The 112,970-nt window shown below is 70.6% G+C and carries 103 protein-coding genes and 3 tRNA genes (2 of these 106 running past the window's edge); 51 read left to right on the top strand and 55 right to left on the bottom strand.

The window, feature by feature from the left end:
* The 5 genes from ACZ5NW_RS14000 to ACZ5NW_RS13980 form a co-directional block, all read right to left on the bottom strand.
* Positions 1–243, bottom strand: partial view of an anti-sigma factor family protein gene (locus ACZ5NW_RS14000; RefSeq protein ID WP_468744053.1) — the beginning only. Its footprint begins 615 nt before the window's first position; 243 of the gene's 858 nt are visible here — the first part of the coding sequence; the start codon lies at positions 241–243; its stop codon lies beyond the left edge, outside the window.
* Complete coding sequence (gene sigM / locus ACZ5NW_RS13995; RefSeq protein ID WP_468744052.1) at positions 240–965, bottom strand: RNA polymerase sigma factor SigM; 726 nt, start codon at positions 963–965, stop codon at positions 240–242. The genes ACZ5NW_RS14000 and sigM overlap by 4 nt, the downstream gene beginning before the upstream one ends.
* Before the next feature lie 27 nt (positions 966–992).
* Entirely contained in the window at positions 993–2,708 is a 1,716-nt protein-coding gene (locus ACZ5NW_RS13990) for a protein kinase family protein (RefSeq protein ID WP_468744051.1), read from the bottom strand.
* Positions 2,709–2,844: 136 nt separating this feature from the next.
* Entirely contained in the window at positions 2,845–5,175 is a 2,331-nt protein-coding gene (murJ, locus tag ACZ5NW_RS13985) for a murein biosynthesis integral membrane protein MurJ (protein WP_468744050.1), read from the bottom strand.
* A gap of 44 nt (positions 5,176–5,219) precedes the next feature.
* A complete protein-coding gene (locus tag ACZ5NW_RS13980; RefSeq protein ID WP_468744049.1) occupies positions 5,220–7,676 on the bottom strand; it encodes a DUF6049 family protein in 2,457 nt (818 codons plus the stop codon).
* 257 nt (positions 7,677–7,933) lie between these two features.
* On the opposite strand from ACZ5NW_RS13980, the gene ACZ5NW_RS13975 reads away from it, so the two are divergent.
* Complete coding sequence (locus tag ACZ5NW_RS13975; protein ID WP_468744048.1) at positions 7,934–9,400, top strand: CCA tRNA nucleotidyltransferase; 1,467 nt, start codon at positions 7,934–7,936, stop codon at positions 9,398–9,400.
* Between the two features lie 98 nt (positions 9,401–9,498).
* On the opposite strand, the gene ACZ5NW_RS13970 is transcribed toward ACZ5NW_RS13975, so the two are convergent.
* The 4 genes from ACZ5NW_RS13970 to ACZ5NW_RS13955 form a co-directional block, all read right to left on the bottom strand.
* The gene (locus ACZ5NW_RS13970) at positions 9,499–9,972 is read right to left on the bottom strand and encodes an LppU/SCO3897 family protein (RefSeq protein ID WP_468744047.1); all 474 of its coding nucleotides are present in this window, start codon (positions 9,970–9,972) and stop codon (positions 9,499–9,501) included.
* Positions 9,973–10,044: 72 nt separating this feature from the next.
* A complete protein-coding gene (locus ACZ5NW_RS13965; RefSeq protein ID WP_468744046.1) occupies positions 10,045–11,373 on the bottom strand; it encodes an MFS transporter in 1,329 nt (442 codons plus the stop codon).
* Between the two features lie 92 nt (positions 11,374–11,465).
* Positions 11,466–12,548 (bottom strand): inositol-3-phosphate synthase, encoded by a 1,083-nt coding sequence (locus tag ACZ5NW_RS13960; protein ID WP_468744045.1) that lies wholly within the window; start codon positions 12,546–12,548, stop codon positions 11,466–11,468.
* 44 nt (positions 12,549–12,592) lie between these two features.
* A complete protein-coding gene (locus tag ACZ5NW_RS13955; RefSeq protein ID WP_468744044.1) occupies positions 12,593–13,276 on the bottom strand; it encodes a PadR family transcriptional regulator in 684 nt (227 codons plus the stop codon).
* A gap of 362 nt (positions 13,277–13,638) precedes the next feature.
* On the opposite strand from ACZ5NW_RS13955, the gene ACZ5NW_RS13950 reads away from it, so the two are divergent.
* Together ACZ5NW_RS13950 and ACZ5NW_RS13945 are read left to right on the top strand one after the other, a co-directional pair.
* Positions 13,639–16,323, top strand: a complete 2,685-nt coding sequence (locus tag ACZ5NW_RS13950) for a transglycosylase domain-containing protein (protein ID WP_468744043.1) — start codon at positions 13,639–13,641, stop codon at positions 16,321–16,323.
* Positions 16,324–16,444: 121 nt separating this feature from the next.
* The gene (locus tag ACZ5NW_RS13945) at positions 16,445–17,950 is read left to right on the top strand and encodes a glycosyltransferase family 87 protein (protein ID WP_468744042.1); all 1,506 of its coding nucleotides are present in this window, start codon (positions 16,445–16,447) and stop codon (positions 17,948–17,950) included.
* Between the two features lie 78 nt (positions 17,951–18,028).
* Here the strand turns inward: ACZ5NW_RS13945 and ACZ5NW_RS13940 are convergent, their stop codons facing one another.
* The 3 genes from ACZ5NW_RS13940 to ACZ5NW_RS13930 all read right to left on the bottom strand — a co-directional run bounded on the left by ACZ5NW_RS13940 (position 18,029) and on the right by ACZ5NW_RS13930 (position 20,768).
* Positions 18,029–19,060 carry an alanine racemase gene (locus tag ACZ5NW_RS13940; RefSeq protein WP_468744041.1) on the bottom strand — a complete coding sequence of 344 codons (1,032 nt, stop codon included), beginning with the start codon at positions 19,058–19,060 and terminating at the stop codon, positions 18,029–18,031.
* A gap of 94 nt (positions 19,061–19,154) precedes the next feature.
* Positions 19,155–20,276 carry a peptidoglycan bridge formation glycyltransferase FemX gene (gene femX / locus ACZ5NW_RS13935; protein ID WP_468744040.1) on the bottom strand — a complete coding sequence of 374 codons (1,122 nt, stop codon included), beginning with the start codon at positions 20,274–20,276 and terminating at the stop codon, positions 19,155–19,157.
* Positions 20,277–20,453: 177 nt separating this feature from the next.
* Entirely contained in the window at positions 20,454–20,768 is a 315-nt protein-coding gene (locus ACZ5NW_RS13930) for a hypothetical protein (protein ID WP_468744039.1), read from the bottom strand.
* Between the two features lie 287 nt (positions 20,769–21,055).
* On the opposite strand from ACZ5NW_RS13930, the gene rpsF reads away from it, so the two are divergent.
* The 4 genes from rpsF to rplI all read left to right on the top strand — a co-directional run bounded on the left by rpsF (position 21,056) and on the right by rplI (position 22,751).
* A complete protein-coding gene (rpsF, locus tag ACZ5NW_RS13925) occupies positions 21,056–21,346 on the top strand; it encodes a 30S ribosomal protein S6 (protein WP_005482942.1) in 291 nt (96 codons plus the stop codon).
* Positions 21,347–21,420: 74 nt separating this feature from the next.
* Positions 21,421–22,005, top strand: coding sequence for a single-stranded DNA-binding protein (locus ACZ5NW_RS13920; RefSeq protein WP_468744038.1), 585 nt, complete (start codon positions 21,421–21,423; stop codon positions 22,003–22,005).
* 44 nt (positions 22,006–22,049) lie between these two features.
* A complete protein-coding gene (gene rpsR, locus ACZ5NW_RS13915; RefSeq protein WP_003949403.1) occupies positions 22,050–22,286 on the top strand; it encodes a 30S ribosomal protein S18 in 237 nt (78 codons plus the stop codon).
* Between the two features lie 18 nt (positions 22,287–22,304).
* The gene (gene rplI, locus ACZ5NW_RS13910) at positions 22,305–22,751 is read left to right on the top strand and encodes a 50S ribosomal protein L9 (RefSeq protein ID WP_380849707.1); all 447 of its coding nucleotides are present in this window, start codon (positions 22,305–22,307) and stop codon (positions 22,749–22,751) included.
* A 94-nt stretch (positions 22,752–22,845) separates the two neighbouring features.
* Here the strand turns inward: rplI and ACZ5NW_RS13905 are convergent, their stop codons facing one another.
* The gene (locus tag ACZ5NW_RS13905; RefSeq protein ID WP_468744037.1) at positions 22,846–24,183 is read right to left on the bottom strand and encodes an MATE family efflux transporter; all 1,338 of its coding nucleotides are present in this window, start codon (positions 24,181–24,183) and stop codon (positions 22,846–22,848) included.
* A 460-nt stretch (positions 24,184–24,643) separates the two neighbouring features.
* Here ACZ5NW_RS13905 and dnaB point away from each other — a divergent pair, with 460 nt between their 5' ends.
* Complete coding sequence (gene dnaB, locus ACZ5NW_RS13900) at positions 24,644–26,122, top strand: replicative DNA helicase (RefSeq protein ID WP_468744036.1); 1,479 nt, start codon at positions 24,644–24,646, stop codon at positions 26,120–26,122.
* A 64-nt stretch (positions 26,123–26,186) separates the two neighbouring features.
* A complete protein-coding gene (locus tag ACZ5NW_RS13895) occupies positions 26,187–27,575 on the top strand; it encodes a serine hydrolase domain-containing protein (RefSeq protein WP_468744035.1) in 1,389 nt (462 codons plus the stop codon).
* 75 nt (positions 27,576–27,650) lie between these two features.
* Here ACZ5NW_RS13895 and ACZ5NW_RS13890 read toward each other — a convergent pair whose 3' ends face one another.
* Both ACZ5NW_RS13890 and ACZ5NW_RS13885 read right to left on the bottom strand, forming a co-directional pair.
* Complete coding sequence (locus tag ACZ5NW_RS13890; protein ID WP_468744034.1) at positions 27,651–28,103, bottom strand: GNAT family N-acetyltransferase; 453 nt, start codon at positions 28,101–28,103, stop codon at positions 27,651–27,653.
* A gap of 9 nt (positions 28,104–28,112) precedes the next feature.
* Entirely contained in the window at positions 28,113–28,577 is a 465-nt protein-coding gene (locus ACZ5NW_RS13885; protein WP_468744033.1) for a MarR family winged helix-turn-helix transcriptional regulator, read from the bottom strand.
* Between the two features lie 166 nt (positions 28,578–28,743).
* Between ACZ5NW_RS13885 and ACZ5NW_RS13880 the strand changes: the two genes are divergently transcribed.
* Positions 28,744–29,958: an MFS transporter gene (locus ACZ5NW_RS13880; RefSeq protein WP_468744032.1), complete on the top strand. Its 1,215-nt coding sequence runs from the start codon at positions 28,744–28,746 to the stop codon at positions 29,956–29,958.
* Positions 29,959–30,065: 107 nt separating this feature from the next.
* A complete protein-coding gene (locus ACZ5NW_RS13875; RefSeq protein WP_468744031.1) occupies positions 30,066–30,491 on the top strand; it encodes a GlcG/HbpS family heme-binding protein in 426 nt (141 codons plus the stop codon).
* Between the two features lie 36 nt (positions 30,492–30,527).
* Here the strand turns inward: ACZ5NW_RS13875 and ACZ5NW_RS13870 are convergent, their stop codons facing one another.
* Positions 30,528–31,394, bottom strand: a complete 867-nt coding sequence (locus tag ACZ5NW_RS13870; RefSeq protein ID WP_468744030.1) for a GNAT family N-acetyltransferase — start codon at positions 31,392–31,394, stop codon at positions 30,528–30,530.
* A 138-nt stretch (positions 31,395–31,532) separates the two neighbouring features.
* On the opposite strand from ACZ5NW_RS13870, the gene ACZ5NW_RS13865 reads away from it, so the two are divergent.
* The gene (locus tag ACZ5NW_RS13865; protein ID WP_468744029.1) at positions 31,533–32,165 is read left to right on the top strand and encodes an HAD family hydrolase; all 633 of its coding nucleotides are present in this window, start codon (positions 31,533–31,535) and stop codon (positions 32,163–32,165) included.
* Positions 32,166–32,469: 304 nt separating this feature from the next.
* Positions 32,470–34,020: a globin domain-containing protein gene (locus ACZ5NW_RS13860; RefSeq protein ID WP_468744028.1), complete on the top strand. Its 1,551-nt coding sequence runs from the start codon at positions 32,470–32,472 to the stop codon at positions 34,018–34,020.
* A gap of 16 nt (positions 34,021–34,036) precedes the next feature.
* Here ACZ5NW_RS13860 and ACZ5NW_RS13855 read toward each other — a convergent pair whose 3' ends face one another.
* The 5 genes from ACZ5NW_RS13855 to ACZ5NW_RS13835 all read right to left on the bottom strand — a co-directional run bounded on the left by ACZ5NW_RS13855 (position 34,037) and on the right by ACZ5NW_RS13835 (position 37,795).
* Entirely contained in the window at positions 34,037–34,519 is a 483-nt protein-coding gene (locus ACZ5NW_RS13855; protein ID WP_468744027.1) for an NUDIX domain-containing protein, read from the bottom strand.
* Between the two features lie 133 nt (positions 34,520–34,652).
* Complete coding sequence (locus ACZ5NW_RS13850; RefSeq protein WP_468744026.1) at positions 34,653–35,558, bottom strand: LysR family transcriptional regulator; 906 nt, start codon at positions 35,556–35,558, stop codon at positions 34,653–34,655.
* 228 nt (positions 35,559–35,786) lie between these two features.
* Positions 35,787–36,926 carry a cystathionine gamma-lyase gene (locus tag ACZ5NW_RS13845; RefSeq protein ID WP_468744025.1) on the bottom strand — a complete coding sequence of 380 codons (1,140 nt, stop codon included), beginning with the start codon at positions 36,924–36,926 and terminating at the stop codon, positions 35,787–35,789.
* Positions 36,923–37,414 (bottom strand): low molecular weight protein-tyrosine-phosphatase, encoded by a 492-nt coding sequence (locus tag ACZ5NW_RS13840; protein WP_468744024.1) that lies wholly within the window; start codon positions 37,412–37,414, stop codon positions 36,923–36,925. Before ACZ5NW_RS13840 ends, ACZ5NW_RS13845 begins: the two co-directional genes overlap by 4 nt.
* Before the next feature lie 3 nt (positions 37,415–37,417).
* Positions 37,418–37,795 (bottom strand): phage holin family protein, encoded by a 378-nt coding sequence (locus tag ACZ5NW_RS13835; protein ID WP_468744023.1) that lies wholly within the window; start codon positions 37,793–37,795, stop codon positions 37,418–37,420.
* Between the two features lie 58 nt (positions 37,796–37,853).
* On the opposite strand from ACZ5NW_RS13835, the gene ACZ5NW_RS13830 reads away from it, so the two are divergent.
* From ACZ5NW_RS13830 to ACZ5NW_RS13815, 4 genes are all read left to right on the top strand, one after another.
* Positions 37,854–38,171 carry a cupin domain-containing protein gene (locus ACZ5NW_RS13830; RefSeq protein ID WP_468744022.1) on the top strand — a complete coding sequence of 106 codons (318 nt, stop codon included), beginning with the start codon at positions 37,854–37,856 and terminating at the stop codon, positions 38,169–38,171.
* Positions 38,172–38,352: 181 nt separating this feature from the next.
* Positions 38,353–38,565: a DUF5326 family protein gene (locus ACZ5NW_RS13825; protein WP_391645679.1), complete on the top strand. Its 213-nt coding sequence runs from the start codon at positions 38,353–38,355 to the stop codon at positions 38,563–38,565.
* A 289-nt stretch (positions 38,566–38,854) separates the two neighbouring features.
* A complete protein-coding gene (locus tag ACZ5NW_RS13820) occupies positions 38,855–39,622 on the top strand; it encodes an IclR family transcriptional regulator (protein ID WP_468744487.1) in 768 nt (255 codons plus the stop codon).
* A gap of 101 nt (positions 39,623–39,723) precedes the next feature.
* On the top strand, positions 39,724–40,164 hold the full coding sequence (locus ACZ5NW_RS13815) for an SsgA family sporulation/cell division regulator (RefSeq protein WP_468744021.1): 441 nt from the start codon (positions 39,724–39,726) through the stop codon (positions 40,162–40,164).
* A gap of 177 nt (positions 40,165–40,341) precedes the next feature.
* On the opposite strand, the gene ACZ5NW_RS13810 is transcribed toward ACZ5NW_RS13815, so the two are convergent.
* A complete protein-coding gene (locus ACZ5NW_RS13810) occupies positions 40,342–41,898 on the bottom strand; it encodes a YibE/F family protein (protein ID WP_468744486.1) in 1,557 nt (518 codons plus the stop codon).
* A gap of 445 nt (positions 41,899–42,343) precedes the next feature.
* On the opposite strand from ACZ5NW_RS13810, the gene thiC reads away from it, so the two are divergent.
* A complete protein-coding gene (gene thiC, locus ACZ5NW_RS13805; protein WP_468744020.1) occupies positions 42,344–44,164 on the top strand; it encodes a phosphomethylpyrimidine synthase ThiC in 1,821 nt (606 codons plus the stop codon).
* A gap of 85 nt (positions 44,165–44,249) precedes the next feature.
* Here the strand turns inward: thiC and ACZ5NW_RS13800 are convergent, their stop codons facing one another.
* The gene (locus ACZ5NW_RS13800; protein WP_468744019.1) at positions 44,250–45,188 is read right to left on the bottom strand and encodes an NADP-dependent oxidoreductase; all 939 of its coding nucleotides are present in this window, start codon (positions 45,186–45,188) and stop codon (positions 44,250–44,252) included.
* A 130-nt stretch (positions 45,189–45,318) separates the two neighbouring features.
* On the opposite strand from ACZ5NW_RS13800, the gene ACZ5NW_RS13795 reads away from it, so the two are divergent.
* Entirely contained in the window at positions 45,319–45,702 is a 384-nt protein-coding gene (locus ACZ5NW_RS13795) for a winged helix-turn-helix transcriptional regulator (protein WP_468744018.1), read from the top strand.
* A gap of 101 nt (positions 45,703–45,803) precedes the next feature.
* On the opposite strand, the gene ACZ5NW_RS13790 is transcribed toward ACZ5NW_RS13795, so the two are convergent.
* From ACZ5NW_RS13790 to ACZ5NW_RS13780, 3 genes are all read right to left on the bottom strand, one after another.
* On the bottom strand, positions 45,804–46,670 hold the full coding sequence (locus ACZ5NW_RS13790; protein WP_468744017.1) for a hypothetical protein: 867 nt from the start codon (positions 46,668–46,670) through the stop codon (positions 45,804–45,806).
* A gap of 193 nt (positions 46,671–46,863) precedes the next feature.
* The gene (locus ACZ5NW_RS13785; RefSeq protein ID WP_468744016.1) at positions 46,864–47,958 is read right to left on the bottom strand and encodes a metallophosphoesterase; all 1,095 of its coding nucleotides are present in this window, start codon (positions 47,956–47,958) and stop codon (positions 46,864–46,866) included.
* A 397-nt stretch (positions 47,959–48,355) separates the two neighbouring features.
* A complete protein-coding gene (locus ACZ5NW_RS13780; protein WP_468744015.1) occupies positions 48,356–49,468 on the bottom strand; it encodes a LacI family DNA-binding transcriptional regulator in 1,113 nt (370 codons plus the stop codon).
* Between the two features lie 410 nt (positions 49,469–49,878).
* Between ACZ5NW_RS13780 and hisC the strand changes: the two genes are divergently transcribed.
* From hisC to ACZ5NW_RS13755, 5 genes are all read left to right on the top strand, one after another.
* Positions 49,879–50,958, top strand: a complete 1,080-nt coding sequence (hisC, locus tag ACZ5NW_RS13775; RefSeq protein WP_468744014.1) for a histidinol-phosphate transaminase — start codon at positions 49,879–49,881, stop codon at positions 50,956–50,958.
* A gap of 170 nt (positions 50,959–51,128) precedes the next feature.
* Positions 51,129–52,643 (top strand): cytochrome ubiquinol oxidase subunit I, encoded by a 1,515-nt coding sequence (locus ACZ5NW_RS13770; protein WP_468744013.1) that lies wholly within the window; start codon positions 51,129–51,131, stop codon positions 52,641–52,643.
* Between the two features lie 20 nt (positions 52,644–52,663).
* On the top strand, positions 52,664–53,668 hold the full coding sequence (gene cydB, locus ACZ5NW_RS13765; protein WP_468744012.1) for a cytochrome d ubiquinol oxidase subunit II: 1,005 nt from the start codon (positions 52,664–52,666) through the stop codon (positions 53,666–53,668).
* 12 nt (positions 53,669–53,680) lie between these two features.
* The gene (cydD, locus tag ACZ5NW_RS13760) at positions 53,681–57,283 is read left to right on the top strand and encodes a thiol reductant ABC exporter subunit CydD (protein ID WP_468744011.1); all 3,603 of its coding nucleotides are present in this window, start codon (positions 53,681–53,683) and stop codon (positions 57,281–57,283) included.
* 95 nt (positions 57,284–57,378) lie between these two features.
* Positions 57,379–58,443: a M23 family metallopeptidase gene (locus ACZ5NW_RS13755; protein ID WP_468744010.1), complete on the top strand. Its 1,065-nt coding sequence runs from the start codon at positions 57,379–57,381 to the stop codon at positions 58,441–58,443.
* A gap of 42 nt (positions 58,444–58,485) precedes the next feature.
* Here ACZ5NW_RS13755 and ACZ5NW_RS13750 read toward each other — a convergent pair whose 3' ends face one another.
* The 6 genes from ACZ5NW_RS13750 to ACZ5NW_RS13725 form a co-directional block, all read right to left on the bottom strand.
* Positions 58,486–59,373 (bottom strand): HAD hydrolase family protein, encoded by an 888-nt coding sequence (locus tag ACZ5NW_RS13750; RefSeq protein WP_468744009.1) that lies wholly within the window; start codon positions 59,371–59,373, stop codon positions 58,486–58,488.
* Positions 59,374–59,453: 80 nt separating this feature from the next.
* Positions 59,454–60,356, bottom strand: a complete 903-nt coding sequence (locus tag ACZ5NW_RS13745; RefSeq protein ID WP_468744008.1) for an LLM class flavin-dependent oxidoreductase — start codon at positions 60,354–60,356, stop codon at positions 59,454–59,456.
* Between the two features lie 53 nt (positions 60,357–60,409).
* Complete coding sequence (locus ACZ5NW_RS13740) at positions 60,410–60,856, bottom strand: hypothetical protein (protein WP_468744007.1); 447 nt, start codon at positions 60,854–60,856, stop codon at positions 60,410–60,412.
* Positions 60,857–60,880: 24 nt separating this feature from the next.
* A complete protein-coding gene (locus tag ACZ5NW_RS13735; RefSeq protein ID WP_468744006.1) occupies positions 60,881–61,429 on the bottom strand; it encodes an RNA 2'-phosphotransferase in 549 nt (182 codons plus the stop codon).
* 189 nt (positions 61,430–61,618) lie between these two features.
* Positions 61,619–63,376, bottom strand: coding sequence for an SDR family oxidoreductase (locus ACZ5NW_RS13730; protein WP_468744485.1), 1,758 nt, complete (start codon positions 63,374–63,376; stop codon positions 61,619–61,621).
* Between the two features lie 2 nt (positions 63,377–63,378).
* Positions 63,379–64,221, bottom strand: coding sequence for a M24 family metallopeptidase (locus ACZ5NW_RS13725; protein WP_468744005.1), 843 nt, complete (start codon positions 64,219–64,221; stop codon positions 63,379–63,381).
* Between the two features lie 204 nt (positions 64,222–64,425).
* On the opposite strand from ACZ5NW_RS13725, the gene ACZ5NW_RS13720 reads away from it, so the two are divergent.
* The 5 genes from ACZ5NW_RS13720 to ACZ5NW_RS13700 all read left to right on the top strand — a co-directional run bounded on the left by ACZ5NW_RS13720 (position 64,426) and on the right by ACZ5NW_RS13700 (position 68,240).
* Entirely contained in the window at positions 64,426–65,391 is a 966-nt protein-coding gene (locus ACZ5NW_RS13720) for an ABC transporter ATP-binding protein (RefSeq protein ID WP_468744484.1), read from the top strand.
* Positions 65,381–66,286 (top strand): ABC transporter permease, encoded by a 906-nt coding sequence (locus ACZ5NW_RS13715; RefSeq protein WP_468744004.1) that lies wholly within the window; start codon positions 65,381–65,383, stop codon positions 66,284–66,286. Before ACZ5NW_RS13720 ends, ACZ5NW_RS13715 begins: the two co-directional genes overlap by 11 nt.
* A complete protein-coding gene (locus ACZ5NW_RS13710) occupies positions 66,283–67,194 on the top strand; it encodes an ABC transporter ATP-binding protein (RefSeq protein ID WP_468744003.1) in 912 nt (303 codons plus the stop codon). Before ACZ5NW_RS13715 ends, ACZ5NW_RS13710 begins: the two co-directional genes overlap by 4 nt.
* A gap of 10 nt (positions 67,195–67,204) precedes the next feature.
* Positions 67,205–67,924, top strand: a complete 720-nt coding sequence (locus ACZ5NW_RS13705; protein ID WP_361273584.1) for an ABC transporter permease — start codon at positions 67,205–67,207, stop codon at positions 67,922–67,924.
* A gap of 76 nt (positions 67,925–68,000) precedes the next feature.
* Complete coding sequence (locus ACZ5NW_RS13700; protein ID WP_468744002.1) at positions 68,001–68,240, top strand: SGM_3592 family protein; 240 nt, start codon at positions 68,001–68,003, stop codon at positions 68,238–68,240.
* 422 nt (positions 68,241–68,662) lie between these two features.
* On the opposite strand, the gene ACZ5NW_RS13695 is transcribed toward ACZ5NW_RS13700, so the two are convergent.
* The 9 genes from ACZ5NW_RS13695 to ACZ5NW_RS13655 all read right to left on the bottom strand — a co-directional run bounded on the left by ACZ5NW_RS13695 (position 68,663) and on the right by ACZ5NW_RS13655 (position 78,624).
* Positions 68,663–69,466, bottom strand: a complete 804-nt coding sequence (locus ACZ5NW_RS13695) for an HAD family hydrolase (RefSeq protein ID WP_468744001.1) — start codon at positions 69,464–69,466, stop codon at positions 68,663–68,665.
* Positions 69,463–70,740, bottom strand: a complete 1,278-nt coding sequence (gene serS / locus ACZ5NW_RS13690; RefSeq protein ID WP_468744000.1) for a serine--tRNA ligase — start codon at positions 70,738–70,740, stop codon at positions 69,463–69,465. The genes ACZ5NW_RS13695 and serS overlap by 4 nt, the downstream gene beginning before the upstream one ends.
* Before the next feature lie 529 nt (positions 70,741–71,269).
* Positions 71,270–72,202 (bottom strand): prephenate dehydratase, encoded by a 933-nt coding sequence (gene pheA / locus ACZ5NW_RS13685; protein ID WP_468743999.1) that lies wholly within the window; start codon positions 72,200–72,202, stop codon positions 71,270–71,272.
* A gap of 126 nt (positions 72,203–72,328) precedes the next feature.
* Positions 72,329–73,597 carry an iron uptake transporter deferrochelatase/peroxidase subunit gene (efeB, locus tag ACZ5NW_RS13680; RefSeq protein ID WP_468743998.1) on the bottom strand — a complete coding sequence of 423 codons (1,269 nt, stop codon included), beginning with the start codon at positions 73,595–73,597 and terminating at the stop codon, positions 72,329–72,331.
* 7 nt (positions 73,598–73,604) lie between these two features.
* Positions 73,605–75,551 carry a copper resistance CopC/CopD family protein gene (locus ACZ5NW_RS13675; RefSeq protein WP_468743997.1) on the bottom strand — a complete coding sequence of 649 codons (1,947 nt, stop codon included), beginning with the start codon at positions 75,549–75,551 and terminating at the stop codon, positions 73,605–73,607.
* A 22-nt stretch (positions 75,552–75,573) separates the two neighbouring features.
* Positions 75,574–76,041, bottom strand: a complete 468-nt coding sequence (locus ACZ5NW_RS13670) for a copper chaperone PCu(A)C (protein WP_468743996.1) — start codon at positions 76,039–76,041, stop codon at positions 75,574–75,576.
* A complete protein-coding gene (locus tag ACZ5NW_RS13665; RefSeq protein WP_468743995.1) occupies positions 76,038–76,691 on the bottom strand; it encodes an SCO family protein in 654 nt (217 codons plus the stop codon). The genes ACZ5NW_RS13670 and ACZ5NW_RS13665 overlap by 4 nt, the downstream gene beginning before the upstream one ends.
* A 145-nt stretch (positions 76,692–76,836) precedes the next feature.
* Positions 76,837–77,571: a YcnI family copper-binding membrane protein gene (locus tag ACZ5NW_RS13660; RefSeq protein ID WP_468743994.1), complete on the bottom strand. Its 735-nt coding sequence runs from the start codon at positions 77,569–77,571 to the stop codon at positions 76,837–76,839.
* 153 nt (positions 77,572–77,724) lie between these two features.
* Entirely contained in the window at positions 77,725–78,624 is a 900-nt protein-coding gene (locus ACZ5NW_RS13655) for a hypothetical protein (protein WP_468743993.1), read from the bottom strand.
* A 233-nt stretch (positions 78,625–78,857) separates the two neighbouring features.
* On the opposite strand from ACZ5NW_RS13655, the gene ACZ5NW_RS13650 reads away from it, so the two are divergent.
* Complete coding sequence (locus ACZ5NW_RS13650) at positions 78,858–79,304, top strand: ATP-binding protein (protein ID WP_468743992.1); 447 nt, start codon at positions 78,858–78,860, stop codon at positions 79,302–79,304.
* Between the two features lie 24 nt (positions 79,305–79,328).
* Here ACZ5NW_RS13650 and ACZ5NW_RS13645 read toward each other — a convergent pair whose 3' ends face one another.
* From ACZ5NW_RS13645 to ACZ5NW_RS13630, 4 genes are all read right to left on the bottom strand, one after another.
* Positions 79,329–80,543: an MFS transporter gene (locus ACZ5NW_RS13645; protein WP_468743991.1), complete on the bottom strand. Its 1,215-nt coding sequence runs from the start codon at positions 80,541–80,543 to the stop codon at positions 79,329–79,331.
* Between the two features lie 89 nt (positions 80,544–80,632).
* Positions 80,633–81,976 (bottom strand): MocR-like pyridoxine biosynthesis transcription factor PdxR, encoded by a 1,344-nt coding sequence (pdxR, locus tag ACZ5NW_RS13640; RefSeq protein ID WP_468743990.1) that lies wholly within the window; start codon positions 81,974–81,976, stop codon positions 80,633–80,635.
* A 108-nt stretch (positions 81,977–82,084) separates the two neighbouring features.
* On the bottom strand, positions 82,085–83,575 hold the full coding sequence (locus ACZ5NW_RS13635; RefSeq protein WP_468743989.1) for an aminopeptidase P family protein: 1,491 nt from the start codon (positions 83,573–83,575) through the stop codon (positions 82,085–82,087).
* Between the two features lie 129 nt (positions 83,576–83,704).
* Entirely contained in the window at positions 83,705–85,213 is a 1,509-nt protein-coding gene (locus tag ACZ5NW_RS13630; RefSeq protein WP_468743988.1) for a PP2C family protein-serine/threonine phosphatase, read from the bottom strand.
* Positions 85,214–85,716: 503 nt separating this feature from the next.
* Here ACZ5NW_RS13630 and ACZ5NW_RS13625 point away from each other — a divergent pair.
* Both ACZ5NW_RS13625 and ACZ5NW_RS13620 read left to right on the top strand, forming a co-directional pair.
* Positions 85,717–86,376 carry a bifunctional DNA primase/polymerase gene (locus ACZ5NW_RS13625; protein ID WP_468743987.1) on the top strand — a complete coding sequence of 220 codons (660 nt, stop codon included), beginning with the start codon at positions 85,717–85,719 and terminating at the stop codon, positions 86,374–86,376.
* 55 nt (positions 86,377–86,431) lie between these two features.
* Positions 86,432–87,004: a hypothetical protein gene (locus tag ACZ5NW_RS13620; RefSeq protein WP_468743986.1), complete on the top strand. Its 573-nt coding sequence runs from the start codon at positions 86,432–86,434 to the stop codon at positions 87,002–87,004.
* A 244-nt stretch (positions 87,005–87,248) separates the two neighbouring features.
* Here ACZ5NW_RS13620 and ACZ5NW_RS13615 read toward each other — a convergent pair whose 3' ends face one another.
* The 3 genes from ACZ5NW_RS13615 to ACZ5NW_RS13605 all read right to left on the bottom strand — a co-directional run bounded on the left by ACZ5NW_RS13615 (position 87,249) and on the right by ACZ5NW_RS13605 (position 89,975).
* Positions 87,249–88,214 (bottom strand): DUF5926 family protein, encoded by a 966-nt coding sequence (locus ACZ5NW_RS13615; RefSeq protein WP_468743985.1) that lies wholly within the window; start codon positions 88,212–88,214, stop codon positions 87,249–87,251.
* 102 nt (positions 88,215–88,316) lie between these two features.
* Positions 88,317–88,955, bottom strand: a complete 639-nt coding sequence (locus ACZ5NW_RS13610; protein ID WP_468743984.1) for an ATP-binding protein — start codon at positions 88,953–88,955, stop codon at positions 88,317–88,319.
* A gap of 189 nt (positions 88,956–89,144) precedes the next feature.
* On the bottom strand, positions 89,145–89,975 hold the full coding sequence (locus ACZ5NW_RS13605) for a glycerophosphodiester phosphodiesterase (RefSeq protein WP_468743983.1): 831 nt from the start codon (positions 89,973–89,975) through the stop codon (positions 89,145–89,147).
* 251 nt (positions 89,976–90,226) lie between these two features.
* On the opposite strand from ACZ5NW_RS13605, the gene ACZ5NW_RS13600 reads away from it, so the two are divergent.
* From ACZ5NW_RS13600 to ACZ5NW_RS13585, 4 genes are all read left to right on the top strand, one after another.
* The gene (locus tag ACZ5NW_RS13600) at positions 90,227–92,053 is read left to right on the top strand and encodes a S1C family serine protease (protein ID WP_468743982.1); all 1,827 of its coding nucleotides are present in this window, start codon (positions 90,227–90,229) and stop codon (positions 92,051–92,053) included.
* Positions 92,054–92,250: 197 nt separating this feature from the next.
* Positions 92,251–92,916, top strand: coding sequence for a DUF2637 domain-containing protein (locus ACZ5NW_RS13595; protein ID WP_468743981.1), 666 nt, complete (start codon positions 92,251–92,253; stop codon positions 92,914–92,916).
* 90 nt (positions 92,917–93,006) lie between these two features.
* Positions 93,007–93,091: transfer RNA gene (locus ACZ5NW_RS13590), tRNA-Ser, on the top strand.
* Positions 93,092–93,491: 400 nt separating this feature from the next.
* Positions 93,492–94,160: a hypothetical protein gene (locus ACZ5NW_RS13585; RefSeq protein ID WP_468743980.1), complete on the top strand. Its 669-nt coding sequence runs from the start codon at positions 93,492–93,494 to the stop codon at positions 94,158–94,160.
* 24 nt (positions 94,161–94,184) lie between these two features.
* On the opposite strand, the gene ACZ5NW_RS13580 is transcribed toward ACZ5NW_RS13585, so the two are convergent.
* A complete protein-coding gene (locus ACZ5NW_RS13580; protein WP_468743979.1) occupies positions 94,185–94,715 on the bottom strand; it encodes an SMI1/KNR4 family protein in 531 nt (176 codons plus the stop codon).
* A 123-nt stretch (positions 94,716–94,838) separates the two neighbouring features.
* Positions 94,839–95,765, bottom strand: coding sequence for a bifunctional DNA primase/polymerase (locus tag ACZ5NW_RS13575; RefSeq protein WP_468743978.1), 927 nt, complete (start codon positions 95,763–95,765; stop codon positions 94,839–94,841).
* Between the two features lie 345 nt (positions 95,766–96,110).
* Here ACZ5NW_RS13575 and ACZ5NW_RS13570 point away from each other — a divergent pair, with 345 nt between their 5' ends.
* The 7 genes from ACZ5NW_RS13570 to ACZ5NW_RS13540 all read left to right on the top strand — a co-directional run bounded on the left by ACZ5NW_RS13570 (position 96,111) and on the right by ACZ5NW_RS13540 (position 102,480).
* Complete coding sequence (locus ACZ5NW_RS13570) at positions 96,111–96,425, top strand: hypothetical protein (RefSeq protein WP_468743977.1); 315 nt, start codon at positions 96,111–96,113, stop codon at positions 96,423–96,425.
* A 208-nt stretch (positions 96,426–96,633) separates the two neighbouring features.
* Positions 96,634–97,521, top strand: coding sequence for a bifunctional MaoC family dehydratase N-terminal/OB-fold nucleic acid binding domain-containing protein (locus ACZ5NW_RS13565; RefSeq protein ID WP_468743976.1), 888 nt, complete (start codon positions 96,634–96,636; stop codon positions 97,519–97,521).
* Positions 97,518–97,922 (top strand): MaoC/PaaZ C-terminal domain-containing protein, encoded by a 405-nt coding sequence (locus ACZ5NW_RS13560; protein ID WP_468743975.1) that lies wholly within the window; start codon positions 97,518–97,520, stop codon positions 97,920–97,922. Before ACZ5NW_RS13565 ends, ACZ5NW_RS13560 begins: the two co-directional genes overlap by 4 nt.
* Complete coding sequence (locus ACZ5NW_RS13555) at positions 97,919–99,097, top strand: lipid-transfer protein (RefSeq protein ID WP_468743974.1); 1,179 nt, start codon at positions 97,919–97,921, stop codon at positions 99,095–99,097. The genes ACZ5NW_RS13560 and ACZ5NW_RS13555 overlap by 4 nt, the downstream gene beginning before the upstream one ends.
* A 146-nt stretch (positions 99,098–99,243) precedes the next feature.
* Complete coding sequence (locus ACZ5NW_RS13550; protein ID WP_468743973.1) at positions 99,244–99,795, top strand: SigE family RNA polymerase sigma factor; 552 nt, start codon at positions 99,244–99,246, stop codon at positions 99,793–99,795.
* 170 nt (positions 99,796–99,965) lie between these two features.
* Positions 99,966–101,612, top strand: a complete 1,647-nt coding sequence (locus ACZ5NW_RS13545) for a long-chain fatty acid--CoA ligase (RefSeq protein WP_468743972.1) — start codon at positions 99,966–99,968, stop codon at positions 101,610–101,612.
* Between the two features lie 325 nt (positions 101,613–101,937).
* Positions 101,938–102,480 carry an RDD family protein gene (locus ACZ5NW_RS13540; RefSeq protein WP_468743971.1) on the top strand — a complete coding sequence of 181 codons (543 nt, stop codon included), beginning with the start codon at positions 101,938–101,940 and terminating at the stop codon, positions 102,478–102,480.
* Here the strand turns inward: ACZ5NW_RS13540 and arsM are convergent.
* Entirely contained in the window at positions 102,477–103,268 is a 792-nt protein-coding gene (gene arsM / locus ACZ5NW_RS13535; protein ID WP_468743970.1) for an arsenite methyltransferase, read from the bottom strand. The genes ACZ5NW_RS13540 and arsM overlap by 4 nt on opposite strands.
* 106 nt (positions 103,269–103,374) lie before the next feature.
* Between arsM and ACZ5NW_RS13530 the strand changes: the two genes are divergently transcribed.
* Genes ACZ5NW_RS13530 through ACZ5NW_RS13520 form a run of 3 tightly spaced genes read left to right on the top strand, consistent with a single transcriptional unit; the run spans position 103,375 to position 104,495 of the window.
* Positions 103,375–103,752: an ArsR/SmtB family transcription factor gene (locus ACZ5NW_RS13530; protein ID WP_468743969.1), complete on the top strand. Its 378-nt coding sequence runs from the start codon at positions 103,375–103,377 to the stop codon at positions 103,750–103,752.
* Positions 103,749–104,042, top strand: a complete 294-nt coding sequence (locus ACZ5NW_RS13525) for an aquaporin (protein WP_468743968.1) — start codon at positions 103,749–103,751, stop codon at positions 104,040–104,042. Before ACZ5NW_RS13530 ends, ACZ5NW_RS13525 begins: the two co-directional genes overlap by 4 nt.
* A 30-nt stretch (positions 104,043–104,072) precedes the next feature.
* Positions 104,073–104,495, top strand: coding sequence for an arsenate reductase ArsC (locus tag ACZ5NW_RS13520; protein WP_468743967.1), 423 nt, complete (start codon positions 104,073–104,075; stop codon positions 104,493–104,495).
* A 48-nt stretch (positions 104,496–104,543) separates the two neighbouring features.
* On the opposite strand, the gene ACZ5NW_RS13515 is transcribed toward ACZ5NW_RS13520, so the two are convergent.
* A complete protein-coding gene (locus tag ACZ5NW_RS13515) occupies positions 104,544–104,933 on the bottom strand; it encodes a hypothetical protein (protein WP_468743966.1) in 390 nt (129 codons plus the stop codon).
* A gap of 227 nt (positions 104,934–105,160) precedes the next feature.
* Here ACZ5NW_RS13515 and ACZ5NW_RS13510 point away from each other — a divergent pair, with 227 nt between their 5' ends.
* Positions 105,161–106,375: a sensor histidine kinase gene (locus ACZ5NW_RS13510; protein WP_468743965.1), complete on the top strand. Its 1,215-nt coding sequence runs from the start codon at positions 105,161–105,163 to the stop codon at positions 106,373–106,375.
* Between the two features lie 50 nt (positions 106,376–106,425).
* The gene (locus ACZ5NW_RS13505) at positions 106,426–107,082 is read left to right on the top strand and encodes a response regulator (RefSeq protein WP_468744483.1); all 657 of its coding nucleotides are present in this window, start codon (positions 106,426–106,428) and stop codon (positions 107,080–107,082) included.
* 461 nt (positions 107,083–107,543) lie between these two features.
* Here ACZ5NW_RS13505 and ACZ5NW_RS13500 read toward each other — a convergent pair whose 3' ends face one another.
* Positions 107,544–108,071 (bottom strand): hypothetical protein, encoded by a 528-nt coding sequence (locus ACZ5NW_RS13500; RefSeq protein ID WP_468743964.1) that lies wholly within the window; start codon positions 108,069–108,071, stop codon positions 107,544–107,546.
* A 435-nt stretch (positions 108,072–108,506) separates the two neighbouring features.
* On the opposite strand from ACZ5NW_RS13500, the gene ACZ5NW_RS13495 reads away from it, so the two are divergent.
* Complete coding sequence (locus ACZ5NW_RS13495; protein ID WP_468743963.1) at positions 108,507–110,003, top strand: helix-turn-helix domain-containing protein; 1,497 nt, start codon at positions 108,507–108,509, stop codon at positions 110,001–110,003.
* Positions 110,004–110,168: 165 nt separating this feature from the next.
* On the opposite strand, the gene ACZ5NW_RS13490 is transcribed toward ACZ5NW_RS13495, so the two are convergent.
* Together ACZ5NW_RS13490 and ACZ5NW_RS13485 are read right to left on the bottom strand one after the other, a co-directional pair.
* Positions 110,169–110,241: transfer RNA gene (locus tag ACZ5NW_RS13490), tRNA-Arg, on the bottom strand.
* 198 nt (positions 110,242–110,439) lie between these two features.
* Positions 110,440–110,530, bottom strand: a tRNA-Ser gene (locus tag ACZ5NW_RS13485).
* 155 nt (positions 110,531–110,685) lie between these two features.
* On the opposite strand from ACZ5NW_RS13485, the gene ACZ5NW_RS13480 reads away from it, so the two are divergent.
* A complete protein-coding gene (locus ACZ5NW_RS13480) occupies positions 110,686–111,213 on the top strand; it encodes an SSI family serine proteinase inhibitor (protein WP_468743962.1) in 528 nt (175 codons plus the stop codon).
* Positions 111,214–111,474: 261 nt separating this feature from the next.
* On the top strand, positions 111,475–112,970 hold the start of the coding sequence (locus tag ACZ5NW_RS13475) for a PAS domain-containing protein (protein WP_468743961.1). 2,818 nt of this gene lie beyond the right edge of the window; 1,496 of the gene's 4,314 nt are visible here — the first part of the coding sequence; it begins with the start codon at positions 111,475–111,477; the stop codon falls past the right edge of the window.

Genomic DNA, 112,970 nt, shown 5'->3' with positions numbered 1-112,970 from the left:
CGCCTCCGCGGCGAGCGCGGCATCGATGCGCTGGGCGACGTCGTCCGGCATGCGGGTCGGGCCCGGGAGCGTGCCGAGCAGGGAGCGGATCTCCTCCAGGGACGTGCGGACGTCCGCACAGACCTCACAGGTGTCGAGATGCCCGCGGATCTCCGTGCTGCGGGGCGGGCTGAGCAGGCCCTCGACGAGGTCGGAGATCTCCGTGACGTCCGGGTGACCGGTCATGTCCGTCGTCGATGTCACGTTCGCCCACCTCCGCCCTTCACCGCAGCTGAGTCGCCTGTCCCGGCACCGTTCGAGCCCTCCGGGGGAGGGTCCGCTGCCGGTGGGACGGATGTCCCCTGCGTCCGGTTCCGTCCGGCCCCCGGTTCTTTCCCCTCACCGGGACTGTCCGGCCGGAGATGGGTCAGGAGCGGCAGGAGTCTGGCTCTGCCCCGGGCGCAGCGGCTCTTGATCGTCCCGGTCGGGACATCGAGCATGCGGGCGGCCTCGGCGACCGGGTAGCCCTGCATGTCGACCAGGACGAGAGCGGCGCGCTGGTCGGGCGGGAGTGTGCCGAGGGCCTCCAGGAGCTGGCGATGCAGGTCATTGCGCTCGGCGGGGGCCGAGGCCGACTCGTGCGGCTCCAGGAGCTGCTCCAGGCGCTCGGTGTCGTCGACGGGAGCTGTCTTGCGGGAGGCGGCCTTGCGGGCCCGGTCCAGGCAGGCGTTCACCGTGATGCGGTGCAGCCAGGTCGTGACGGCGGACTGGCCGCGGAAGGTGTGGGCGGCCCGGTAGGCGGAGACGAGGGCGTCCTGAACCGCGTCGGCGGCCTCCTCGCGGTCCCCCAGCGTCCGTAGGGCGACGGCCCACAGCCGGTCCCGGTGCCGCCGGACGAGCTCACCGAAGGCGTCGGGGTCCCCGTCGAGATGACGGGTGAGCAGTTCCTGATCGCTCACTCCGTCGTACCCGGCGCCTTCGGCCATCGGACCCCCTCCCCCTTCGGTGAGATGTCAGCCCGTGAACTTCACGTTGGTGATGGCCTGCTTGTAGCCCGCCTTGCTGTACTCGTCCTGATCCGAGTGCGGCAACGCGGTGAGCCACACGAGCACGTACCGCGTCTTCACCGCCTTCTTGCCGGAGATCGTCAGTTGCCTGCCGGACGTCTGGTTCTCGGCGATCTTCGTCATGGACTGGAGGCTGGTGGACGAGGACAGGGAGTCCGTCGCGTACAGGGCGGCCGTCGTGTGGTTGCCGCCGTAGAGCAGCTCTATCGAGGCGGCCGACACGCTCTGCTCGGAGCCCAGGTCGTAGACGATGCCCATGCCCTGCTTGAAGGGGGCGAGGACCGGTCCGTCGTCGAAGGAGTACGTCCGCCAGTACGTGGAGCTGTCGCCGTCATAGGTGAGCTTCACGTCGTCGGCGTGCTGGGGCTTGCCGTCCGGGTAGTACTCGGCGGCGTCCTTGATGGTGAGCGGCTTGACCGGCTTCGGCGCGGCGCTGTTCTTGTCGCCGTCCGTCGTCTGGGTCTGGTTGGTGTCGTCGGACTTGTTGTTCTGCTCCATCAGGGCGTCCGCGAGCTGCCAGCTGCCCAGGCCGAGCGCGGCGATGAGGAGGGCCGAGACGGCCCACTTCAGCGCGCGGCCCGTGCGGCTCTGCAGCGGGGGCGGCGGTGCCGCTACCGGCTGCGTGGCGCCCGGATGCGGCGCGGGGCGGCCGTAGGTGCCCTGTTGGTACGTCGTGCGCTGGTACTCGGGCGGCGCGGTGAACGTCGGCTCCGGCGGCCGGATGCGCGGCATCTCGCCGATCGCCTTGACCAGTTCCTCCGGTGTGGTGCACGCGGCCTCGTGCCGGGAGGCGGTCGCCCCGTCGTTGGCGAGGGCCCGCATGGACAGCTCGGACAGTCCGCGGTGGACGCCGGCACGCACCTGGTCGGGGGCGATCAGACCGATGTCCTTGGGCAGTCCTGACAGACCGTAGGCGTCGTTCTCGTACGGCCAGCGCTGGGTGAGCGCCGCGTACAGCAGGGCGCCGATCGCCTCGGTGTCGGTGCGCTGCGGGGTGTCGGAGGTGATGCCGCGCAGCGCGGCGTTCACGGCGAGGCCGCGGATGCGCCACTGGCCGCTGGAGGTGCGCAGCACGGCGTTGGGGTTCAGCCGCAGATGGGCGAGCCCCTCGCGGTGCGCGGCGGCCATGGCGGCCGCGATCTGGCTGACCATCTGGTAGGCGTCGTGCGGCTCCAGCGGACCGGAGGCGAGCAACGTGGTCAGCTCGGTGGCGTCGGGAAGCCACTCGTGGACGACGTAGACGAGGTCGTTCTCCTCGACCGCGTCCAGCACCTGGACGAACCGGGGGTCGCCGAGCAGCGCGGAGGAACGGGCGGCGGCCAGCACCGAACGGGCCCGCGCGTGGTCCGCGGGCAGGACGTGCACGCCGACGGCGCGCCGGAGTTTCTCGTCGACCGCACGCCAGCTGCTGAACCCGTCCAGACGGGTGACACAGTCCTCCAGCCGGTAGCGTCTGGCGAGTTTGTGGCCGCTGTGCAGCTCGGGCGGTGAGGCCTTCCCGGGACGCTCGGTCCCGCCACTCCCCTGTGCCTCGTCGATGTCCGTGTCCCGCTCCCGGTTTGTGGCCACCCCGTCGGCCGTGGACTGGTCCGCCTGTGCGGTCAGCGGCTCATCGCCGCTGTTGTCTGCCACGTCGACGGCAGCCGTGCTCCGTTCCGCCACCGTCGTTCCTGCCTCCCCATCCATTGCGCGCCGACCGACCCCGTGCGCGCCGTCCGACGCCGATCCAATTGTGCCCACAGTCCGTCGCTATGCACGACACACGACGGTCAACGAAGGTTGTGCGCCTACCCCCTGCTCAGCGACCAAGGCGTCCGCGAACCATACCGACGAGCGAGTTGAGCTCCTCGATGCGCATCCGCCGCGCGGCGGCGTAGAACACGAGGAGCAGCAGCGCCCCGCCGACCAGCAGCGCGGCGAACGAGCCGATGACGCCCTGCCCGATGGTGTGCGCGATGCCGTAGCAGGCCGCGCCGCTGAGCAGGGCGGCCGGGACCGAGGCGATGCACAGCCGCGCGTACGTCCGCAGCACCCGGGCGCCGTCGAGGTCACCACCGCCGAGCCGCTTGCGCAGCCGGTTCCACGCGACGCCGACGCCGATCGCGTACGCCAGACCGTAGGAGGCGGCCATGCCGACGACCGCCCAGCGGGACGGGAGCAGCACGTAGCAGGCCGCCGAGGCGCCCGCGTTGACCGCGGCCACGATCACCGTGTTGTAGAAGGGGGTTCGGGTGTCCTCGTAGGCGTAGAAGGCGCGCAGGACCACGTACTGCACCGAGTAGGGGATCAGGCCGAGGCCGAAGGCCATCAGCATGTACCCCATGTTCGTGGCCTCGCTGGTGCCCGAGGTGCCGAAGATCAGGGTGCACATCGGGATGCCGAGGGCGACGAACCCGAAGGCGATGGGCACGATCGCGACGGCGGTGGTGCGCAGGCCCTGGGAGATGTCGTCGCGGACGGCTCCGGTGTCGCCCTCGGCCGCCGAGCGGGAGATGCGCGGCAGCAGGGCGGCCATCAGGGAGACGGTGATGATGGCCTGCGGCAGGCCCCAGATCAGCTGGGCGTTGGCGTAGGCGGCGAAGCCGGTGCCGTCGACGGGCGAGTCCTTGCCGGCCGAGGTGGACAGCTGGGAGACGACGAGCGCGCCGGCCTGGTTGGCGAGGACGAACAGGAAGGTCCACTTGGCGAGGGTGATGGCCTTGCCGAGGCCGTGGCCCCGCCAGTCGAAGCGCAGCCGCAGCCGGAAGCCCGTCTCCCGCAGATACGGGATCATCGCCAGCGCCTGGACGACGAGTCCGAGCAGCACGCCGATACCGAGGAGCCGCTGGCCCTCCGGGGGGATGCTGGTGACCTTCATGCCGGAGTCGGCGGCGGTGCCGTAGACCCAGATGAACATGCCCAGCGTCACGATGATGACGATGTTGTTCAGGACCGGCGTCCACATCATCGCGCCGAACTTGCCGCGCGCGTTGAGGATCTGACCCATCACCACATGGATGCCCATGAAGAAGATCGAGGGCAGGAAGTACTGGACGAAGGTGACGCCGACGTCGTTGGCCGCGGGGTCGCTGGCGACCGAGTCCGACAGCAGGCGGATCAGGAGCGGCGCGGCGAAGATCGCGGCCACCGTGAGCAGGCCGAGCGCCACCATGACCAGGGTCAGCAGCCGGTTGGCGTACGACTCGCCGCCGTCCTCGTCCTCCTTCATGGAGCGCACGAGCTGGGGCACGAAGACGGAGTTCAGACCGCCGCCGACGGTGAGGATGTAGATCATCGTCGGCAGCTGGTAGGCCACCTGGAAGGTGTCGCCGAGCAGGCCGACGCCGAGGGCGGAGACGATCAGCGCGGAACGGATGAAGCCGGTGAGGCGGGAGACCATCGTGCCCGCCGCCATCACCGCGCTGGACTTCAGCAGTCCGGTCGCGCGGCCGCCCTTCTTGGGCGCGGCGGCGGGTGCCGGGGCCGGGGGCTCCACGGCTGCGGCACCCAGGTTCATGGTCCGGTCGTCGGTGGGCACCGGCGCCGGCGCCTGGTACTGCGGCGCCTGGTACTGCGGCGCCTGGTACTGCGGCGCCTGGTATTGCGGGGCCACTCCCTGGGGTCCGCCCGGGGCGGAAGCCGGACCGGGGACGACCGGCGGTTCCGACGACGGGCGCGGCGCGCCGCCCTGCTGCTGGTCGCGGAAGAGATGCGCGAAGGCGTCCGGCTCGTGCCGCTCCTCGCCGGAGTGCGTCACGAGGTCGTCCACGCCCACGAACTGGGTGGTGCGGGGGTCGTCGCCGTACGGCAGGTACTGGGTGGGGCCCTCCGGCTCGGGCGCCGGGGTCTGCGCCCACAGATGCGGGTCCGGGGCGTACGGCGACTGCTGCGGCTGCGCGTAGAGGGGCTGCTGCGGCTCGTAGGCGCCCGGGGGCGGCGGTGGGTGCGCGGCGCGGTCGTAGAGCGCCTCGGCGACCGGGTCCTGCGCGGTGAGGTCCTGGGCGCGGTAGGGGTCCTGGTCGTAGGCGTCCTGGAGGTACATGTCCGCGGGGTGCTGCGGCGGCACCTGGCCGTGCTCGGGCGGTGGGCCGCCGGGGGGGCCCGAGCTGCCCACGGCCTGGCCGCGGTCACCGTCGTACGGCGCGTTCATGCTTACCCCACCTCATCGTCCCGGGCCCACCGGCCACGACATCCTCAACGGTCCACTCTCTCACCCGTGCCGGACGGGTCGGCGTTTTCCGCTGCGGTGTCCGGTGTCTCGTCACTCGGCTGCTCCGGGTCGTCTGCCCCCGAGCGGGCGTCGGACTCCTCCTTGAGACGGTCCTCGGCGCCCTCGGGGTTCTCCGCGCCGTCGGCATTCTTCCCGGCCGCCTGGTCACCCGCCTTCTCGTCGGCCGCGCCGTCCGCGTTCCCGTCGGCCGCCTCGTCATCCGCGTCGTCGCCGGATTCCGCTGCGCCGTCGGACGCCTCGGCCTCCCGGGCGGCGGCCCGCTTGCGCTGGGTGTACATCCGGAAGCCGGCCAGCACCAGCAGCAGGACGCCGCCACCGATGACCAGCATGACCGTGGCCGTGATCTCGGTGACCTTCACCTCGAAGGTGACCGGCTCGCCGTACGGCTGCCCGTCCGTCGTGTACAGCTGGGCGACGACCGTCGCCTGGCCGTTGGCGTTGGCGGACGTGGTGAACTTCACCGACGTGCTGTGCCCGCCGGAGACGGCGATGCGCTGCTCGTCGTAGTCCTTGCCGGCGATCTCAAGACGCGTCGGGTTGGTCGACCTGAGGCGCAGGACCAGGTGGTCGACGCCCTGGACCAGGTTGTTCTGCACGGTCACGGGGATCGTGGCGCTGCGCCCGGAGAGCTTGGTCTCCGACTTGTCGATCAGCTTGACCTGGCGGGTGAGGGTGTTCAGATACGAGTGCACGTCCTCCCGGAAGTCGGCGGCCGCGCTCGACCTGCCCCGCCACGACGTGGACGTCTCACGGTTGATGGCCCGGCCGAACGGGGTCACGACCCGGGACTCGTCGGTGAGGATCACCTTGAAGTTGTCGAGCTTGTCCTGCGTGTCCGCGATGTCCTCGAACGCCGACCGCGGCAGCTGCTGCTTGCGCAGTGAGGAGGGGTACGCCGACGTCGGCGGCACCTTCGTCGTGGCGTTCGGATCGGGCTTGGCGGTGGCCGCCGCCGTGAGCCCCTGCGTCTGGGACCAGGTGCCGCCCTGGAGGGCCGCCACGGCCTCGGCCATCGTGCGGGCCTGGCTCGCGGTGGGCATGCGCTGGGGGGCGATGACGATACTGCGCTGCTTGTCGGTCTGGAGGGTGAGCGCGAGGCTCTGCGCGAGGAAACTCTGCACGGCGAGGGTGGACGCGGAGGCCCGCGTCAGCTCGTCCTCGAAGGCCGTCGACAGCCGGGTGTCGGCGACGACCGCCGTGGTGCCGCCGCCGATGGGACGGGCCGCCGACGGCGTGTAGGACAGACCGTTGGTCTCCTCCAGGCTGTCGCTGCGCGCGATCACCTTGTCGGCGCCCGCCGAGGTGGCGACCTTGACGATGGAGGGGTCCACGGCACCCTCCACCGGCCAGGCGAAGTCCGTGCTCGGCGTCACATGGAGGATGGTCTCCACGGTGGTCGCGGCGACGTCGGTGGCCGCCTTGAGCTGGCTGAGCGAACCGGTGACCCCGGTGCCGTTGTGCGCGAGGGAGGCCAGGTCCGGATCGGCGAACGGCAGGGCGACGACCTCCTTGCCGGCGACCGCGTCCTGAAGCTCGGCGAGCCACCGCTCGGCGATCGCCTGATGGGTGCCGGCCGTGGTGGTGTCGCCGTCGCGCAGCCGGTAGCCGCCGGCCATGGCGTCGACGGTCGCCAGGAGGTCCGGGTCGATCACCCAGGTGACGTCGAGTTCCTTGCCCAGCGACAGCAGCTGGTCCAGGCGGCCGCCCGGAGCGAGTTCCTTGGCGAGGTCGTCGTTGAGGAAGATCGGCGTCTGCTGGGCGTTCGAAGCGGTCTCCGCCGTCATGTGGACGGTGGAGATCAGCGGCCAGAGCACCGTCGTCCTCGTCCGTGTGTCCGCCGCGTCGGGCTGCCACGGCAGGAAGGTCCGCTGGACGCCCAGGACCTGGTCCCACCGCTGGGACGACGTCTCGCCGGACAGGGTCACGGCCAGCGGGTAGACGCCGTCGTCATGGAGGTCGAGCTGGTCGACGGGCACGGAGATCGTGAAGTGCTGGGCCACGCCGGGGATGAGCTTGGCGAACGCCGCGGTGTACTTGCCGCCGACCGTCGTGCCGTCGTCGGCCGGGAGGTCGGCGGCGTGCTTGGCGGTGTCGGCGATCGACGACCGGGTCGTCAGCGCGGCTCCCACCCGCAGATCCACGTGGGCGGCGGTGATCGCCTTCTTGCCGTTGTTGGTGACCGAACCGGAGATGGTCACGGTGTCGCCCTCGGTGGGCACGCTGGGGGTGAGCGAGTCCACGGCGACGGCCACGGATCCCTTGTCCGAGGCGTCCTTCGCGCTCGCCTGGGCGGCGGAGGCCGCGGGCAGCTGGAGCAGACCGGCCAGCAGGGGCGCCCCGGCGAGCAGTGCTCCGGTGCGCCGCAGCCACCGGCGGGCAGGTGAGGGAGTCATCCCCGGGAAGTCTGCCGCCTCGGCCACGCGTTCGCCCGTCCTCGTCGTCGTCAGTGGTCGTCGCAATGTGCGTCCACGCATGGTAACGATGCGCGCTGAGGGTAAGTGCCGCGGACCGGTCCACAAGATCGGAGACATCGCCGGGGCGTCCTGTATGTGCGCGTATAAAGAGGAGCCGTCGCGTAGGTCAGCAAGCGCTGATCTTGTCCGTGTATCGAGGGGGGTGTCCACCGGCCCCTTATCGAGGAGCCCCGGGCCCCCTGGGCCACGTACCCTTCTCTGTTGTGCCGAACGCCAACGAAGACAACCTCAGCGCCCTGAGCCAGGTGCAGCACCGCGCGGTCACTGAACTGCTGCGGGTCGCCCCTGTCGCCGACGACCTCGCACGCCGCTTCCAGGAGGCCGGGTTCACGCTCGCCCTGGTCGGCGGCTCGGTCCGGGACGCGCTGCTGGGCCGGCTCGGCAATGACCTGGACTTCACCACCGACGCGCGCCCCGAGGACGTCCTCAAGATCATGCGGCCCTGGGCGGACGCGGTCTGGGAGGTCGGGATCGCCTTCGGCACGGTCGGCGCGCAGAAGGAGGCCCGCGTCGGGGACGCCGTGCGGCGCTTCCAGATCGAGGTGACCACGTACCGCTCCGAGTCGTACGACCGCACCTCCCGCAAGCCCGAGGTGTCCTACGGCGACTCCATCGAGACGGACCTCGTCCGCCGTGACTTCACCGTCAACGCGATGGCCGTCGCGCTGCCGGAGAAGGAGTTCATCGACCCGCACGGCGGCCTCGAAGACCTCGCGGCACGGGTGCTGCGCACCCCCGGGACCCCCGAGGACTCCTTCTCGGACGACCCGCTGCGGATGATGCGGGCCGCTCGCTTCGCCGCCCAGCTCGACTTCGAGGTCGCTCCCGAGGTCGTCGCCGCGATGACGGAGATGGCCGGCCGGATCGAGATCGTCTCCGCCGAGCGCGTGCGCGACGAGCTGAACAAGCTGATCCTCTCCGCGCACCCGCGCAAGGGCCTGAGGCTGCTCGTCGACACCGGGCTCTCCGCACACGTGCTGCCCGAGCTGCCCGCGCTGCGCCTGGAGCGGGACGAGCACCACCGGCACAAGGACGTCTACGACCACACGCTGATCGTCCTGGAGCAGGCGATGGCGCTGGAGGAGAACGGCCCCGACCTGACCCTCCGGCTCGCCGCGCTGCTCCATGACATCGGCAAGCCCCGCACCCGCCGCTTCGAGAAGGACGGCCGGGTCTCGTTCCACCACCACGAGGTGGTCGGCGCGAAGATGACCAAGAAGCGCATGACGGCGTTGAAGTACCCGAACGACCTGGTGAAGGACGTCTCCCGTCTCGTCGAACTCCATCTGCGCTTCCACGGCTACGGCACCGGCGAGTGGACCGACTCGGCGGTGCGCCGGTACGTCCGTGACGCCGGGCCCCTGCTCGACCGCCTCCACAAGCTGACCCGCTCCGACTGCACCACGCGCAACAAGCGCAAGGCGGCGGCGCTCTCCCGTGCCTACGACGGGCTGGAGGAGCGCATCGCGCAGCTTCAGGAGCAGGAGGAGCTGGACGCGATCCGTCCCGACCTGGACGGCAACCAGATCATGGAGATCCTGGGTGTCGGCCCGGGCCCCGTCATCGGCAAGGCGTACAAGCACATGCTGGAGCTGCGCCTGGAGCACGGCCCGATGGAACACGACGCCGCGGTGGCGGCCCTCAAGGAGTGGTGGTCCGAACAGGACTGATCCCGACGAAGGGCGGGGCATGTTTCACGTGAAACACGCCCCATGAACGCACGAGGGGCGATGTTTCACGTGAAACATCGCCCCTCCGTGTGTCTGCCTTACTTCTCCTTCAGGCAGAGGAGGAAGTCACTGCTGTCACCGGACTCGGTGTAGGTGTACTGGAAGTCCTTCGCCTCGGCCTCGCACTTTGTCGAAGCGGCGAGCTCGGTGGAGTACGTGCCCTTGATCTTGGCCAGAACCACGTACTGAGCCTTGGAGGAGGTGCAGTCGACGACCTCAAGGTCCGGGTCGGTGTCGGAGCTGCTGCCTCGGTGCATGCAGTCGCCGACGCTGGCCGTGTCGGCGTCGTCCCGGCTCGCTATGTAGCCGCCGATGGCCACGCCGATGGCGGCGAGGACGATGACGATGGTCTTGATCGTCTTGAAGCTGAGCTTGCGCTTCGGCTGCACCGGCGCAACCGGCGCGTAGGGGGCGCTGCCCTGCGGAGGGTACGGTGCCTGGGCCTGAGGCTGGCCGTAGGGGTTCTGACCCTGGGCGAACGGGTTCTGGCCCTCGGGCGGCGGAGTCGTCATCTTTTTCTGGGGTTCCCTCTGGAAGTGCTGGTGGCAGCGCCCCGCACAAGAGGCGCATAAGACGGAGGTAAGTTACCGGCCACCATGGCCACTTCCGTGCCCTGGGGGAACTCTGTGGCCTTGATGTGACGCATACCTGCGACCAAAGTGGGCCAACGACCCAGAAATCGCCCCGTAGATGACGGCGACTCCGATCACCAGCGGGATCGATCTGCCGTCCGGTGGAAGCATCAGGGCGGCCACTCCGGCGGCTCCGACGAAGGCGACGTTGAACAGGACGTCGTAGAGCGAGAAGATCCGGCCGCGGAAGCCGTCGGCGACGGAGGACTGCACGATGGTGTCCGTGGCGATCTTGGCGCCCTGGGTGACGAGTCCCAGCACGAAGGCGAGGACGAGCACGCTGCCCGGGGCGAACGGCAGCCCCAGCGCGGGTTCCAGCACGGCCGCCGCCAGCGAGCAGACGACGATCCAGTACAGCGGCCCCAGCCGTCCCGCCGCCGACGGGGTCACCACCGCCGCGACGAAGAAACCCGCTCCCGAGACGGCCACGGCCACCCCCAGCAGCGCCAGCCCCTTGTCCGCGTCGGAGTCCGACGACCACGCGTACCGGCAGAGCATCAGCACCATGACGGTCAGGGCGCCGTAGCAGAACCGCATCAGGGTCATCGCGCCCAGCGCCCAGGCCGTCACCCGGCGCCCCGGCTCGCCGAGGTGCCGTACCCCCGCCGCCAGGCCGTGCGCGGTGCCGCGGAGAGCGACGGTGAGCCGGGGCGCCGCCAAGTCGCGCTCGGGTCCGAGCAGTTCCGGCGCCATGCGCAGCGAGGCGAGGGCGGAGCACAGGTACAGGACCGCCCCGAGGACGACGACCGCCGCATCGGAGTCCGCGATGAGGAGCCGTACGGCGAAGGCGAAGCCGCCGCCCGCGGTCGCGGCGAGCGTTCCTGCGGTCGGGGAGAGGGAGTTGGCCAGGACGAGACGCTCGGCGTCGACCACGCGGGGCAGGGCGGCGGACAGGCCGGCCAGGACGAAGCGGTTGACGGCGGTGACACACAGGGCGGAGACGTAGAAGAGCCAGTCCGGGACGCGGGCGACGATCAGGACCGCCGTGGCCATGGCGAGCGCGGCGCGCAGGAGGTTGCCGTAGAGGAAGACCTGGCGGCGGCGCCAGCGGTCCAGCAGGACGCCGGCGAAGGGGCCGATGACGCTGTACGGCAGCAGCAGGACCGCCATGGCGGAGGCGATGGACGCGGCCGAGGTCTGCTTCTCGGGGGAGAAGACCACGTACGTCGCGAGCGCGACCTGGTAGACGCCGTCGGCGCACTGGGAGAGCAGCCGGACGGCCAGCAGACGCCGGAAGTTCCCGAAGCGCAGCAGGACGCGCAGATCACGGACGACGGCCATGCGGGACAGCCTCACATACGGGGAGAGTCCCCGAGTCGTACGACCCGGGGACTCTCGGCCCTGGCAGGAGCGGTTTGTTGCGGTGTCGCGCTTTAGCGCTCGACCTCGCCGCGGATGAACTTCTCGACGTTCTCGCGGGCCTCGTCGTCGAAGTACTGGACCGGCGGGGACTTCATGAAGTAGCTGGAGGCCGACAGGATCGGGCCGCCGATGCCGCGGTCCTTGGCGATCTTCGCGGCGCGCAGGGCGTCGATGATGACACCCGCGGAGTTCGGGGAGTCCCAGACCTCGAGCTTGTACTCCAGGTTCAGCGGGACGTCACCGAAGGCGCGGCCCTCAAGGCGGACGTAGGCCCACTTGCGGTCGTCGAGCCACGCGACGTAGTCGGACGGGCCGATGTGGACGTTCTTCTCGCCGAGGTCCCGGTCGGGGATCTGGGAGGTGACGGCCTGCGTCTTGGAGATCTTCTTGGACTCCAGGCGGTCGCGCTCCAGCATGTTCTTGAAGTCCATGTTGCCGCCGACGTTCAGCTGCATCGTGCGGTCCAGGATGACACCGCGGTCCTCGAACAGCTTCGCCATGACACGGTGCGTGATGGTGGCGCCGACCTGGGACTTGATGTCGTCGCCGACGATCGGGACGCCCGCCTCGGTGAACTTGTCCGCCCACTCCTTGGTGCCGGCGATGAAGACCGGGAGGGCGTTGACGAAGGCGACCTTGGCGTCGATGGCGCACTGGGCGTAGAACTTCGCCGCGTCCTCGGAACCGACGGGCAGGTAGCAGACGAGAACGTCGACCTGCTTGTCCTTCAGGACCTGGACGACGTCGACCGGGGCCTCGGCGGACTCCTCGATGGTCTCGCGGTAGTACTTGCCGAGGCCGTCGAGGGTGTGGCCGCGCTGGACGGTCACGCCCGTGCTGGGCACGTCGCAGATCTTGATGGTGTTGTTCTCGGACGCGCCGATGGCGTCCGCGAGGTCGAGGCCGACCTTCTTCGCGTCCACGTCGAAGGCGGCGACGAACTCGACGTCCTTGACGTGGTAGTCACCGAACTGGACGTGCATCAGGCCCGGGACCTTGGACGCCGGGTCGGCGTCCTTGTAGTACTCGACGCCCTGCACCAGCGACGCGGCGCAGTTGCCCACGCCGACGATGGCTACGCGAACCGAACCCATTCCGGTTGCTCCCTGTGTGTACGAGTGAGGCCCTGACTGGGCGCTCACGTGGCGGTGTCGTCGGGCGTATCCGTCCGGGGGGTCACCCCGGGACGGGGCAGGCCGCCCGTCGCTCCATCTGTGGTGTTCTGCTGAGCGGTCCCCCCGGAGGCGGAACCTCTGAGGTCCCGTCCGGCCCGCTCGCTCTCGATGAGCTCGTTCAGCCAGCGCACTTCGCGCTCCACGGACTCCATCCCGTGGCGCTGGAGCTCAAGCGTGTAGTCGTCGAGGCGCTCCCGGGTGCGCGCGAGCGAGGCGCGCATCTTCTCCAGGCGCTCCTCCAGACGGCTGCGGCGTCCCTCCAGGACGCGCATGCGCACATCACGGGAGGTCTGGCCGAAGAAGGCGAAGCGAGCCGCGAAGTGCTCGTCCTCGTACGCGTCGGGGCCGGTCTGGGAGAGCAGTTCCTCGAAGTGCTCCTTACCTTCCGCCGTCAGCCGGTAGACGATCTTGGCGCGGCGCCCGGCGAGGGGAGCGGTGAGGGGGTCCTCGGGGTTGTTCCCCGCCTCCTCCGTCAACCAGCCGTTGGCGACCAGCGTCTTGAGGCAGGGGTAGAGCGTGCCGTAGCTGAACGCGCGGAACACACCCAATGAGGTATTGAGCCGTTTACGCAGCTCATAGCCGTGCATCGGAGATTCGCGGAGCAGGCCGAGGACGGCGAACTCAAGGATTCCGGACCGCCGGCTCATGGACTCCTCCTCTCCCCTTCGCTGGCTTTATCTCGCGCTGATGTATCGACTCGATACATCCAGACGATAGAACGGCCCTCCGCATGCGGCAAGAGCGGGGATCGTGAACGGGATCACATCACCGATTCGTTGGAGGCGAGTTGCCTGATTTGGGGTGAACTTTGGGGCTAGGCAGGTTTTGGCGGTGCGTAGTCTGTGCGCCATGCACACCACCGGGAACCACGTGACGCCGGGGGGCGTCGATGTCCTCGGTGCCGTACGGGTGAATGCGGAACCGACCACATCCGTACTTCGGGGGGACCGGAAACCAGCCGCCGTTTCCAGGCGCGCACGGGTGCGCCTGCCCGAGGAGTAATCGTTCGATGAGCGAGCACCGTCGCAAACCGCCGCAGCCGCAGGGAGGCGGACGTGCCGCGGCCCGACGTGGCCAGTCCGGCCCGTCCTCCGGCCGCCGTGCGGCACCGCGAGGCGCCACCGGATCTCCGTCCGACGCGTACGGGTCGGATCAGTACGGGCCGGGAGGCGAGCAGCGGCCGTACGGCGGCCGCGCCGACGCCCGGCGCGCGGCACAGAGAAACGAGGGCGGTCGCCGCAGAGCGGCCGATCCGGGCGGGGCCCGCCGCGGCGCCCCGACAGGACCGGGCCGGGGCCGCGGGCGGCAGGGTCCGCCCGGCAAGAAGCGCCTGATCGACTATCCGCGGGCCGGCAAGTACGGCTGGCGTCGCTGGGTGCCGTCCTGGAAGCTCGTCTCCGGTCTCGGCCTCGGCTTCTTCGGCTGTCTGGTGGCCGTGGCGGGCATCGGCTACGCCATGGTCGGCGTGCCGGACATCGCGAAGACCGCGACGGCGCAGAACAACGTCTACTACTGGAGCGACAACACCCAGATGGTGGCGACGGGCGGTGAGACCAACCGCCAGATCGTCGGCCTCTCGCAGATCCCCGAGGCCATGCGCTGGGCCGTCATCTCCCAGGAGAACAAGACCTTCTACTCCGACAAGGGCGTCGACCCCAAGGGCATCGCCCGAGCCTTCCTCAACATGGCGCGTGGCGGCCAGACACAGGGTGGCTCCACCATCACCCAGCAGTACGTGAAGAACGCGATGCTGGACGACCAGTCGCAGACGCTCACCCGTAAGTTCCGGGAGATCTTCGTCGCGATAAAGGTGGGGGCCGACGTACCCAAGGACAAGATCATCGAGGGGTACCTCAACTCGGCGTACTACGGGCGCAACGCCTACGGGATCCAGGCCGCCGCACGGGCGTACTTCAACAAGGACGCCATCAAGCTCAACGAGGGCGAGTGCGCGTTCCTGTCCGCGATGCTCAAGGGCGCCACGTACTACGACCCCGCCGGCGCCGCTTCCGTCGACCCGGTGGGTGCCACGCCCGAGAAGAACAGCAAGCGGGCCCTGATCCAGATGCAGGACACCCTCGACAAGATGGTCGAGTACAAGCACCTGGACCCCGCGATCCGGGCGAAGTACACCAAGCTGCCCAAGTGGCAGAACCCGCGCTCCAACACGCAGCTCAGCGGCCAGATCGGCTACCTCGTCGACCTCGCCAACGGTTACCTGGTCACCCACAGCAAGGACACCGGGATCACCGAGCAGCGGTTGCGGGAGGGCGGCCTGTCGATCTACACGACCTTCGACAAGAACAAGGTCAAGGAACTGACGGCCGCGGTCACCAAGGTCCAGAAGGAGAACATCAAGCCGAACAAGCGCCCCGACACGGACACGCACGTCCAGTTCGGCGGCGCGTCGGTGGATCCGGCGACCGGTGCCATCCGGGCCATCTACGGCGGTGAGGACGCCACCAAGCACTTCACCGACAACGCCGACAAGACCGGTGCCCAGGTCGGCTCGACCTTCAAGCCGTTCGTGCTGGCCGCCGCGATGACCTGGGGCGTGCGCGACCCGGATCTGGGCTCCTCGCAGGCCCAGGACGAGCGGACCATCGTCTCCCCCAAGAGCCTGTACATCGGCAAGAACAAGCTCAAGATCAAGAACTACGACGGCACGGTCTGGAAGAACGAAAAGGGCGAGGAGTGGCTGCAGACCAACGACGGCAACGACTCCGTCGGCGATCCGCCGAACTACAAGATCGACCTGCGTGAGGCGATGCGCGAGTCGGTCAACACCGCCTTCGTGCAGCTCGGCATGGATGTCGGCCTGGACAAGGTGAAGGAGTCCGCCATCGCCGCCGGTCTCAAGGAGGACAGCCTGACGGGTACCAGCTTCCCGTCGTTCTCCATCGGCATCTCCGACCCCAGTGCGATCCGCATGGCGGGCGCCTACGCCACCTTCGCGGCCAGCGGCAAGCAGCGCGACCCGTACTCCGTCCAGAAGGTCACCAGCGAGCGGGGCGTGGACTTCACGCACAAGGACGAGACCAAGGAGGCCTTCACCGCGAAGGTCGCCGACAACGTCACGGACGTCCTGAAGACCGTGGTCGAGAAGGGCACGGGTACGGCGGCCAAGCTGCCGGGTCGCGATGTGGCCGGCAAGACCGGTACCACCGACGGCAACAAGTCGGCCTGGTTCGTGGGCTACACGCCGCAGCTGTCGACCGCGATCACGATGTTCCGCTACGACGACAACGAGTCCAACAAGAACCGCACGTTCCTGAAGATGTACGGAACCGGCGGCCAGGAGAAGATCCACGGCGCCTCGTTCCCCGCCGAGATCTGGCACGACTACATGGCCGAGGCCCTGCAGGGCGAGCCCGCGAAGTCGTTCCCGACGCCGGAGGACATCGGTGAGGTCCTCAACGCGGACCCGGAGCCGAGCCCGTCCCCGTCGGCCAGCGCGAGCGAGGAGGCGTCGCCGAGCCCGTCCCCGTCCGACACCAAGCCGGGCAGGCCGAAGCCCTCGCCCTCCGCGAGCCAGACGTGCAGCGACTTCGACTGGACCTGCACCACCAACGGCGGCGGCCAGAACGGTGGTCAGAACGGCGGTACGGGCAGTAGCCCGTCACCGACGGACAGCCCGACCGATGGCGGCAGCAGAGGAAATGGCAACGGCAACCTCTTCGGATCCACCGGTTAGTCGCACTTCGCCCGGCACGGGTGTTTCACGTGAAACATGCGGATGTTTCACGTGAAACAGGGGCCGTCACACCGCATCCGGTGTGGCGGCCCTCGGTGTTTTCCCAGGGATGTACGGCAGGATGTGCGCCATGCCCAGCGCAGAATCGACGCAAGCGAGCGTGCACGATCCCGAGCCGGTGCCGCCGACCCGGCACGACAAGGTCGCCAGGGCCGGCAGCGAGCTGATCGGCGGCCCTCTCGGACGGCGCGCCCTGCTGGGTGCCTCCTGGTGGACCCCCGTCCGGGTCGTCGTGCTCGTGGCGATCGGGATGTTCGCCCTCGGCCTGATCCAGAAGGCGCCCTGCTACGACGGCGGCTGGTTCTACGGCGCCAGCTCCCAGTACACCCACGCGTGCTACTCGGACATCCCGCACCTGTACCAGGGACGCGGTTTCGCCGACGGGCTCGTGCCGTACTTCGACAAGCTCCCCGGCGACATGCAGTACCTGGAGTACCCGGTGCTCACCGGTGTCTTCATGGAGGTCGCCGCCTGGCTGACGCCGGGCAGCGGCACCATCCAGCACCAGGAGCAGTGGTACTGGATGGTCAACGCCGGGATGCTGATGGTGTGCGCGGCGGTCATCGCCGTCTGCGTGAGCCGGACGCACGCCCGCCGCCCCTGGGACGGCCTGCTCGTCGCGCTGGCGCCCGCCTTCGCGCTGACCGCCACCATCAACTGGGACCTGCTGGCGGTCGCTCTGACCGCAGCGGCGATGCTGATGTGGTCGCGAAGCCGTCCCATCGCCTTCGGCGTCCTGCTGGGCCTCGCCACGGCCGCCAAGCTCTACCCCGTCTTCCTGCTCGGCCCGCTGCTCCTGCTGTGTTGGCGCGCCGGCAAATGGCGGGACTTCGGCAAGGCCCTGGGCGGGGCCGTCGTCGCCTGGCTGGTGGTGAACCTGCCGGTGATGTACTTCGCCTTCGACGGCTGGTCGAAGTTCTACACGTTCAGCCAGGAGCGCGGCGTCGACTTCGGCTCGTTCTGGCTGATCCTGGCCCAGAACTCCTCCGACCCGCTCACCACCCACAGCGTCAACACCCTCGCGGCCCTGCTGGTCGTGCTGTGTTTCCTGGGCATCGCCGCGCTCGCGCTGATCGCCCCGCGCCGCCCCCGCTTCGCGCAGCTGGTGTTCCTGATGGTGGCGGCCTTCATCGTCACCAACAAGGTCTACTCACCGCAGTACGTGCTCTGGCTGGTGCCGCTGGCGGTGCTGGCCCGCCCCAAGTGGCGGGACTTCCTGATCTGGCAGGCGTGCGAGGTGGCGTACTTCCTGGGCATCTGGATGTACCTCGCGTACACGACCAGCGGCAACGCCCACAAGGGACTGCCGACCGACGGCTACCACTGGGCCATCGGTGTGCACCTGGTGGGGACGCTCTACCTGTGCGCCGTCGTCGTACGGGACGTCCTCATGCCGGAGCGTGACGCCGTACGGCAGGCCGGGGACGACGATCCGTCCGGTGGCGTGCTCGACGGCGCGGAGGACGTGTTCGTCCTCGGCGGCGCGGCGCACCCCGACCGGCACGCGGCGCCCTTCGAGGGGCCTCACGTGGACTGGGGGCGGCCACAGGCGCCCGAGGGCCCCTGAGGGAGCGCACGGCACGCAGAAGGCCGTACACGGACTCCGTGTACGGCCTTCTGACGTGTGGTCGGCGTGCGGCGCGGCTCAGCGGTCCACGATGCGGTCGAACTGGGTGGTCGTGTGCCGCAGATGGGCCACCAGCTCGTCGCCGACACCGGGCTCCGGGGCGTCCGCGGGCACGAACAGGATGGACACCTGCATGTGCGGCGGCTCGGCGAACCAGCGCTGCTTGCCGCCCCAGACGAACGGCGAGAGGTTCCGGTTCACCGTGGCCAGGCCGGCCCGGGCGACGCCCTTGGCGCGCGGCATGACGCCGTGCAGGGCCTTGGGGGCCTCCAGACCCACCCCGTGCGACGTACCGCCCGCCACGACCACCAGGAAGCCGTCGGAGGCCGCCTTCTGCTGGCGGTAGCCGAAGCGGTCGCCCTTGGCGACGCGGGTGACGTCCAGGACCGCGCCCCGGTACTCGGTGGCGTCGTGGTCCCCCAGCCACAGCCGCGTACCGATGCGGGCGCGGAAACGGGTCTGCGGGAACTGCTGCTGGAGCCGCTGGAGTTCCTCGGCCTTGAGGTGGCTGACGAACATCGTGTGCAGCGGCAGCCGGGCCGCGCGCAGCCGGTCCATCCAGCCGATGACCTCCTCGACGGCGTCGGAGCCGTCGGTGCGGTCCAGCGGCAGGTGGATCGCGAAGCCCTCCAGGCGGACGTTCTCTATGGCCGAGTGCAGCTGCGGCAGGTCCTGCTCGCTGATGCCGTGCCGCTTCATCGAGGACATCACCTCGATCACCACGCGGGCGCCCACCAGGCCGTACACGCCGTCCACGGACGACACCGACCGGATGACCCGGTCGGGCAGCGGCACCGGCTCCTCGCCGCGCCGGTACGGCGTCAGCACCAGCAGGTCACCGCCGAAGTAGTCCTTGATCCGGGCCGCCTCGTACGTCGTGCCGACGGCGAGGATGTCCGAGCCCAGCCGGGTGGCCTCCTCCGCCAGGCGCTCGTGCCCGAAGCCGTAGCCGTTGCCCTTGCAGACCGGGACGAGCCCTGGGAACTGCTCCTGCACGTGCTTGTGGTGCGCCCGCCAGCGCGCGGTGTCGACGTAGAGCGTGAGCGCCATGGCCGGACCCGGGACCTTTCTCGTGGCTTCTCGTGGCTGAGGTGTGTCTCAGAGCTGAGGGGGTGTCAGAGGTATCGAATCACTGAACGTGACGTCAGCGGCGCGACATGTAGATGTCGAGGGCCTTGTGGAGCAGCTTGTTCAGCGGGAAGTCCCACTCGCCGAGGTACTCGGCCGCCTGGCCGCCGGTGCCGACCTTGAACTGGATCAGGCCGAAGAGGTGGTCGGTCTCGTCCAGCGAGTCGGAGATGCCGCGCAGGTCGTAGACGCTCGCGCCGAGCGCGTAGGCGTCGCGCAGCATCCGCCACTGCATGGCGTTCGACGGCCGGAACTCGCGGCCGATGTTGTCGGAGGCACCGTAGGAGTACCAGACGTGGCCGCCCACGATCAGCATGGTCGCCGCCGACAGGTTCACGCCGTTGTGGCGGGCGAAGTACAGCCGCATCCGGTTGGGGTCCTCGGTGTTGAGGGCCGTCCACATGCGCTGGAAGTACGACAGCGGGCGGGGCCTGAAGTGGTCGCGCACGGCCGTGATCTCGTACAGCCGCTGCCACTCCTCCAGGTCGTGGTAGCCGCCCTGGACGACCTCGACGCCGGCCTTCTCGGCCTTCTTGATGTTGCGTCGCCACAGCTGGTTGAAGTTCTTGTGGACCTCTTCCAGGGAACGGTTCGCCAGCGGCACCTGGTAGACGTAGCGCGGCTGGACGTCGCCGAAGCCGGCGCCGCCGTCCTCGCCCTGCTGCCAGCCCATGCGGCGCAGCTTGTCGGCCACCTCGAAGGCGCGCGGCTCGATGAAGTCGGCCTCGATGTCGCGCAGTCGCTTCACGTCCGGGTTCTGGATGCCGGCCTTGATGGAGCCCGCCTCCCAGCGGCGGATGATCACCGGCGGGCCCATCTTGACCGAGAACGCGCCCTGCTGCTTGAGGTGCGCGAGCATCGGTTCCAGCCACTCGGTCAGGTTCGGCGCGTACCAGTTGATGACCGGGCCCTCGGGCAGATACGCGAGGTAGCGCTTGATCTTGGGCAGCTGCCGGTAGAGGACGAGGCCCACGCCGACCAGTTCACCGGTGCGCTCGTCGAACCAGCCGAGGCTCTCGGATCGCCACTCGGCCTTGACATCTGCCCAGGCCGGAACCTGCATGTGGCTCGCCGCCGGCAGGCTCTGGATGTACGCCAGATGCTGCTCGCGGCTGATCGTCCTCAGGGTCAGGCTCATGTCGGGGCGCTCCTCGGGCTGGTGTGTCCCCATGGGTACAGGGGCTCCGGCTCTCGCGCCGAAGCCTACTGCGCCTTGAGCGCGCGCCGACTGGGCGTGGGGCACCTTCGCCCCGGCCCGTGTCCGGCCGGGGCGTTACGTCAGGCTTCAAAGTGGCCTACGTCACCGTAGGCCGTGTCACCAGAGGCCGCCGAACAGGCCGCCGTGCGCCATGCCGAGGAAGAAGCCGACGCCGGAGGCGCCGAGACCCAGGATCAGACCGAAGCGCTCACGGGTGGTCTCGGAGATCCACTGTCCGTACGCGCCGGTCCCGATCCCCACCAGGCCGGTCCAGGAGCTGAGCAGATGCAGGTGGTGGAACTGCGCCGTGATGAACGACGTCGCACCGAGCACCAGGGTCACCGCGAGCAGCGCGTCCTGGAGGGGGTGGGACCGGCCGTCCGTGGCGAAGAGGGAACCGACTCCGGTGTTGGGTCGCAATGCCTGTGCCATGGGGCACCTCCTGCGGAAGGCGGCGCATCGTAGCGCCGTACACACCCGATGTGTACAGATTGACGGCCCCGGAGGCCGGATTTCAACCGGAAGCGGGTGTGCGGGTAGTCTGTACCGTCTGCACCGGTGTCTGCCCAGGCTCAGCCAGGGCATTCCGCCCCGGCCACAGCGGGAGCGTCGCGAGACGGCCCCGATTGTCAGTGGCGGCCGATACCGTTGCGTACGCATCACAACCCTCCTGCCACGGAACGACCGTGGCCGCTGAGTCCAAAGGAGGTGGGTTCCACATGCGTCACTACGAGGTGATGGTCATCCTCGACCCCGATCTGGAGGAGCGCGCTGTCGCCCCCCTGATCGAGAACTTCCTCTCCGTCGTCCGTGAGGGCAACGGCAAGGTCGAGAAGGTCGACACCTGGGGCCGTCGTCGTCTCTCGTACGAGATCAAGAAGAAGCCCGAGGGCATCTACTCGGTCATCGACCTGCAGGCCGAGCCTGCGGTCGTCAAGGAGCTCGACCGCCAGATGAACCTGAACGAGTCGGTCCTCCGGACCAAGGTCCTCCGCCCCGAGACCCACTGAGCCTTCCCGCTCAGCTGATCTCGGGATTCGAGTAGCACCACCAGCAGCCCGCAAACCCGCCGAGAGGTTCCCCCATGGCAGGCGAGACCGTCATCACGGTCATCGGCAATCTTGTCGACGACCCCGAGCTGCGCTTCACCCCCTCCGGTGCGGCGGTCGCGAAGTTCCGTGTCGCGTCCACTCCCCGCACCTTCGACCGTCAGACGAACGAGTGGAAGGACGGCGAGAGCCTGTTCCTGACCTGCTCGGTCTGGCGTCAGGCGGCGGAGAACGTCGCGGAGTCGCTCCAGCGAGGCATGCGCGTCATCGTGCAGGGCCGGCTGAAGCAGCGGTCCTACGAGGACCGTGAGGGCGTCAAGCGCACGGTCTTCGAGCTGGACGTCGAGGAAGTCGGCCCCAGCCTGCGCAACGCCACGGCCAAGGTCACCAAGACCGCCGGTGGCGCTCGCGGTGGCCAGGGCGGTTACGGCGGCGGTGGCGGCCAGGGTGGCGGCAGCTGGGGCGGCGGCCCCGGTGGCGGCCAGCAGGGCGGCGCCCCTGCCGACGACCCGTGGGCGACCGGCGCTCCCGCCGGTGGCAACCAGGGCGGCGGCGCTTGGGGCGGCGGCTCCGGCGCTTCCGGCGGCGGTGGCGGCTACTCGGACGAGCCCCCCTTCTAGGGCGGGCTCGCAACCCCACTTCTTGATCACACAGGAGAAACACCATGGCGAAGCCGCCTGTGCGCAAGCCGAAGAAGAAGGTCTGCGCTTTCTGCAAGGACAAGGTCACGTACGTGGACTACAAGGACACGAACATGCTGCGGAAGTTCATTTCCGACCGCGGCAAGATCCGTGCCCGTCGCGTGACCGGCAACTGCACGCAGCACCAGCGTGACGTCGCCACGGCCGTCAAGAACAGCCGTGAGATGGCGCTGCTGCCCTACACCTCCACCGCGCGCTAAGGGAAGGGTGACCGAAACATGAAGATCATCCTGACCCACGAGGTCTCCGGCCTCGGTGCCGCGGGCGATGTCGTCGACGTCAAGGACGGTTACGCTCGCAACTACCTCATCCCGCGGAAGTTCGCTATCCGCTGGACCAAGGGTGGCGAGAAGGACGTCGAGCAGATCCGTCGCGCTCGCAAGATCCACGAGATCCAGACCATCGAGCAGGCCAACGCTGTCAAGGCCCAGCTCGAGGGCGTGAAGGTCCGTCTGGCCGTCCGCTCCGGCGACGCCGGTCGTCTCTTCGGTTCCGTCACCCCGGCCGACATCGCCTCGGCGATCAAGGCTGCCGGTGGTCCCGAGGTCGACAAGCGCCGCATCGAGCTCGGCTCGCCGATCAAGACCCTGGGCGCCCACGAGACGTCCGTGCGTCTGCACCCCGAGGTTGCCGCCAAGGTCAACATCGAGGTCATCGCGGCGTAACGCCGTGCTCGCTTGAGCAGTCATGGGGGGCCGCACCTTCGGGTGCGGCCCCCCATCGCTGTCCGGAGGCGGCGCGGTGTTTCACGTGAAACGGTCAGCGGGTCGCTCCCGTGACCACCCAGCGGCCCGAGCGGGCGCGCAGCCACAGGGTCAGCATCCGCACGGCCATCATCAGCGTCATGGCCGCCCAGAGAGCGGTCAGCCCACCGCCGAGTACGGGCACGAGCAGGGCGACCGGAGCGAACACGGCAAGGGTCAGCAGCATCGCCCAGGCCAGATACGGCCCGTCGCCCGCGCCCATGAGCACCCCGTCGAGGACGAACACGATCCCGGAGATCGGCTGGGAGACGGCCACGATCACCAGGGCGGGCAGAGCGGCGTCCTGAACGGTGGAGTCACCGGTGAACAGCGCCAGGAAGACGGGCCGGGTGATCACCACCAGCAGTCCGAGGACGACCCCCACGGCGATGCCCCACTGCACCATGCGGCGGCAGGCCGCCTTGGCGCCCTCCGCGTCCCCCGCTCCGAGGAAACGCCCGATGATGGCCTGCCCGGCGATCGCGATGGCGTCGAGGGCGAAGGCCAGCAGGCTCCACAGCGACAGGACGATCTGATGCGCCGCGATGTCGGCGTCGCCGAGTCGGGCGGCGACCGCGGTCGCGATCATGAGGATCGCCCGCAGCGAGAGCGTACGCACCAGAAGCGGCGCGCCGGCCTGCGCGGACGCCCGGATCCCGGCCGCGTCGGGCCGCAGCGAAGCGCCATGCCGGCGAGCGCCCCGGACGACCACCACGAGATAGACCTCGGCCATGCCGCACTGGGCGATGACGGTGCCCCACGCGGAACCGGCGATGCCGAGCCCCGCGCCGTAGACGAGTCCCGCGTTGAGGGCGCCGTTGGCGACGAAGCCGGCGACGGCCACGTAGAGCGGTGTCCTGGTGTTCTGGAGTCCGCGCAGTACTCCGGTCGCGGCGAGGACGACGAGCATGGCCGGGATGCCGAGCGAGGAGATACGCAGATAGGTGGTCGCGTAGGGGGAGGCCGTGTCGGAGGCGCCGAAGAGTTCGACGAGCGCGGGTGCGGTGGGCAGGACGGTGACGATCACGGCGGCGCCCAGGAGCAGGGCGAGCCAGATGCCGTCCATGCCCTGGCGGATGGCGGCCTGGAGGTCACCGGCGCCCACGCGACGGGCGACGGCCGCCGTGGTGGCGTAGGCGAGGAAGACGAAGACGCTGACGGCGGTCGTGAGGAGAGCGGAGGCGACGCCGAGTCCGGCGAGCTGTGCGGTGCCGAGATGGCCGACAATCGCGCTGTCGGCCAGGACGAACAGGGGCTCCGCGACGAGTGCTCCGAAGGCCGGAACGGCCAGCGCGACGATCTCTCGATCGTGCTGTCGGCGGACGGCCCGGGGGATCGGGGGAGCCTGTGTCATGAGCATCAATCTAATCGTCCACAGGTAAGAGATGCAATGGAGATATGACCCTTACCATAGGTCTCGCCGTGTGTTGTTTCGCGCACCGTTCGAAGTGATCTTGGCCCGACCGGGGAAGTTTTTCTTCTGCACAGCCGGTGGATGGGAAAGATGCAGGTCAGGGCCGCTCCCTCGGAAAAGTCGAGGTCTTGTTCACAGGGCTGTCCACCGGGTCGTGCACAGGTTTCGCCGAGTTCTCCACAGCATCCGGGCCGTCGTCCACATGGCCTGTGGATAACCAGATTGGCTGACGGTGCCCGCGGGCCTACCGTTGTCCGGCGCCCGCTTGCGTCCCTCGGCCGTGAAACCAACACAAAACCGACGCGCCAGAACCGGAGTTGGGCCTCTCAGTTGTCAGTGCCGTGCCGTAGAAAAGAGAGGCACGGCGAGGTCCGCTCGGCGGACGGGAGGAGGTCGCTCGGTGAGCATTTCCGAGCCCTTGGACGACCCGTGGGCCGAGAGCGGTCCGAGCGATCGTCTGCCGTCCTCCCGCCGACGCGGTGACGGCGGCCGTGGCCGCGACGAGCAGCACGACCGGGGCCGGGACAGCGGGGAGTGGGAGAGCGGAGGCACCGCCTTCGAGCGGGTTCCCCCCCAGGACCTCGACGCCGAGCAGTCCGTCCTCGGCGGCATGCTCCTGTCCAAGGACGCCATCGCCGACGTCGTCGAGATCCTCAAGGGCCACGACTTCTACAAGCCCGCCCACGAGACGATCTTCCAGGCGATCCTCGACGTCTACGCCAAGGGCGAGCCGGCCGACCCCATCACGATCGCGGCCGAGCTGACCAAGCGCGGCGAGATCAACAAGGTCGGCGGCGCGTCGTATCTGCACACCCTTGTGCAGACGGTGCCGACGGCTGCCAACGCCGAGTACTACGCCGAGATCGTGCACGAGCGCGCGGTCCTGCGCCGCCTGGTCGAGGCCGGAACCCGCATCACCCAGATGGGATACGCGGGCGACGACGACGTCGACGAGATCGTCAACCGCGCCCAGGCGGAGATCTACGCGGTCACCGAGCAGCGCACCAGCGAGGACTACCTCCCCCTCGGCGACATCATGGAGGGCGCGCTCGACGAGATCGAGGCCATCGGCTCCCGCAGCGGCGAGATGACCGGCGTGCCCACGGGCTTCACGGACCTCGACTCCCTCACCAACGGCCTGCACCCGGGCCAGATGATCGTCATCGCGGCCCGCCCCGCCATGGGTAAGTCCACGCTCGCCCTGGACTTCGCCCGTGCCGCGTCCATCAAGCACAACCTGCCGAGCGTCATCTTCTCCCTCGAAATGGGCCGCAACGAGATCGCGATGCGTCTGCTGTCCGCCGAGGCGCGCGTCGCCCTGCACCACATGCGGTCCGGCACGATGACGGACGAGGACTGGACCCGCCTGGCGCGCCGCATGCCCGAGGTCTCCTCGGCGCCGCTCTACATCGACGACTCGCCGAACCTGTCGATGATGGAGATCCGCGCCAAGTGCCGTCGGCTCAAGCAGCGCAACGACATCAAGCTCGTGATCATCGACTATCTCCAGCTGATGCAGTCCGGTGGCTCCAAGCGGTCCGAGAGCCGTCAGCAGGAGGTCTCGGACATGTCCCGAAACCTCAAGCTGCTGGCCAAGGAGCTGGAGGTGCCGGTGATCGCGCTGTCGCAGCTCAACCGTGGCCCCGAGCAGCGCACGGACAAGAAGCCCATGGTGTCCGACCTGCGTGAGTCGGGCTCCATCGAGCAGGACGCCGACATGGTGATCCTGCTGCACCGCGAGGACGCCTACGAGAAGGAGTCACCGCGCGCGGGCGAGGCCGACATCATCGTGGGCAAGCACCGTAACGGCCCGACGGCCACGATCACCGTCGCCTTCCAGGGCCACTACTCCCGCTTCGTGGACATGGCCCAGACCTGACACGGGACCCCACCTGGGCGGAATGCGCTCGACGTGGCCGAACGTCGCGGTGTGGACTGTCGCCATGACGACATCTCAGGAAGAGCTGCTCCCCAGCACGCGCCGCGCCCTGCTGCACCGGATCGCCGTCGCCCAGGCGGAAGGACGGACGCCGTCGCTGGTCGCCGCGGTCGTGCGGGGCGGGCGGGCCGTGTGGCACGGGACGCGGACCTCGGTGGACGGGCACGGGCCGGACGAGAACGTGCAGTACCGCATCGGCTCGATCACCAAGACCTTCACCGCCGTTCTCGTGCTGCGGCTGCGCGACGAGGGGTCGCTCGACCTGGGGGACCCGCTGGAGAAGCATCTGCCCGGTACCGGCGCGGGGGAGATCACGATCGCCCAACTGCTCGCCCACACGGGCGGTTTGGCGGCCGAGACGCCCGCCCCCTGGTGGGAGCGGACGCCGGGTTCCCTCCGCCCGGAGCTGGCCGACATCCTCGGCGCCCGGGACGCCCCGCATCCGGCGGGTCGGCGCCACCACTACTCGAATCCCGGGTACGCCCTCCTGGGCGCCCTCGTGGAGCAGCTGCGGGGCGCTCCTTGGGAGGAGGTGCTCCGGCGCGAGGTGCTCGAACCGCTGGGCCTGGACCGCACGAGTGTCCGCCCGCAGGCCCCCGCCGCAGGGGGCTGGGCGGTCCATCCCTGGGCCGATGTGATGCAGCCCGAACCCCTGGAGGAGTACGGGCGGATGGCCCCGGCGGGCCAGCTCTGGTCGACGACCGGCGACCTCGCGCGGTTCGCGGCCTTCCTGATGCGGGGTGACGACCGGGTGCTCGGCGCGGAGAGCCTGAGGGAGATGCGGACGCCCGCGGCACCGGCCGAGCCGGCGGATCTGATGGACGGCGCCGCGTACGGACTCGGTCTGCAGGTCCTGCACCGGGACGGGCGGCTGCTCGTGGGCCACTCCGGCTCGGTGCCGGGCTTCCTGGCGGCTCTCATCGCCGGTGTGGAGGACGATGTCGCCGCCGTAGTGCTCACCAACTGCACGTCCGGCCTCTTCGTGACCCAGGTGGCCGCCGATCTCGTACGTATCGTCGCCGAGGCCGAGCCGCGGATGCCCGAGCCGTGGCGTCCGCTGCGGGAGGCCGAGGCCGATCCGTCCGTCGTGGAGCTGGCCGGCCAGTGGTACTGGGGGACCAGCCCCTTCGTCCTTCGGGTGACGGCCGACGGGCTCTCGCTCGGGCCCTTGTCCGGCGGCGGCCGACGTTCCCGGTTCCGGGCCAACGGGGACGGCACCTGGACGGGCCTGGAGGGCTACTTCGCCGGAGAGCCGCTGCGGGCCGTACGGCGGCCGGACGGAAGCGTGGATCACCTGGACCTGGGTTCGTTCGTGTTCACGCGTCAGCCGTACGACGAGGAGGCCGATGTGCCCGGGGGCGTCGGACCGGAAGGCTGGCGGGGGATCGGCTGACCGCTCCCCGGATCAGCTGACCGTTCCCCGAGGCGGAGGGCGTCATGTTTCACGTGAAACATGACGCCTCAGTCGTCAGAGCTGAAGCTTGAAGCCGACGTGTGAGGCCACGAAGCCGAGCCGCTCGTAGAAGCGGTGGGCGTCGGTGCGCGTGACGTCGGAGGTCAGCTGCACCAACTGGCAGCCCTCACGCCGGGACTCCTCGACCGCCCACTCGATGAACCGCGTGCCCAGTCCGCTGCCGCGCTCGTCGGCGTGCACGCGCACCCCTTCGATGATCGACCTGGTGGCGCCGCGCCGGGACAGTCCGGGAACGATCGTGAGCTGGAGCGTGCCGACGACACGGCCCTCGCGGACGGCGACCACCAGACGTTGGTTCGGGTCGGCGGCGATCCGCTCCAGAGCGGTCAGGTACAGGGTCAGGTCGTCCGGTGACTCGCGCTGCGCGCCGAGCGGGTCGTCCGCGAGCATCGCGACGATCGCGGGGACGTCCTCGGCGACGGCAGCCCGTATTTCAAGATCTCCCATGACCGCACCCTATGCGGCGGCGGGCACCTTCAGGGTCTCCACGACCCGGACCAGAGGTGCCAGTTCGGGGTTCTTCGCCGCTTCGTCGAGCGCCTCGCGCAGGGCGGCGTCGTTGGTGGGCCGGGCCTCCTCAAGGAGCTTCAGGCCCGCCGCGGTGACGTTGGTGTAGATGCCGCGCCGGTCGGTGGGGCAGAGGTAGCGCTCCAGAAGGCCGCGGTCCTCCAGGCGGGTCACGAGCCGGGTGGTGGCGCTCTGGCTCAGGACGACCGCGTCGGCGACCTGCTTCATCTGCAGATGGCCGCCGTCGCCGTCGTGCTGGCGGCTGAGGACGTCGAGCAGGGAGTACTCGCGCACGCTCAGGTCATGTCCTGCCTGGAGCGCGCGCTCGATGTGGGCCTCGATCCTCCCGTGCAGCAGGGAGAGCGTGTACCAGCCCTGAGAGAGGGCGGTGAGCGCGGGGTCCGTCGCAGTCATGAGCGTTATTCCTCCGTCCCGGAGCGGCTGCTCCCCAGGATAGAGCAATGGTGAAATAGTCGGCGCTTGCAAGTATCCAGCGTCTGCAATTAAAGTAGCCAGCGTCTGCAACTGTTGTGGACGCGCGCAAAGCGCACCTGCAATCTCCTGGAAGGTGTATCCCCTGATGCCTCTCGCGCTTCTGGCCCTCGCGATCGGGGCCTTCGGAATCGGCACGACGGAATTCGTGATCATGGGCTTGCTGCCCGAGGTCGCGAGCGACTTCGGGGTCTCCATCCCCACCGCCGGCTTCCTCGTGACCGGCTACGCGCTGGGTGTGGTGTTGGGCGCCCCGCTGATGACCGTCCTGGGCACCAAGGTGTCCCGCAAGCGGATGCTGATGCTCCTGATGGGCCTGTTCATCCTCGGCAACCTGCTCTCCGCCGTGGCCCCCGCCTTCGCCGTCATGCTGATCGGCCGGGTGGTCGCCTCGCTCGCGCACGGTGCCTTCTTCGGCATCGGCTCGGTCGTGGCGGCCGAACTGGTCGCGCCCCACAAGAAGGCCGGCGCCATCGCGATGATGTTCACCGGTCTCACCGTCGCCAACGTGGTCGGCGTCCCGCTCGGCACCCTCGTCGGCCAGAACGTCGGCTGGCGCGTCACCTTCGCCATCGTCGCCGCCCTCGGAGTGATCGGCCTGGCCGGCATCGCCAAGCTCGTTCCCGAGCTGCCCAGGCCGCACGGCGTGCATCTGCGGCACGAGCTGGCCGCGTTCAAGAACGCCCAGGTCCTGCTGGCCATGGCGATGACCGTCCTCGGCTTCGGCGGGGTCTTCGCGGCCATCACCTACATCGCGCCGATGATGACCCACGTCGCCGGATTCGCCGACGGCTCCGTCACCTGGCTGCTGGTCCTCTTCGGCCTCGGCATGGTCGGCGGCAACCTCGTCGGCGGCAAGTACGCCGACCGCGCCCTGATGCCGATGCTCTACGTCTCCCTGGGCGCCCTGGCCGTCGTCCTGGCCCTCTTCACCGTCACCGCGCACAACAAGATCCTGGCGGCCGTCACCATCGCCCTGATCGGCGCGCTGGGCTTCGCCACCGTCCCGCCGCTGCAGAAGCGGGTCCTCGACCAGGCGCACGGCGCCCCGACCCTCGCGTCGGCCGTGAACATCGGCGCCTTCAACCTCGGCAACGCCCTCTCGGCCTGGCTCGGCGGACTCGTCATCTCGGCCGGCCTCGGCTACACCGCCCCCAACTGGGTCGGCGCCGCCCTGGCCGCCGCCGCCCTGGTGCTGGCCCTCCTCTCGGCGGCCCTGGAACGCCGGGACAGCGCATCGAGTGTCGTCGTCGCCGGCTCCACGCCCGCTTCCGTGGAACGCCTGATCACCGTCCACCAGTGAGCGGACAGCGACACGGAACCACCTGTCTCACCACACCGCCCGACCCACAGCACCGCACCCCCACCGATCCACAGCACCCCCGCAACCCTCGCAAGGAGCACCTCCCGATGAGCACCACGACCGCTGTCGCCCCGCTGACCATCCAGGACGCCGAGGCGCTCGTCACCGCCGCCCGCCTGGCCGCCGAGGCGGCCGGGGTCACGGTCAGCGTCACCGTCCTGGACGCCGGCGGCCATCTGCTGGCCTTCCGGCGCGACGACCGGGCCGTGCTGATCTCCGGTGAGACCAGCACCCGCAAGGCGTACACCGCTCTCCAGCTGAACACCCCGACCGCCGACCTTGTCGACGCCGTGCAGCCCGGCGGTCTCTTCCATACGCTGCCCACCGCGCTCGACCGGCCGCTGCTGTTCATCGCGGGCGGCGTGCCCGTCCACCGGGACGGGCGGCTGATCGGTGCCATCGGGGTCGGCGGCGGTGCCCCGGACCAGGACCACGGCTTCGCCACGGCCGCCGTGGAGGCGCTGGCCGGGTGACGAGCGCCCGCCGGCGAGCCTGCCTGGTGGGCCGTCTCAGCCGGCCGCGACCGTCAGGGGGGCGAAGCGGCGGGTCCAGTCGCCGGGGAGCTCGGCGATGCCGTACGTCATGACGGCGTTGAAGGTGATGGTGGCCAGGCCCCGCTCCTTCAGCCAGGTCAGCAGTTCCTCGTGGCGCACGTCGACATCGGTGCGCAGCGGCCGGTCGGTGTGGGCCGCGAGGGAGGCCACCAGAGCCTTGGCCGTCTCCGTGTCGCGGGCGACGAGCGGGCCCACGACATGGGTGTCCATGTTGGGCCAGATCGCCGCGTACCCGATGACACGGCCGTTCTCCTCGGCCACGCGCAGCCGGTCGGCGAAGGCCGGCAGCCGCGTGATCATGTGCGTGCGGTCGCTGCCGAACACCTCTTCGTCGAGGCGGAGGATCGCGGTGAGATCCTCGGCCGTCGCCGCCCGTGTGGCGACGGCGGAAGGCGGTCCGTTGGGCGTGAACCGGCCCCGCAGCATCTCCGCCCGCCCGGTGACCTTGAAGCCCAGCTCCTCGTACAGCGGCCTTCCGTTCGGCGTGGCGTGCAGGGTGATCGGGGTGGTGTCCAGGGTGGCGATGACATGGCGCATCAACCGGCGCCCGATGCCCTGCCGGGCGTGCCGTTCGGCGACCAGCACCATGCCGATGGCACCCAGGTCGGGGTTCTCCTGGAGGCCGTAGCGGGTGACGACGCAGGCGGCCACGAGACCTCCGTCGGGGTCGTCGATGCCGTACCCCTGGCCCGCTGTGAGGAGAAGGCCCCACTTGTGCTCCTCGCGTGGCCACCCCCGGTCCTCGGACAAGTCGGCGCAGGCGGTGAGATCGCGGTGTGTCAGCCGGCGAATGGGCAGAGCGGCTGGGGAAGGTGTTGGCACGCAGGTCAGGCTGTCCGACAGGCGGCCCCGGCGTCCACCTGTTTCCCCAGAGACGTACGTGCTTTTGGCCATGTCGTTGTGGTTTCACGTGAAACACGGACGGGCGGCGGGTGCCAGGGCTCGGGTTAGCCTCGCGCCATGGCGAGACTTCATCTCTTCGACCTCGACGGCACCTTGCTGCACGGGACGTCCGCGCCGCTGGAGATATCCCGTCAACTGGGCCTGGAAGCCGAGACGGTGGCACTGGAGCAGGCGATCTCGTCGGGGCTCATCGGTCCGCCGGAGTACGCGACGGGAGTGCACGCGCTGTGGACCGATCTCACCGAGGAGCATGTGGCGGCCGCGTTCGCGGCGGCTCCCTGGCTGGCCCGGATCCGCGAGGTGTGGGCGGACATCACCCGCAGAGGCGACTATTGCGCCGTGGTGTCGCTCTCGCCGTCCTTCTTCGTGGAACGCCTCACCGAATGGGGCGCTCATGCTGCCTTCGGATCCCGATTTCCCGCGCTGCCCTTCACTGAGCCCGTTGATCCCGCGGGGGTGCTCAACTCCGGGGCGAAGGTGCTGATCGCCGACCGGCTCTGCGCGGAATTCGGGGTGTCGCGGGACCATTGTGTCGCCTATGGCGACTCGGGTTCGGACAAGGATCTGTTCGCCGCCGTTCCCGTTTCCGTCGCGGTCAATGCGGACCTGCATCTGTCGGCGCTCGCGACCCACTCGTACGCGGGGAGGGATCTGTGGGATGCCTATGAATTGGTGTGCGGCACCCGGTAGTTGAAGGAATCAACGCTTCGCTCCCCGACTGCGATCCCGGTGGGGGTGGGGGACTTGTGTGCGGGGTGACGGCCGGTAGGGTCGACTGCGGTTTCCTGCCCGGGAGTAAGGCGTACGAGCCGCGGCGCACGCGTTTCCGAAGGGCCGGAGCAGAGCAACGCAGCTTAACGGGACGGAGAGATCGAAACCCGCGTTTTCGGTTATGCGGCGGTGGCATCCGGGCGGGGTGGGATGCTGCGATGAGAGCCGTCTGCGCGGGAAGCAGGCAACTTCCATCGAGGGAAGTGCGCAGACCGACCGAGAGATGTTCGAGGCGAGGCACACCATGGACGTTCCGACCACCAGGTCGGCCGACAGCGGTACGCCCGGCGGGGGGAACGGCTGGTTCGCACCGCGCAAGCAGCCGGCGTCGGCTGAGGGCACCGAGCAGGAGACCTCCGAGAGCAGCCGCCTGGCCGGGCTGCGCCCGGTGCGCAGAGCCGCCCCGGCCGAAACCCCACCGCAGGAAGGTTCCAGCACGGGGACGCCCCCTGACGCCGAAACGACCACGGCTTCCGAGGCTCCCGCGACCTCTGTGCCTTCCCCGGTTCCTGCACCCTCCACGCCCTCCGAGGCTCCTGCCACACCCACCGCGTTAGAGCCCGGCACCACGGCCACCCGAACCGCCATGGAGCGCTGGGTCGCCCCCCGGCCGGAGGAGTTCCAGGTTCCCCCCCAGCGATCCGTGCCCCTCGTCGAGGCGTCTCCGGACGCGATCCTGATCCGGCGGACCATGGCCGACGTCGCCCCCGTGGCGGACAAGGTCACCTCGTATTTCTACGCACTGCTCTTCGTCCGGCATCCCGAACTGCGGTCGCTCTTTCCTCCGGCGATGGACGCCCAGCGGGACCGGCTGCTCAAGGCGCTGCTCACCGCCGCCGAGCACATCGACAACACCCCTGTGCTCGTCGACTATCTCCAGCACCTGGGCCGCGGACATCGCAAGTACGGCACCCGCCCCGAGCACTATCCGGCCGTCGGCGAGTGTCTGATCGGCGCGCTCAGCCGATACGCCGAGGCCGTGTGGAACGGGGAGACCGAGGCGGCCTGGGTGCGCGCCTACACCACGATCTCCCAGGTCATGATCGACGCGGCCGCCGCGGATGAGCTGATCGCCCCGGCCTGGTGGCACGCGGAGATCGTCTCCCACGACCTCAGGACCCCCGACGTCGCGGTCGTCACCCTCCGGCCCCACCTGCCGTATCCCTTCCTCGCCGGGCAGTACGCGAGCGTGGAGACGCCGTGGTGGCCGCGTATCTGGCGGCACTATTCCTTCGCCTCCGCCCCCCGTTCGGACGGGCTGCTCACCTTCCATGTGAAGGCGATCCCCGCGGGGTGGGTCTCCAACGCCCTGGTTCACCGCGCCCGCCCGGGCGATGTCATCCGCCTCGGTCCGCCGGCCGGTTCCATGACGGTCGATCACAGCAGGGACAGCGGCCTGCTCTGCCTCGGCGGCGGCACCGGCATCGCCCCCATCAAGGCCTTGGTCGAGGAGGTCGCCGAACGCGGTACCCGCCGCCCGGTGGAGGTGTTCTACGGCGCTCGGAGCGACCACGACCTCTATGACATCGACACGATGCTCAGGCTCCAGCAGTCCCATCCCTGGCTGGAGGTGCGCCCGGTGGTCGACCGGGGCGGAGTGGTCCAGCTGCCCAACGCGATCCGTGCCTTCGGACCCTGGACCGAGTACGACGCGTATGTCTCGGGGCCGCCCGGGATGATCCGCAGCGGCGTGGACGCACTGCGGGGGGTCGGCATCCCGTCGGAGCGCATACGGCATGACTCGGTCGAGGAACTCGCCGCCACCGGACACTGATCCGGCGTTGTGAAGGTCACCCGAGGTCGGGTGCGTGCATGGCGCGCACGCCCTCGATATTGCCGTCCAGATAGTGCCGCAGTGACAGCGGGACGAGATGGACGGAGGCGATCCCGACCCGGGTGAAGGGCACCCTGACGATCTCGTACTCCCCGGCGGGTTCGTCGACCTCGGGGCCGTGCCGCAGGGCCGGGTCCATGGACTCCAGTCGGCAGACGAAGAAGTGCTGTACCTTCACGCCGGTCGCTCCGCCGTCCTCGCCGATGTGCTCGACGGTGTCGACGAAGCAGGGCACGACGTCGGTGATCTTGGCGCCGAGCTCCTCGTACACCTCGCGGTGCAGGGCGTCGACGACGGTGGCGTCATCCGGCTCCACCCCACCGCCGGGCGTGACCCAGTAGGGATCCACACCGGGCTTGGTGCGCTTGATCATGATCAGGTCGTCGCCGTCCAGCAGAACGGCGCGGGCGGTGCGCTTGACCACGGGTCGGACGGTCATGGGAGAAATGTGGCCCGGCTGGTTCCACGTGAAACATCCGCGCTGGTTTCACGTGAAACATCGCGATATGTCACTCATCGAGCTCAGCGAGTGACCTCTGCAAATCGTGCCTTGGTGACGATCCGGGCCGGACTCAGCACCACTCGGCGGCCGAGTGCAGCAGCCACTCATGGGCCCGTGCGATCTGCGGCATCGCCAGGGTCCCGGTGCGCACCACCAGGAAGTACGTACGCAGGGGCGGCACGGTCGGCTCATGCAGGGCGACCACGTCCCCGCGCTCCAGGGCGGCCGCACACAGATAGCGGGGCAGCACCGCGAGCCCCGCGCCGGCGGCCGCGCAGGCCAGGACCGCACGCAGGTCGGGGACGATGACGGTGCCCGAGGTGGCGGGGCGGGAGTCGAAGACGGACGCCCAGTAGCGCGCGACGAAGGGCAGTGACTCATGGACCTCGACGACGGGGAAGTTCTCCAGCTCGGCGGTGCCCCGGCGCCGCGCATGCCCGGAGCCGATCCGCTCGGCCCACTGAGGGGCGGCGACGAGTACATGTTCCTCGTCGCACAGCGGCGTTGCCGTGAGCAGGGCGCCACGCGGTCGCGCCGTACTGATGGCCAGGTCGTGGTGTCCGGCGGACAGGCCCTCCAGGACCTCCTCGGCCGTGCCGAAGGAGACCCGCAGTGCGAGCCCCTGACCGTCCTCCCCGGTCAGCTCGGTGAGCGCCGGCAGTGCCTGCTCGGCCGTGAACTCGGGGGGTCCGGCGAGATGCAGGGTGCGTAACGAGGACTCGTCGTCGAGCCCCGTCTCGGCGATCTCCACGAGGGCGTCGAGGTGCGGGGCGGCCTTGTGGGCGAGCTCGTCTCCGACGGTCGTCGGGGTGACACCCCGGGCCTGCCGCAGAAAGAGCGGGCGGCCCAGCTGCCGCTCCAATGTCCGGATCTGTGAGGTGACGGCGGGCTGGGACAGGCCCAGCAGGGCTGCGGCGCGGGTGAAGGAACCGGCCCGGTGCACGGTGACGAACGTGCGCAGCAAGGCCAGATCCATGATGCGCCCTCCCCTTCCCTGCCTTTCTCCCGGCGCTGAGGCAGGGACCAACTATAAATAAGTCGATAGGTCTCTGTCGCTACTGTGATTGGACACTGACACAGAGTCAACTAGCCTTGGTCGCGCGGTTCTTCGCGCGCGGAACCGAGGACGGTCCGAGCCACGAGGGGGGAGGTTCGGACCGTCCGCCACGCGCTGCGCCGGCCCGTCGGGGCGCCTGTGAATCGGTCACCGTGCCGACTCCTCCAGCGCTCGCAGCACGTCCGCCACCAGATCCTCGGGATCCTCCGCGCCGACGGACAGACGGATGAAGCCCTCCGGAACCGCGTCCCCGCCCCAGCGCCCGCGCCGTTCGGCCGTGGACCGCACCCCGCCGAAGCTCGTCGCGTCGTCCACGAGCCGCAGCGCGTCGAGGAAGCGCTCGGCACGCGCGCGCGTGGGCAGCGTGAACGACACCACGCACCCATAGCGCCGCATCTGCTGCGAGGCGACCTTGTGCGAGGCGTCGTTGGCCAGTCCGGGATAGCGCAGCCCGGTCACCTCGGGCCGCTCCCGCAGGGCCTGCGCGACGGCCAGAGCGGTCGCGTTCTGCCGGTCCACCCGGAGCTGGAGCGTGGCGATCGAGCGATGCGCGAGCCATGCCTCCATGGGCCCGGGGATCGCCCCGACGATCTTCCGCCAGCGCCGCACGGCCGTCATGGGCTCCCCGGAACGCCCGGTGACATAGCCGAGGAGGATGTCGCCGTGCCCGGTGAGCTGCTTGGTGCCGCTCGCCACCGAGAAGTCGGCGCCGAGCTCCAGCGGACGCTGCCCCAGCGGGGTCGCGAGCGTGTTGTCGACGGCGACCAGCGCGCCACGCGCGTGTGCCGCCTCGACAAGCCTGCGGATGTCGCACACGTCGAGCCCCGGGTTCGACGGGGACTCGATCCACAGCAACCTCGCCCCGTCCAGGACGTCGAGCTGGGCGTCCCCGCCGGTCGGCGCGGTGCGCACCTCGATGCCGTACGCCTCCAGCTGCGCGCGGACCAGGGGCAGCGCCTGGTAGCCGTCGCTGGGCAGGACGACGGTGTCGCCGGCGCGCAGCTGGGAGAAGAGCACCGAGGAGATCGCGGCCATCCCGGAGGCGAACGCGAGCGTCTCGACGCCGTCCTGCCCGGGCGCCTCCAGCTCGCCGATGGCCTGCTCCAGGCGCGTCCAGGTCGGATTCTCGTCGCGGCCGTAGGTGTACGGCCCCGTCGGCTCGCCCGGCAGATGGAAGTGGGCGGCGAACACCGGTCCCGGCAGCGTCGGCTCGTACTTCACCGGCTCGGGCAGACCGGCCCGCACCGCGCGTGTGCCCTCGCCCGTGGGCCCGCTCCGGTCGTTCATGCGGCCCGTCCCTCCACCTCGTGCTGTACGGCGGTCAGCAGTCCCGTGCTCGCCGCCTCGACCATCTCCAGGCACTCCTCGAAGCCGTCCCGGCCCCCGTAGTAAGGGTCCGGTACGTCGACGTCGGCGGGAGGCCCGGGGTCGTAGGAGCGCAGGAGGCGCACCTTGCGGGCGTCCTCCTCGGTGGGGGCGAGGCGGCGCAGGGCCTTGAGGTGTCCGGTGTCCAGCGCGATCACCAGGTCGAGGCGGGAGAACCAGGACGGCTGGAACTGCCGGGCCGTGTGGTCGATGACGTAACCGTGCTCCTCAAGGACGGAGACGGTGCGCGGGTCGGCGCCCTCGCCCTCGTGCCAGCCGCCCGTGCCGGCACTGTCGACCTCGACCAGGCCGTCGAGTCCCGCCTCCGTCACGCGCGCGTGGAAGACGGACTCGGCCATCGGGGAGCGGCAGATGTTGCCGGTGCAGACGAAGCAGACGCGGTAGGTCATCGCTCAGTCCCCGTCGGGCAGGACGACGTTGAGCGCCCAGGAGACGATCGAGATGATCAGGCCGCCCAGTACGGCGGTCCAGAAGCCGTCGACGTGGAAGCTCAGGTCGAGCTTGTCGGCGAGCCAGGAGGTGAGCAGCAGCATGAGTGCGTTCACCACCAGGGTGATCAGGCCGAGCGTGAGGATGAACAGCGGGAAGGTCAGCACCTTCACGAGCGGCTTGACGAAGGAGTTGACCAGGCCGAAGAGCAGGGCGACGAGGATCAGGGTGCCGACCTTCTTGCCCGTGCTGTCACCGGTCAGGGTGATCTTGTCGAGCAGCCAGACGGCGACCGCCAGAGCACCCGCGTTGGCGATCGTCTTGACTACGAAATTCTTCATGTGTCTGATCGTGGCAGAGAGATCGGAAACGAGCACCGGGCGAGGGTGGACGAAGTCGATGAAGGCATTCCGGCTGGATGAACTGGAGGCGGAGCGAGCCGCCAACGACGGGGCCTACCTGCAGTTCCTGCGGGAACGGAACATGTCGGTCGGGCTGTACGCGCTCGACGCCGGCGAGCACGACCCGCAGAACCCGCACAACCAGGACGAGGTGTACTTCGTCGTCAGCGGGCGCGCCGCGATCACCGTCGGCCTGGAGACGACGCAGGTGGCGCGCGGCAGCGTCATCTACGTGCCGGCCGGGGTCGCCCACAAGTTCCACCACATCAGCGAGGACCTGAGGGTTCTGGTGGTGTTCTCTCCACCCGAAGCCTGAGGCGTCGCCTCCGGGTTCCCTAGGGGTTCGGTCAGGGGAGGACAAGGGACGCGAGGCCCCCGCCGGACCCTCTCCCGGCCCTAGCATCGAAGGCAGGACACAACGAGAGGATCCGGCACGGAAGTACCGGACCATGTCAGGACCCGGCACAGCGACGGGCGGAGAGGTAAGGACGAGGGCGATGCGAGAGATCTTCGCGGGACTGCCGTGGTGGGTGAAGTGGGTCGCGGTGCCGGTCATCGCCCTGGTCGTGTTCGGAGGGCTGATAGCCAGCGTCGTCGGCTTCGTGATCGGCCTGCTGTTCAAGCTGCTGGTGTTCGTCGCCCTGGTCGGCGGACTCATCTACGTCGTACGGAAGTTCACCTCCAGTTCCTCCTCGCGCGGCGACTGGTGAGCGGGCCGGGAGCCGGTGAGCGGTAACAGGAATCACCGGTTCCCTCGGGGGAGGGAAGTTTCCCGGACAGTCCGGCTGCGCGCGGTGGCAGACGGCTAGAGTCCGGAAATCGACGCGGGGACCACCCCGCGAGCGGCGCACATCCCTCCCGTGTTTCCCCGGCACGGCCCGCCCTCTCGCGCTTCGGGAGTGACCCTTGGCCACGGACACCGCACCCGCGGAACCCCACGCACCCCGCGGGCTCCCGCACCCGGCCGCGCCCCCGCTCCAGCGGCCCCCGAGCCCCGCGATCCCCGAGCAGCCGCAGGCCGCGACGACCCTCATCGGGTCCGTCCAAAGGGCGATGCGCCTGCTGGAGGCCGTCGCCGGGCACGAGTACGGGGCCCCGGCCAAACAGCTCGCCCGCGAGACCGGGCTCGCCCTGCCCACCGCCTACCACCTGCTGCGCACCCTGGTGTACGAGGGCTATCTACGGCGCGACAAGGGACTGTTCTTCCTCGGCGAGGCGGCGGAACGGCTGAGCAGCAGCGGAGCCGCGCAGAAACGTCGCAGCACGGTCGTCGACGCGCTCGCCCACTGGCGCGATTCGATCGGTGTGCCGGTGTACTACGCCGTGTACCGCGAGGGGGAGATCGAGGTCATGTGCGTCTCGGACACCCCCGGAAATCCGGCGGTCGAGGAGTGGGCCGACTTCCGGGAGACCGGGCACGCGCACGCGATCGGCCAGTGTCTGCTGTCCCAGCTCGACGAGGAGACCCGCCGCGACCATCTCGCCCGCTATCCCGTGCAGGCGATCACCCCGTACACCGTGCGGGACAACCGCGCGCTGCTGAGCCGGCTGGAGCGGACGCGGCGGATGGAGCCGGTGATCGAGCGCCAGGAGTACGCGCTGGGGACGGTGTGCGCCGCGATCCCGATCACCGTCGGCACCACGGCGGCCACGATGGCGCTCTCCCTACCCGCCCATCACGCCGACCGGCTGATGCCCGCGATCCAGCGCCTGCAGAGCGAGGTCGGACGACAACTGGGGTCACTCGCGCTCTCTATCAGTATCTGAAAACTCACTCCTTGTGATCTGTTGTGTACGTTCAGCAAGATGCGTGCACTGTCAGGGGTACATTCCCGGCCAGTCGACGACACACACGACGGGGTAAGGCGATGCGCGAGTCCGTACAGGCGGTTCAGGCAGAGGTCATGATGAGCTTTCTCGTCTCCGAGGAGCTCTCGTTCCGCATCCCGGTGGAGCTCTCCTACGAGGCCGCCGATCCGTACGCCGTGCGGCTCACCTTCCATTTGCCCGGCGACGCGCCGGTGACCTGGGCGTTCGGGCGGGAGCTACTCATCGACGGGGTGGGCCGGCCGTGCGGCGAGGGGGATGTGCGGATCTCGCCGGTCGACTCCGACACCCTCGGCGAGGTCCTGATCCGGCTTCAGGTCGGCGGCGACCACGCGCTGTTCCGGGCCTCGGCGGCGCCCCTCGTGGTGTTCCTCGACCGCACCGACAAGCTGGTGCCGCTGGGCCAGGAGGCCGCTCTCGCCGACTTCGACGCCCATCTCGACAAGGCCCTGGGCAGAATCCTGGCGGAGAGCGCCGGCTGAAGCGTGGTGGCGCCCTGGGGTGGTGGAACGCTTCAGCACGGGCAGGAGAAGCAGGAACGCTTCTCCTGAGGTGCCCGTGTGCAGGCCCATGCGCAGGGCCCGTGTACAGGATGCCGCTCGCGCGCGGAGGCACACGCGCCCGTGGTCTCCCGCGGGCGCCCCAGGGCGCCGGGGCGCTCAGCGCTTGCGGCGCCTCCCCCGGCCGGCGCGCGGCACGGCGGGCCCCTCGGTGGCCGGAACCGGTGCCGGTGTCGGCTGTACTCCCGCCGACCGCTCCGGACGGTCCGCCGAGACGACGAGGGCGGCCAGCGCCGTGGTGACCGGCACCGAGGCGACCAGGCCGATCGAGCCCACCAGCGTGCGCACGATCTCCTCCGCGACCAGCTCGCTGTTGGCGACCGTGCCGACGCTGCTCTGCGCGATGGAGAACAGCAGCAGCAAGGGCAGCGCGGCGCCCGCGTAGGCGAGGACGAGCGTGTTGACCACCGACGCGATGTGGTCGCGGCCGATCCGGATGCCCGCGCGGTAGAGCCCGCGCCAGCCCATCGTCGGGTTGGCCTCGTGCAGCTCCCAGACCGCCGATGTCTGGGTGACCGTCACGTCGTCGAGCACACCGAGCGAGCCGATGATGACGCCCGCGAGCAGCAGACCGCTCATGTCGATCGAGGGATACAGCCCATGGATCAGGCCGGTGTTGTCGTCCGTGTTGCCGGTGAGCGCCGCCCAGTCGATGAACGCCGATCCCAGGAAGCCGATCAGCAGCAGTGAGACCAGGGTGCCGAGCACGGCCACCGAGGTACGGGCCGACAGCCCGTGACAGATATACAGCGCGATCAGCATGATGGCGCTCGCCCCCACCACGGCCACCAGGAGCGGGTCCGAACCCTGGAGGATCGCGGGCAGGATGAACTGGTTCAGCACCAGGAAGCTGATGGCCAGTGCGACCAGGGCCATGACGCCCCTGAGCCGACCGACGACCACCACGGCCAGCGCGAAGATGCCGGCGAGCAGCGCCATCGGGAAGCGGCGGCTGACGTCGGTCACCGAGTACTGGAGATCCTTCGGCGCGGAGGGCTCGTAGGCGACCACGACCTTCTCGCCCTCGTGCAACTGCCGTGACTGGTCCGGCTGCACGATCTCGGTGAACGTACGGCCCTTGTCCTTGCCGGTGTCGACGCGGATCGTCGCCTTCTTGCAGGTGCCGCTCGCCTGTTGCTGGGCCGAGGAGCCCTCGGCGGTGGAGGTGTCGCCGGTCGGAGTCTCCCCCGAGGCGTTGACGGACTGACAGCTCACCTCGACGACATCGGTCACCGTCGCCTGCTGGGTCTGCCGATCGAAGCCGACCCCGGTCCGCTCGTGCGCCGGGGCACCACCGGGCCACAGCACCGCGAGCCCGATCACCACGGCTGCGGCGAAGGGGATCAGGATGGCGGCGATGACCTTGCGCAGATGCTTGGAGACCGGCGCGGCGGGGCCATGGCTGTGACTGTGCCCGTGCGAGTGCCCGTGCCCAGAACCGCCATGCCCTTGACCGGGGTCGCGCCCGTGTCCCTGTCCCGGGTCGCCCTCGTGGCCATGGCCATGGTCATGGCCGTGCCCGTCACCGGGTCCTTGGCCGTGCCCACCGTGCCCGTGCCCAGGCCCAGGCCCACTGAACCCGCCACCGCGTCCTTGACCGGAACCGCGACCGGGCCCACCGGAACCGCGACCGGTCCCACCGGGCCCACGACCGATCCCACCGGGACCGCCCCCCGCCCCAGGACCGATCCCCGACCAGCCACGGCCATCACCAGACCCCGGCCCCCCGTATCCGCCGCCCGGTGGCGGTCCGTACGGGTCGCTGCCGTATTGCGCGGCCGCTGAGCCGGCGCCCGGCTCGCGGGGCGGCTCGGGCGGTGGATAGGGGGGACGGTGTGGTGTGGTCACCGCCCGATCATCGCAAGAACGGCAGGGGCCCACTGTTCACCGCGCCACACATGACGCTAGCGTGGAGGCACCTTTGCACACGCGGGAGCTCGGAGCACCGGGCTGAGAGGGCGCTGACCTCCGTCCCAGCGATGTTTCACGTGGAACATCACCGAAGCCGGGTGATGTTCCCCACGAAATGTCCGTAGACGGATACCGCTGCGTCGACCGCCGAACCTGTTACCGGGTAATGCCGGCGTAGGGAGTAGGTCTCATGACCAACAAGGACGCACGCACGCCTGCCTCCAATCAGGACGAACTGCCCCTTCAGGGCGAAACGTCCCAGGAGGCCGGGAAGTCCATCGGCTGGCACAAGGCGTATGTGGAGGGCTCGCGCCCCGACCTGCGCGTGCCGGTCCGTCAGGTGCACCTCACCAACGGGCAGTCGGTCACGCTGTACGACACCTCGGGCCCGTACACCGACCCTCTGGTCGATACCGACGTCCGCCGGGGCCTGGCCCCGCTGCGGGAGAGCTGGATCATCGCTCGCGGCGACACCGAGGAGTACGCGGGCCGCCCCGTCCGTCCCGAGGACGACGGCATCAAGCACACCTCGCCGCGCGGTGGCCTGCGCAATCTGGACGCGGTCTTCCCGGGCCGCCCGCGCCAGCCGCGCCGCAGCCGTGACGGCAAGGCGGTCACGCAGCTCGCGTACGCGCGTCGGGGCGAGATCACGCCGGAGATGGAGTTCGTGGCCATCCGGGAGAACGTTTCTCCTGAGGTCGTCCGTGAGGAGATCGCGGCGGGCCGCGCGGTCCTGCCCGCGAACGTCAACCACCCGGAGATCGAGCCGATGATCATCGGCAAGCGGTTCCTGGTGAAGGTCAACGCCAACATCGGCAACTCGGCGGTGACGTCCTCCATCGAGGAGGAGGTCGAGAAGATGACCTGGGCGACCCGCTGGGGCGCCGACACGGTCATGGACCTGTCCACCGGCCGCAATATCCACACCACCCGCGAGTGGGTGCTGCGCAACTCCCCCGTCCCCATCGGCACGGTGCCGCTCTATCAGGCGCTGGAGAAGGTCGACGGCCGCGCCGAGGAGCTGACCTGGGAGATCTACAAGGACACGGTCATCGAACAGGCCGAGCAGGGCGTGGACTACATGACGGTCCACGCGGGCGTGCGCCTGCCGTACGTCCCGCTCACCGCCAACCGCAAGACCGGCATCGTCTCGCGCGGCGGCTCGATCATGGCGGCCTGGTGCCTGGCCCACCACAAGGAGTCGTTCCTCTACGAGAACTTCGAGGAGCTCTGCGAGATCCTCGCGACCTACGACGTTACGTACTCGCTGGGCGACGGTCTGCGTCCCGGGTCCATCGCGGACGCCAACGACGAGGCGCAGTTCGCGGAGTTGCGCACGCTCGGGGAACTCAACACGATCGCCAAGCGTTTCAACGTACAGACCATGATCGAGGGCCCGGGACACGTCCCGATGCACAAGATCAAGGAGAACATCGACCTTCAGCAGGAGATCTGCGATGAAGCTCCGTTCTATACGCTCGGACCGCTGACCACCGACGTCGCCCCCGCGTACGACCACATCACCTCCGGTATCGGTGCCGCGATGATCGCCTGGTGGGGCACGGCCATGCTGTGCTACGTCACGCCCAAGGAGCACCTGGGCCTGCCCAACAGGGACGACGTCAAGACCGGCGTCATCACGTACAAGATCGCCGCTCACGCGGCCGACCTCGCCAAGGGGCACCCCGGAGCCCAGGAGTGGGACGACGCGCTGTCCGACGCCCGCTTCGAGTTCCGCTGGGAGGATCAGTTCAATCTGGCTCTCGACCCGGACACGGCACGTGAGTTCCACGACGAGACGCTTCCGGCGGAGCCGGCCAAGACGGCCCACTTCTGCTCGATGTGCGGCCCGAAGTTCTGCTCGATGAAGATCAGCCAGAGCATCACCGAGCGGTTCGGCGGCCGCGTGGCCGAGGGGGCCTCGGCCGAGGAGATCACCGAAGGGATGCTGCAGAAGTCGAAGGAGTTCGCCGCCAGCGGGAACCGGGTGTACCTGCCGATCGCGGACTGAGCGGGCTCAGCGGGCTTCCCGGCGCGGGCCCCTCCTGATGAGGGCGGGGCCCGAGCACCGCGCCAGGCGCCGGGAAGCGGTGTGGTTACGGCAGCAGGACGATCTTGCCGGTGGTGCGTTTGGTCTCGATCGTGCGGTGGGCCTCGGCTGCTTCGGTGAGGGGGAAGGTGTGCTGGACCGTGACGCGCAGTCGGCCCGCCTCGATGCGCTCAGTGATCTGCTCCAGCAGTTCACCGGAGGGTCCGGCCGTGACCCAGGCGTAGCACAGGCCGCGCTCGGCTGCCTGACGCTCGTCGGTACCGGGGTCGATCGACGCGCCGACGAGCAGACCGCCCGGCCGGAGCACTTCGAGGGAGCGTGGCCCGTAGGACCCGCCGACCAGGTCCAGGACCACGTCCACCGGGGCCACGGCCGTGCGGAAGTCGGTGGTGGTGTAGTCGATGAGTTCGTCGGCGCCCAGCCCGCGCAGGAGGTCGTGGTTGGCCGCCCGCGCGGTACCGATGACGTACGCGCCCAGTTCCTTGGCCAGTTGGACGGCGACATGGCCGACGCCGCCCGCCGCCGCGTGGATCAGTACCCGGTCGCCGGGCCGGACCCGCGCCAGCACGGCGAGCGCCTGCCAGGCGGTGATCGCGACCAGCGGTACGGCGCTCGCGTGCGCCAGGTCGATGTTCTTGGGCGCGAGGGCCAGCGCGTCGGCCGGCGCGACGGTGTACTCGGCGTACGCGCCCCGCTCGGTGACCGCCAGCATGCCGTACACCGCGTCGCCCGGCGCGAACCGCGTCACGCCGTCACCGACCCGCTCGACGACACCGGAGACGTCGTTGCCCGGCGTCCACGGCAGGGGGACCAGTTCCGGTACCCGCCCGGAGCGCAGGACCGCGTCGCCCGGATTGACCCCGGCACCGGCGACCCGGAGCAGGACCTCCCCGGGGCCGGGTTCGGGCACGTCGGTCTCGGTGTGGACGAGCACCTCGGGACCGCCGAACACGGACTGGACGATGGCGTGCATACGGGCGGACATCGGGACTCCTCGGCAGTGGTTCGCGTGGGGTTCCATGGTCGGCCGGGGTAATGGCCCTGCGGAAGAAGGCACTTGTCTGATATCGAGGTTCCTTGTGGATACCGGCTTCGACCTGAGGAAACACGGTGGCGTGGAGGTCTTCCTGCGCGATTGCCCCACCCGTGCCGTACTGGATCTGATCGCGGGCAAGTGGACCATGCTGGTCCTGGTGGCCCTTGAGGACGGCCGGCCCATGAGGTTCGCCGAGCTGCGGCGTCGGCTGGACGGAGTGACGCAGAAGGTGCTGACGCAGACGCTGCGCGCGCTGGAGCGCGAGGGCCTGCTGACGCGCACGGTGCATCCGACCGTGCCACCGTGCGTGGAGTATCGACTGACCGGGCTGGGCCGGGAGGTGGGTGGCCTGGTGCAGAGCATCACCGACTGGTCGCAGGCGAACATCGCCGCGATCCAGGCGGCACGGCAGGAGTTCGACGAGAGAACCACCGCTGGCCGCCCCGACGACCCGACCTCCTAGGACAGAGCTAGGACAGACCTCGGACAGGCCTAGGCCAGGCCTGGACGGGAGGACCGATGCGTCGCGCGCCCCCGCCGGTGGTTCGGGGGCGCGCGGCGTGTCTACTCCGGCTGGTGTTCGGGGCCGCCGAAGTCCGGGCTGGTGTAGTCGGGGCTGGTGAAACGGGGGCGGTGGCCCGGCGCGGGGCCGTCCTCGGGGCTGGTGAAGCCGGGACGGTCGTAGCCGATCTTCGGCAGCCGGCCGGTCGGGGACGGCGGGACCGTGCGGGGCAGGGCCGCCGCGCCGGGATCGGCGAGGGCCTCCCGCAGGAACGGCATGATGCCCCGCTCCATCAGGGCCTCCCGCCAGGCCTCCCTGGCCCGGTCGACCTCCTCGCTGAGTTCGCCGTAGGACCCGGCCTCCAGCGAGGGTCGGTTGCGCAGGGCCGTCAGCAGCAGTCCCACGGTGGCGACGAGGATCGCGACCGCCGTCACGGCACCGAACGCCCAGCCCGCCGTGATCATGGTGTGGGCGAACGCGGGCGCCGGGTCGAGCATCTTGAGGACGTAACCGACGAGCAGGAAGATCACCGCGGCGGTTCCGGCGAGGACGGGGGTGAGGACGGCGGCGATGGCGACGGCCCCCGCTCCCGCGCCCTCGGCGGCTTCCCCCATGGTGGCGGCGAGCCCCATCGCGCCCACTCCCGGCTCGTCCGAGCCGGACGCGTGGGCGGTCGACGGGGTGGACGGCGCCGGCTGGCGCAGTTCCTCGCGGACCTTGACGTAGTGCTGGTACTCGATGGCCGCGGCGGCCGTGATCAGGGCCGTGGCGTTGAGCGCCATGGTGCGCAGCTGTTCGGAGTTGAGCCGCTGGCCGACCGCGGCCAGATCCGGGTGGTGTGGTGCGGAGCGCAGCGCCTCATCGAGGATCCGCTCGTATTCCTGGCGGTCCTCACTGTGCAGGTGCTGCGGAACGCTGTTCATGTGCATCCCCCGATGCTCCGTAGGGCTTGGGGCTCGCATGCCAACGAGCCGTCGGGCAGAAACGGAGGGGAGCCTGCTACGGATAAGGCGATGGTAGAGCGGCGACGGCACACGGTGACAGGGGGTTTGCCGAAATTGGCCCCTGGCCTGCGCCGTCGCGGGCGGGGCCGCGGTGGGAACGCCTATGCCCGGTGAACGCTCAGATATCCAGCGGCAGTTGCTGGACCAGCAGTTTTCCGGCCATGGTCACTCCGCCGTCCATCGCGATGGCGAGTCCGTCGGCGTAGACGTGCGGTCCCTCGACGACGGGGCCCGCGCTGTCCTCGCCCTCCTCGGAGCCGACTTCGCCCAGCAGATAGGGGATCGGGCTGTGGCCGTGAACGATGCGGGTGCCGCCGTACGTATCGAGAAGTGAGCGGACGGCGTCGGCGCCGCCCTCGTCGCGGAAGGAGAAGCGCTTGGTGAACTTGCGGAACAGGTCCCAGCACTCGTCCGCGTCGTTGCGCGTGAGGGTTTCGCGGACGGTGTCGTTGACCGCCTCGATCGAGTCGCCGTAGTCGAGATAGGCGGTGGTGTCGGAGTGCACGAGCAGGTAGCCGTCGACCTCCTCCATGGCGTCGAGGCGGGCCATCCACTGCAGATGGTGGTCCTGGAGCCGGTCCATGTCGGACTTCTGCCCGCCGTTGAGCAGCCAGGCCGCCTGGAACGTGGCGGTGCCGGCACCGGAGTTGACGGGGATGTCGTTGAACCGCTTGGCGCCGAGCAGGAGCAGCTCGTGGTTGCCCATGAGCGCCTTGCAGTAGCCGCCGGCCGCGGCGGCCTCCGCGGACAGGCGCATCACCAGGTCGATGACGCCGATGCCGTCCGGCCCGCGGTCGGTGAAGTCGCCGAGGAACCACAGCCGGCTGGTGCCCGCGCACCAGTTGCCCGCCGCGTCGATCAGGCCCTGCTCCTGGAGGGCGGCGACGAGCTCGTCGAGGTAGCCGTGGACGTCGCCGACCACGAACAGCGGGCCGGGGCCGGGGCCCGCGCCGGGTGCCGGTGCGGGTGCGGCGGCGGGCGCCCGGTCGATGGGGACCTGAAGCGTGTCGCCCCGGTTGATGACGGGGAGGTCGCGCTGGGTCGGGGTGTACCCCTCGGGCTGGTCGAGGGGCTGCTCGACGGGCGGTACGGCGTTGCCGGGATGGGTGCTGTCGCCGTACGGGCCGGTCTCGTGGACGTACGCGGGCACCCGGAAGTCGCGCAACGTCGCCGTCCGCTCCACCTCGGGTCCCTGACCGGCCCCCTGAGTCATCAGACCCCTCCACCATCGCGCCGCAGCTGCACCGCTTCGGACTGCCTGGTCGCAGCGGCCCGCGGTGTCGTGGGCCCATCATAGGAATGCGGATCGCGCTGTGTGGTGACCCAGGGGTGGTGAATCGGAGCAAGGCTCCAGTTCAACGCGGCATTCGCCCCGATTGACCCGAGCTTCACCCTGCCGGACGACCACTACGAAGAGGGACGACCGGCCGACACGGGACGGGGAGACCGACCTGTGCGGGGGGCGGAGACCGGCGCTGCGAAGCGGCGGGACTCCCGTCACCCGGCGCGCCGCGGAGCCGCCGACCGGCCGCCGGCCAGCCCCCCCCAGGCGCCCCCACATCACCCCGACCGGCCCCCCAGCCGAACCCCCGACCCCCGACCCCCGACCCCTACCCCTTCTCAGGCCCCCGAGGCGGGCTGACCGTGGTCCGGGGCGGACGTCGCTGGGACGAGGTACGGATGATCAGTTCGGTCGGTATCACCTGTTCGACGGGTTGATCGGACTGCACCCCCTCGATGGCGTCGATGAGGAGCTGCACGACGGCCGTGCCGATGCGGCGTGGCTTCAGGGAGAGCGTCGTGATGGGCGGTTCGGTGCTCGCGTAGACCGTGGACTCGCTGCAGCACACCAGAAGCAGGTCCTCCGGTACGCGCAGCCCGTAGCGGCGGGCGGCGGCGAGGAGATCCGTGCCGTTGGGGTCGAACAGGCCGTAGACGGCGTCGGGCCGGTCGGGCCGGGCCAGCAGCCGGTCGGCGGCGACGGCGCCGGCGCAGGGGTCGTGCGCGGGGTACGCCTCGTAGACCGGGTCCTGCCCCACCCGCTCGCACCACCGCAGGTACGCGGTGGTCGACAGATGGGTGTACGTGTCGGTCGAGGTGCCGGTGAGGAGGCCGATCCGGCGGGCGCCCGCGGCGGCGAGATGGTCGAGGATGTCGAGGACGGCGGCCTCGTGGTCGTTGTCGACCCAGGCGGTGACGGGCAGCGCGCCGGCGGGGCGCCCGTCGGAGACGACCGGTAAACCCTGCCGGACGAGTTCGCTGACCACCGGGTCCTGGTCGGATGGGTCGATGACGACCGTGCCGTCCAGTGCGACGTTGGACCACACGTCGTGGCGGGAGGTCGCGGGCAGGATGACGAGCGCGTAGCCGCGGGCGAGCGCCGCGGAGGTGGCGGCGCGCGCCATCTCGGCGAAGTAGGCGAACTCCGTGAAGGTGAAAGGTTCATCCCCGTACGTCGTCACGGTCAGACCGATGAGGCCCGACTTGCCGGTACGGAGCGTGCGCGCCGCGGCGGAGGGCCGGTATCCCAGCCGGTCGGCGACTTCGCGCACATGGCGGCGGGTGGCATCAGGGAGCCTGCCCTTGCCGTTCAGGGCGTCGGAGACGGTCGTGATGGAGACTCCGGCGGCGGCGGCCACGTCCCTGATGCCCGCCCGGCCCGGCCGGTTGCCTCGGCGTGAGGTTTCCGCGCGGCTCACCTGGTGCTTCCCTGCTGCTGTCATAGCGAGCCGATAGTAGGGCTCATGAGGTGGGGTAGGGCGGACGCATATGCACGCATTGACAGGCACGTTTCTGCAAGGTCATCAGGCCCCAAATGCGTTAGAAAACAAGTCAGTTGGAGGTTCCAATGCCAATACCTGGCTTGTCGGCGCGCATGAGCCTGCCAAGGGGTCGATGTCTCGAAGAGGTCTCAACTCACCTGCACGAGGGATGCGCGCCACGGCGTGAGCCACCGGCGCGTAGATATATGTAGAGCGCGCCCCCTGCCCGCCCACGATTCGTCGGGCTTCGTACGGTGATGCCCCTGATGCCGGTGTGACGAATGAGGTCAGTCCCGACCAGTACGCAGCCGGACCGAATCCTCATAAGGTGAGCAGTATTGAAGCCGGTGGTGGTCACGAGGAGGACTGCGGTGAGCGAGACGAGCCCGAAGCTGCGTGCCGAGCTGGAGGGGATCCCCACCTACAAGCCGGGCAAGCCCGCCGCGGCCGGCGGACCCGTGGCCTACAAGCTGTCCTCCAACGAGAACCCGTACCCGCCGCTGCCGGGTGTGATGGAGAGCGTCACGGCCTCGGCCGCGTCCTTCAACCGCTACCCGGACATGGCCTGCACGGGCCTGATGAACGAGCTGTCCGAACGCTTCGGCGTCCCCGTGTCCCACCTGTCCACCGGCACCGGCTCGGTCGGCGTCGCGCAGCAGTTGCTGCAGGCCACCTCGGGCCCCGGCGACGAGGTCATCTACGCCTGGCGGTCCTTCGAGGCGTACCCGATCATCACCCAGATCAGCGGCGCGACCTCGGTGCGGGTGCCGCTGACGCCGGGCGATGTGCACGACCTGGACGCGATGGCGGACGCCATCACCGACCGGACCCGTCTGATCTTCGTCTGCAACCCCAACAACCCGACCGGCACGGTGGTGCGGCGGGCCGAGCTGGAGCGCTTCCTGGACCGGGTCCCCGGCGATGTGCTGGTCGTGCTCGACGAGGCGTACCGCGAGTTCATCCGCGACCCCGAGGTGCCGGACGGAGTCGAGATCTACCGTCAGCGGCCCAACGTCTGCGTGCTGCGCACCTTCTCCAAGGCGTACGGGCTGGCCGGGCTGCGCGTCGGCTTCGCCATCGCCCATGAGCCGGTCGCGGCGGCGCTGCGCAAGACGGCGGTGCCCTTCGGGGTGAGCCAGCTCGCGCAGGACGCGGCCGTCGCCTCGCTGCGCGCCGAGGACGAACTGCTCGGCCGGGTCGGCTCGCTGGTGTGCGAGCGCGCGCGCGTGGTCGACACGCTGCGCGCCCAGGGCTGGACCGTGCCGGAGACTCAGGCGAACTTCGTGTGGCTGCGGCTGGGGGAGCGCACGGTCGACTTCGCGGCGGCGTGCGAGCAGGCCGGCGTGGTGGTCCGGCCGTTCCCGGGCGAGGGCGTGCGGGTCACGATCGGGGAGACCGAGGCGAATGACATCTTCCTGAAGGTGACGGACGGGTTCCGCAAGGAGCTGTAGCGACCGTTCCGCTGTCGATCAGAGGCGAAAACAGGGGGCTCCTGGCGGTAACAGGGGCCCCCTGACCCATGTCGAAAACACATGCGGCATACTAGCTTGTGAATGTGAACGCTTTCACAAGCGCTCGCGTGTGCATCTGTTCCACAGCCTGTGAGGTAAGGAGCGGCGACGTGGACCTGGCTCTGGCGCCGGAGACTCTGGCGCGCTGGCAGTTCGGCATCACGACCGTCTACCACTTCCTGTTCGTCCCCCTGACGATCTCGCTCGCCGCCCTCACGGCCGGTCTTCAGACCGCCTGGGTGCGCACCGAGAAGGAGAAGTACCTCAGGGCGACCAAGTTCTGGGGGAAGCTCTTCCTGATCAACATCGCGATGGGTGTGGTCACCGGCATCGTGCAGGAGTTCCAGTTCGGCATGAACTGGTCGGACTACTCCCGCTTCGTCGGTGACATCTTCGGCGCTCCGCTCGCCTTCGAGGCCCTCATCGCCTTCTTCTTCGAGTCCACCTTCATCGGCCTGTGGATCTTCGGCTGGGACAAGCTGCCGAAGAAGATCCACCTGGCCTGCATCTGGATGGTCTCGATCGGCACGATCCTGTCGGCCTACTTCATCCTCGCGGCCAACTCGTGGATGCAACACCCGATCGGCTACCGGATCAACGAGGCGAAGGGCCGCGCCGAGCTCACCGACTTCTGGGCCGTACTGACCCAGAACACCGCGCTCGCCCAGGCCTTCCACACCCTGTCCGCCGCGTTCCTGACCGGTGGCGCCTTCATGGTCGGCATCTCCGCCTTCCACCTGCTGCGCAAGAAGCACATCAGCGACATGAAGACCTCGCTGCGGCTCGGCCTGGTCACCGTCGTCATCGGCGGTCTGCTCACCGCGATCAGCGGCGACACCCTCGGCAAGATCATGTACGAGCAGCAGCCGATGAAGATGGCCGCCGCCGAGGCCCTGTGGGACGGCGAGGCCCCCGCGCCCTTCTCGATCTTCGCCTACGGAGACGTCGACAAGGGACACAACAAGGTCGCGATAGAGGTCCCGGGACTGCTGTCCTTCCTCTCCAAGGACGACTTCAGCTCCTATGTCCCCGGCATCAACAACGTCAACAAGGCCGAGCAGGAGAAGTTCGGGCCCGGCGACTACCGGCCCAACATCCCCGTCGCCTACTGGGGCTTCCGCTGGATGATCGGCTTCGGCATGACGTCCTTCGCCCTCGGTCTGCTCGGACTCTGGCTGACCCGCAAGAAGTTCCTGCTGCCGCAGGCCCTGCGGGTCGGTGACGACGAGGTGCCGCATCTCGTGCTGCTGCCCCGGGCCAAGAAGCCCCTCGGCCCCCAGCTCAGCCGGTGGTACTGGCGCATCGCCGTCCTGACCATGGCGTTCCCGCTGATCGCCAACTCCTGGGGCTGGATCTTCACCGAGATGGGCCGCCAGCCGTGGGTCGTCTACGGCGTCCTGCAGACCCGCGACGCGGTCTCCCCCGGCGTCTCCCAGGGCGAGATCCTCACCTCGATGCTCGTCTTCACCGCCCTGTACGCCGTCCTCGCCGTCGTCGAGGTCAAGCTGCTGGTGAAGTACGTGAAGGCCGGCCCGCCCGAGCTGACCGAGGCCGACCTCAACCCGCCCACGAAGATCGGCGGCGATCCCCGTGACGCCGACAAGCCGATGGCCTTCTCCTACTAGGCCGAGGGAGCTGCACCGTCATGGAACTGCACGACGTCTGGTTCGTCCTGATCGCCGTCCTGTGGACCGGCTACTTCTTCCTGGAGGGCTTCGACTTCGGGGTCGGCATCCTCACCAAGCTGCTCGCCCGTGACCGCGCCGAGAAGCGGGTGCTGATCAACACCATCGGGCCCATCTGGGACGGCAACGAGGTGTGGCTCCTCAGCGCCGGCGGCGCGACCTTCGCCGCCTTCCCGGAGTGGTACGCCACGCTCTTCTCCGGCTTCTATCTGCCGCTGCTGATCATCCTGGTCAGCCTGATCGTCCGGGGCGTCGCCTTCGAGTACCGGGCGAAGCGGCCCGAGGAGAACTGGCAGCGCAACTGGGAGACCGCGATCTTCTGGTCCTCCCTGATCCCCGCGTTCCTCTGGGGCGTCGCCTTCGGCAACATCGTGCGGGGCGTGAAGATCGACCAGCACCACGAGTACGTCGGCACCCTCGGGGACCTGCTCAACCCCTACGCGCTGCTCGGCGGTCTCGTGACCCTGACCCTGTTCACCTTCCACGGGACCGTGTTCACCGCGCTCAAGACCGTCGGTGACATTCGGGAACGGGCACGGAAGCTGGCGCTTCAGGTGGGTCTCGTGACCGCCGTCCTCGCGCTGCTCTTCCTGCTGTGGACGCAGGTCGAGAGCGGGGACGCGCAGAGCCTGGTGGCCCTGGTCGTGGCGGTCGCCGCACTGGTCGGCGCGCTGGCGGCCAATCAGGCCGGGCGTGAGGGGTGGTCGTTCGCCCTCTCCGGCGTCACCATCGTGGCCGCCGTGGCGATGCTCTTCCTGACGCTCTTCCCCAACGTCATGCCGTCGACCCTCAACGACGACTGGAGCCTGACGGTCACCAACGCCTCGTCGAGCCCGTACACCCTGAAGATCATGACCTGGTGCGCCGGGATCGCCATGCCGATCGTGCTGCTCTACCAGGGCTGGACCTACTGGGTGTTCCGCAAGCGGATCGGCACACAGCACATCGCCGAAACCGCGCACTGAGGTGTGTTTCACGTGAAACCAATCGATCCGCGTCTGCTGCGCTACGCCCGGGCCACCCGGTTCTTCCTGGTGGCCGTGGTCGGCCTGGGCGCCGTCGGTGCCCTGCTGGTCATCGGGCAGGCGATGCTCATCGCCGAGGTCGTGGTGGGCGCCTTCCAGCACGGTCACTCCGCCGCCGACCTGCGCACTCCCCTGCTGCTGTTGGCGGCGGTCGCCGGGGGTCGGGCGCTCGTCGCCTGGCTCACCGAGCTGGCCGCCCACCGGGCGAGCGCGGCGGTGAAGTCGGAGCTGCGGGGGCGCCTGCTGGAGCGGGCGGGTCTGCTCGGTCCCGCCGGGCTGAGCGGGCAGCGGACCGGATCGCTGGTCGCCCTCGCGACCCGGGGCGTCGACGCCCTGGACGACTACTTCTCCCGCTACCTCCCGCAGTTGGGACTCGCGGTGGTCGTGCCGGTGGCGGTACTGGCGCGGATCGTGACCGAGGACTGGGTGTCGGCCGCGATCATCGTCGGCACCCTGCCGCTGATCCCGGTCTTCATGATGCTGATCGGCTGGGCGACCCAGTCCCACATGGACCGTCAGTGGCGGCTGCTGTCCCGGCTGTCCGGGCACTTCCTGGACGTCGTCGCGGGTCTGCCGACGCTGAAGGTGTTCGGGCGGGCCAAGGCGCAGGCCGAGTCGATCCGGCGCATCACCGGTGAGTACCGGCAGGCGACCATGCGGACGCTGCGGATCGCGTTCCTGTCGTCGTTCGCCCTGGAACTGCTCGCGACCCTCTCGGTGGCCCTGGTCGCGGTGAGCATCGGCATGCGGCTCGTGCACGGCGAGATGGACCTCTACAACGGCCTGGTCGTCCTCGTGCTCGCCCCCGAGGCGTATCTGCCGCTGCGGCAGGTCGGCGCGCAGTACCACGCGGCCGCCGAGGGACTGTCGGCGGCGGAGGAGATCTTCGAGGTCCTTCAGACACCCCTGCCCGCGTCGGGCGAGGGCGCGGTGCCGGTGGGCGCCCTGGCCTTCGAGGGCGTGAGCGTCCGCTACCCCGGGCGGTCCGGGGACGCGGTGACCGACGTGTCGTTCACCGTCGAGCCGGGCGAGACGGTCGCGCTCGTCGGACCGAGCGGCGCCGGCAAGTCGACGCTGCTGAACATCCTGCTCGGGTTCGTACGGCCCGATGAGGGCCGGGTGAGCGTCGGGGGAGCCGATCTCGCCGGTCTCGACCTGGAGCAGTGGCGGGCGCGGATCGCCTGGGTGCCGCAGCGCCCGCATCTGTACGCCGGGACCATCGCCGAGAACGTACGGCTGGCGCGTCCCGACGCCGACGACGACGCCGTACGCCGGGCCCTGGCGGACGCCGGCGCGCTGGAGTTCGTGGACGCGCTGCCCGCCGGTGCGGGGACCGTGCTCGGGGAGGACGGCGCCGGGCTCTCGGCGGGGCAACGGCAACGGCTCGCGTTGGCCCGGGCGTTCCTCGCGGACCGGCCGGTGCTGTTGCTGGACGAGCCGACGGCCGCGCTGGACGGGGAGACCGAGGCGGAGGTCGTGGCGGCGGTACGACGGCTGGCGGTCGGGCGGACGGTCCTGCTGGTGGTGCACCGACCGGCACTGCTGGGTGTGGCGGGCCGCGTGGTGCGACTGCCGGAGGCCGCCACGGATGGAGTGGGCGCCGGGGCCGGGGTGCGTTCGAGCGGCGCCGGGGGCGAGATGGCCGCAGACGGCGCGGGCGGCGGGGTGAATGAGCGTGGTGCGGGGGCCGGGGCGGGTGTCCAGGCGCCGGGATCCGGTGTGGGCGGGCCGGGGGCGGGCGTTGAGCGGCACGGTGGCGGAGTCGCCGAAGTGGGCGGCGCGGAGCATCGGTCGCGGAGCGCTCTCGGGCGGGTGCGGGGGCTGTCCGGGGCCCGGCGGGGGCGGCTCGTGCTCGCTCTGCTGCTCGGCGGCCTCGCGCTCGGGAGTGCCGTGGGGCTCATGGCGACCTCCGGATGGCTGATCTCCCGGGCCTCGCAGCAGCCGCCGGTGCTCTATCTGATGGTGGCCGTGACGGCGACCCGGGCCTTCGGCATCGGGCGCGCGGTGTTCCGGTACGCCGAGCGGCTCGTGTCGCACGACGCGGTGCTGCGGATGCTGGCCGACACCCGGGTCGCCGTGTACCGGCGCCTGGAGCGGCTGGCGCCCGCGGGCCTGCGCACGACCCGCCGGGGCGATCTGCTGGCGCGGCTCGTGGCCGACGTGGACGCCCTCCAGGACTACTGGCTGCGCTGGCTGCTGCCCGCGGCCGCCGCCACCGTGGTCTCCGCCGGTGCCGTCGGCTTCACGGCCTGGCTGCTGCCGGAGGCCGGCGCGGTGCTCGCCGCCGGCCTGGTCGCGGCCGGCGTGGGCGTCCCGCTGCTCACCGGTGCCGTGGCCCGGCGCGCGGAACGCCGGCTGGCGCCCACGCGCGGGGTGCTCGCCACCCGGGTGGCCGACCTGCTCACCGGCACCGCCGAGCTGACCGTCGCCGGGGCGCTGCCCGCCCGTACCGCCGAGGCGCGCCGGGCCGACGGCGTGCTCACCCGGATCGCCTCACGGGGCGCGACGGCCACGGCGCTCGGTGACGGGCTGACCGCGCTGGTCTCCGGTCTGACCGTCGCCGCCACCGCGTTCGTCGGCGCCCGGGCGGTCGCGGACGGACGGCTCGACGGCGTCGTCCTGGCCGTCGTCGTCCTGACCCCGTTGGCCGCCTTCGAGGCGGTGCTGGGGCTGCCGCTCGCCGTGCAGTACCGGCAGCGGGTGCGCAGGAGCGCCGAGCGGGTCCTGGACGTGCTGGACTCCCCCGAGCCCGTGCGCGAGCCGCGACGGCCCCTGCGGGCGCCCGTGTCGCCCTTCCCGCTCGTCGTCAGGGGGCTGTCCGCCCGGTACGCCGGTCAGGAGCGGGACGCGCTCGCCGGGGTGGGTCTCACGCTGGCCGAGGGCCGCCGTATCGCCGTGGTCGGCCCCTCGGGCTCCGGCAAGACGACGCTCGCGCAGGTGCTGCTGCGCTTCCTGGACGCGGACGCCGGCACGTACACCCTGGGCGGCGTGGACGCGGACGCCCTGGACGGCGACGACGTACGACGGCTCGTCGGGCTGTGCGCGCAGGACGCGCACCTCTTCGACAGCTCGGTGCGCGAGAACCTGCTCCTGGCGCGGAAGGGGGCGAGCGAGGCCGAGCTGCGCGACGCGCTGGCGCGGGCCCGGCTGCTGGAGTGGGCCGACGGGCTGCCCGACGGGCTCGACACGCTGGTCGGGGAACACGGGGCGCGGCTGTCCGGCGGCCAGCGGCAGCGGCTCGCGCTGGCCCGGGCCCTGCTGGCCGACTTCCCCGTCCTCGTCCTCGACGAGCCCGCCGAGCACCTCGACCTGCCGACGGCCGACGCGCTCACGGCCGATCTGCTGGCCGCCACCGAGGGCCGTACGACGCTGCTCATCACCCACCGTCTGGCGGGGCTGGAAGCGGTGGACGAGGTGATCGTCCTGGACGGGGGCCGGATCGCGCAGCACGGCTCGTACGCGGAGCTGGCGGCCGTGGAGGGGCCGTTGCGCGAGATGATCGAGCGGGAGAGGGCGACGGAGTCGCTGGCCGACCTGGCGTCGGCCCCGCACTGAGACGGGCCGTCGGGTGGGCCATCCGGGGTGGGCCGTCCCCCGGGCGTACGACGTGAACTGGGCCCTCGCGGGGCCGCCGGGTCACGATCGCTGACATGCGCTCATCTCGCCGCTTTCCCCTGCTCGTTCCCGTCCTGCTGTGTGCGGCCGCGGTTCTCGCGGCGCGGCCGAGCTCCGCCGACGGGGAGCCCGGGGACGGTACGGCGGGCGACGGATCCGGGATCAGCGCCGAGGTCGCGCGGCTGTACGAGGACGCGGCGGTGGCGACCCGCCGGTACGAGGAGGGCCGCCGGGCGGCGGACGAACAGCGGGGCAGGGCGCAGCGGTTCGAGGGGCTGCTCGCCCGCGAGCGGCAGGAGCTGGCCGTCCTGCGCGAGGACCTGGGCCGGATGGCGCGGGCCCAGTACCGCGGCAGCGGCGGCCTTCCCGCGGCGGCGGAGATCGTCCTGGCGGGCAGCCCGGAGGAGCTGATGCGCGGTCAGCACGTCTTCTCGCAGGCGAGTCTCACCGTGGAGAACGCGCTCGACAAGAGCCACCGGGCCGAGGCGCGGCTGGCCGCCGACGAGGCGAGGGCGGCCGCGGCCTGGGAGGCGCTGGAGCGGCGCTCCGCCGAACTCGCCACCCTGAAGAAAGGCATCGAGGACAAGCTGGAGGCGGCGCGCCAGCAGTTGCAAGGGCAGGCGGACGCGTCGGCCGCGGCGGGCTCGTGCCGGGGCGCGGTACGGCTGGACCAGCCGCCGACGCGCTTCTCGCAGGCGTGGGTGGCGCCGGTGGAGACGTACCAGCTGTCGGCGGGCTTCGGCAGCGGCGGGACGCGCTGGGCGAACCGGCACACCGGGCAGGACTTCGCGGTGCCCATCGGGACGCCCGTGCGGGCGGTGGGCGCGGGCCGGGTGGTGCGGGTGATCTGCGGGGGCGCGTTCGGCATGCAGATCGTGCTCGAACACGACGGCGGCTACTACACGCAGTACGCCCATCTCGCGTCCGTCGCCGTCGACCAGGGCGAGCGGGTGGCCCCCGGTCAGTGGATCGGTCAGTCCGGCACGACGGGCAACTCCACCGGCCCGCACCTGCACTTCGAGGTGCGGGTCACCCCGGAGACGGGCTCGGCGGTCGACCCGGTGCCCTGGCTGGCCGACCGCGGGGTACCGCTCGGGTAGCCGGACCCCGCGACGCCGGCAGGACGCGAAAGGGAGGCGGCTCTAGGCGAGTTCCTCCAGCAGCTGCTCGATGACGACGGCCACGCCGTCCTCGTTGTTGGCGACGGTCCGGCCGGAGGCGGCCGCGATCACGTCCGGGTGGGCGTTGCCCATGGCGTACGACCGTCCCGCCCAGGTCAGCATCTCGACGTCGTTGGGCATATCCCCGAAGGCGACGACCTGCTCGTGCGAGATGCCGCGCTCCGCACAGCACAGCGCGAGGGTGCTGGCCTTGGAGACCTCGGGTCCGCTGAGCTCCAGCAGGGCGCTGGGGCTGGAACGGGTGACGTTGGCGCGCTCGCCGACGGCCAGCCGGGCGAGGGTGAGGAAGGCGTCCGGGTCGAGCGTGGGGTGGTAGGCGAGGATCTTGAGCACGGGCTCGTCGGCCGCCGGTCCGCCGGACCCCAGCAGCTCCTCGGCGGGCGCGAGCACGTCCGGTATCTCCATGTGCAGCTTCGGGTAGTCCGGCTCCTGGTTGAAGCCGTACGTCTGCTCCACCGCGTACACCGTGCCGGGCGCCGCGTCCCGCAGCAGGCCTACGGCGTCGAGCGCGTTCTCCCGCGCCAGCTCCCGCACCTTCACGAACCGGTGGGCGCCGGGGCCGCCGTGCAGGTCGACCACGGCGGCGCCGTTGCCGCAGATCGCCAGGCCGTGGCCGTGGACGTGGTCGCTGACCACGTCCATCCAGCGGGCCGGGCGGCCGGTGACGAAGAAGACCTCGATGCCCGCGTCCTCGGCGGCCGCGAGAGCGGCGACCGTGCGCGGCGAGACCGACTTGTCGTCCCGCAGCAGCGTGCCGTCGAGGTCGGTGGCGATCAGCCGGGGCGGGAGTGTCGCGGGCGGGGTCTCGGGCTCTCTGGTCGCTGAGGTCACCCGGTCATTCTCGCGCATATGCCCGCACGGGCGTGCGGCAGTCCGCACAGATGAGGCACAGACGACACTCGGGCCAGGACACGCCAGTTGCGCTCACCTCACGCCAGCTGCTGCAGCGCTTCCATCGCGATCTGCTCGAAGACCTTCTCGTCCGCGGCGAAGTCGGAGTCCGGGATGGGCCAGTGGATCACCAGCTCGGTGAAGCCCAGCTCCTGGTGACGGCCCGCGAAGTCGACGAACGCGTCCAGCGACGCGAGCGGCCGGCCGCGGTCCGGCGTGAAACCGGTGAGCAGGATCTTGTCCAGCCCGGCCATGTCCCGCCCCTCGGCCACGCAGGCGGCGTCGAGCTTGTCGAGCTGCCCACGCAGAGCCCGTACCGACTCCTCCGGTGTGCCGTTCTCGAAGAGCTTGGGGTCGCCGGTGGTCACCCATGCCTGCCCGTGCCGTGCGGCCAGCCTCAGCCCGCGCGGGCCGGTCGCGGCGACGGCGAAGGGCAGCCGGGGGCGCTGCACACAGCCGGGGATGTTGCGCGCCTCGTGCGCCGAGTAGAAGTCGCCCTCGTACGACACCGAGTCCTGGGTCAGCAGCCGGTCGAGGAGGGGGACGAACTCGGCGAGGCGGTCGGCGCGCTCACGCGGGGTCCAGGGCTCCTGGCCGAGCGCGGTGGCGTCGAAGCCGGTGCCGCCCGCTCCGATGCCGAGCGTGACACGGCCACCGGAGATGTCGTCCAGGGAGATCAGCTCCTTGGCGAGGGTCACCGGGTGGCGGAAGTTCGGGGAGGTGACCAGCGTGCCCAGGCGCAGGCGGTCGGTGACGCCCGCGGCGGCGGTCAGCGTCGGTATCGCCCCGAACCACGGCCCGTCGCGAAAGCTGCGCCAGGACAGATGGTCGTAGGTGTACGCGGTGTGGAAACCGAGCTGCTCCGCCCGCGTCCACGCGGAACGGCCGCCGTCGTGCCAGCGGCGGTAGGGGAGGATCACGGTGCTCAGACGCAGACTCATGCCCCGAGCGTATGCGGGCCGACGTGTTTCACGTGAAACAGCCCCGGCGCGGGTCACCGTACGCGACTGCTCAGCCACGGACTGAGGCCGATCATCGGCACGTACTCCTTGTGCGTGCGGTCACCGGGGAGCGGCACGATGAGGAAGTGGCCCGGCGGGAAGCGGCGTGCCTTGACCCAGGCGTGATTCTCGTAGAGGGCGCGCAGGAAGGCGGGGACGTCGTCGCGGGCCACATCGGGGCACTCCATGCCGTCGACGGTGATCAGGGCGTCGTCCTCGGCGTAGAGCCGCACGCTCACCTGGGGGCGCCCGCTCAGCTCGGCGTACGCCTCGTGCGGCAGGGAGCCGTCCGGGTCGGTGGTGACGCCGACCCCCGCGGCGCTGCGGCGGGAGGTCTGATCGGCGCCGATGTCGTGGGAGACCCGGATGTCGCGGCCGTACGCGGTGGCGAGGGTGCGCAGGGCGGCGACGGCGGCCTCGGTCGTGGGCAAGTGGTCCATACCACTGATCATGCCTGAACGGGGTTACCGGGACTCGGGAAATCGCAGGTACTGCGGGGGCACGGCCCGGGTGAGCCACACCCCGTTGGCGCTGACGTGGAAGACGTGGCCGTCGCGGTGCATGGCGCCGGCGTCGACCGAGAGCACGACGGGGCGGCCGCGCCGGGCGCCGACCCTGGTGGCGGTCTCGCGGTCGGCCGATAGGTGCACGTCGTGCCGGTTCATGGGCCGCAGACCCTCGGCGCGGATCGCGTCCAGGCTGCGGGCCACGGTGCCGTGGTAGAGGTACGGAGGTGGTGTCGCCGGGGGCAGTCCGAGGTCGACCTCGATGCTGTGGCCCTGGCTGGCGCGGATGCGGGTGCCCTCGACGGCGAAGCGCTGCTTGTCGTTGGCGGCGACCACGTGGTCCAGTTCTTCCCGGGTGAAGCGGAAGCCGTGCGCGGCCGCCGCGGCGATCAGCGTGTCGATCTCGACCCAGCCGCCCTCGTCGAGCGTGAGCCCGATCCGCTCGGGCTGATGGCGCAGGTGCTTGGAGAGATACTTCGACACCTTCACGGTGCGTCGCTCGTCCATGTCGTCAGCGTGCATCCCTCCAGCGTGGCGGGAGAGACGGGAATCACGCGAATGATTTTGCTCCGGATGTTTGATCCACAACCAACTGTAGTTATCCACAGGCGAATTGGCCGCGCTGTGGACAACTAGCAGTAGATTTCCGGCATTTCGCCAACCTGGGTCAACGGAGAGTCACTTGATCAACAGGGCTTATATACGCGGCTCATAGCGGGCCAGCGCCCTCAACACCCTTGGTGCGAACCGCGACAGGAGGTGGGAACCCCGCGCCTCCGGCGTCACCGGCACCACCGCCCGATCGTGCGCGACCGCGCGCAGAATCGCGTCGGCGACCTTCTCCGGCGGGTAGTTGCGCAGCCCGTACGCACGCGCGGAGCGCTTCTGCCGGCGCTTCTCCTCCTCCGCGTCCACTCCCACGAACGTGGCGGTCGAGGTGATACCGGTGTTGACGATGCCGGGGCAGATCGCGCTCACCCCGATGCCCTGGCCCGCGAGTTCGGCCCGCAGGCACTCGCTCAGCATCAGGACCGCCGCCTTCGAGGTGCTGTAGGCGGGCAGCACCCGGGAGGGCTGGTACGCCGCAGCGGACGCGGTGTTGACGATGTGACCGCCCTGACCGCGCTCGGCCATCCGCGCGCCGAAGAGACGGCAACCGTGAATGACACCCCACAAGTTGACGTCGAGCACCCGGCGCCAGTCCTCCGGTGTGGTGTCGAAGAAGGAGCCGGACAGGCCGATGCCGGCGTTGTTCACCAGCACGTCCACCACGCCGTAGTCGCTGTGGACCTTCTCCGCGAGCTTCTCCATCGCCTGCTCGTCGGAGACGTCGACCGTCTCCGCCCACGCCTGCGGCGCCCCGATCAGACGGCTCATCTCGGCCGTACGCGCGGCACTTTCGGCGTCCCGGTCGACGGCGATCACACGCGCACCCGCCTCGGCGAACGCGTAGGCGGTGGCTCGTCCGATGCCGCTGCCCGCGCCGGTGACCAGCACGAGCTGTCCGCCGAAACGGTCGGCGTAGGGCCCGCCGCCGCGCGCCGGCTCGGGGCGGCCGCCCTCGACCGAGGTGACGAACTCGGCGATCCAGCCCGCCAGTTGATCGGGGCGCGTGCGCGGAATCCAGTGCTTGGCCTGGACCGTGCGCCGGGTCAGCTGCGGAACCCACTGCTCCAGATCGTCATAGAGCTTCGGGGACAAGTAGGCGTCCCCCAAAGGCGTGATGAGCTGCACGGGCGCGTGCGCGTACGCGTCGGCGCGCGGACGGGAGAGCCGCTGCCGGACGTTGTCCCGGTACAGCCAGGCCCCATGGGCCGCGTCCGACGGCAGGGACGGTGTCGGATAGCCGTCGCCGGACATCTTCTCCAGGCGGCGCAGCATCGCCGGCCAGCGCCGGCCCAGCGGTCCGCGCCAGGCGAGTTCGGGCAGCACGGGCGTGTGCAGCAGATACACGTACCAGGACTTGGCGCCCTGGCCGAGGAGTTGGCCCACCCGGCGCGGAGTCGGCTTGCGCATCCGGCTGTTGATCCAGTGGCCGAAGTGGTCCAGGGACGGGCCGGACATCGATGTGAAGGACGCTATCCGCCCTTCCGTGCGCCCCACGGTCACGAACTCCCAGGACTGCACCGAGCCCCAGTCGTGCCCCACCACATGCACCGGCCGGCCGGGGCTGACCGCGTCGATCACGGCCAGGAAGTCGTCCGTGAGCTTCTCCAGGGTGAAGCCCCCGCGCAGCGGTCGCGGCGCCGTGGAACCGCCGTGGCCCCGGACGTCGTAGAGCACGACGTGGAAGCGGTCGGCGAGGCGGGCGGCCACCTCGGACCACACCTCCTTGCTGTCCGGGTAGCCGTGCACCAGGACCACCGTCGGCCGCTCCGGATCGCCCAGTTCGGCCACGCGCAGCTCGATGCCGCCGGTCCTGATACAACGCTCGCGCGCCCCGTCGAGAGACACCGTCACTTCCCCTCCGCCCAGCGCCGCACATGCGGCAGATCGTCGTCCAGCCAGAACGCGCTCTCCTCGGGATCCTTCGCGTCGGTGACGACGAGGATCTCCTCGAACTTCGCGCCCGTACCCCGGAATCCGAGATGGGGTTCGACCGCCCACAGGCCCGGCTGCGGCGGGTGGTCGGAGAAGCGGTACGGGGACCACAGGGGCGACCAGCCCTCGCGGTGGCCGTGCAGCGCGTCCGCGGCCAGCCCCTTCAGCGACTGCGTGCCGAACCCGAACAGCCGGGGGGAGAAGCGCCGTTCGCGCACCCGGTCCACCTTGTGCGCGATCACGCCGAAGGGGTAGGCGCGATGCCGGTTGGCGTACCCCTGGCGGACCATGAGGCGGTCCACGTCCTGGTAGATCTCGCGCAGCGGCCGCCGCTCGCGCACCTCGGCGAGGATCAGCGCGCGGTGCTCCTCCAGATCGGCCATCAGCCTGTCCTGCACCGGGTTGGGGCCGAGCGAGCCCGAGTAGCCGATGTCGGCGGTGTATCCCTCGAACACCGGGGCCATGTCCAGGATGAACGGCATCCCGGGCTCCAGGCGCCGGTTCGTGGGAAAGAACTGGAGCGGGATCCGGAAGTCCACGAAGGCGGTGCGGTCGCCGAACCAGGCGAAGGGGAGGTGGAACCAGTCGCGCACCCCGCGCTCGCGCAGCCACTCCCGCTGCATCCGTGCGGCCTCACGCTCGGTGACGCCCGGTTCCAGCCGGGCCGCGACCGTCTGCGCGCACTCGTAGGCGAGGCGCTGGACGGTGCGGAAACCCTGCAGTTCCGCCGAGCGTTCACTGGTCAACGCCGTAGCCATGCCACCTCGCCACCGTTGCGGTACGTGCTCGTAACTTGACATCCAGAATCTGGCATTTGTTAGACCGGGCGTCAATAGGTGGCGCCCCGTACCTCTCAAGCAGGGGATCCCTTACGGGACCCGTACATCTGGAGACTGACCCCAAGACGGCTCTCCGGTCTGACGACCCCCGTGGCGCACATCACTACCGTCGACGACGTGACTGTGATCGCGACCGAAAGCCTGAGCAAGCGGTTCCCCCGGGTGACCGCGCTCGACCGGCTGTCCGTGGACATCGGAGCCGGTGTGACCGGACTCGTCGGAGCCAACGGCGCCGGCAAGTCCACCCTGATCAAGATCCTGCTGGGTCTGTCCCCCGCGACCGAGGGCCGTGCCGAGGTGCTCGGCCTCGACGTCGCCACCAAGGGCGCCGCCATCCGCGAGCGCGTCGGCTACATGCCGGAGCACGACTGCCTGCCGCCCGACGTCTCGGCCACCGAGTTCGTCGTGCACATGGCCCGCATGTCCGGCCTGCCGCCCGCCGCCGCGCGCGAGCGCACCGCCGACACCCTGCGCCACGTCGGGCTGTACGAGGAGCGCTACCGCCCCATCGGCGGCTACTCCACCGGCATGAAGCAGCGCGTCAAGCTCGCCCAGGCCCTGGTGCACGACCCGCAGCTGGTCTTCCTCGACGAGCCGACCAACGGCCTCGACCCGGTCGGCCGCGACGAGATGCTCAGCCTGATCCGCCGCATCCACACCGACTTCGGCATCTCGGTCCTGGTCACCTCGCACCTCCTCGGAGAGCTGGAGCGCACCTGCGACCACGTGGTCGTCGTCGACGGCGGCAAGCTCCTGCGCTCCAGCTCCACCACCGACTTCACCCAGACCACGACCACTCTCGCGATCGAGGTCACCGACAGCGACGACCACCCCGACGGCACGCGCGCGGTGCGCGAGGCGCTCCACGCGCGCGGGCTGAGTGTCCAGGACGGCAGCGACGGCCTGCCCGGCGCCGGCCACATCCTGCTGCTCACCGCGCAGGGCGAGGAGACGTACGACCTGGTGCGCGACGTCGTCGCCGACCTCGGCCTCGGCCTGGTCCGCATGGAACAGCGACGGCACCACATCTCCGAGGTGTTCACCAGCAGCGACGAGCAGCGCAAGGAGGCCGTCGGTCATGGCGGTTGAACATCCCCCGGCGACGCCGGGCGACCAGACCCGCATCCACAACATCGGCTACCGCACCTACGACGGCCCCCGCCTGGGCCGCGCCTACGCCCGCCGCTCCCTGTACTCGCAGTCCCTGCGCGGCGCCTACGGCCTCGGCCGCTCGGTGAAGTCCAAGGTGCTGCCGATGCTGCTGTTCGCCGTGATGTGCGTGCCCGCGGCCATCATGGTGGCCGTCGCGGTCGCCACCAAGGCGAACGAACTCCCCCTGGACTACACCCGCTACGCGATCGTCCTCCAGGCCGTGATCAGCCTCTACGTCGCCTCGCAGGCACCCCAGTCCGTCTCGCGCGACCTGCGCTTCAAGACCGTCCCGCTGTACTTCTCGCGGCCCATCGAGACCGCCGACTACGTCCGCGCCAAGTTCGCGGCGCTGGCCTCCGCGCTGTTCCTGCTCACCGCGGCCCCGCTGCTCGTGCTCTACGTGGGCGCGCTGCTGGCCAAGCTCGACTTCACCGACCAGACCAAGGGATTCGCGCAGGGACTCGTCTCCGTGGCACTGCTCTCCCTGCTCTTCGCCGGCATCGGCCTGGTCATCGCCTCCATCACCCCGCGCCGCGGCTTCGGCATCGCCGCCGTCATCGCCGTCCTGACCATCTCCTACGGCGCCGTCTCCACCCTCCAGGCCATCGCGGAGGCACAGGACAGCACCCGCGCCATCCCGTGGATCGGCCTGTTCTCCCCGGTCACCCTCATCGACGGGGTGCAGTCCGCCTTCCTGGGCGCCACCTCCGCCTTCCCCGGAGCGGTGGGCCCCTCGCACTCCGAAGGGGTCGTCTACGTCCTCGTCACCCTGGGCCTGATCGCCGCGAGCTACGGCCTCCTGATGCGCCGCTACAAGAAGGTGGGCCTGTGACCACGCTCTCCATCGACCATGTCTCCCGCTGGTTCGGCAACGTGGTCGCCGTCAACGACATCACCATGACCATCGGCCCCGGCGTCACGGGCCTGCTCGGCCCCAACGGCGCCGGAAAGTCCACCCTCATCAACATGATGGGCGGCTTCCTCGCCCCCTCCACCGGCACGGTCACCCTCGACGGACAGCCGGTCTGGCGCAACGAGGACATCTACCGGCACATCGGCATCGTCCCCGAGCGCGAGGCGATGTACGACTTCCTCACCGGCCGCGAATTCGTCGTCGCCAACGCCGAACTGCACGGCCTCGGCGCCAAGGCGGCCCAGAAGGCCCTGGCCACCGTGGAGATGGAGTACGCGCAGGACCGCAAGATCTCCACGTACTCCAAGGGCATGCGCCAGCGCGTGAAGATGGCCAGCGCCCTCGTGCACGACCCCTCGCTGCTCCTGCTCGACGAGCCCTTCAACGGCATGGACCCGCGCCAGCGCATGCAGCTCATGGATCTGCTGCGGCGCATGGGCGACGAGGGCCGCACGGTGCTGTTCTCGTCCCACATCCTCGAAGAGGTCGAGCAACTCGCCTGGCACATCGAGGTCGTGGTCGCCGGACGGCACGCGGCGAGCGGTGACTTCCGCAAGATCCGCCGGCTGATGACCGACCGCCCGCACCGCTACCTGGTGCGCTCCAGCGACGACCGCGCCCTCGCGGCCGCGCTGATCGCCGACCCGTCGACATCCGGCATCGAGGTCGACCTGGCGGAGGGCGCGTTGCGCGTCCAGGCCGTCGACTTCGGCCGTTTCACCGTCCTGCTGCCCAGGGTCGCCCGCGACCACGGCATCCGGCTGCTCACCGTCTCACCGTCGGACGAGTCCCTCGAGTCCGTCTTCTCGTACCTGGTCGCGGCGTAGGAGGCCGAAGATGTACGACCCCACCGTCGCCCGGCTCACCTACCGGGCCCTGCTCGGCCGCCGTCGGGCCCTCATCCTGGGCGCCCTGCCCCTGCTGCTCATCGCGATCTCCGTGGTCGTCCGGGGCCTCGCCGGCGCCGACGACCAGACCGCGTCCGACCTGCTCGGCGGGCTCGCGCTCGCCACGATGGTCCCGATCATCGGAGTCATCGCCGGCACCGGCGCGATCGGCCCGGAGATCGACGACGGCTCCGTCGTCTACCTGCTGTCCAAGCCGCTGAAGCGGCCCACGATCATCTTCACCAAGCTGATCGTGGCGATAGCGGTGACGATGGTCTTCTCGGCCCTGCCGACGCTCATCGCCGGTTTCATCCTCAACGGCAACGGCCAGCAGATCGCCGTCGCCTACACGGTCGCGGCGCTGGTCTCCTCCATCGCCTACGCGGCACTGTTCCTGCTGCTGGGCACCGTGTCCCGGCACGCGGTGGTCTTCGGGCTCGTCTACGCGCTGGTCTGGGAGGCCCTGTTCGGCTCCCTCGTACCGGGCGCCCGCACCCTGAGCGTCCAGCAGTGGTCGCTCGCCGTCGCCCACAAGGTGGCCGGCGGGGACCTCGTCACCTCCGACGTGGGCCTCACGACTGCCACGGTGCTGCTGGTCGCGGTGACCGTACTGGCGACCTGGTACGCGGGCCAGAAACTCCGGTCGCTGACGCTGGCCGGGGAGGAGTGACCGATGCCTTTGACGGGGCCTTCACTTCTCTCCGCGCACACTGGGCAGACGGGGACGCAGGGCTAGGAGGACGGACATGGCGAACGGGGCGCCGGAGTACGAGGATCGCGAGCGGGGCGGGGACGTGTGGGACGGGCTCGTCCTGGACGAGGAGTTCATACGGGCCGCCGAGACGTCCGAGCCGTCCGCGCGGGCCAGGATGCTCGCGGCCCGCTGGCGCGCCGAGGAGCCCGAGCCGCAGCCGTGGCGTTCCGACGACCCGCCGGCCGGCTGGTTCTTCAGCAAGGCGCGCCGGCGCAGGTGGCGGCGGCGCTGACCTCGTACGGCCGTTTTATTCGGTGGCGTCCAACTCGTCCGACCGGCACAGTGGTTGTGTTCACACCGCCGGACGGGTCGAGGTCCGGCGCCACGTACCGGGAGAGGAGCGGGACGATGTCCATGCACGACAGTACGTCCAGCTCCCGTCAGGGCAGCCCGCGGCGGACTCCGGAGTAGCCGTTACCTCTCCGTAGAGCCCGCAGCGGGATGTACTGCCCGGGGCGGCCGCTTCGAGCACGCGATGTCGCTCTCGCGTGGGCCGCCCACCCGGAGGATTGGCCGAGTGGCGTTGCCACTGGGTCTTGGCCGAAAAACCGATGGCCCGTCGGATGGGTGCGGGTGCGCTGTGGCTGGTCGCGCCCACGCGGCGGAGCCGCATATCGGTACAGCCCCGCGCCCCTGATCGCCTTCGGCGATCCCCTAACCCAGCAACCGCTCCAGCACCACCGCGACGCCGTCCTCCTCGTTCGAGGACGTCACCTCGTCGGCCACCGCCTTCAGCTCCTCGTGGGCGTTGGACATGGCCACGCCCCGGGATGCCCAGGCGAACATCGGGATGTCGTTCGGCATGTCCCCGAAGGCGATCGTGTCGGCGGCCTTGAGGCCCAGGCGGCGGGCCGCCAGGGAGAGGCCCGTGGCCTTGGACAGGCCGAGGGGGAGGAGTTCGACGATGCCGGCGCCCGCCATCGCGACGTTCACGAAGCCGCCCGCGGCGCGACGGGCGGTCTCCGCCAGCTCGTCGTCCGTGAGCGTCGGATGCTGTATGTAGATCTTGTTCAGCGGGGCGCTCCACAGGTCGGACGCGTCCGTGAATGGCGTCGCGGGGAGCGCCCCGGTGAGGGCGTACCCCGGACCCACCAGCACCTCGCCGTCCAGGCCGTCCCGGCTCGCCGCCAGATGCAGCGGCCCGGTCTCCGCCTCGATCTTGGCCAGCGCCACCCCCGCCAGCTGCCGGTCCAGGGTCACCGACGTCAGCAGGCGGTGCGCGCCGGCGTCGTAGACCTGTGCGCCCTGGCCGCAGACGGCGAGGCCCTGGTAGTCGAGGTCGTCGAGGATGTGCCGGGTCCAGGGCACCGCGCGGCCGGTGACGACGATGTGCGCGGCGCCCGCGGCGGTGGCCGCCGCGAGCGCCTCACGGGTGCGTCGCGAGACCGACTCGTCGGAGCGCAGGAGCGTTCCGTCGAGGTCGGTCGCGATCAGCCGGTACGGGAAGCCGGTGCTCACTTGGCGACCGGCTCCAGGACCTCGCGGCCGCCGAGGTAGGGACGCAGCACCTCGGGGACGCGGACGGAGCCGTCGGCCTGCTGGTGGTTCTCCAGGATCGCCACGATCGTGCGCGGGACGGCGCACAGCGTGCCGTTCAGCGTGGCCAGCGGTCGTACGGTCTTGCCCTCACGGACGCGGATCTGGAGGCGGCGGGACTGGAACTCGGTGCAGTCCGAGGTCGAGGTCAGCTCGCGGTACTTGCCCTGGGTCGGGATCCAGGCCTCGCAGTCGAACTTGCGGGAGGCCGAGGAGCCGAGGTCGGCGGAGGCGACGTCGATCACGCGGAACGGCAGCTCCAGCGACGTCAGCCACTGCTTCTCCCACTCCAGCAGGCGCTGGTGCTCCGCCTGGGTGTCCTCCGGGGCGACGAAGGAGAACATCTCGACCTTGTCGAACTGGTGGACGCGGAAGATGCCGCGGGTGTCCTTGCCGTGCGAGCCGGCCTCGCGGCGGAAGCACGGCGAGAAGCCGGCGTAGCGCAGCGGGAGGCGCTCGGCGTCGAGGATCTCGTCGCGGTGGTAGGAGGCGATGGACACCTCGGAGGTGCCGACCAGGTAGAGGTTGTCCTTCTCCAGGAAGTACACGCCCTCCGCGTCCTGGCCGAGGTAGCCGGTGCCGGCCATCGACTCGGGGCGGACCAGCGCCGGGGTGAGCATCGGCGTGAAGCCGGCCGCCGTGGCCTGGGCCATCGCCGCGTTGACCAGGGCGAGCTCCAGCAGGGCGCCCACGCCGGTCAGGAAGTAGAAGCGCGAGCCGGAGACCTTGGCGCCCCGCTCCACGTCGATCGCGCCGAGGAGCTGGCCGAGCTCCAGGTGGTCCTTGGGCTCGAAGCCCTCGGCGGCGAAGTCGCGGATCGTGCCGTGCGTCTCCAGCAGGGCGAAGTCCTCCTCGCCGCCGACGGGGACGTCGGGGTGGACGAGGTTGCCGAGCTTCAGGAGCAGCTCCTGGGTCTCGGCGTCGGCCGCGTCGCGCTCGGCGTCGGCCGCCTTGACGTCGGAGGCGAGCTGGCCGGCCTTCTTGAGCAGCTCGGCCTTCTCGTCGCCGGCGGCCTTGGGGATGAGCTTGCCGAGCGCCTTCTGCTCGGCGCGCAGCTCGTCGAAGCGGACGCCGGACGACCTGCGCCGCTCGTCGGCAGACAGGAGAGCGTCGACGAGCGCGACGTCCTCTCCACGGGCGCGCTGGGACGCGCGCACACGGTCGGGGTCCTCACGGAGCAGGCGAAGGTCAATCACGGGGTCAAGGCTACCGGTGCGTGGTCATCGCCCACGACTCACTATTGCGAAGCGCGCCTTACGTACCGTTATGGGGGAATTGCCGAGCGTGTCGGGGTGCGTCAAGGAAAAGTGTCTCACTCCCTGGGACGGGGCAGCGTGGAGGTCCGGTGTTGACCGGATTTCCTTGTGGAGAACGGCACTTGGCGGGGGTGTTGTCCACAGGGAACCAAGCGTTCCGCGCGGTTATCCACAGGGTGTGCGGAAGATCTGTGGACATTGGAATCGATCATTCCGGTGTCGATTTCCGGGATGAGGAATTCACGGACCAAACCGGCCCCGGGGTCACTTTCGAGTGGAAAAGGGTCGCCCCAAAGGATTGATCGAAGGAAACAAGTGGACGAAGGGTGACCTGTGGGGTGACGGGCCCGGAAGGGCCCAGAAGGGAGATTTGTCGACCCGGTGAGGCATCGCTGTCGACTTGTCCCCAGGTCGAGACGACAGCCTGTGGATAACTCCTGTGGATAACGACGACAGGCGGGCTGACTGGCTAGAACCGACCGTCCTGGCAGCGGGCCACCCAGTCCGCCGCCGACGTGAACTCCTGGTCCGAGGTCCCCGGCCGGGGCGGCGCCACGTCCGCCGCCGTCGCGTCCGCCCTCGGGTAGGAGCCCAGGTAGCGCACCTCCAGACAGATCCGCTTCAGGCCCATCAGCGCCTCCGCCACCCGCCGGTCGGAGATGTGCCCCTCGGCGTCGATGCAGAAGCAGTAGTTGCCGATACCGGCACCCGTGGGCCGGGACTGCAACAGCATGAGGTTGATGCCCCGGGTCGCGAACTCGCCGAGCAGATCACGCAGCCCGCCCGGGTGATCGTCACGCTGCCACAGCACCACCGACGTCTTGTCCGCACCGGTCGGCGCCGCGGGCCGGGCCGGCCGACCGACCAGCACGAAGCGGGTCTGCGCGTTCTCCGCGTCGTGGATGCCGGTCTCCAGGGCCTCCAGCCCGTACAGCGCGGCCGCGAACTCGCCGGCGAACGCCGCGTCGTACTGGCCCTCCTGGACCAGGCGGGCCGCGTCCGCGTTCGAGGCGGCCGACTCCCACTGGGCGTCCGGCAGGTTCTTCCGCAGCCAGTTGCGCACCTGCGGCTGGGCGGCCGGATGGGCGGAGACCGTCTTGATGTCGGACAGCTGCGTGCCCGGCCTGACCAGCAGCGCGAAGGTGATCGACAGCAGCACCTCGCGGTAGATCATCAGCGGGGCGCCCGCGACCAGCTCGTCGAGGGTGGTGGTGATGCCGCCCTCGACGGAGTTCTCGATCGGCACGAACGCGGCCTCGGCCTCGCCGCCGCGCACCGCGTCGAGGGCGGACTGCACGGAGACGTACGGGATCAGCTGCCGGGTGGCCGCCTCGGGAAGCGTACGCAGGGCCGCTTCGGTGAAGGTGCCCTCGGGACCGAGATACGCATAGCTCGCTGGCATGACCTCACCCTAATGGGCCTGCTGCGGCCGGGCGCCGGTGTCTCACGACCGGGTGAACCGGCGTGACCTCACGGCGTCCGGCACCCTCATCGCCGTAGCTCCGGGGCCTTCACGGACCAGGAGCGCTCACCCCTCCAGCAGGCGCTGCCCCACGTACTCCCCCTCCGCCGCCCCGCCCGGCACGGCGAACAGGCCGCTCGACTCGTGGCGGATGAACGCCGACAGCGCGTCCCCGCGGTCCAGCTTCCGCTGCACCGTGACAAAGCCCCGCAGCGGATCGGCCTGCCAGCAGATGAAGAGCAGCCCCGCGTCCGGCGTGCCGTCCGGGTCGATGCCGTCGTGGTACGAGAACGGCCGCCGCAGCATCGCCGCGCCCCCGTTCTTGTCGGGCCGGCTGATGCGCGCGTGCGCGTTCAGCGGGACGACCAGATCGCCGTTCGCGTCGGTCTTCTCCAGGTCCATCTCCGCCGTCTCGCCGCCCCCGGTCAGCGGCGCCCCGTCGGACTTGCGACGCCCGATGACCTGCTCCTGCGCGGCGACCGTCAGCTTCTCCCAGTCGTCCAGGAGCATGCGGATACGGCGTACGACGGCGTAGGAGCCGTTCGCCATCCAGGCGGGCGTCCCCCCGGCCGGAACGAAGATCCGGCGGTCGAAGTCCGCCTCGTCCGGCTTCGGATTGCGCGTGCCGTCCATCTGACCCATCAGATTGCGGGCCGTCATGGGGTGGGTGGTGGCGCCCGGCGACCGGTTGAAGCCGTTCATCTGCCAGCGCACCCTCGCCGCGGCGCCCGCCTCCTTCTGGATCGCGCGCAGGGCGTGGAAGGCGACCAGGGCGTCGTTCGCACCGATCTGAACCCACAGGTCACCGTCGCTGCGGGCCTTGTCGAGACGGTCGGAGGAGAAGTCCGGGAGCGGGTCCAGCGCGACCGGCCGCTGCTTCTCCAGGCCGGTCCGGGCGAAGAAGCTGTGGCCGAAGCCGAAGGTGATGGTCAGCGCGGAGGGGCCCGCGTCCCGGGCCACATCCGTGTCGTCGTGGGGCGCCGCCTCACCCGCCATCAGCCGCCGTGCCGCCTCCGACCAGCGGCGCAGCAGCGCGGCGGCCTCCTTGCGGCCCGCGCCCGCCGCCAGGTCGAAGGCGACGACATGGCCGCGGGCCTGGAGGCCCTGGAGGATGCCGGGCTGATGTTTCCCGTGAAACATCGCGCGCTCGCTGCCGACGGAGGACAGCGGCGTGGGCCCGTCGGGCGCGGCCGCGTACCCCACGGCGCCGCCCGTCGCGCCGAGCACCAGTCCGGTCGCCCCGGCCGTACCGAGCAGGGCACGCCGTGAGAGGCCGGGGGACTGCTGCCCGGGCTCGGCCGGGGCGGGGGCTTGCGAAAGGGTCGGGTCGGGCATGTGCGGTTCAGCCGATCTGCGCGTTCTTGGAGACGGTCGTCTGGTCGACGTCGGAGGTCCGCACGGTCACGGCGATCCTCCAGTCGCCGGCCAGGGGGATCTGCACTCCGCTCGCCGACCAGTGGCCGGTGGTGATGTGGTCGGGGACGACGGGCAGCGGCCCGATCTTCTTGGCCTCCAGGGTGAAGGCGACCTTCACCTCGGGGACGTCGAAGGCGCGGCCGTTGGGCCGGGTGACATAGACGTGCATCTCGTTGGCGCCGGTCCGCGCCGGATCGAGATCGACGCTGACCACGCCCTTGCCGTCGGTGCCGCCGGTGTCGAAGGGCATGTCCAGGGTGAGCGCCCCGGACGTTCCGTCGGACGAGGAGGACGAGGACGACGAGGAGGACGAGTTGGCCGCCGTCGCGGCCTTCGCGTCCTGTTCGGTACGGCCCGGTTCGGTGGACGTCAGCGCGGTCGTCACGGCGAGCAGGACGACGGCGACCCCGGCCTCGGCGAGCACCGAGCGGCGCAGCCCGAAGCGGTTGGTGTCGGAGTCCCGCAGCCGCTTCTGCCGCGCGGCATCGACGGCGGCCCGCTGCCGCGCGAGCTGAGACGCCCGCTTGGCGTCACCGTCGGCGTCAGCCTTCCCGGCGTCACCGTCCGTGTCACCCTTCTTGGCGTCGCCGCCGGAACCCGCGGTGACGTGCTCCTTCGCCTTCTCTGGCGCGCTTTCTCGCGCATCCCCCAGCCGCGCCGTCCACCGCCGCGAGATCCAGGCGATCCCGACCAGCACCGCCACCAGCCCGATCTTCACCAGCAGCAGCTGCCCGTACGTCGTGTCCGTGAACGCCGACCACGAGCCGAGCTGCCGCCACGACTGGTAGGTCCCGGTCGCGACCAGCGTCAGCACGCCACCGAAGGCGACGGTGGAGAACCGTCGTACGGCGGTGGCCTCGACGGGCTGGTCGGCGGGCGCGCGGTACAGCGCGACGAGGAGGGTGGTGAGCCCGCCGAGCCAGGCGGCGACGGCGAGCAGATGCAGGACGTCGACCGGCATGGCGAGGCCGGGCTGGATCCCGGTCGAGGCGTGCTCGGCCATCGCCCAGCTGGCCGCGAGCCCGGCCGCCACGACGGTCCCGCCGATGGCCAGCCCGAAGGTCAGGTCCCGCTTCTCCTCGTCCTCGCGCTTGTCGTACGCCCCGAACAGCACGGCGATGAACAGCGCGGCGGCCGCGAGCAGCAGCAGCCGGGAGACCAGCGCCGCGCCCGTCTTGGTCTGCAGCACATCGCCCAGCAGCCCCAGGTCGAAGATGTCGCCGACCGCCCCGGAGCCGGTGTACGAGCCGCGCAGGAGCAGCAGGAACAGGGTGGCGCCGGTGAGCGCGAGCCAGCCGGAGACGACGAGCCGCTGCACCGCCCGCACCGAGGTCCCGCGCGGCCAGCAGGCCAGCACGAAGGCGGCCCCGCCGACCATCACGATGAACCCGGCGTACGACAGATAGCGCCCGAAGCCGTACAGGCCGCCCACGACCCCGCCGCCGGCCTCCGGCCCGGACGCCGAGACGACGGTCGCGGAGGGCGCGCCGATGGAGAAGGTGTAGGCGCCGGAGACGGGATGGCTGTCGGCGGACACCACCTGGTAGGTCACGGTGTACGTGCCGTCGGGCAGCCCGCTGTGCAGCCGCAGGGCGTACGTCGTACCGCTCGCGTTCGTCGGCTTGCCGGCGTCGACCCGCTTGCCCTTGGGGTCGAGGACGCGCAGCGAGTCGTCGGTGGTGGCGACCTTCTCGGAGAAGGTCAGCGTGACCTGCGCGGGGGCCTGCTGGACCACCGCCCCCTGCGCGGGGTCGCTGCCGGTCAGCGCGGCGTGCGCGCCGGCGGGCCCGGCCGAGGCCAGGAGCGCGCCGACGACGGCCAGGAACAGCAGCGCCCACGTCCGTACGCGGCGGGGGGCGATGGTCTGCGTCAAGGTGATCCCTCCGTGAGATCCGTCAGTTGCCGGTCTTCGGGATGTACGTGGCCGACTCCACCGGCATCTCGACCTCGATGTCCCCGGATGCGGCGAAGTGCAGGGTCACGCTCACCTTGTCGCCCCGCACCGGCTTGCGCTTGAGCTTCTCGAACATCAGGTGGTTCCCGCCGCTCTTGAACACGAGTTCGCCGTGCGCGGGCACGTCGAGGGAGCCGGCCTGCTCCATGGACCCGCCGGAGGTCTCGTGGAGGGTGACCATGCCGGCGGCGTCGCTGGTGACGGACGTCAGCTCGTCCTTCGTACCGCCCTTGTTGGTGACGACGAGATAGCCCGCGGCCATGGAGTCGGAGACGGGCTGCGGCATGTAGGCGCCGCTCGCGGAGAGGGCGGGGCCGGTGTCGTCGGATCCGCAGCCCACGAGGGCCAGCGTGCCGGCGAGGGCCAGCGTGCCGGAGAGCGCGACACCGCGTCCGCCGGGGCGCCTCACGGCCGCTCCCCCTTGATGAGCTTGGGGAGGTCCTTGGTGTAGTCCTCGACGGTGGCCTCCTCCGTGTAGATCACGTACCCGGCGTCCGTCTTCGGGGAGAAGGCGATGACCTGGGTGCCGTGGGTGGAGACCGTCTTGCCGTTCTTGTCCGTGTGCGGCGGCTCGATGGTGATGCCGACGCCGCGGGCGGCGGCCTGGATGGTGGCGAAGTCGCCGCTGAGGCCGACGACCTGCGGGTCGATGCCCTTGAGCCAGGTGCCGAGGGCGGCCGGGGTGTCCCGCGCCGGGTCGGTGGTGACGAACACGATCCGCAGCTCGTCCTGCTGCGCCCGGGGCAGGGCCTTCTTGGCCACGGCGATGTTGCTCATGGTCAGCGGGCAGATGTCGGGGCAGTTGGTGTAGCCGAAGTAGAGCAGCGTCGGCCGGCCCTTGGTCGCGGCGCGCAGGTCGTACTTCTTGCCCTGGGTGTCGGTCAGGACCAGGTCGGGCTTGGCGAACGGCTGGTCGAGCACGATCGCGGACCGCTGGGTGGTGGTCTCCTCGGAGACGGAGGCGACGGAGTTGTCGCCGCCGTCCCCGCTGCCGCAGGCGGAGAGGGTGAGCGCGGCGGCGGCGAGCAGCGCGGCCGCGGCGAACGTCTTCTTGCGCATAGAGAAATGTCCCAGATGTGTGAACTCCGGCGCGCACCGGGGGCCGGGGTACGGCTTCAAGGGCCGTACCGACCGGTGCCTTCATGGGGCCGTACGGACCCCGGTGCGCGGCGCGGACCAGCAGGGGAAGGGGAGGAGCGGGGGATCAGGCCTCGGTGGTGGACCGGCGGCGGCCCGCGAGCACGCCGTACGCCACACCCGCGGCGCCCACCACGATGCCGACGACGCCGAGGACCCGGGCGGTGGTGTCGGAGCCGTCCGAGGAGTCGGAGGAGGCGGAGGCGGACGTGCTGCTCTTCTCGGCGGCGGGGGACGCCGACCCGGCGGAGCCGTGGGCGCCTTCGGAGGCGGCCGAGAGCTTGAGCACCGGCGCCGGGTTCTCCGGCTCCTCCTGCCCGTCCTGCGGCACCTCGATCCAGCGCACGACCTCCTTGTTGGAGTACGTCTGGATCGCCTTGAAGACGAGTTCGTCGGCGTCTTCGGGCAGCGGGCCCACGGACAGCGGGAACTTCTCGAAGTAGCCGGGCTCGATGCCCTTGCCCGACGCCGTCCAGGTGACCTTGGAGACGGCCTCGGCGATCTGCTGTCCGTGCACCGTGAGCGGCTTGGCCAGCTTCGCCTTGGTGATCTGGGCGGTCCAGCCGGGGACCGGCTCGGGCATCACGGAGGCCAGCGGGTGATCGGCCGGGAAGGTCACTTCGAGCTTGGTGGTCGAGGCGTCGTCGCGCTCGTTGGGGACCTTGAAGTCCACGGTCGCGTAGCCGCCCTTCGCGGCGGTGCCCTCGGGGGTCACGCCGACATGCGCGAAAGCGGGGCCGGACAGGACGAGCACGGCCGAACCGGCGACGGCAGCGGCGGCGACGAGACGGGAAGCCTTCATGAGATGCAAGCACTCCACTCTGAGTGAGGTCGGGTGATCGGCGCGCGCAGAGACCTGCGCACGCGCGCGTGCCGCACGACGGCGGCCACCCACTCCGAGGAGGACACCCCGCTTCAGGGGGCACCTCGCTCGGGAGAGCTCGGTCGCGTCGCGTCAGGCAGCGAGAGCGAAGGAGACGGCGGCGGGCGGACCGCGCCGGATCACCGTGTGCTGGAGTGCCGCGGTAGGCGGCGTGGGCGGGGGCGCGAACAGCGCGGTGCGCGCCGTGCGCTCCTCCGGCGCGTGGGGCAGCCCGGCGAGCAGTGCGCGCACCAGCGCGAGCGCCCCGCGCAGGGACCGTACGAGCGCCCCGTCGGCGAACTCCCGCGCCGACAGGTCGAGCAGCCGCAGCAGGGCGAGGTCCGCGCGCCGCAGCAGCCAGCCGGCGGCCAGGGCGGCGAGGACGTGCGCGAGCAGCATGGAGAGGGAGGGCAGCAGCGAGGTGGACGCCGCCCCGGCGGACACGGCGTCGGCCGAGTGACCCATCCCGCTCATGCCGGCCATGCCGGACGATCCGCTCATGCCGAGGGCCCCGTCCATGCCGGACGATTCGCCCGTGCCCGAAGGCGCGCCCCAGCCGGGCGCCCCGCCGTAGATCCGTGCGTCGACGAGGATCCGCCGGGCCCGTGCCGGGGTGAGCGGGGCCGCTGTGGTGCCGCACAGCAGCCGTGCCGCCTGCGCGACGACCCAGTCGCCGGAGGAGGACGCGGACGCCGTCGGGGCCGTGCCGCCGCCGGTGGGCTGGGCCAGCCCGAACAGCGTGTGCAGCAGGATCTGGCCGGCGGCCAGCGGCGCGGCGATGCCCGGCAGGGAGCGCGTGCGCCCGGCGAGCGGTGCCACGACCGCGCAGACCCCGAGGAATCCCGCGCCCAGCGTCCACAGCGGGACCGTGGCGCAGGAGGCCAGCGTGTGACCGGCGGCGGCCAGCACGACGCAGACCGCGGCGAACACCGCGGCCCGCAGCAGCCGGAGGTCGGCTCCGGAGTGCACCGTGCGCCGGTGGGGGTCAGTCATGGCGGGCACATCATCCCACTGACCCCGCGGCGTCCGGACGGCAGGTCCACAAGATTCGGAAGGAGCGGGAAGATCACCTTCTGGTGCAAGTGATGGGCATGGGCACCACATACACCGATTGATGCGCGTGGCGCATCCCCCATATGGGCGGCGTCACGTCGATTTCGCGCTTACACACGGGTGATGGCGGCAATACGTAGGGGTATGTCGAGCCGCGGCCAGGAGGCTGGAGCATGAGCATCTGGTGGTCACTCCATCTGCGGCGCGAAGCCGCGAGCGTGCCCCTGGCCCGCCGCCTGCTGCTCGGCACCATGGAGACGGCGGGCGTCGACCCCGACATCTCCTACGACCTCTCGGTGGCCCTGAGCGAGGCGTGCGCCAACGCGGTCGAGCACGGCGGCCGCACCGCGCACGGCGGCTGTTCGGAGGCGTACCGGGTCACCGCCTACCTCGACGGCGAGAAGTGCCGGATCGAGGTCGCCGACTCGGGCCCGGGCTTCGCGGTCGACGCCACCGTCAGAGCGGTCCACGCCGACGCCGAGCAGGGCAGAGGGCTGTATCTCATCCGTGAGCTCGCCGATCACGTCCACATCGGCAACAGCCCGGAGCGCGGCGGCGCGGTGGTGAGCTTCGACAAGATGCTGAAGTGGCGCAAGGACGCACCCCTCGTGGCCGTGTGAGCCCACCGGTACGCCGCCCGCCGCTCACCCCACCCGCACGGCGCGCGGGCTGACGTCGTCCGCGGTTCCCCGGCCGGCGGCCCACCGCGTCGCCGGCCCCATCGCGTACGACGCCCCGACGGTCACCGCGCCCAGCAACAGCCAGCCGGGCGTGCCCCACTCCACGAGCAGCGAGGTCAGCACGAGCGGCCCGAGGGTGCGCGCCACGGTGACGCCGGTCCCGAAGAACCCCTGGTACTCGCCCACCCGGTCGGCCGGGGCGAGGTCGAACGACAGCTGCCAGGACCCGGCCGACTGCCCCATCTCGGCGACCACTTGAAGCACCGCCCCGAACACGAGCAGCCCCACGGCCATCCCGACCCCGGCCCCCGACGACAGGGCGAACGCGACGCACGCGCCGAGCATCACCCACCCCGCCCGCCGTATCACGCGCGTGGCGGAGCCCAGTCCGTCCACCCCGCGCGCCGCCCGCACCTGGAAGAGCGTCACCGCCCCGGTGTTGAGCACGAACAGCCCTGACACCAGCCAGGCCGGCGCCCCGGTCCGGGAGGTGATCCACAGCGGCAGCACCAGACTGAGCAGCGGCAGCCGCAGCAGCAGCACGGTGTTGAGGAGCGCGACGAGCGCGTACGGCCGGTCGCGCAGCACCCCGATCCCACCGCCCCGCCGACCGCCGCCCGGCGCCACGGAGGGCAGCGCGAGCAGCAGCCCCGCGCACACCAGGAAGCTCACCGCGTCCAGCGCGAACACGGCCAGATACGCCGCCCGTGTCCCGGCGTGCAGCGCGAGCCCGCCGAGCGCCGCGCCCACCGCCAGCCCGCCGTTCAGCGTGGACTGCAACCGTGCCAGCAGCCCGGTCCGCTCCCCGGCGGGCACCAGCCCCGCCAGCAGCGCCTGCCGGGCCGCCGCGAGCCCCGACTGCGCGGCGGCGTAGGCACACGCCACGAGCACGAACGGCACGAACCCCCGTACGACCATGAACGTCCCGACCGCCAGGGCCGTGCCCAGCGCCAGCAGCACCGCCGTGCCGCGCGGCCCGCGCCGGTCGGCGAGCCGCCCCAGCGGCACCCCGGCGAGCGAGCCGACCGCCCACCCCACGGTCAGCCCGAGCCCCACGCGCGCGGGGGAGAGACCGACGACCTGGGTGAAGTAGAGCGCGGAGGTGGTGTAGTAGGCGCCGTCGCCGACGGAGTTGCTCAGCTGGGCGAGCGCGAGAAGGCGGTGCGATGCGGGGCTCATGGGATCGACACTAGAGAAGCAATGGGCCCCTGGGAGGCACCAATAGGGCGCTCTTTCAAGGGCCCAATCAAGCGCTGGCAAGGCCCGGTTCAGGGCCCGTCGAGCACCTCCGCCAGCGCCTCCAGGGCCTTCGGATAGGCCCGCTCCCGTGGCGTCCCGTACCCCACGACGAGCCCCTGCGGCCGGCCGGGAAGCCCCGGAACGTGCCAGTGGTCCCCGAGCCGTCCCACCGCGAGCCCCGCCGCCTCCGCGCGCGCCACGACCTCCGCCTCGTCGGCGACCTCCACCAGCGCGTGCAGTCCGGCCGCGATCCCGCGCACGCCCCGCCGTCCGCCCAGCCGGTCCAGGAGCAGGTCCCGGCGCCGCCGGTAGCGGAGCCGGCAGGCGCGCACGTGACGGTCGTAGGCGTGGCTGTCGATCAGTTCGGCGAGCGCCAACTGCCCGATGGACTCGGTGTGGTGGTCGGTGTGCAGCTTGACGTCGGCGACGGCGTCGACGAGGTGGGGCGGCAGCACCATCCAGCCGAGCCGCAGCGCGGGCCCGAGCGTCTTCGAGGCGGTCCCGAGATAGACGACCTGCCCGGGCGACATGCCCTGGAGCGCGCCGACGGGCTGCCGGTCGTAACGGAACTCCCCGTCGTAGTCGTCCTCGACGATCAGCGCGTCCCGCGCGCGTGCCCAGTCGCTGAGGGCCCGCCGCCGCTCGGGGTGCAGGGTCACACCGGTCGGGTACTGATGGGCGGGCGTGACGACGACGGCGGAGACGTCCGCCAACCCCTCGACGACGAGCCCCTGTTGATCGACGGGCACCGGAACCACGCGGCCCCCGTTGCGCCGCACGACGTCCCGGTGGAAGCGCAGCCCCGGATCCTCCATGCCGACACCGGCCCCCTCCAGCACGCGCGTGAGGAGCGCGAGCCCCTGCACATAGCCGGAGGTGATCACGATCCGTTCGGGCGGCGCGATGACACCGCGGGCCCGCCCCAGATACCCGGACAGGGCCTGCCGCAACTCGACGCGGCCCCGGGGATCGCCGTAGTCGTAGGCCACCGAGGGCGCGGTGGCGATGGCCCGCCGCAGCGCCCGCAGCCAGGCGGCGGCGGGAAAGGCCCCGACGTCGGGCGACCCGGGCCGCAGATCGAACACCGGCTCACGCGCGCGCGTGACGGCCCGGGGTGGACCGGCGTCGGCGGAGGGCAGCAGGGCGACCCGGGTCCCCGACCCCTGCCGAGCGGTGAGAAACCCCTCGGCGACGAGCTGGTCGTACGCCGCCTTGACGGTGTTCCGCGACACCCCGAGCTCCTCGGCGAGCCGCCGCGTGGCCGGGAGCAGCTCCCCAGGCGCGAGCCGCCCGTCCCGCACGGCATCGCGCAGGGCCCGCTCAAGTCCGGCGCGACGCCCTTCGGCGACGTCGGCTTCGAGATGCAGGTCCACAACAACTCCCCGAAAGGGGCGCGGGGAACTGCGCGATCAGCCACAGAAAACCCGCACACCGCGACGAAAGGCCGGGCACCCCGTCGGAACCCGGCCGATCGACCCTACTCAGCCCTTCAGCGAAGCCATCCAGCTCTCGACCTCGTCCGACCGCCGAGGCAGCGCAGCGGACATGTTCCGGTTCCCGTCCTCGGTCACCAGGATGTCGTCCTCGATCCGCACCCCGATGCCCCGGTACTCCTCCGGCACGGTCAGATCGTCGGCCTGGAAGTACAGCCCGGGCTCGACGGTGAGCACCATGCCGGGCTCGAGCGTCCCCTCGACATAGGCCTCGGTCCGCGCGGCAGCGCAGTCGTGCACGTCCATGCCGAGCATGTGCCCGGTCCCGTGCAGCGTCCACCGCCGCTGCAGCCCCAGCTCCAGCACCCGCTCGACGGGCCCCTCGACCAGCCCCCACTCCACGAGCTTCTCGGCCAGCACCCGCTGCGACGCGTCGTGGAAGTCCCGGAACTTCCCGCCCGGCTGGACGGCCGCGATGCCGGCCTCCTGGGCCTCGTAGACGGCGTCGTAGATCTTCTTCTGGATCTCGCTGTAGCGGCCGTTGATCGGCAGCGTGCGCGTGACGTCGGCGGTGTAGTACGTGTGCGTCTCGACGCCCGCGTCGAGCAGCAGGAGATCACCGGACCGCACGGGTCCGTCGTTGCGCACCCAGTGCAGCGTGCACGCGTGCGGGCCGGCCGCGCAGATGGAGCCGTAGCCGATGTCGTTGCCCTCCACGCGCGCGCGGAGGAAGAACGTGCCCTCGATGTACCGCTCGGAGGTCGCCTCGGCCCGGTCGAGGACCTTCACCACGTCCTCGAAGCCGCGCACGGTGGAGTCGACGGCCTTCTGCAGCTCGCCGATCTCGAACTCGTCCTTGATCAGGCGCGCCTCGGACAGGTAGACCCGCAGCTCCTCGTCGCGTTCGGCGGTGACCTTGTCGGTCAGGGCGGCCTCGATGCCGGCGTCGTAGCCGCGGACGACCCGGACCGGGCCGGTCGCCTCGCGCAGCGCGTCGGCCAGCTCGCGGACGTCGGAGGCGGGGATGCCGTACAGCTTCTCCGCCTCGGTGAGGGAGTGGCGTCGGCCGACCCACAGCTCGCCCTGGCCGGAGAGCCAGAACTCGCCGTTCTCGCGGTCGGAGCGCGGCAGCAGGTAGATCGTCGCCTTGTGCCCGTCGGCGATCGGCTCCAGGACGAGCACGCCGTCCTCGGTCTGGTTGCCGGTGAGGTACGCGTACTCGGAGGAGGCGCGGAAGGAGTACTCGGTGTCGTTCGCGCGGACCTTCAGGTTGCCCGCGGGGATCACCAGCCGCTCGCCCGGGAAGCGGGCGGAGAGCGCGGCGCGGCGGGCGGCGGTCTCGGCGGCCTGGGCGATCGGCTTCAGGTCGCGCAGCTCCGTGTCGGCCCAGCCCGACTTCATGTTCTCGGCAAGCTCGTCGGACACGCCCGGGTACAGGCCGTTCTTCCGCTGCTTGATGGGCTCCTCGGACTCAGCTTCCGGGCCCGCTGCGGTAGCAGCAATGGACTCAGCCGGGTTGAGCTCGTCGGCCACGGTCATCCTCCTAGATACGGCACTGGACCCCGTCCATCGTACGGTCGTACGGGAGGGGGCCCAGTGGGGAAGGACCTGTGACCGGAGACTGCTATGGCCGGGGTCACGCGCGCGTTATGGCTGTTCAAGGGCCGCTCAATCGAATCGCGCCGCGAGCAGCGCCACGTCCTCGTCGCTGTCGCCCCCGTCCAGCCCGTCCGGCAGCACGGTCCGCAGCACATGGTCGGCGATGGCGTCCGGATCGTGCCGGAGCCCCTTCGGTACGCCCGCGGCCGCCGCGTGCAGCCGGGCGAAGGCCCGGTCGACGGGGTCGCCGGTGCGGTGCAGCAGCCCGTCCGTGTACAGCAGCACGGTCTCGCCCGGCTCCGCCTCCAGCTCGACGCTCGGCGCCTCCCAGCAGGCCAGCATGCCCAGCGGCGCGGAGACGGACGTCTCCACGAACTCGGTGCGCCGCTCCCCGACCAGCAGCGGCGGGCAGTGCCCGGCCCCCGCGAGGGTGAGCTTGCGGAGCGCGGGTTCGCAGTAGGCGAACAGGGCGGTGGCCGAGCGGGCGGGCTCGGTGAGCCGCAGCAGCAGCTCCAGGTCGGAGAGGACGGCTACGGGATCCTCGCCCTCCATGACGGCGTACGCGCGCAGGCTGGCCCGCAGCCGACCCATCGCGGCGACCGCGCTCGGCCCCGAGCCGGTCACCGAGCCGACGGCCAGGCCCAGCGCCGCGTCCGGCAGGGGCAGCGCGTCGTACCAGTCGCCGCCCCCGCGCGGGCCGGTACGGTGCCGTGCCGCCAGCTGCATCCCGGCGACCCTCGGCAGCCGGGACGGCAGCAGTTCCTCCGCCATCGTCGCCATGCACGCGCGCGTGCGCTCGACCTCGCGCAGCAGGGCGAGGTGCTCGGAGGCGTAGCGGATGTACAGGCCGGCCAGATGGCGCTGTCGCTCCACCGGCTCGGCGGGCTCGTCGTAGAGCCAGACGGCCGCGCCGAGGCGGCCGGTGGACTCGCCGGCGAGGGGGAGCGCGTAGCTCGCGGCGTAGCCGAGGCGGGCGGCGACCTCCCGTTGGCGCGGGTCGAGGCCGTCCTCGGCGAACAGGTCGGGCTGGGCGATCTCGCCCTCGCCGCCGGGCAGTCCGTCCAGGATGCGGCCGTACGACAGCGCGCTGCGCGGGACGGTCTCGATGTGTCCGAGGTCGGCGCGGCCGAGGCCGAGGCCGATGGTGGTGTCCGGGCCGAGTCCGTCGGAGGGTTCCAGGACGACGAGACCGCGCCGGGCGCCCACGAGGGAGGCTCCGGCGCGCAGCAGCTCGGTCAGGGCGTCGGACAGGGACTCCGTGCGTGCCAGCCGTTCGGTCAGTTCGTGCAGGGTCGTGAGGTCGGAGACCCAGCCGGCGAGGCGGTCCTGGAGCAGTGCCCCGGCGCCCGGCGGGGGGACCGGTGAGGTGGCCGGGACCGCGTGTGCGGCGGCGGCAGTGTGGGCGGGCGCGGGAACCGTTGAATCGATTCCGGCCACTTTCGGAGGGTGAGGGGCGTTCATGGTGTCCGGCTCTCGGACCGGCGCGTATTGCTCAAAAGCATCGCAAACCCCCATGTGATTCTGCGCCGCTAGCAGTGTCTCCACATGTACACGCACTCGTGAGGGGATGTCCAGCATTGTCCTGCTGGGATTCCTGGTGTCCGTGGGTAACCGGATCACTTGTCGTATACCTCTTGCGTAAAGGCAAAGTTGGCTTAAAACTGCCTCGGGTAACGGGGTATTGCGGTCGACTGGGCTTGCTCCACGGAGCGTCACAGCGGTCGTGATGGGTACGTACTCGGAGAAGGCCAGGGGTGGTTGACAGCCACCCGGAACCTGGTGACCGACCCGGGCGTCCTATCCACCGACGACCGTGCCCCATCCTCCCGTGGCGGAGGCGAAGAGAAATACGCGGGACGCAAAACGCCAGACTTCGCCACCCCACGCCACGCCCATGATTTAGATGGGCGCAGTATGGACGAGGCTGCGGCAGCAGCAGCCAAACGCTCGACCCAGAGGGGTTCCCCCTGCCCTGAGCAGGGGTGTGATGCGCCAACAGGTACGCCCAGTGAAGTGATCGACACATGGTGTGATGTGGCCCACGGTGTTGCCAGCGGTGCAACGGAAAGGAACGAGCGCTCATGCGCGAGATCCTCGGAAGGCGACGCAGGCTCCTGCGCGGTGACGGGAGGCCGGAGCAGATCAGCGCGGCCCTGACCTACGCGACGCGATGGCGGTGGCCCGTACTCCCGGGTGTGGCGGCCGATCCGCAGGCACGCTCCCGCTGCGGCTGCCCGGACCCGGAGTGCACGGTCCCCGGCGCGCATCCCTTCGATCCCGGCCTGCTCGCGGCGACCACCGACGCCCGCATGGTGCGCTGGTGGTGGACCAACCGGCCGACCGCCCCGATCGTCCTGGCCACCGGAGGCCAGGCCCCCTGCGCGGTGAGCCTGCCCGCCCTGCCGGCCGCGCACGCCCTCGCCGCGCTCGACCGCGCGGGCATGCGCCTCGGCCCGGTCGTCGCCTCCCCCACCCGCTGGGCGATCCTGGTCAAGCCCTACTCCATGGAGCAGCTCGGCGAACTGCTCTACGCCAAGGACTTCGTCCCCGGCTCCCTCCGCTTCCACAGCGAGGGCGGCTATCTCGCCCTGCCGCCCTCCGAGACCGGCCAGGGCGCCATCCGCTGGGAACGCGCCCCGCTGCCCGGCTCCGCCTCGCCCTGGCTGCCCGATGTCGAGGCCGTGGTGGACGCGGTCGTCGACACCCTCACTCGTACGGGTGTGAGCGCGCCCGAGTTGTAGGGGTGTCGGGCGCGCGCGGGGCGGAAGGCGCGCGTCGGCTGGCTATCTTCCGCACATGAACCTTCGTCTGCTCGCCCTGGGCGCCGTCGCGACCTGCGCGGTCGTCCTGCCCCTCGCGGTGGCGTCGGCCGGGCCCGTGGACGACGAGACCGACACGGCCGTACGGTCCTCCCGTACGGCCGTCCGCATGCCACCGCCCGACGGACGCGCCGCCGACACCTCACCCCGCGACGATCTCAAGGAGCCCGTCGGCTCCCCGCGGCTGCTCGGCCTGGGGCTGGCCACCGCCGCCCGCTGCGGCCCCGAACTCTCCTCCCCCGACGGCGTCGAGGCGCAGACCTGCGTGCTCACGCAGGGCGCGGAGACCTGGGCGCGCACCTACTACCGCAACGCCACCGGCCGCGCCCTGGACGCCGTGCTGAGCCTGATGGGGCCGGAGGGGCGGACGGTGCAGATGCGGTGCGCGCCGAGCGCCGACGACGAGCCGGCGAGTTGTGAGACGCCGCGTGAGCGGACCCGTGGCGAGGCGGGCGCCTACTCGGCGGTGGCGGAGTTCGCCGACACGGCCGAGGGAGCGCCGCTGCTGCTGCGCTCGGGGAGCAACTCCCAGGCGGATACGGGCAGTTGACGCCCGGCGCCGAGATGTACACGCGGCCGGGCATGGAAAGACCCGGTTGCTGGCGACGGGGGATGCACCAGCAACCGGGCTACTCGAACGGTAACAAGAGATCTGCTCCAAGCAAATTCGATCTCCTGTTTTCATCGGCTTTCCGGACACCCGCTGAGCGGCGCTTTCTGGCTCCGACTCACCTTGCGCGTCCGGGAGTTGTGAGTGGAGTCACCCCGTCCGGCCGCAGGGCGTCAACCGAGGGTCAGCTGAGGGTCACCTGCCGGTTGGTCAGCCCGCCCCGCGCGCGACGCTCGTCCGCGGTCAGCGGGGCGTCCACGGCCAGGGCGGCGGCGAGCCGCTCGGCGAACTCGGCGGCCGGCTTCTCCACGTCCTCCGCGGTCACACCGGTCGGCAGGTCCCACACCGGGACCGTGAGGCCGTGCGCCCGGAAGGAGCCCACCAGGCGCGTGCCCTCGCCCAGGCCGGAACGGCCCGCCGCGTGCAGCCGGGCGAGCGCGTCGAGCAGCTGCTCCTCGGGGTGCGGCATGACCCAGCGCAGATGGTTCTTCTCCGGGGTCTCGCACCAGTACGCGGCGTCGACGCCGGTCAGCTTGACGGTCGGGATCGCCGCCGCGTTGGCCCGCTCCAGGGAGGCGGCCACCTCCGGCGTCGCATTGTCCGAGTCCGGCACCCAGAACTCGAAACCGCTGTGGACAACTGGCTCGAACGCGCCTTCCGGGTCGAGCAGATCCTGCAGCCGCGGACCGTCGGCCGGGGCGCGGCGGCCCTGCACGGGCGTGCCGGGCTGGGCCTCCAGCGCGCGCAGGAGCGTGTCGGCGAGGTCGCGGCTGATGTCGCCGGACGCGGTGTCGTTCTGCAGGCCGAGCAGGACCGCGCCGTCGTCGCGGCGCAGCGCCGGCCAGGCCATCGGCAGGACGGTGGCGAGGGTGACCGAGGGGACGCCCTCGGGCAGACCGTCCTTCAGGGTCAGCGCGACCGTGGCCGCCGGGACCAGCTCGCGCAGGGCCACCCAGTCGCACTCGCCCGGCAGCCCCTCGAACGGACGCTGCACCAGCTCGGTCACCGCGTGCGCGGCGGCCCGGCCGTGACAGGCCTTGTAGCGTCGGCCGCTGCCGCAGGGGCAGGGCTCACGGGCGCCGACGACCGGGATCTCTCCCTCAGTGATCTGCGGCCGCGTGGCCTTCGTCTGGGGTCGCTTCTTGGCCATCTGGGTGTCTCCCGGTTACGGCTCGTCTGGTACGGCGGGAGCCTAGCCGTTCGTACGGGGAGTCACCGGGACCTGTGGACAACGCACGAGGGAGTGCCTTCGCTAGTCGAGGTCCTCGAACGCGTCTGCGAAGTCCAGCTCGGGCATCGACGCCACCGACGGGGCGCCGACCCGGGAGGCGAAGTCGTCGCGGCGGCAGACCGCGTCCGGATCGTGCACGTCCTCGTGGACGACCACCCACACCGTGACCTCGCCGTGGGTGTCGTCCCGGACACCCCAGTCGTCGGCCAGGGCCGTGATGATGTTGAGCCCGCGGCCGCCGTGCGCGGTGACCGAAGGAGTGGCCGGCGCGGGACGGGTCGGGCCGCCACCGTCGGTCACCTCGACGACGAGCCGACCGCCCGGATCCACGCGCCACGCGGCCCGGACGTCCCCGTCGCCCGCCAGGGCGTCGCCCAGGGGCCGGCCGTGTTTGCAGGCATTGCTCAAGAGTTCGGACAGGATCAGTACGGCATCGTCGATGACCGCTTCCGACACCCCGCCACTGCGCAGTTGATCGCGCATGCGGTGTCTCGCCTTCCCCACGCCCGCAGGGCCATGGGGTACGGCCATGCTCGACGACGTGGGCACCTCCTGTGCCACCACCAACGCCACCCCCGAGACCTCCTTCGCCCCACGCCACGGTGTGGATGCCCCATTGGCCTGTACCGGAAACCGGCCAATCCTCGTCCGGTGACGCATTCGCAACGATCGAATACGGACCGAACGCGCCGGAGCACTCCCTGTAGCGGAGCTGCGGTCGTGCGTCGTTCCTGTGGCTGGATTTCGATGGTGTGGCCGAAACGGAGGATGCTGTAGCCAGCCTGTGTGGTCAAGAGGTGTGGGTGGGACTTGAAGGCCCTTTTGGGACTTCTGTGACCTGAGGGGCGGTCAGCGGCCCAGTTGGCGCAGCACCGCGCGCGGGCGGTTGGTGATGATCGCGTCCACGCCCAGTCCGACGCAGAGGTCGACCTCGTCCGGCTCGTTCACCGTCCAGACGTGGACCTGGTGGCCGTTGTTCTTCAGGCGCTCCACGTACGCGGGGTGATTGCGCAGGATCCGGACCGAGGGACCCGCGATACCGACCCCGGCCGGCAGTCGTCCGTCGCGCAGACGGGGCGAGGCGAACTGCATGAGGTAGACGGTCGGCAGCGTCGGCGCCGCGGCCCGCACGCGATGCAGCGAGCGCGCCGAGAAGCTCATGACCCGGACCGCGGACTCCGCGGGCGCGGCCGGGGCGTCCAGCCCGAACCGCTTCAGCAGGAGCAGCAGCCGCTCCTCCACCTGCCCCGCCCAGCGTGTGGGGTGCTTGGTCTCGATGGCCAGCTCCACCCGCCGCCCCGCGTCCGCGACCAGCTCCAGCAGCCGCTCCAGGGTCAGCACGGAGGTGTGCTCCTGGTCCTCGGGCCGGAACTCCCAGTCCGGCTCCTCGTCACGCGTGCGTACCGCCTCGCGCGCCTTCCAGGAGCCGAAGTCCAGCGCGGTCAGGTCGGCCAGCTCCAGGGCGGAGACCGCGCCGCGGCCGTTGGACGTACGGTTGACGCGGCGGTCGTGCACACAGACCAGGTGGCCGTCCGCGGTCAGCCGTACGTCGCACTCGAGGGCGTCGGCGCCGTCCTCGATCGCCTTCCGATACGCGGCCAGGGTGTGCTCGGGCGCCTCCTCGGAAGCTCCGCGGTGGGCGACGACTTGGATGGGCTGCTGCTGCCGTGCGTGAGTCACCGCGTCATGGTGCCACCTATGAGATGTTCCTAAGAAGCGCCCGTAATGTCGTGAATGTCTTTCATAAGGACTGGCCTCGGACCCACAGCCACCGCTTATGGTGCTCTGACGGCCCGTGGGAAAAGCTGGAGCGTACAAAAGCACATGCACAGCTGCAGCGCGCCGGGTCGACGACAAGCGTGAACGGGCGTGACCAAGTGCGACCCAGTACGACCACCGACGACAACAGCCGTGGATCGAGGAGAAGAGCTGTGAGCACCGAGAACGAGGGCACCGCGGTACCCCCCGCCCCGTCAGCACCCCCCGTGCCGGTGGAATCTCCCGCTGCTGCCGACCGGGCCACCGCGCCCGAGGCCGAGACCGCTGTGCAGCCACTGGTCCGCAACGGTGTCGCTGCGGCCAACGGGGCGGCTCCGGCGCAGGGGGCGGGTGAGGCCCACGGCGCGGCTCCGGAGCACGGGGCTGCTGAGGCTCACGGCGCTGCTGCGGCCAACGGCGCGGGTGTGGCCCATGGCACCGCTGTGGCAAATGGCGCGGGTGTGGCCAATGGGACGGCTGCTGGTCAGGCCTCCGCCCCGGCACCGGCCTCCGCTCCCGCCTCTGCCCCAGCCCCGGCCTCCGCTCCCGCCTCCGCCCCGGCTCCCGCTCCCGTTTCCGCGGACTGGCCGCCGCCGTCGGCCCCGCAGGGCTCGACGCTCCCGCAGGGCCAGGCCCCGACCGCCGCCTACGGCACCCCGGACGCCCCCCACGGCGCCACTCCCGGCACCCCCGGCACCTCCGGTACGCCTGGCACCCCTGGGGCCCCCGCAACGCCCGGCACCCCCGAGGCCGGTTTCTCCCAGGGAGGCTGGCCGCCTCCGCCCCCCGCCACGCCCTCCTACGCCGACCCCGACGCCGGTGGCGCGGGTGGTCCCGGGTGGGGTGCGGCGTACACCGCCCAGCAGCCGGCGCCGAAGCCGAAGAGCGGCCGGGGCGGTCTGATCGCGGCCGTCCTGGTGGCCGCGCTGGTCGCGGGCGGAATCGGCGGCGGCCTCGGCTACACGCTCGCCAAGAACGACGACAACAGCAGCTCCACGACGGTCTCCGCGTCCGACAGCGGCGGCTCGGTCAAGCGCGACCCGGGCACGGTCGCCGGCGTGGCCGCGAGGGCGCTGCCCAGCACGGTCACCATCCAGGCGGAGTCGAGCAGCGGCGAGGGCGGCACCGGCACGGGCTTCGTCTTCGACACCGAGGGCCACATCGTCACCAACAACCACGTCGTCGCGGACGCGGTCGACGGCGGCAAGGTGACGGCGACCTTCCCGAACGGCAAGAAGTACGACGCCGAGGTGGTGGGCCACGCCCAGGGCTACGACGTCGCGGTCATCAAGCTGAAGAACGCGCCGTCGGACCTGAAGCCGCTGACCCTGGGCGACTCCGACAAGGTGGCCGTCGGCGACCCCACGATCGCGATCGGCGCGCCCTTCGGCCTCTCCAACACGGTGACGACGGGCATCATCAGCGCGAAGAACCGCCCGGTGGCCTCCAGCGACGGCTCCAGCAGCAGCTCGTCGTACATGAGCGCGCTGCAGACGGACGCGTCGATCAACCCGGGCAACTCCGGCGGCCCGCTGCTGGACGCGCAGGGCAACGTCATCGGCATCAACTCGGCGATCCAGTCCACCGGCGGTGGCGGTCTGGGCGGCTCGGGCCAGTCCGGCTCGATCGGCCTGGGCTTCGCGATCCCGATCAACCAGGCGAAGTACGTCGCCCAGCAGCTGATCAAGACGGGCAAGCCGGTGTACGCGAAGATCGGCGCGTCGGTCTCCCTGGGGGAGTCCTCGGACGGCGCGAAGATCACCGACGAGGGCAGCGGCGGCTCCGCGGCGGTCGAGCCGGGCGGCCCGGCCGCCCGGGCCGGTCTGAAGGCGGGCGACGTGATCACCAAGCTGGACGACATGCCGATCGACAGCGGCCCGACCCTGATCGGCGAGATCTGGACCCGTAAGCCCGGCGACAAGGTCACGCTCACCTATGAGCGCGACGGCAAGTCCCACACGGTGGAACTCACCCTGGGGTCCCGTACGGGCGACAGCTGACAGCTAGCGGTCACAGGGGTGCTCCTCACCGAGGGGCACCCCTTTTCCGATCTCATCACCCGACTCTCATCACCCGAATGCCGTACGACCCTCTTTCGGATCGCGTTCGTTATGCGGACGTAAGGAGTGCCGAACAGGCCTGGAGAAAGGATTCTTCCTCCGGCCTGATGAATGATTGTCCGAACAGGATCAGGGTGATGGGGTACAACGACAGCGCGAACTTCTACGTCCCGTACTACCCCGTGAGGTCAGGGCACGAGGTGGGAGACCCGTACGGCGGCGCCCTCATCCCCACGCAGCAGTCCTGGGACGACAGACCGCTGGACGCCGACGCCACGCTGAGCCAGCAGAGCCCGGAGGAGGAGCCGGGCCACCGGCAGCCGTCCAGGATCGACCGGCGGCGCACCCGCCCGAAACCGCGATTCCTCACGGTTTATCGGCGCATCACCCAGGTGACGCTCCTCTTCGCCGTCATCGCGGTGTGCGCGGCATGCCTGCTGGCCTGGTCCATCACCTATACCTACGGCCAGCTCTGCACGATCGCCGGTTCCGTACTGCCCGTCGATCTCGCGCAATGGTGGCCGCTCACGGTGTACGGGCCGTGGTTCGTCGCGGCTCTTTCGATTCTGCGGGCGACCGTTCAGCACCAGCCGGCGAATCGTTCCTGGGGCGTTCTGCTGGTGACCTCGGGCATGGCCGTGGCCCTGTGCGTCAGCCACTCGTCCCACTCGGCGCTGGCCCTCGTGACCCTCGGCATCCCGCCGATCACCTCGCTGGTGTGCTTCTGGGAGCTCGTCGGCCAGTTCTCCTCCCGGCACCGCATCCGCAAGGGCGCGCACGCGCAGCAGCGCCCCAGGGCCTGAGGAAGTCCGGCCACTACGGACCACGGTCCCCGCGAAACGCTCGATCCCGGTACGCTGTACCCCGCTCCGCCCCAGGTGGGCGAGGGCAGGGGTGGGTTGCCCGAGCGGCCTAAGGGAACGGTCTTGAAAACCGTCGTGGCGCGAGTCACCGTGGGTTCAAATCCCACACCCACCGCAGAGTTCACCCCGAAGGGGCGCCCCTCACCGAGAGGCGCCCCTTCGGTCATCGACAGGCGCCCCTTCGGCGTTCGTTTTCCGCCACGGCCGGGATCGTGCGGCGGGCTCCAGGTGGGCGGGCCTCCGTCCCGAGGCACGGCTGGTCCAGCCCTTTCGCCGCCGCCACCTGCTGGTTCGCCCGGTCCGCCGTCGCGGGGTCCCTGCTGGGTGACGGCTGTGTCCCGGATCTGTGACGTAAGGGCTTTCGGCCATGCGGTGAGGGCGGAGGCGTTGCTACGGTCCCGCTCCGGGACGTGACCGATCGGGGTCGTCCCGGACCGGGCCGGAAGCAGGACCGGGCCGACAACAGGGGGGACGTGGAAATGAACGCCAAGCGCCGACTCAGAGGTGCCGTTGTCGTGTTCGCGGCGGTCGCATTGAGCGCCGTGCTCACCGGTTGTCAGGGGGACGACGTCGCGGCGGGTGCCGGTGCCACGGACGGAGCGGTGTCCGCGAAGCCGGCGGGGAAGGCCGACGCGACAGCCGGGGCGGGGGCCACGGCGACTCCGTCGTCCGGAAGCGGTACGGGCAAGGGCAAGGGCGGCGGCAAGGCGGCGGACTCGGGTTCGGGGTCCGGCAAGGGCGCGGGTACCGGTACCGGTGGCGGGGGCTCCGCCGGGTCCGGGTCCGGTGGCAAGGGCGGTGCTCCCGCCGCCGACTGCGTCTCCAAGGCGCCGAACCCCGACCACTACGACCCCGACGAGTTCGCCGTCTACGGGTACGAGGAACTCGACGGCAGCACCGGCAAGGTGAATCTGATCGTCCAGCACGGCGCCTGGGGCTGCCCCGATCCGGACACCGACGGCGCTCCCTTCGTGGTCTCCGGCGAGGAGAGCCGCTGGGCCATGGACCAGGCCGCCTACGTCACCGCGACGAACCCCATCGTCGAGACCACCGAGAACCAGCACATCGGCGTCCAGGAGCTCCTCGACTGGCTCGACGCCCACCCGAACTCCGGTCTGGTCTTCAAGTACGAGACCGGCGCCGACGGCGCCATCCACCGCCTCGACGAGGTCTTCACGCCGTAACGCCGAGCGGGCGGCCCGGCGGACTCAGCGGCACATTTCGTCGATCATCGACTCGAAGTCCGGGAACTCCGCACGTGCCAGCTCCACCAGCTCCGTGGACGGACGCCGGCGGTCGGGGGCGAAGCGCTCGGCCACGGCGGTCAGCCGGGCGTCGGGGCGTGGGTCCGCGCCCGCCGCGTACGGGTCCGCCACCTCCAACGGGCCCAGGCCCTCGGCGAGTATCCACAGGAAGTCGGGCACATCGCGGGCCACGACCGCCGTTTCGCCCTCGGAGCCGAGGAACACCACCGGCTGATCGATGAGTTCGCGATCCGGGCGGGTCAGCCACAGGGCCGCGTAGCCGCCGGTGCCGTCCTGGCCGAAGACGCGGAACAGGGCGCCGCCGTCCGTCTCCTCGTTGCCCGTCCACGACTGGAACCAATCGGTGGTGTCCTCGGCGGACTGGAAGGCGTCGAAGGGCTCGAAATCGACCCCGTCGCCGTCGTCGTAGTCGAAGGGCTCGGCCAGCGCCGCCGCGAGGGCGGGCGGGAAGGCGAGGTCATCGGTGCTCGTCATGCCGGCAGGCTAGCCACCGCCACTGACAGCGGCGCCGGCACGGGCCCGTCTTCAGAGGCACTGAGGCCGGGAGCCGCACGGGCCCGCCTCCACCGGCACGGACAGCGGCAGCCCACCCCCGGTTCACTCCCCCCGCCGCTCCCTCCACGTCATCCGTTCCGCCGAGGCGATCGTCGCCCGCGCCTCCCGTTCCGTGAGCCCGGTCGCGCGTGCCGCCGCCACCAGCGCCTCGGCCAGGGCGGGACCGATGCCGTTCTCGTAGGCCCGGCAAGCCGCCCAGAACAGGCGGGTGTTGCGTTGCCCCTCATGGGCCGCGAGCACGAACTGCACCAGTCCCCGCCCGTGGGCGTCCCCAACGGACCCCGCCCCCGACCCCGATCCCACCCCTGACACGCCCCCCGACAACGGCCTGCGCGGTGGCGGCATCAGCAGGCGCAGCAGTGCGCGCGGGCACGGTGCCGGTGCCAGGTGTTCCGTGCCGGGCGCCGTGGCGTACACCCCGTGGTCCGTGCGCGAGCCGGGGCCGACCAGATAGCCGCCCGCGCCCCGGATGTCGATCCCGGGGGCCAGTCGTCCGGCCGAGTTGGGGACGACGACGTCGGGCGGTCCGGTGAGCCAGAGGTGCCGGCCCCCGGAGGGGGTCACCACGACGACCGTCGGCGGGATCGTGAACAGGTGCCGCAGGGCGAGTTCGCGCAGGGCCGCCGACGAGTCCGTGCCCGACTTGGTGTCCAGGTCGACGCCGATCAGATGGTGCGGGGACAGGCCGCAGGCGATGCCGTAGCCGGTCGCCCAGGGCGCGGCGAGGAACATCTCGCGGATGCGCGCCGGGTCGGTGGAGGCGTCGTACACGCCATGGCCGAAGCGGCCGCACTCGCCGTGGCAGGCGGGTCCGCTCACGGGGTGGGGTTCGTCGCGGTGGGGGGAGCGCAGGGCGGGGAGCTTGGTCCGGGACAGGGGGATGACGGACAGGCCGCGTTCGGCGGCCGACAGCGCGTGCGCGAGGGCCAGCGTCGTCGCCTGCCGGGGGTACCGGTCGGTGGTGGCCATGGCTTTATTTTCGTACGTACGTTCGAGAATGGGAAGGGGGCGCAGTCGCGGCACGCCGAGGCGCGGGGAGTTTGGCCGGAAGGGTGCCGGAACGGTTCGCCTCCCGCCCCGCTTGGCGATCATGGCGTCCGACTCGCCCGGGTCACGCCCTCGACCCCGGTAAAGGTGGTGAAAGGGGTTTATCGACTTGTCATCACGCTTGCGTGCGAATCGCGTCTTACGGGCTGGTTCGCCGGGGATTCGGTGGGCAACCCTGGTGGTGCGACGTCGTCAACGACACCGGGTCGGTCGGCCAACTGCCCTGGTGAAAGCCGTACTTCATGCACTGTGTTCTGGAGGAACAACATGGCAAGCATCCGTACCGCCCGCGTCATCGCCGCCGTCTCCGCCCTCCCGCTGGCAGCCGCCCTCTTCACCGGCGTCGCGGCGGCGGACAACGGCGGCTTCGCGGACGACGGATCGAACGCGGGTGTCGCGAGCATCGTCGGCAGCGGTGTCGGGCACGACAACAACGGCAATTCGTCCACCACACAGCAGAACGCCGTCGGCTCCGGCGCGACGAACCAGAGCAATACCGCGCAGGTCAACGGCTCCGCGTTCACGGCCATCAACCAGGGCAACCACAACGTGGCGGTGAGCTTCTCGCCGCTGTGGTGGTGACCCGGTGACCCGAGGGGGCCGGCGCCGTGCTCGCGACGGCCTCCTCGGCATCTTCGGCGGGTGTGCTCTGTGGGGGTAACGCGTCTGCGCGGCGGTGCTTCGGCGCCGCCGCGCAGGTGTGTCCAGCGGTAGTAGACCTTGACAGCCCATCCGATCTGACACACAGTCAGAAACTGCCCGAGCGAGGCCCGGACAAGGGGGTACGACCGTGCACGACGAGCTGGTGGTACGCCTGAAGGCATACGAGGGCCGGCCGGCCGCCGTCACCGCGCCCGGCCAGGACCCCGTGAACGCCGCCATGATCCGGCACTGGTGCGAGGCCCTCGGCGACACCAACCCGGCGTACACCGGCCCCGACGCCATCGCCCCGCCGACCATGCTCCAGGTGTGGACCATGGGCGGCCTGACCGGCCCCCGCGCCCGCACCTCGGCCTACGTCGAACTGCTCGCCCTCCTCGACGAGGCGGGCTGCACGGCGGTCGTCGCGACGGACTGCGAGCAGGAGTACCTGCGCCCGCTGCGTCCCGGCGACGAGATCACCTACGACACCACCGTCGAGTCGGTCTCCGACCGCAAGGCCACCAAGCTCGGCAGCGGCTACTTCGTCACCACCCGCACGGACATCCGCGTGGGCCCCGACCTGGTCGGCACGCACCGTTTCCGGATCCTGAAGTACGCGCCCGCCCCGGCGCGGGTGCGAGAACGCCGGCCCCGCCCGGTGGTCAACCGCGACAACGCCGGTTTCTGGGAGGGCGTCCGGGATCATCGCCTCCTCATCCAGCGCTGCGCCGCCTGCGCGACCCTCCGTTTCCCCTGGCTGCCGGGGTGCGCCGGCTGCGGCTGCCCGGACTGGGACACGGTCGAGGCATCCGGTGGCGGCACGGTCTACTCGTACGTCGTCGTCCACCACCCGCCCTTCCCGGCCTTCGACCCGCCGTACGCCGTGGCGCTGGTGGAGCTGGACGAGGGGGTGCGCATCGTGAGCAACGTGGTCGGAGTGCCGTACGACAAGGTGCGCGTGGGGATGCCGGTCCGGCTCGAATTCCGTAGCTACGACGAGGAGTTGACGCTTCCCGTGTTCGGAGCGGTGGCATGAGGGCCGGGGACGCGCTGCCGCCGCTGGAGATCGGGATCACCCGCACCCTGATCGTCGCCGGGGCCATCGCCTCCCGTGACTACCAGGACGTGCACCACGACCCCGAGGCCGCCCGGGCGAAGGGATCCCCGGACATCTTCATGAACATCCTCACCACCAATGGCCTGGTCGGCCGCTATCTCACCGACCACTTCGGCCCGACAACCGTGCTGCACCGCCTCACCGTCCGCCTCGGCGCCCCCAACCACCCCGGGGACACCCTGACCCTGACCGGCACGATCGAGGAGACCGACGGCAGCACCGCGGTCGTACGGGTCGTAGGGGACAACGCCAGGGGCCGCCACGTGACCGCTACGGCGACATTGTCGACGGAGGGTCGCGTGACGGAGGCTCACTCATGAGCCCGCTCGGCGCGGAGACGAGGCCGCCCTTCGGCGGGCGCGCCGCGGCCGTCGTCGGCATCGGCGCCACCGAGTTCTCCAAGGACTCCGGTCGTAGCGAACTGCGGCTGGCGGCGGAGGCGGTGCGGGCCGCTCTCGCCGACGCGGGCCTCACCCCCGCGGACGTCGACGGCATGGTCACCTTCACCATGGACACCAGCCCCGAGATCACCGTCGCCCAGACCTGCGGAATCGGCGAGCTGAACTTCTTCTCGCGGGTCCACTACGGCGGCGGCGCGGCCTGCGCGACCGTCCAGCAGGCGGCGCTGGCGATCGGCGCGGGCGTGGCCGAGGTCGTCGTCTGCTACCGGGCGTTCAACGAGCGCTCGGGCCGCCGCTTCGGCTCGGGCGTCACCCACCGCGAGCCCTCCGCCGAGGGCACGGCGCTCGGCTGGACCCTCCCCTACGGGCTGCTCACCCCCGCCTCCTGGGTGGCGATGGCGGCCCGCCGCTATCTGCACACCTACGGGCTCACCCCCGAGGTCTTCGGCCATGTGGCGGTCGTGGACCGCGCGTACGCCGCCACCAACCCGGCCGCCTGGTTCCACGGCCGCCCGATCACCCTCGCCGACCACGCGGCCTCCCGCTGGATCGCCGAGCCGCTGCGGCTGTTGGACTGCTGCCAGGAGACGGACGGCGGCCAGGCCATCGTCGTGACCTCGCTGGAGCGCGCCCGGGACCTGCCGAGGCCGCCCGCCGTGATCGCCGCGGCCGCCCAGGGCGCGGGGCGCGCCCAGGAGCAGATGACGAGCTTCTACCGCGACGACCTCACGGGCCTGCCGGAGATGGGCGTGGTGGCCCGCCGGCTGTGGCGGATGTCCGGCCTCGGGCCCGCCGACATCGACGTGGGCATCCTCTACGACCACTTCACCCCGTTCGTCCTGATGCAGCTGGAGGAGTTCGGCTTCTGCGGCCCGGGCGAGGCGGCGGACCTCGTCGCGGCGCGGCGGCTGCCGCTGAACACGCACGGAGGCCAGCTCGGGGAGGCGTATCTGCACGGGATGAACGGCGTCGCGGAGGCGGTACGGCAACTGCGCGGCACGTCCGTGAACCAGGTGCCCGGGGCGGCGCGGACCCTGGTGACCGCCGGCACCGGGGTGCCCACATCGGGCCTGGTCCTGACGGCGGACGGATGACCCCCCAGGGGTGATCCCGCAGTACTCGGGGTCGTCCCGTCCACCTTCAGGAGGTGGAGCCGGGACCGCCCCTACAACCTGAGGGGGACGCGCCTTCGGCACCTCCGGCCGATCCGCGCGACGGGGTCCGCTCCTAGCGTGGAGCCATGACCACTCTCGTCCGCACCAGCGCTTCGCACGCGAAGAACGCGACGACGCCGGCGTACCCGTCCTTCGCGTCGTACGTCCAGGCCCGCCAGCCGGTGCTGCTGCGTACCGCCCGGTCGCTGACCGCGAACCCGTGCGACGCGGAGGACCTGCTGCAGACCGCGCTCGCCAAGACGTACGTCGCGTGGGAGCGGATCGAGGACCACCGGGCGCTCGACGGCTATGTCCGCCGGGCCCTGCTGAACACGCGCACCTCGCAGTGGCGCAAGCGCAAGGTCGACGAGTTCGCCGTCGACGAGCTGCCCGAGCCGGAGCCCGACCCCGGGTACGACGACCCGGCGGAGCGGCAGGCGCTGCACGACGCGATGTGGCGCGCGATCACGAAGCTGCCGGCGCGGCAGCGGGCGATGGTCGTCCTCCGCTACTACGAGGATCTGAGCGAGGCCCAGACGGCGGACGTACTGGGGGTGTCGATCGGCACGGTGAAGTCGGCGGTCTCCCGGGCGCTGGGCAAGCTGCGCGAGGATCCTGAGCTGGGCCTTGTTCGGTAGTGCGGCGCCGTGGGCGCTCACGTGGGGATTTGACCGTCCCGTAACGTGAACAGATCGATGGCCGCTCCCTAGTGACATACCGCGTGGTATGTGCGCAGAATCAGCGCAACCCGATACCACCGTGTAGGCAATGACGCCGCGTCGCCCGGGAGGACACCGTGCTGAGCACCATGCAGGATGTACCGCTGCTGATCTCAAGGATCCTGACCCACGGGGCCACGGTCCACGGCACATCGCAGGTGACCACCTGGACCGGCGAGGGCGAGCCGCAGCGCCGCTCCTACGCCGAGATCGGCGCCCGTGCGGCCCAGCTGGCGCACGCCCTGCGCGAGGACCTCGGGGTCCGCGACGACGACCGGGTCGCCACGCTGGCCTGGAACAACGCCGAACACGTCGAGGCGTACTTCGCGATCCCCTCCATGGGCGCGGTGCTGCACACCCTGAACCTGCGCCTGCCGGCCGAGCAACTGGCGTGGATCGTCAACCACGCCGCCGACCGGGTGATCATCGCCAACGGCTCGCTGCTGCCGCTGCTGGCCCCGCTGCTCCCGCACCTGAAGACGGTCGAGCACGTGGTCGTGACCGGCCCCGGCGACCGCGGTCTCCTCGCGGACGCGTCCGCGCGGATCCACGAGTACGAGGACCTGATCGGCGGCAAGCCCACCACGTACGACTGGCCCCAGCTGGACGAACGCCGGGCCGCCGCCATGTGCTACACCTCCGGTACCACGGGTGACCCCAAGGGCGTGGTCTACAGCCACCGCTCGATCTACCTGCACTCCATGCAGGTCAACATGGCCCAGTCGATGGGTCTGACCGACCAGGACACGTCCCTGGTCGTCGTCCCCCAGTTCCACGTCAACGCCTGGGGCCTGCCGCACGCCACCTTCATGACCGGCGTGAACCTGCTCATGCCGGACCGCTTCCTCCAGCCGGCCCCGCTCGCCGAGATGATCGAGCGCGAGAAGCCGACGCACGCGGCCGCCGTGCCGACCATCTGGCAGGGCCTGCTCGGCGAACTGACGGCCCGCCCGCGTGACGTCTCCTCCCTGACCCAGGTCACCATCGGTGGTTCGGCCTGTCCGCCCTCGCTCATGGCGGCGTTCGACAAGCTGGGCATGCGGGTCTGTCACGCCTGGGGCATGACCGAGACCTCCCCGCTCGGCACGATCGCCCGCCCGCCGGCCCATGTGGTCGGCACCGACGAGGAGTTCGCCTACCGCCTCACCCAGGGCCGCTTCCCGGCGAGCGTCGAGGCCCGCCTCAGCGGCCCCGGCGGCGAGCGCCTGCCCTGGGACGGCGAGTCCGCGGGCGAGCTGGAGGTGCGCGGCCCGTGGATCGCCGGCGCCTACTACAACGGCCCCGACGCCGAACCCCTGCGCCCCGCCGACAAGTTCAGCGAGGACGGCTGGCTGAAGACGGGCGACGTCGGCACGATCAGCCCGGACGGCTTCCTGACCCTCACGGACCGCGCGAAGGACGTCATCAAGTCGGGCGGCGAGTGGATCTCGTCGGTCGAGCTGGAGAACGCGCTGATGTCCCACCCGGACGTGGCGGAGGCGGCGGTCGTCGCGGTCCCCGACGAGAAGTGGGGCGAGCGGCCGCTGGCCACCGTGGTGCTGAAGGAGGGCTCCACCGCCGACTTCGCGTCGCTGCGCGCCTTCCTCGCCGACGAGGGAAAGATCGCCAAGTGGCAGCTCCCGGAGCGCTGGACGATCATCGAGTCGGTCCCGAAGACGAGCGTGGGCAAGTTCGACAAGAAGGTGCTGCGCCGGCAGTACGCGGAGGGCGAGCTGGATGTGACCCGGCTGGGGTGAGCGGGTGCGGTGCTACGGCCGGTCCCGTGGATGTCCGCGGGGCCGGCCGTCGCGCCGTCCTTCGTTTCCTTCGTTGCTTGATTTCCTTGATCCAGGTGCGTCGGCATCGGCCCTGTGCTGTGCTGAAAGCAGGTAGATCCGCCAGGTATTGCTCCTGGGTATTGCTCCTGGATAGGAGTGGATCATGTCCACGAATCCGGACGAGAATCGTGGATGGGAAGAGTGGCGCCAGGCGCAGCATCCCGTACCCGGTTCATGGCAAGAAGGCTCGTCCCGCACGACGCCGGGCGCGCCCCCACCCCCGGCCCCCGCCTATCCTCCGTCGATGCCGGCTCCGGGCACGGCCCCCGCTCCGACCGGCCTGCCCACGACGAGCGTCGCCTGCGGGAACTGCGGGCAGCCGACGGGATTCGAACCCACCTGTCAGTTCTGCGGCCAGGTCCAGTTCCTGCCGCGAGGCATAGCTCTCTCCGGCGCCGGCCTCCGTCTCGGCGGCTATCTGCTGGACTCGCTCCTCGGCGTCGTGACGCTGGGGATCGGCTGGCTCATCTGGGCCCTGATCGTCTTCCAGTACGGCCAGACGCCGGCCAAGCAGCTGCTGCACATGAGAGTGGTCAGCGTTCCGCAGGCCGGGACGGCCCGCTGGGGGCGCATGTTCTTGCGTGAGTTCGTCGCGAAGACCCTCATCGGAATCCTCGCCCTCTTCACCTTCTTCATCCCGTACTTCTGGCTCCTGTGGGACCGCAACAGGCAGGAGCTGTGGGACAAGATGGCCAACACGCTCGTCGTCAACGACCCCCAGGACATGCTCCGCCCGACCGAGGACTGGAACCAGTCTGCCGCCAACTGGCCTTCGACGGGTGCCTAGTTCGGAGTCGCCGCGGCGGTGCGGTTCGCTCCGCCGGGGCCGGCCGGCTTCACGGCGCGGACGATCGCCGAGTGCATTCCGTCGGCGACCAGATGGGTGGGGGTGATCTCGACGTCCGCGAAGCCGGCCGCCTCCAGCCCCTGACGGTATTCGGCGAAGGACAGGGCGTCGGCGACACAGCCGACGTAGTCGCCGCGCTCGGCTCGTTGGTCGGGTGTGAGGGTGTCGTCGGCGACGACGTCGGAGACACCGATGCGACCGCCCGGCTTCAGGACGCGGAAGGTCTCGGCGAACACGGCGGGCTTGTCGACGGACAGGTTGATCACACAGTTCGAGATCACCACGTCGATGGTGCTCGCGGGCAACGGAATGGCTTCGATGGTGCCCTTGAGGAATTCGACGTTGGCCGCGCCCGCCTTCTCGGCGTTGGCGAGTGCCAGGGCGAGCATCTCGTCGGTCATGTCGACCCCGTACGCCTTGCCCGTGGGGCCGACGCGGCGTGCGGAGAGCAGGACGTCGATGCCCCCGCCCGATCCCAGGTCGAGGACGCGCTCGCCCTCACGCAGTTCGGCGACGGCGGTCGGGTTGCCGCAGCCGAGTGACGCGGCGACCGCCTCCACGGGCAGGGCGTCGCGCTCGTCGACGGCGTACAGGGCCGAGCCGAAGTTCTCGCCGACCTCGACCGGCTGCGGCCCGCAGCAGGCGGTGCCGCCCTCGGTCACCTTCATGGCTGCTTCGGCGTAGCGGCGCCGGACGGTTTCGCGCAGATCGGTGGACTGCTCGCGCATGACATCACTCCTGGATGCCTGGGCATGGCGATGCCCCGGAACATCTTGTATTGATGTTCATTGATGCAAGGTTGCGCCTTGGATCGAAAAACATCAACATAGACGCATGTCGAAACAAGAGCTCGCGGTGACAGGGCAGGAGGACCCCGCCTGCTGTACGGGACTGTCCGCGGCGCCGCTGGGCGAGGACCAGGCGGCCGAGCTCGCGAAGGTGTTCAAGGCGCTGGGCGACCCGGTCCGGCTGCGGCTCATGTCGATGATCGCCTCGCGCGGGGAGGGCGGCGAGGTCTGCGTGTGCGAGCTGACCCCGGCCTTCGAGCTGTCCCAGCCGACGATCTCCCACCACCTCAAGCTGCTCCGGCAGGCCGGCCTCATCGACTGCGAGCGGCGCGGGACCTGGGTGTACTACTGGGTCCTGCCCGGCGTCCTCGACCGGCTCGCCGTCTTCCTGACCACACCACCGCCCGCCCGGGCCCCCGCGTGACCGCCCCCCTGGGCCGGCGGATCGCCGCCGAGGCCATCGGAACCGGGCTACTGGTGGCGGTCGTGGTCGGCTCCGGCACCTCCTTCGCGAACCCGGCGGTGACGATCAGCCGGTCCCTCACCGACACCTTCGCCGGCATCGCCCCCGCGTCCGTCGCCCCGTTCATCGCCGCGCAACTGGCCGGAGCCCTCCTCGGGCTGGGTGCCCTCAGGGCGGTGTACGGCCGTCCCGCCCCCGCCGACGACACAATCCTCGTCCGGCACGGCGAACCCGAACCCGCCTCCGCCTGACCTGCTCCGCTCTCCTGGAAAGACGCCGCCATGAGCACCCCCGCACCGCGCCCCTCGGTCCTTTTCGTGTGCGTCCACAACGCCGGCCGTTCCCAGATGGGCGCCGCGTTCCTGACCCACCTCGGCGGCGACCGGGTCGAAGTCCGCTCGGCCGGCTCCGCGCCCGCCGACGCGGTCAACCCCGCGGTCGTCGAGGCCATGACCGAGGTGGGCATCGACATCTCCGCCGAGACACCCAAGATCCTCACCACCGAGGCGGTACGGTCCTCGGACGTCGTGATCACGATGGGCTGCGGCGACGCATGTCCGGTCTTCCCCGGCAAGCGGTACCTGGACTGGCAGTTGGACGACCCGGCGGGCCAAGGAGTCGCCGCGATCCGCCCCATCCGCGATGAGATCGAACAACGCGTGCGCACCCTGCTCGCGGAACTCGACATCCCAACGAGGGCCTGACGAACGGCGCCCCGAACCCGCGGGAGTGCAGCGGGTGCGTGGCATGCGCTAGGCACTCCGCGGCGGGCGCGCGGCAAGTACCGCGCACAGGGCCGCGAGAGGAAGTTCGGCGGCCGCGGCCATGGCGACGGCGACGGCCAGTTCCGGGCCGGCGGCGGAGGTGGTGAGGTCGATGCAGGCGTCGACGGTGAGGAGCACCGCCGCAGCGGCTGCGGGCGCGCGGTGACGGGCATCGGCGCGCAACAAACGGCTGCCGGCGGTGAGCAGAGCGGCGGCCTCCAGGGCGTCCAGGATGACCCAGGCGGCGGCCTCGGCGGGCGGCAAGATACCGGCGAGGTAGCCGAGCCAGGGCAGCAGGGCGAGGCCCGCGCCCATGAGTACGCGGCCCTGTCGGCGGCGGACACGGCTGAGGCGAACGGAGCCGTGGGCAGTGCCCATCGCGGGGCAACTGCCTTGTGTGACTGCGGGGTTGAAGACAATGAGGGCCACGTCGGAGGTCTCTTCCGGTGTCACGAACCCGGCCGTCGGGCTCGTGATCAACCCTCTGATCTCCGTTGACCGGAATCAGTAACCCCGCTGTCCGTCTTGGGGTGGCACCAGCTACACCTCCGCTACGGACAGCAGGTTCATGGAAGGCTGCGAAGACCGGCGCCTACGGTTGGGCCATGAAGATCACGCCCCGGCTGCGGCGAGCGCTCACCCGCCTGACCCGCGATACGTCCTTCCTTGCCCTGGGGGCGCCGCTGCACCTCCTCATGGGGTTCCTGCTGTTCATGATCTTCGGCCTTGTGTGGGAGACCATCGCGGGGCAGGACAGCAGTGCGCCGGTGATCATGGGGTTCACCCTGGTGTTGACGGCGTTCTGCGTGCCGGCGCTGACCGCGGCCCACCGCTGGCGTTTCCGCCAGTTGCTCGGGATCGACATCCCCAGCCCGGGGTGGCGGCGAGCGTGGCGTCAATGCGGTTACCACTGCCTGGCCGGGGCGCTGTTCGGCGGGCTCGAAGCACTGGTCGTGGGGCTGCTGCTGGCCGGAGTGACCGCGTCACTGACCCCAGTGTGGGTATACGCGCTGCCCTGGCAGTGGCGGATCGAGCACCTTGGGCTCTCCACGCTGGCGGCGTTCATCTCCGTGGCGGGACTGCTCGTGCTGGCCACTGTCCCGGGTTCGGCCGCCGCCCTCGTACGCCTGGAGAGCCATGTGGTGCCCAACCTGCTTGGCCGCAGCAGGGAAGACGACCTGGCTCGGCGGGTCGAGGACCTCACCGAGAGCCGGGCCGGCGCGGTGGACGCCGCGGATGCGGAACGGCGGCGTATCGAAAGGGATCTGCACGACGGCGCGCAGCAGCGACTGGTGTCGCTGGCGCTGAATCTGGGTCTGGCCAAGGCCACGCTGGTGGATCTGCCGCCGGAGGCGCGGGAGGTGATCGACACGGCGCACCGGGAGGCGAAGGAGGCGATCGAGGAACTGAGCAGTCTTGTGCGGGGGCTGCACCCCGCCGTCCTCGACGAACTCGGGTTGGACGCGGCGTTGTCGGGACTCGCGGCCCGCGCCCCGCTGCCCGTACGGCTGAGGGTGGACCTGCCCCAACGATTGGCGCCAGCGGTGGAGGCGGTCGCCTACTTCGTGGTCTCCGAGGCGCTGACGAATGTCGCCAAGCACGCGCGGGAGGCGACCCGGGCGGAGGTGACCGTCACCCAGCTGGGCGAAATACTGAGGGTGGTGATCGCGGACGACGGTCTGGGCGGGGCCGCCCCCTTCAAGGGAAGCGGCCTTACGGGGCTCGCCCAGCGCGTGCGGTCGGTGGACGGAACATTCCGGATGAGCAGCCCCGTGGGAGGACCGACCATGATGAGCGTGGAGCTGCCGTGCCGGAGTTGAGGTATGCCGCCCATGGCACGAGCCATGAGGCGCCCGGTGTGCGGCGCGCCGTGATCGCCGAGGACTCCGTGCTGTTGCGGATGGGGCTGGTCAAGGTGGTGGAGATGGCCGGCTTCGAGGTGGCTGCCGAGGTGGGCGACGCACAGGGGCTGCTGGCTGCGGTCGAGGAGCACCGGCCCGACCTGGCGGTGGTGGACGTCCGGATGCCGCCAGGCTTCACGGACGAGGGGGTACGTGCCGCGCTGTCGATCCGGCAGACGCGGCCGTCGACCGCCCTACTCCTGCTATCTCAGTACGTCGAGGAGCGCTATGCGACCGACCTGCTCGCCGCCAACACCAGCGGCGTGGGCTATCTGCTCAAGCAACGGGTCGCGGACGTCGAAGAGTTCATCGAGGCACTGCGGCGGGTGGCGGACGGCGGTACCGCACTTGATCCGCAAGTCGTGGCCCAGCTGTTGGTACGGCGATCGAGCGACCCGCTGAAACGGCTGACGGCCCGCGAACGGGACGTGCTCGCCCTCATGGCCGAGGGCCGCTCCAACGCGGGCATCGCCGCCCAGCTTGTGGTCAGTGAGAGCGCGGTCGCCAAGCACATCAACAGCATCCTGGCCAAACTCGATCTCCCCAAGGCGGACGCCGACCACCGCCGGGTACTGGCCGTGCTGCATTTCTTGGGAGTGGGCGCCGGGCACCCCAGCGGCAGATGATGATCGTCTCGCCCTGCGGTCCCGCCGCGCAGGCCTCCGTGTGATCCCACTGCGGAACACCCGGCACACATGCAGTTCGCTGCTCGCCGCTCTCAAGGTCCACCCGAAGGTGGCTCAGCGGGCTGTCGGCTGCCATGGGTGGGAGCGCCACCGAGTAGGCGAAGCGTGTTGGTGTACTCGCTGATGTACGCCCCTGAAACGCAAGAGGCCCCGGATCTCTCCGGGGCCTCCGGGACTGTGCATTCAGCAGGATTCGAACCTGCAACCTTCTGATCCGTAGCTCTACAGAGATCGGTCAGGGGAGGTCATGCAGGCCACAGCGCAGCTCCGCTCGGAAGATCGCTGCCCGCTCGGCACATGAGCCGTACGCCGACGTACCGCGGACCCGCTCCTCGCCAGGTGGGTATGGTCGCGTCCGTTACGAGGCTGACGATGACAGACCGGGCGGAGCGGATCCGCTGTCAGCGGCTGCTCGTGGTGCCGATGTCGATGATGTGGTTGTACCGCTCCACCAGCACGAAAAGCTTGATCTTCTGTGTCGTGCTCCCGCTGCCGAAGGTCTCGGTGAAGATGACCTCATGGGCGTTGCCCACGGCGCCGTTGTCGGTCACCGTCCAGTTCCTCGGAACGTTTTGGGCACGCAGGACACCGTCCGCCTCGTTCGTCTTCTCCCAGGCCGCCAGCCGCCTGGCGAAGTCGGGCGTCAGGTAGTGCTTGCGGAGGGCCGTGGCCAGCGCGGTGTCCGGGTCCCCGTCGTCCACGCTCTTCGCGTCGATGTACGCGCCGTAGAAGTCGGCGACCCGGGTCAGCACTTGACCGTTCGTCCCGCTGACCGACCCCGGTGCGGCGGTGGCCGACTGTGCGGGGGCATGGACGGATGCCTGTGCCGACACCTGTGTCGACACGCCGAGTCCGACAGCCAGGACGAGGCCGGCGGCGACGGCCGCGCGGCGGCCCGGACGACGATGTGCGGGGGACTTCCTGATCATGTGCGTCTTCCTTTTCTGGTCCATAGGTGGTTGCTCTCGGCCCGGTGTCTTCGCGCCGGGGCCGTCGTGTGGCTGTCGCCTTTTCGGGCCGGCAGGCGCCGCCTTGAAGGTCTTCACCGGCGCATGCCCGAAGTCGTCAGGCGGGTGTCAAAGACGCCCCAGGAGGTCACCGTGTGCAGGCCGCAGCCGTGCCCGCCCTCCTCGACAGGCGGCGTGTCCGTTCGGGGCGAGGAGCGGGCCTGCTCGGGTGCGCTTGGGCATGGGTGTCCCCCGTGGATGGGTGCATGGGTGTCATGTGTCGCCCACCGCCAACCGGTCGGTCAGGTCCTGGTCGGTGCGACACCAAGAGCATCTGCCGTCACGGCGGCCCGGCGCAACGCCGGACGCCCGTCCGGCAACGGTGGAACCGTCCCAGCCCATCTGACGTGCAGGTACATGGACCGCCTGGGATACGGGGACACGTCGGAGGATGGGGGAACGGTGTCGACCGAGAGCGACGTCGAGCAGTTCGCGGCGCTGCTGCGCCGGCTGAAGAACCGCACGGACAGGAGCTACGGCTCCCTGGCCCGCCGCCTCAACATGAACACCTCCACGCTGCACCGCTACTGCGCGGGCGAGGCGGTCCCGCAGGACTACGCCCCGGTGGAGCGTCTGGCCGCCTTCTGCGGGGCGACACCGGAGGAACGCCTCGATCTGCATCGCCTGTGGCTGCTCGCTGTGACGGCACGACAGCGGCCGAGGGCGGGTGGGGAGGCAGCGGAGCCGACAAAGACCGGAGGGGCACTGGAGCCGACAGCGGACGAGCGGGCTCCGGGGCCGGACAGTCGGACGGTGGGTCGTGCGGGTGGCACCGCGCGCAGGGTGGATGGCGGCGCCGACGGCATCGGTGGTGACGGGGGCGGCACGAGCGGTTCACCACGGCGCCTCGATGCGGGCGCACCCGACGCCGCGCTGCCTGCTCCCGACGCTCCCGGACCGGGCCTTCCCGAGTCGACGGCCCCGTTGGATGCGGTCCGCTCGACCGGCCGGCCCTGGTACCGCAGTCGCCGCACCGTCGTCGGCGCCGCCGCGGCGGCCGTACTGCTGGTGACGCTGGGCAGTGTGTCGGCGCTGTCGGCCGACTCGTCTCACGACAACTCCGCCGAGGCCCCCGGTCAGTCCCGTACGACAGGAACCGGTACGTCACACCACCCTTCGGCCACTGCGGCCGGCCCCTCCCCCAGCCGTTCTTCGGCCTCGCCCTCCACAGGAGTACGGGCTTCGGGGAGCCCCGAGTCGAAGAGCGACGCCCCCGTGGCGACCGGTGTGCCGCTCGCCTGGACCGCCGACTCGCAGATCTGGGAGGGCGGTTGCGGCCACGACTACGTCATCGAGAAGGGGCCGACCCAGGTGCCCCCGCCACCGGTACAGCAGGACGCCGGAGTGTGGGCAGCGACGCAGCAGGCGGTACCTGGGCGGCAGACGATGGTGCAGATCTCGGTACAGGGGAAGTCGTCCACGGCCGTGGTCCTCACGGCCCTCCGAGTCCGTATCGTCAGCCGCGGCACCCCGGTCACCGGCAACGCGTACGCCATGGGCCAGGGCTGCGGCAGCGATCTGCCGCCCCGCAACTTCTCCGTGAACCTGGACGTCAACCGCCCCATCGCCCACGCGCGCCCCGGAAACGACAGCGGGAAGCCCGTCCCCGCGGTGCAGTTCCCCTATCGCGTCTCCGCCGAGGACCCGGAGGTGCTGCAGGTCACCGCGACGACCGAGGCCTATGACTGCACCTGGTACCTGGAACTCGACTGGTCCTCCCAGGGCCGCACCGGCACGGTCCGTATCAACGACCACGGCCACCCGTTCCGCACCAGTGGCATCAAGGACCTGCCCCACTACTGGTACGGCACGAACGACCAGGGTGAACGTCGGTGGGTACCCACCGACTCTTGAGGGGATGTGAGAGCTGCTCCCGCCATGTTCGCGATGTGACCGTTAAAGGTCCACCGAGCGAGGAAGAGGCGCGGGTCGGCTGATCTTGACCCGTTGCTGTACTTCGCTGTTGTACGCCACGACAAAGCCCCCTCCGGGATGATCCCGAGGGGGCTTTGAGCTGTGTGCACTCGGCAGGATTCGAACCTGCAACCTTCTGATCCGTAGTCAGATGCTCTATCCGTTAAGCTACGAGTGCTTGTTTTGTTTTTGTCTCGCTCCCGGTCCTTCCGGCCCGCTCGCGGCGACAGGAAGAACATTACATGACTGCCGCCGTCATGTGAAATCCGTTTGCCCCACCCCTTGTGACCTGCGGAAACGCCGCTGAGGGGCCCGTTGGGTGGTCGCTTCTGGAACGACGGAAGCCCCGGTCCTGGGACCGGGGCTTCTTGATCGGCGGAGGCGGAGGGATTTGAACCCTCGATGGGCTTTAAGGCCCAAACCGCATTAGCAGTGCGGCGCCATAGACCGGACTAGGCGACGCCTCCAGCACAACCGCCCGCGTGTGTGCGAGTGGTGCGTGCAGATGATGACACAGTCGAGCGTCGTGTCACCAATCGGCCTCCACGGTACTAGGCAGGCGGGCCGCAGGGCAAAGGGCTTCCCGTGCGCAACGCCGGACGTCGTGCCGCGTTGGTCAGGCATGACCTCCCAGATCTCCCAGGCCCCCCTCGGCCGCCTGGGCGCCCTCGCCCTCGCGCTGGCCTCCCTCGGCTCCCTCGGCTCCTTCGCCCCCACCGCCTCGGCCGCGCCTCCGCCCGTCCGGAACGAGGATCGCGGTGATCGTCTGCTGGTCGTCGTCCGGGGGGCCGGGGACCCGGGTCTCGACGGGAGCCGTGAGCTCTTCTGCCATCCCGGGGGCGGCAGTCATCCCGATGTCGCCGGCGCCTGTGCCGTCCTCGACCGGAACACCGTCTGGGGGCACGACCCCTTCGCCCCCGTGCCCGACGGCAGCGTCTGCACCCTCGCCTACGGCGGGCCCGTCACCGCCCATGTCACCGGCTGGTGGGCCGGGCGGCCCGTCGACGCCGAGTTCGGGCGGGGGGACGGCTGCCAGATGGAGCGGTGGGACCGTTTCGTGCCGCTGCTGCCCGACCTGCGGCAAGGGCCCGCGCCCGTCCCGTTCGAGCTTCGGCAGCGGCCCGCGTCCCTCCTGCCCGAGCTTCGGTAAGGGCCCCGGCCCCTGCTTCCCCGCCCCTGGCACTGAACGATCACCTCCGCCTCGTAGAAGTCCCGCGAAGGTCTCGCGAAGCCCTGTGCGGGCGTCGTACACGCTCACACGTTCTGTGTCACTTCGTCGTGCGAGGTCCCTCTCATCTCGCGCCGCGAGCGCGACCCCAGCCCTTAGACTCCCTCGCGTGACACCCCGCGGGCCGGTTGGCAAGATGGCCCGAGCGGTCGGCAAGATGCGGTAACAGGAGGGAAGCGTCTCGTGAGCAGCAGGCCATCCCGAGGCGCTGCTCGCCTCGCAGCCATACTGGACGCCCTTCCCGACGCGTTGCTCCTGGTCAACGCCAACGGGACCGTCGTCAACGCGAACACCATCGCGCTGGAGGCGTTCGAGACGCCCGGGACGGCACTCGTCGGGCGCGGGCTGCTCGATCTGCTGCCGCAGTTCGACTCCAAGCTGATCCCGGGTTCGATGCGGCGGCCGGACCACATCGATCCGCGGGGGCGGACCAAGCCGACCCGGATGGTCGCCCGCCGCACCGACGGCTCCGAGTTCCCCGTCGAGGTCACCAGCGCCAACCTGGAGAACGGCCAGCAGGCCTACGACGGCTACGGCTACGCCTCCGACGAGCTGCTGATGCTCGTCGTGCGGGACCTGTCCGGGACCGTCGACACCGAGGCCGAGCTCGCGCGCTCCCAGCGGCAGACCGAGATGATCCTGCGGGCCGCCGCGGAAGGCGTCGTGGGCACGGACACCGACGGGCGGATCGTTCTCGTCAATCCGGCGGCCGCCCAGATACTGGGGTACCGGGCCAGCGACCTCGGCGGCAAGGAGCTGCACACCCTCGTCCTGCACTCGCGCGCCGACGGTTCGCCCTTCCCGTACGACGAGTCGCCGCTCGCCGACACCCTGCGCTCCGGGCGCAAGCACCGGGTGCGCGGGCAGGTGCTGTGGTCCAAGAGCGGGGACAAGGTCTCGGTCGACCTCACCACCGCTCCCGTGCGGGACGGCGACCAGCTCGTCGGCGCGGTCATGACCTTCACCGACCGCCGGCCCTACGACTCCCTCGCGGAGGAGAAGGAGGCCGTCGAGAAGGCGCACGCCGAGGAGCTGGAGCGCCTCTCCGAGGAGCACGCCTCCGACCTCACCGCCCTGCGCCAGCAGCACGTCGCCGAGATCGAGGAACTGACCGCGGCGCACGAGGAGGAGCTCGCGGCGGGCGAGGAGCGGTACGCGGCCCTCGCCGAGCGCGAGAAGGACCGTTACGACGCCCTCGCCGGACGGCACGAGCAGCTGCTGACCCTGCTCGGGCAGTCGCTGCGCGGCCCCCTCGACCAGCTGCGCCGCGAGCTGTCCGCGCTCGCCGCCGACGACGCGGGACAGCTGTGGCCCGAGGCCAACCAGGTCCTGCACCACCTCTCCGCCGGGTACTCGCGCATCACCACCCTCATCGACAACGTCCTCGGCTACCAGCGCCTCGACGCCGGTGAGCAGGACATCGCCCGGACGAAGGTGATGCTCGACGCCGTCGTCGCCGCCGGTGTCGACGGGGCCGTCGAGCTGATCGGGCCCGGGCGGGTGCAGTTCGCCGTGCACGCGCCGCCCATCGAGGCCGAGGTCGACGCCCCGCTGCTCGCCACCGCGCTCGCGCACCTCGTCGCCGATGTGGCGGGGGTCGACGCGACCGGCAACTCGCCCGTCTCCGCGGGCGGTTACCTGGACAACACCGTCGTCGTCGCGGCCGCCCAGCGCGGTGA

The organism is Streptomyces sp. NPDC032126, assembly GCF_055580085.1.
This window is presented reverse-complemented; position numbering and strand designations above follow the sequence as displayed.

Coding starts and splice junctions, on each gene's coding strand:
- sigM (WP_468744052.1), bottom strand. CDS start 965: ATGGCCGAAGGCGCCGGGTACGACGGAGTGAGCGATCAGGAACTGCTC.
- murJ (WP_468744050.1), bottom strand. CDS start 5,175: ATGAACGCGCCGTACGACGGTGACCGCGGCCAGGCCGTGGGCAGCTCG.
- ACZ5NW_RS13970 (WP_468744047.1), bottom strand. CDS start 9,972: ATGACGACTCCGCCGCCCGAGGGCCAGAACCCGTTCGCCCAGGGTCAG.
- ACZ5NW_RS13965 (WP_468744046.1), bottom strand. CDS start 11,373: ATGGCCGTCGTCCGTGATCTGCGCGTCCTGCTGCGCTTCGGGAACTTC.
- ACZ5NW_RS13960 (WP_468744045.1), bottom strand. CDS start 12,548: ATGGGTTCGGTTCGCGTAGCCATCGTCGGCGTGGGCAACTGCGCCGCG.
- ACZ5NW_RS13955 (WP_468744044.1), bottom strand. CDS start 13,276: ATGAGCCGGCGGTCCGGAATCCTTGAGTTCGCCGTCCTCGGCCTGCTC.
- ACZ5NW_RS13950 (WP_468744043.1), top strand. CDS start 13,639: ATGAGCGAGCACCGTCGCAAACCGCCGCAGCCGCAGGGAGGCGGACGT.
- ACZ5NW_RS13945 (WP_468744042.1), top strand. CDS start 16,445: ATGTGCGCCATGCCCAGCGCAGAATCGACGCAAGCGAGCGTGCACGAT.
- ACZ5NW_RS13940 (WP_468744041.1), bottom strand. CDS start 19,060: ATGGCGCTCACGCTCTACGTCGACACCGCGCGCTGGCGGGCGCACCAC.
- femX (WP_468744040.1), bottom strand. CDS start 20,276: ATGAGCCTGACCCTGAGGACGATCAGCCGCGAGCAGCATCTGGCGTAC.
- ACZ5NW_RS13930 (WP_468744039.1), bottom strand. CDS start 20,768: ATGGCACAGGCATTGCGACCCAACACCGGAGTCGGTTCCCTCTTCGCC.
- rpsF (WP_005482942.1), top strand. CDS start 21,056: ATGCGTCACTACGAGGTGATGGTCATCCTCGACCCCGATCTGGAGGAG.
- ACZ5NW_RS13920 (WP_468744038.1), top strand. CDS start 21,421: ATGGCAGGCGAGACCGTCATCACGGTCATCGGCAATCTTGTCGACGAC.
- rpsR (WP_003949403.1), top strand. CDS start 22,050: ATGGCGAAGCCGCCTGTGCGCAAGCCGAAGAAGAAGGTCTGCGCTTTC.
- rplI (WP_380849707.1), top strand. CDS start 22,305: ATGAAGATCATCCTGACCCACGAGGTCTCCGGCCTCGGTGCCGCGGGC.
- ACZ5NW_RS13905 (WP_468744037.1), bottom strand. CDS start 24,183: ATGACACAGGCTCCCCCGATCCCCCGGGCCGTCCGCCGACAGCACGAT.
- ACZ5NW_RS13895 (WP_468744035.1), top strand. CDS start 26,187: ATGACGACATCTCAGGAAGAGCTGCTCCCCAGCACGCGCCGCGCCCTG.
- ACZ5NW_RS13890 (WP_468744034.1), bottom strand. CDS start 28,103: ATGGGAGATCTTGAAATACGGGCTGCCGTCGCCGAGGACGTCCCCGCG.
- ACZ5NW_RS13885 (WP_468744033.1), bottom strand. CDS start 28,577: ATGACTGCGACGGACCCCGCGCTCACCGCCCTCTCTCAGGGCTGGTAC.
- ACZ5NW_RS13880 (WP_468744032.1), top strand. CDS start 28,744: ATGCCTCTCGCGCTTCTGGCCCTCGCGATCGGGGCCTTCGGAATCGGC.
- ACZ5NW_RS13875 (WP_468744031.1), top strand. CDS start 30,066: ATGAGCACCACGACCGCTGTCGCCCCGCTGACCATCCAGGACGCCGAG.
- ACZ5NW_RS13865 (WP_468744029.1), top strand. CDS start 31,533: ATGGCGAGACTTCATCTCTTCGACCTCGACGGCACCTTGCTGCACGGG.
- ACZ5NW_RS13860 (WP_468744028.1), top strand. CDS start 32,470: ATGTTCGAGGCGAGGCACACCATGGACGTTCCGACCACCAGGTCGGCC.
- ACZ5NW_RS13855 (WP_468744027.1), bottom strand. CDS start 34,519: ATGACCGTCCGACCCGTGGTCAAGCGCACCGCCCGCGCCGTTCTGCTG.
- ACZ5NW_RS13850 (WP_468744026.1), bottom strand. CDS start 35,558: ATGGATCTGGCCTTGCTGCGCACGTTCGTCACCGTGCACCGGGCCGGT.
- ACZ5NW_RS13845 (WP_468744025.1), bottom strand. CDS start 36,926: ATGAACGACCGGAGCGGGCCCACGGGCGAGGGCACACGCGCGGTGCGG.
- ACZ5NW_RS13840 (WP_468744024.1), bottom strand. CDS start 37,414: ATGACCTACCGCGTCTGCTTCGTCTGCACCGGCAACATCTGCCGCTCC.
- ACZ5NW_RS13835 (WP_468744023.1), bottom strand. CDS start 37,795: ATGAAGAATTTCGTAGTCAAGACGATCGCCAACGCGGGTGCTCTGGCG.
- ACZ5NW_RS13830 (WP_468744022.1), top strand. CDS start 37,854: ATGAAGGCATTCCGGCTGGATGAACTGGAGGCGGAGCGAGCCGCCAAC.
- ACZ5NW_RS13825 (WP_391645679.1), top strand. CDS start 38,353: ATGCGAGAGATCTTCGCGGGACTGCCGTGGTGGGTGAAGTGGGTCGCG.
- ACZ5NW_RS13815 (WP_468744021.1), top strand. CDS start 39,724: ATGCGCGAGTCCGTACAGGCGGTTCAGGCAGAGGTCATGATGAGCTTT.
- thiC (WP_468744020.1), top strand. CDS start 42,344: ATGACCAACAAGGACGCACGCACGCCTGCCTCCAATCAGGACGAACTG.
- ACZ5NW_RS13800 (WP_468744019.1), bottom strand. CDS start 45,188: ATGTCCGCCCGTATGCACGCCATCGTCCAGTCCGTGTTCGGCGGTCCC.
- ACZ5NW_RS13790 (WP_468744017.1), bottom strand. CDS start 46,670: ATGCACATGAACAGCGTTCCGCAGCACCTGCACAGTGAGGACCGCCAG.
- ACZ5NW_RS13785 (WP_468744016.1), bottom strand. CDS start 47,958: ATGACTCAGGGGGCCGGTCAGGGACCCGAGGTGGAGCGGACGGCGACG.
- ACZ5NW_RS13780 (WP_468744015.1), bottom strand. CDS start 49,468: ATGACAGCAGCAGGGAAGCACCAGGTGAGCCGCGCGGAAACCTCACGC.
- cydB (WP_468744012.1), top strand. CDS start 52,664: ATGGAACTGCACGACGTCTGGTTCGTCCTGATCGCCGTCCTGTGGACC.
- ACZ5NW_RS13755 (WP_468744010.1), top strand. CDS start 57,379: ATGCGCTCATCTCGCCGCTTTCCCCTGCTCGTTCCCGTCCTGCTGTGT.
- ACZ5NW_RS13750 (WP_468744009.1), bottom strand. CDS start 59,373: ATGCGCGAGAATGACCGGGTGACCTCAGCGACCAGAGAGCCCGAGACC.
- ACZ5NW_RS13745 (WP_468744008.1), bottom strand. CDS start 60,356: ATGAGTCTGCGTCTGAGCACCGTGATCCTCCCCTACCGCCGCTGGCAC.
- ACZ5NW_RS13740 (WP_468744007.1), bottom strand. CDS start 60,856: ATGGACCACTTGCCCACGACCGAGGCCGCCGTCGCCGCCCTGCGCACC.
- ACZ5NW_RS13735 (WP_468744006.1), bottom strand. CDS start 61,429: ATGGACGAGCGACGCACCGTGAAGGTGTCGAAGTATCTCTCCAAGCAC.
- ACZ5NW_RS13725 (WP_468744005.1), bottom strand. CDS start 64,221: ATGGCTACGGCGTTGACCAGTGAACGCTCGGCGGAACTGCAGGGTTTC.
- ACZ5NW_RS13715 (WP_468744004.1), top strand. CDS start 65,381: ATGGCGGTTGAACATCCCCCGGCGACGCCGGGCGACCAGACCCGCATC.
- ACZ5NW_RS13705 (WP_361273584.1), top strand. CDS start 67,205: ATGTACGACCCCACCGTCGCCCGGCTCACCTACCGGGCCCTGCTCGGC.
- ACZ5NW_RS13700 (WP_468744002.1), top strand. CDS start 68,001: ATGGCGAACGGGGCGCCGGAGTACGAGGATCGCGAGCGGGGCGGGGAC.
- pheA (WP_468743999.1), bottom strand. CDS start 72,202: ATGCCAGCGAGCTATGCGTATCTCGGTCCCGAGGGCACCTTCACCGAA.
- efeB (WP_468743998.1), bottom strand. CDS start 73,597: ATGCCCGACCCGACCCTTTCGCAAGCCCCCGCCCCGGCCGAGCCCGGG.
- ACZ5NW_RS13665 (WP_468743995.1), bottom strand. CDS start 76,691: ATGCGCAAGAAGACGTTCGCCGCGGCCGCGCTGCTCGCCGCCGCCGCG.
- ACZ5NW_RS13660 (WP_468743994.1), bottom strand. CDS start 77,571: ATGAAGGCTTCCCGTCTCGTCGCCGCCGCTGCCGTCGCCGGTTCGGCC.
- ACZ5NW_RS13655 (WP_468743993.1), bottom strand. CDS start 78,624: ATGACTGACCCCCACCGGCGCACGGTGCACTCCGGAGCCGACCTCCGG.
- ACZ5NW_RS13650 (WP_468743992.1), top strand. CDS start 78,858: ATGAGCATCTGGTGGTCACTCCATCTGCGGCGCGAAGCCGCGAGCGTG.
- ACZ5NW_RS13645 (WP_468743991.1), bottom strand. CDS start 80,543: ATGAGCCCCGCATCGCACCGCCTTCTCGCGCTCGCCCAGCTGAGCAAC.
- ACZ5NW_RS13635 (WP_468743989.1), bottom strand. CDS start 83,575: ATGACCGTGGCCGACGAGCTCAACCCGGCTGAGTCCATTGCTGCTACC.
- ACZ5NW_RS13630 (WP_468743988.1), bottom strand. CDS start 85,213: ATGCTGGACATCCCCTCACGAGTGCGTGTACATGTGGAGACACTGCTA.
- ACZ5NW_RS13625 (WP_468743987.1), top strand. CDS start 85,717: ATGCGCGAGATCCTCGGAAGGCGACGCAGGCTCCTGCGCGGTGACGGG.
- ACZ5NW_RS13620 (WP_468743986.1), top strand. CDS start 86,432: ATGAACCTTCGTCTGCTCGCCCTGGGCGCCGTCGCGACCTGCGCGGTC.
- ACZ5NW_RS13615 (WP_468743985.1), bottom strand. CDS start 88,214: ATGGCCAAGAAGCGACCCCAGACGAAGGCCACGCGGCCGCAGATCACT.
- ACZ5NW_RS13610 (WP_468743984.1), bottom strand. CDS start 88,955: ATGCGTCACCGGACGAGGATTGGCCGGTTTCCGGTACAGGCCAATGGG.
- ACZ5NW_RS13595 (WP_468743981.1), top strand. CDS start 92,251: ATGGGGTACAACGACAGCGCGAACTTCTACGTCCCGTACTACCCCGTG.
- ACZ5NW_RS13580 (WP_468743979.1), bottom strand. CDS start 94,715: ATGACGAGCACCGATGACCTCGCCTTCCCGCCCGCCCTCGCGGCGGCG.
- ACZ5NW_RS13575 (WP_468743978.1), bottom strand. CDS start 95,765: ATGGCCACCACCGACCGGTACCCCCGGCAGGCGACGACGCTGGCCCTC.
- ACZ5NW_RS13570 (WP_468743977.1), top strand. CDS start 96,111: ATGGCAAGCATCCGTACCGCCCGCGTCATCGCCGCCGTCTCCGCCCTC.
- ACZ5NW_RS13560 (WP_468743975.1), top strand. CDS start 97,518: ATGAGGGCCGGGGACGCGCTGCCGCCGCTGGAGATCGGGATCACCCGC.
- ACZ5NW_RS13555 (WP_468743974.1), top strand. CDS start 97,919: ATGAGCCCGCTCGGCGCGGAGACGAGGCCGCCCTTCGGCGGGCGCGCC.
- ACZ5NW_RS13550 (WP_468743973.1), top strand. CDS start 99,244: ATGACCACTCTCGTCCGCACCAGCGCTTCGCACGCGAAGAACGCGACG.
- ACZ5NW_RS13545 (WP_468743972.1), top strand. CDS start 99,966: ATGCAGGATGTACCGCTGCTGATCTCAAGGATCCTGACCCACGGGGCC.
- ACZ5NW_RS13540 (WP_468743971.1), top strand. CDS start 101,938: ATGCCGGCTCCGGGCACGGCCCCCGCTCCGACCGGCCTGCCCACGACG.
- arsM (WP_468743970.1), bottom strand. CDS start 103,268: ATGCGCGAGCAGTCCACCGATCTGCGCGAAACCGTCCGGCGCCGCTAC.
- ACZ5NW_RS13530 (WP_468743969.1), top strand. CDS start 103,375: ATGTCGAAACAAGAGCTCGCGGTGACAGGGCAGGAGGACCCCGCCTGC.
- ACZ5NW_RS13520 (WP_468743967.1), top strand. CDS start 104,073: ATGAGCACCCCCGCACCGCGCCCCTCGGTCCTTTTCGTGTGCGTCCAC.
- ACZ5NW_RS13515 (WP_468743966.1), bottom strand. CDS start 104,933: ATGGGCACTGCCCACGGCTCCGTTCGCCTCAGCCGTGTCCGCCGCCGA.
- ACZ5NW_RS13510 (WP_468743965.1), top strand. CDS start 105,161: ATGAAGATCACGCCCCGGCTGCGGCGAGCGCTCACCCGCCTGACCCGC.
- ACZ5NW_RS13500 (WP_468743964.1), bottom strand. CDS start 108,071: ATGATCAGGAAGTCCCCCGCACATCGTCGTCCGGGCCGCCGCGCGGCC.
- ACZ5NW_RS13495 (WP_468743963.1), top strand. CDS start 108,507: ATGGACCGCCTGGGATACGGGGACACGTCGGAGGATGGGGGAACGGTG.
- ACZ5NW_RS13480 (WP_468743962.1), top strand. CDS start 110,686: ATGACCTCCCAGATCTCCCAGGCCCCCCTCGGCCGCCTGGGCGCCCTC.